Annotated in this window: 103 protein-coding genes and 4 pseudogenes (2 of these 107 cut by a window edge); 53 read left to right on the forward strand and 54 right to left on the reverse strand. The window is 66.8% G+C overall.

The genetic code is table 11. The features are described 5' to 3' along the window. The 4 genes and pseudogenes from JMT67_RS16440 to JMT67_RS00325 form a co-directional block, all read right to left on the reverse strand. A pseudogene (locus JMT67_RS16440) lies at positions 1-214 on the reverse strand (hypothetical protein) (its annotated part extends 2,081 nt beyond the left edge of the window); the annotation flags it as partial. Further along, positions 214-3,171: a TonB-dependent receptor gene (locus tag JMT67_RS00315; RefSeq protein WP_201462407.1), complete on the reverse strand. Its 2,958-nt coding sequence runs from the start codon at positions 3,169-3,171 to the stop codon at positions 214-216. The gene JMT67_RS00315 and the pseudogene JMT67_RS16440, both read right to left, overlap by 1 nt. 64 nt (positions 3,172-3,235) lie before the next feature. Beyond that, positions 3,236-4,243: a FecR family protein gene (locus tag JMT67_RS00320; RefSeq protein ID WP_055808249.1), complete on the reverse strand. Its 1,008-nt coding sequence runs from the start codon at positions 4,241-4,243 to the stop codon at positions 3,236-3,238. Between the two features lie 10 nt (positions 4,244-4,253). Further along, complete coding sequence (locus tag JMT67_RS00325) at positions 4,254-4,739, reverse strand: RNA polymerase sigma factor (protein ID WP_055808252.1); 486 nt, start codon at positions 4,737-4,739, stop codon at positions 4,254-4,256. Between the two features lie 481 nt (positions 4,740-5,220). On the opposite strand from JMT67_RS00325, the gene JMT67_RS00330 reads away from it, so the two are divergent. Continuing rightward, positions 5,221-5,463: a response regulator transcription factor gene (locus JMT67_RS00330; RefSeq protein WP_082503529.1), complete on the forward strand. Its 243-nt coding sequence runs from the start codon at positions 5,221-5,223 to the stop codon at positions 5,461-5,463. Between the two features lie 194 nt (positions 5,464-5,657). Beyond that, a complete protein-coding gene (locus tag JMT67_RS00335) occupies positions 5,658-5,957 on the forward strand; it encodes a DUF7662 domain-containing protein (protein WP_112862320.1) in 300 nt (99 codons plus the stop codon). Between the two features lie 67 nt (positions 5,958-6,024). On the opposite strand, the gene JMT67_RS00340 is transcribed toward JMT67_RS00335, so the two are convergent. The 6 genes and pseudogenes from JMT67_RS00340 to JMT67_RS00365 form a co-directional block, all read right to left on the reverse strand. Further along, positions 6,025-6,252 (reverse strand): ammonium transporter family protein, encoded by a 228-nt coding sequence (locus JMT67_RS00340; RefSeq protein ID WP_112862319.1) that lies wholly within the window; start codon positions 6,250-6,252, stop codon positions 6,025-6,027. Positions 6,253-6,262: 10 nt separating this feature from the next. Then, a complete protein-coding gene (locus tag JMT67_RS00345; RefSeq protein WP_201462408.1) occupies positions 6,263-6,646 on the reverse strand; it encodes a copper resistance protein CopC in 384 nt (127 codons plus the stop codon). Between the two features lie 16 nt (positions 6,647-6,662). After that, positions 6,663-7,079: pseudogene (locus JMT67_RS00350) on the reverse strand (copper resistance protein B); the annotation flags it as partial. Positions 7,080-7,163: 84 nt separating this feature from the next. Next, the gene (locus JMT67_RS00355) at positions 7,164-7,949 is read right to left on the reverse strand and encodes a DUF4198 domain-containing protein (protein ID WP_082854036.1); all 786 of its coding nucleotides are present in this window, start codon (positions 7,947-7,949) and stop codon (positions 7,164-7,166) included. Between the two features lie 55 nt (positions 7,950-8,004). Next, the gene (locus JMT67_RS00360; protein WP_233455741.1) at positions 8,005-10,926 is read right to left on the reverse strand and encodes a TonB-dependent receptor domain-containing protein; all 2,922 of its coding nucleotides are present in this window, start codon (positions 10,924-10,926) and stop codon (positions 8,005-8,007) included. A 273-nt stretch (positions 10,927-11,199) separates the two neighbouring features. Then, on the reverse strand, positions 11,200-11,436 hold the full coding sequence (locus tag JMT67_RS00365) for a hypothetical protein (RefSeq protein WP_066551015.1): 237 nt from the start codon (positions 11,434-11,436) through the stop codon (positions 11,200-11,202). Between the two features lie 1,036 nt (positions 11,437-12,472). Between JMT67_RS00365 and copC (JMT67_RS00370) the strand changes: the two genes are divergently transcribed. Both copC (JMT67_RS00370) and copD read left to right on the forward strand, forming a co-directional pair. Then, complete coding sequence (copC, locus tag JMT67_RS00370) at positions 12,473-12,835, forward strand: copper homeostasis periplasmic binding protein CopC (protein ID WP_066551017.1); 363 nt, start codon at positions 12,473-12,475, stop codon at positions 12,833-12,835. 4 nt (positions 12,836-12,839) lie between these two features. Next, positions 12,840-13,760 carry a copper homeostasis membrane protein CopD gene (gene copD / locus JMT67_RS00375; RefSeq protein WP_066551019.1) on the forward strand — a complete coding sequence of 307 codons (921 nt, stop codon included), beginning with the start codon at positions 12,840-12,842 and terminating at the stop codon, positions 13,758-13,760. A 29-nt stretch (positions 13,761-13,789) separates the two neighbouring features. Here copD and JMT67_RS00380 read toward each other — a convergent pair whose 3' ends face one another. From JMT67_RS00380 to JMT67_RS00390, 3 genes are all read right to left on the reverse strand, one after another. Then, positions 13,790-14,926: an acyltransferase family protein gene (locus JMT67_RS00380; protein WP_201462409.1), complete on the reverse strand. Its 1,137-nt coding sequence runs from the start codon at positions 14,924-14,926 to the stop codon at positions 13,790-13,792. Between the two features lie 149 nt (positions 14,927-15,075). Then, entirely contained in the window at positions 15,076-16,155 is a 1,080-nt protein-coding gene (locus tag JMT67_RS00385; RefSeq protein WP_201462410.1) for a PepSY-associated TM helix domain-containing protein, read from the reverse strand. Positions 16,156-16,162: 7 nt separating this feature from the next. Further along, positions 16,163-18,295 (reverse strand): TonB-dependent receptor, encoded by a 2,133-nt coding sequence (locus JMT67_RS00390; RefSeq protein ID WP_201462411.1) that lies wholly within the window; start codon positions 18,293-18,295, stop codon positions 16,163-16,165. Positions 18,296-18,454: 159 nt separating this feature from the next. On the opposite strand from JMT67_RS00390, the gene JMT67_RS00395 reads away from it, so the two are divergent. Further along, a complete protein-coding gene (locus tag JMT67_RS00395) occupies positions 18,455-18,844 on the forward strand; it encodes a hypothetical protein (RefSeq protein WP_066551023.1) in 390 nt (129 codons plus the stop codon). On the opposite strand, the gene JMT67_RS00400 is transcribed toward JMT67_RS00395, so the two are convergent. Next, entirely contained in the window at positions 18,807-19,967 is a 1,161-nt protein-coding gene (locus JMT67_RS00400; protein WP_201462412.1) for an acyltransferase family protein, read from the reverse strand. The genes JMT67_RS00395 and JMT67_RS00400 overlap by 38 nt on opposite strands. Before the next feature lie 283 nt (positions 19,968-20,250). Then, a complete protein-coding gene (locus JMT67_RS00405) occupies positions 20,251-20,526 on the reverse strand; it encodes a metal-sensitive transcriptional regulator (protein WP_066551027.1) in 276 nt (91 codons plus the stop codon). A 100-nt stretch (positions 20,527-20,626) separates the two neighbouring features. On the opposite strand from JMT67_RS00405, the gene JMT67_RS00410 reads away from it, so the two are divergent. From JMT67_RS00410 to JMT67_RS00435, 6 genes are all read left to right on the forward strand, one after another. After that, on the forward strand, positions 20,627-22,981 hold the full coding sequence (locus JMT67_RS00410; protein ID WP_174086269.1) for a heavy metal translocating P-type ATPase: 2,355 nt from the start codon (positions 20,627-20,629) through the stop codon (positions 22,979-22,981). Positions 22,982-23,254: 273 nt separating this feature from the next. Then, positions 23,255-23,935 (forward strand): DUF305 domain-containing protein, encoded by a 681-nt coding sequence (locus JMT67_RS00415; RefSeq protein WP_066551031.1) that lies wholly within the window; start codon positions 23,255-23,257, stop codon positions 23,933-23,935. Positions 23,936-23,984: 49 nt separating this feature from the next. Next, entirely contained in the window at positions 23,985-24,476 is a 492-nt protein-coding gene (locus JMT67_RS00420; protein ID WP_224761373.1) for a DUF305 domain-containing protein, read from the forward strand. A 137-nt stretch (positions 24,477-24,613) separates the two neighbouring features. Then, on the forward strand, positions 24,614-26,476 hold the full coding sequence (locus JMT67_RS00425) for a copper resistance system multicopper oxidase (RefSeq protein WP_066551035.1): 1,863 nt from the start codon (positions 24,614-24,616) through the stop codon (positions 26,474-26,476). Continuing rightward, positions 26,473-27,996: a copper resistance protein B gene (locus JMT67_RS00430; protein ID WP_233455742.1), complete on the forward strand. Its 1,524-nt coding sequence runs from the start codon at positions 26,473-26,475 to the stop codon at positions 27,994-27,996. Before JMT67_RS00425 ends, JMT67_RS00430 begins: the two co-directional genes overlap by 4 nt. 139 nt (positions 27,997-28,135) lie before the next feature. Then, positions 28,136-28,873, forward strand: a complete 738-nt coding sequence (locus JMT67_RS00435) for an HAD family hydrolase (RefSeq protein ID WP_066551037.1) — start codon at positions 28,136-28,138, stop codon at positions 28,871-28,873. 160 nt (positions 28,874-29,033) lie between these two features. Here JMT67_RS00435 and JMT67_RS00440 read toward each other — a convergent pair whose 3' ends face one another. From JMT67_RS00440 to JMT67_RS00460, 5 genes are all read right to left on the reverse strand, one after another. Beyond that, positions 29,034-29,444: a copper resistance CopC family protein gene (locus tag JMT67_RS00440; RefSeq protein WP_201462413.1), complete on the reverse strand. Its 411-nt coding sequence runs from the start codon at positions 29,442-29,444 to the stop codon at positions 29,034-29,036. 25 nt (positions 29,445-29,469) lie between these two features. Next, complete coding sequence (locus JMT67_RS00445; RefSeq protein WP_183217336.1) at positions 29,470-29,811, reverse strand: hypothetical protein; 342 nt, start codon at positions 29,809-29,811, stop codon at positions 29,470-29,472. 108 nt (positions 29,812-29,919) lie between these two features. Then, the gene (locus JMT67_RS00450) at positions 29,920-30,432 is read right to left on the reverse strand and encodes an RNA polymerase sigma factor (RefSeq protein ID WP_183217334.1); all 513 of its coding nucleotides are present in this window, start codon (positions 30,430-30,432) and stop codon (positions 29,920-29,922) included. Between the two features lie 74 nt (positions 30,433-30,506). Continuing rightward, a complete protein-coding gene (locus JMT67_RS00455) occupies positions 30,507-30,944 on the reverse strand; it encodes a Spy/CpxP family protein refolding chaperone (protein ID WP_054765334.1) in 438 nt (145 codons plus the stop codon). Then, entirely contained in the window at positions 30,944-31,225 is a 282-nt protein-coding gene (locus JMT67_RS00460; protein WP_066551049.1) for a hypothetical protein, read from the reverse strand. The genes JMT67_RS00455 and JMT67_RS00460 overlap by 1 nt, the downstream gene beginning before the upstream one ends. Before the next feature lie 168 nt (positions 31,226-31,393). On the opposite strand from JMT67_RS00460, the gene JMT67_RS00465 reads away from it, so the two are divergent. The 4 genes from JMT67_RS00465 (at position 31,394) to JMT67_RS00480 (ending at position 33,819) form a co-directional block, all read left to right on the forward strand. Next, on the forward strand, positions 31,394-31,993 hold the full coding sequence (locus JMT67_RS00465; protein ID WP_201462414.1) for a DUF2231 domain-containing protein: 600 nt from the start codon (positions 31,394-31,396) through the stop codon (positions 31,991-31,993). An 89-nt stretch (positions 31,994-32,082) separates the two neighbouring features. After that, positions 32,083-32,550 carry a YybH family protein gene (locus JMT67_RS00470; protein ID WP_054765336.1) on the forward strand — a complete coding sequence of 156 codons (468 nt, stop codon included), beginning with the start codon at positions 32,083-32,085 and terminating at the stop codon, positions 32,548-32,550. Positions 32,551-32,600: 50 nt separating this feature from the next. Then, complete coding sequence (locus tag JMT67_RS00475; RefSeq protein ID WP_201462415.1) at positions 32,601-33,074, forward strand: DUF411 domain-containing protein; 474 nt, start codon at positions 32,601-32,603, stop codon at positions 33,072-33,074. Between the two features lie 13 nt (positions 33,075-33,087). Next, on the forward strand, positions 33,088-33,819 hold the full coding sequence (locus JMT67_RS00480; protein ID WP_201462416.1) for a PepSY domain-containing protein: 732 nt from the start codon (positions 33,088-33,090) through the stop codon (positions 33,817-33,819). A 117-nt stretch (positions 33,820-33,936) separates the two neighbouring features. Here JMT67_RS00480 and JMT67_RS00485 read toward each other — a convergent pair whose 3' ends face one another. The 9 genes from JMT67_RS00485 to JMT67_RS00520 form a co-directional block, all read right to left on the reverse strand. Continuing rightward, entirely contained in the window at positions 33,937-36,486 is a 2,550-nt protein-coding gene (locus JMT67_RS00485) for a vitamin K epoxide reductase family protein (protein WP_201462417.1), read from the reverse strand. Further along, complete coding sequence (locus tag JMT67_RS16360; RefSeq protein WP_267904126.1) at positions 36,486-36,608, reverse strand: hypothetical protein; 123 nt, start codon at positions 36,606-36,608, stop codon at positions 36,486-36,488. The genes JMT67_RS00485 and JMT67_RS16360 overlap by 1 nt, the downstream gene beginning before the upstream one ends. A gap of 61 nt (positions 36,609-36,669) precedes the next feature. Beyond that, positions 36,670-37,074, reverse strand: coding sequence for a copper-binding protein (locus JMT67_RS00490; RefSeq protein WP_201462418.1), 405 nt, complete (start codon positions 37,072-37,074; stop codon positions 36,670-36,672). Next, the gene (locus tag JMT67_RS00495; RefSeq protein ID WP_201462419.1) at positions 37,071-40,220 is read right to left on the reverse strand and encodes an efflux RND transporter permease subunit; all 3,150 of its coding nucleotides are present in this window, start codon (positions 40,218-40,220) and stop codon (positions 37,071-37,073) included. The genes JMT67_RS00490 and JMT67_RS00495 overlap by 4 nt, the downstream gene beginning before the upstream one ends. Then, positions 40,217-41,731, reverse strand: coding sequence for an efflux RND transporter periplasmic adaptor subunit (locus JMT67_RS00500; protein ID WP_201462420.1), 1,515 nt, complete (start codon positions 41,729-41,731; stop codon positions 40,217-40,219). The genes JMT67_RS00495 and JMT67_RS00500 overlap by 4 nt, the downstream gene beginning before the upstream one ends. Continuing rightward, positions 41,728-42,999 carry a TolC family protein gene (locus JMT67_RS00505; protein WP_233455743.1) on the reverse strand — a complete coding sequence of 424 codons (1,272 nt, stop codon included), beginning with the start codon at positions 42,997-42,999 and terminating at the stop codon, positions 41,728-41,730. Before JMT67_RS00505 ends, JMT67_RS00500 begins: the two co-directional genes overlap by 4 nt. 106 nt (positions 43,000-43,105) lie before the next feature. Further along, the gene (locus tag JMT67_RS00510; RefSeq protein WP_201462421.1) at positions 43,106-43,792 is read right to left on the reverse strand and encodes a hypothetical protein; all 687 of its coding nucleotides are present in this window, start codon (positions 43,790-43,792) and stop codon (positions 43,106-43,108) included. 4 nt (positions 43,793-43,796) lie between these two features. Continuing rightward, on the reverse strand, positions 43,797-44,159 hold the full coding sequence (copC, locus tag JMT67_RS00515) for a copper homeostasis periplasmic binding protein CopC (RefSeq protein WP_201462422.1): 363 nt from the start codon (positions 44,157-44,159) through the stop codon (positions 43,797-43,799). Between the two features lie 117 nt (positions 44,160-44,276). Continuing rightward, entirely contained in the window at positions 44,277-44,468 is a 192-nt protein-coding gene (locus tag JMT67_RS00520) for a heavy-metal-associated domain-containing protein (protein WP_201462423.1), read from the reverse strand. Between the two features lie 102 nt (positions 44,469-44,570). Between JMT67_RS00520 and JMT67_RS00525 the strand changes: the two genes are divergently transcribed. From JMT67_RS00525 to JMT67_RS00570, 11 genes and pseudogenes are all read left to right on the forward strand, one after another. Continuing rightward, entirely contained in the window at positions 44,571-45,035 is a 465-nt protein-coding gene (locus tag JMT67_RS00525) for a DUF4396 domain-containing protein (RefSeq protein WP_201462424.1), read from the forward strand. Between the two features lie 86 nt (positions 45,036-45,121). Next, the gene (locus tag JMT67_RS00530) at positions 45,122-45,658 is read left to right on the forward strand and encodes a DUF305 domain-containing protein (RefSeq protein ID WP_201463932.1); all 537 of its coding nucleotides are present in this window, start codon (positions 45,122-45,124) and stop codon (positions 45,656-45,658) included. Between the two features lie 118 nt (positions 45,659-45,776). Further along, positions 45,777-47,309, forward strand: a complete 1,533-nt coding sequence (locus JMT67_RS16540; protein ID WP_456061814.1) for a heavy metal translocating P-type ATPase — start codon at positions 45,777-45,779, stop codon at positions 47,307-47,309. Positions 47,310-47,326: 17 nt separating this feature from the next. After that, positions 47,327-48,250, forward strand: coding sequence for an HAD-IC family P-type ATPase (locus tag JMT67_RS16545; RefSeq protein WP_456061822.1), 924 nt, complete (start codon positions 47,327-47,329; stop codon positions 48,248-48,250). Continuing rightward, positions 48,247-48,641: pseudogene (locus JMT67_RS00540) on the forward strand (Cu(I)-responsive transcriptional regulator). Before JMT67_RS16545 ends, JMT67_RS00540 begins: the two are co-directional and overlap by 4 nt. Positions 48,642-49,441: 800 nt before the next feature. Beyond that, positions 49,442-49,561, forward strand: a pseudogene (locus JMT67_RS00545) (IS5/IS1182 family transposase); the annotation flags it as partial. Positions 49,562-49,766: 205 nt separating this feature from the next. Continuing rightward, positions 49,767-50,312 (forward strand): RNA polymerase sigma factor, encoded by a 546-nt coding sequence (locus JMT67_RS00550; RefSeq protein WP_182713699.1) that lies wholly within the window; start codon positions 49,767-49,769, stop codon positions 50,310-50,312. Next, complete coding sequence (locus tag JMT67_RS00555) at positions 50,290-51,234, forward strand: FecR family protein (RefSeq protein WP_201462425.1); 945 nt, start codon at positions 50,290-50,292, stop codon at positions 51,232-51,234. Before JMT67_RS00550 ends, JMT67_RS00555 begins: the two co-directional genes overlap by 23 nt. A 95-nt stretch (positions 51,235-51,329) precedes the next feature. Continuing rightward, positions 51,330-54,620 carry a TonB-dependent receptor gene (locus tag JMT67_RS00560; RefSeq protein WP_201462426.1) on the forward strand — a complete coding sequence of 1,097 codons (3,291 nt, stop codon included), beginning with the start codon at positions 51,330-51,332 and terminating at the stop codon, positions 54,618-54,620. Between the two features lie 53 nt (positions 54,621-54,673). Next, the gene (locus tag JMT67_RS00565; RefSeq protein WP_201462427.1) at positions 54,674-55,966 is read left to right on the forward strand and encodes a dicarboxylate/amino acid:cation symporter; all 1,293 of its coding nucleotides are present in this window, start codon (positions 54,674-54,676) and stop codon (positions 55,964-55,966) included. Next, entirely contained in the window at positions 55,963-56,928 is a 966-nt protein-coding gene (locus JMT67_RS00570; RefSeq protein WP_201462428.1) for a dienelactone hydrolase family protein, read from the forward strand. The genes JMT67_RS00565 and JMT67_RS00570 overlap by 4 nt, the downstream gene beginning before the upstream one ends. A 54-nt stretch (positions 56,929-56,982) precedes the next feature. Here JMT67_RS00570 and JMT67_RS00575 read toward each other — a convergent pair whose 3' ends face one another. Both JMT67_RS00575 and JMT67_RS00580 read right to left on the reverse strand, forming a co-directional pair. Next, positions 56,983-59,691 (reverse strand): M14 family metallopeptidase, encoded by a 2,709-nt coding sequence (locus JMT67_RS00575; RefSeq protein ID WP_201462429.1) that lies wholly within the window; start codon positions 59,689-59,691, stop codon positions 56,983-56,985. 496 nt (positions 59,692-60,187) lie between these two features. Then, positions 60,188-61,486 (reverse strand): MFS transporter, encoded by a 1,299-nt coding sequence (locus JMT67_RS00580; protein ID WP_201462430.1) that lies wholly within the window; start codon positions 61,484-61,486, stop codon positions 60,188-60,190. 68 nt (positions 61,487-61,554) lie between these two features. Here JMT67_RS00580 and JMT67_RS00585 point away from each other — a divergent pair, with 68 nt between their 5' ends. Further along, positions 61,555-61,797: a TonB-dependent receptor plug domain-containing protein gene (locus JMT67_RS00585; protein ID WP_152949854.1), complete on the forward strand. Its 243-nt coding sequence runs from the start codon at positions 61,555-61,557 to the stop codon at positions 61,795-61,797. On the opposite strand, the gene JMT67_RS00590 is transcribed toward JMT67_RS00585, so the two are convergent. After that, a complete protein-coding gene (locus JMT67_RS00590) occupies positions 61,779-63,353 on the reverse strand; it encodes a sodium/sugar symporter (RefSeq protein ID WP_201462431.1) in 1,575 nt (524 codons plus the stop codon). The genes JMT67_RS00585 and JMT67_RS00590 overlap by 19 nt on opposite strands. Before the next feature lie 130 nt (positions 63,354-63,483). On the opposite strand from JMT67_RS00590, the gene JMT67_RS00595 reads away from it, so the two are divergent. The 5 genes from JMT67_RS00595 (at position 63,484) to JMT67_RS00615 (ending at position 69,345) form a co-directional block, all read left to right on the forward strand. Beyond that, positions 63,484-63,669: a hypothetical protein gene (locus tag JMT67_RS00595; RefSeq protein ID WP_054765350.1), complete on the forward strand. Its 186-nt coding sequence runs from the start codon at positions 63,484-63,486 to the stop codon at positions 63,667-63,669. A gap of 106 nt (positions 63,670-63,775) precedes the next feature. Further along, the gene (locus tag JMT67_RS00600) at positions 63,776-66,712 is read left to right on the forward strand and encodes a TonB-dependent receptor (RefSeq protein ID WP_201462432.1); all 2,937 of its coding nucleotides are present in this window, start codon (positions 63,776-63,778) and stop codon (positions 66,710-66,712) included. A 64-nt stretch (positions 66,713-66,776) separates the two neighbouring features. Further along, complete coding sequence (locus JMT67_RS00605; protein WP_201462433.1) at positions 66,777-68,066, forward strand: purple acid phosphatase family protein; 1,290 nt, start codon at positions 66,777-66,779, stop codon at positions 68,064-68,066. Beyond that, on the forward strand, positions 68,066-68,941 hold the full coding sequence (locus JMT67_RS00610) for a glycerophosphodiester phosphodiesterase family protein (RefSeq protein WP_201462434.1): 876 nt from the start codon (positions 68,066-68,068) through the stop codon (positions 68,939-68,941). Before JMT67_RS00605 ends, JMT67_RS00610 begins: the two co-directional genes overlap by 1 nt. Before the next feature lie 146 nt (positions 68,942-69,087). Continuing rightward, on the forward strand, positions 69,088-69,345 hold the full coding sequence (locus JMT67_RS00615) for a phospholipase domain-containing protein (protein ID WP_201462435.1): 258 nt from the start codon (positions 69,088-69,090) through the stop codon (positions 69,343-69,345). Here the strand turns inward: JMT67_RS00615 and JMT67_RS00620 are convergent. From JMT67_RS00620 to JMT67_RS00630, 3 genes are all read right to left on the reverse strand, one after another. Next, complete coding sequence (locus JMT67_RS00620; protein ID WP_201462436.1) at positions 69,329-72,340, reverse strand: TonB-dependent receptor; 3,012 nt, start codon at positions 72,338-72,340, stop codon at positions 69,329-69,331. The two genes, JMT67_RS00615 and JMT67_RS00620, sit on opposite strands and share 17 nt — an antisense overlap. A 157-nt stretch (positions 72,341-72,497) precedes the next feature. Beyond that, positions 72,498-73,481: a FecR family protein gene (locus JMT67_RS00625; protein WP_201462437.1), complete on the reverse strand. Its 984-nt coding sequence runs from the start codon at positions 73,479-73,481 to the stop codon at positions 72,498-72,500. After that, positions 73,478-73,981 (reverse strand): sigma-70 family RNA polymerase sigma factor, encoded by a 504-nt coding sequence (locus JMT67_RS00630; RefSeq protein WP_201462438.1) that lies wholly within the window; start codon positions 73,979-73,981, stop codon positions 73,478-73,480. Before JMT67_RS00630 ends, JMT67_RS00625 begins: the two co-directional genes overlap by 4 nt. A 246-nt stretch (positions 73,982-74,227) precedes the next feature. Here JMT67_RS00630 and JMT67_RS00635 point away from each other — a divergent pair, with 246 nt between their 5' ends. Beyond that, positions 74,228-75,733, forward strand: coding sequence for a tryptophan halogenase family protein (locus JMT67_RS00635; protein ID WP_201462439.1), 1,506 nt, complete (start codon positions 74,228-74,230; stop codon positions 75,731-75,733). Here JMT67_RS00635 and JMT67_RS00640 read toward each other — a convergent pair. From JMT67_RS00640 to JMT67_RS00655, 4 genes are all read right to left on the reverse strand, one after another. Next, positions 75,697-77,235 (reverse strand): PepSY-associated TM helix domain-containing protein, encoded by a 1,539-nt coding sequence (locus JMT67_RS00640; protein ID WP_201462440.1) that lies wholly within the window; start codon positions 77,233-77,235, stop codon positions 75,697-75,699. The two genes, JMT67_RS00635 and JMT67_RS00640, sit on opposite strands and share 37 nt — an antisense overlap. A gap of 2 nt (positions 77,236-77,237) precedes the next feature. After that, a complete protein-coding gene (locus JMT67_RS00645; RefSeq protein WP_233455744.1) occupies positions 77,238-77,813 on the reverse strand; it encodes a DUF2207 domain-containing protein in 576 nt (191 codons plus the stop codon). Further along, positions 77,810-80,092: a TonB-dependent receptor gene (locus JMT67_RS00650; protein ID WP_201462441.1), complete on the reverse strand. Its 2,283-nt coding sequence runs from the start codon at positions 80,090-80,092 to the stop codon at positions 77,810-77,812. The genes JMT67_RS00645 and JMT67_RS00650 overlap by 4 nt, the downstream gene beginning before the upstream one ends. A gap of 112 nt (positions 80,093-80,204) precedes the next feature. Next, positions 80,205-82,820, reverse strand: a complete 2,616-nt coding sequence (locus JMT67_RS00655) for a PAS domain-containing protein (protein WP_233455745.1) — start codon at positions 82,818-82,820, stop codon at positions 80,205-80,207. 244 nt (positions 82,821-83,064) lie between these two features. Between JMT67_RS00655 and JMT67_RS00660 the strand changes: the two genes are divergently transcribed. From JMT67_RS00660 to JMT67_RS00670, 3 genes are read left to right on the forward strand one after another with little or no spacing between them, the layout of a single operon-like run. Further along, on the forward strand, positions 83,065-83,457 hold the full coding sequence (locus tag JMT67_RS00660; protein WP_054766897.1) for an NADH:ubiquinone oxidoreductase subunit NDUFA12: 393 nt from the start codon (positions 83,065-83,067) through the stop codon (positions 83,455-83,457). Then, positions 83,454-84,116 carry a DUF2155 domain-containing protein gene (locus tag JMT67_RS00665; RefSeq protein WP_201462443.1) on the forward strand — a complete coding sequence of 221 codons (663 nt, stop codon included), beginning with the start codon at positions 83,454-83,456 and terminating at the stop codon, positions 84,114-84,116. The genes JMT67_RS00660 and JMT67_RS00665 overlap by 4 nt, the downstream gene beginning before the upstream one ends. A gap of 17 nt (positions 84,117-84,133) precedes the next feature. Continuing rightward, positions 84,134-84,457, forward strand: a complete 324-nt coding sequence (locus JMT67_RS00670) for an EF-hand domain-containing protein (RefSeq protein ID WP_201462444.1) — start codon at positions 84,134-84,136, stop codon at positions 84,455-84,457. Between the two features lie 128 nt (positions 84,458-84,585). Here the strand turns inward: JMT67_RS00670 and lepB are convergent, their stop codons facing one another. From lepB to aroQ, 5 genes are all read right to left on the reverse strand, one after another. Then, complete coding sequence (gene lepB / locus JMT67_RS00675) at positions 84,586-85,356, reverse strand: signal peptidase I (RefSeq protein ID WP_182713681.1); 771 nt, start codon at positions 85,354-85,356, stop codon at positions 84,586-84,588. 84 nt (positions 85,357-85,440) lie between these two features. Beyond that, positions 85,441-86,127: a leucyl/phenylalanyl-tRNA--protein transferase gene (gene aat / locus JMT67_RS00680; protein ID WP_201463934.1), complete on the reverse strand. Its 687-nt coding sequence runs from the start codon at positions 86,125-86,127 to the stop codon at positions 85,441-85,443. Beyond that, the gene (gene accC / locus JMT67_RS00685) at positions 86,124-87,476 is read right to left on the reverse strand and encodes an acetyl-CoA carboxylase biotin carboxylase subunit (RefSeq protein WP_054765364.1); all 1,353 of its coding nucleotides are present in this window, start codon (positions 87,474-87,476) and stop codon (positions 86,124-86,126) included. The genes aat and accC overlap by 4 nt, the downstream gene beginning before the upstream one ends. A 9-nt stretch (positions 87,477-87,485) precedes the next feature. Next, the gene (accB, locus tag JMT67_RS00690) at positions 87,486-87,977 is read right to left on the reverse strand and encodes an acetyl-CoA carboxylase biotin carboxyl carrier protein (protein WP_054765365.1); all 492 of its coding nucleotides are present in this window, start codon (positions 87,975-87,977) and stop codon (positions 87,486-87,488) included. Positions 87,978-88,024: 47 nt separating this feature from the next. After that, positions 88,025-88,471, reverse strand: coding sequence for a type II 3-dehydroquinate dehydratase (aroQ, locus tag JMT67_RS00695; RefSeq protein ID WP_201462445.1), 447 nt, complete (start codon positions 88,469-88,471; stop codon positions 88,025-88,027). 369 nt (positions 88,472-88,840) lie between these two features. Between aroQ and thiS the strand changes: the two genes are divergently transcribed. After that, positions 88,841-89,038, forward strand: coding sequence for a sulfur carrier protein ThiS (thiS, locus tag JMT67_RS00700; RefSeq protein WP_054766899.1), 198 nt, complete (start codon positions 88,841-88,843; stop codon positions 89,036-89,038). On the opposite strand, the gene JMT67_RS00705 is transcribed toward thiS, so the two are convergent. Both JMT67_RS00705 and JMT67_RS00710 read right to left on the reverse strand, forming a co-directional pair. Then, positions 89,039-89,425, reverse strand: coding sequence for a type II toxin-antitoxin system VapC family toxin (locus JMT67_RS00705; RefSeq protein WP_054765367.1), 387 nt, complete (start codon positions 89,423-89,425; stop codon positions 89,039-89,041). It abuts the gene before it with no gap. After that, positions 89,422-89,691: a type II toxin-antitoxin system Phd/YefM family antitoxin gene (locus JMT67_RS00710; RefSeq protein WP_054765368.1), complete on the reverse strand. Its 270-nt coding sequence runs from the start codon at positions 89,689-89,691 to the stop codon at positions 89,422-89,424. Before JMT67_RS00710 ends, JMT67_RS00705 begins: the two co-directional genes overlap by 4 nt. Positions 89,692-89,806: 115 nt before the next feature. On the opposite strand from JMT67_RS00710, the gene JMT67_RS00715 reads away from it, so the two are divergent. After that, on the forward strand, positions 89,807-90,589 hold the full coding sequence (locus tag JMT67_RS00715; RefSeq protein WP_054765369.1) for a HisA/HisF-related TIM barrel protein: 783 nt from the start codon (positions 89,807-89,809) through the stop codon (positions 90,587-90,589). 8 nt (positions 90,590-90,597) lie between these two features. Further along, a complete protein-coding gene (gene queF / locus JMT67_RS00720; RefSeq protein ID WP_054765370.1) occupies positions 90,598-91,059 on the forward strand; it encodes a preQ(1) synthase in 462 nt (153 codons plus the stop codon). Between the two features lie 27 nt (positions 91,060-91,086). Here queF and JMT67_RS00725 read toward each other — a convergent pair whose 3' ends face one another. Both JMT67_RS00725 and JMT67_RS00730 read right to left on the reverse strand, forming a co-directional pair. After that, positions 91,087-92,568, reverse strand: a complete 1,482-nt coding sequence (locus JMT67_RS00725) for a TonB-dependent receptor plug domain-containing protein (RefSeq protein ID WP_201462446.1) — start codon at positions 92,566-92,568, stop codon at positions 91,087-91,089. Further along, positions 92,556-93,071: a TonB-dependent receptor plug domain-containing protein gene (locus tag JMT67_RS00730; RefSeq protein WP_201462447.1), complete on the reverse strand. Its 516-nt coding sequence runs from the start codon at positions 93,069-93,071 to the stop codon at positions 92,556-92,558. Before JMT67_RS00730 ends, JMT67_RS00725 begins: the two co-directional genes overlap by 13 nt. 249 nt (positions 93,072-93,320) lie before the next feature. On the opposite strand from JMT67_RS00730, the gene JMT67_RS00735 reads away from it, so the two are divergent. Beyond that, a complete protein-coding gene (locus tag JMT67_RS00735; protein ID WP_152949872.1) occupies positions 93,321-93,503 on the forward strand; it encodes a hypothetical protein in 183 nt (60 codons plus the stop codon). A 91-nt stretch (positions 93,504-93,594) separates the two neighbouring features. Further along, positions 93,595-94,467 (forward strand): DUF817 domain-containing protein, encoded by an 873-nt coding sequence (locus JMT67_RS00740; RefSeq protein WP_152949873.1) that lies wholly within the window; start codon positions 93,595-93,597, stop codon positions 94,465-94,467. Here JMT67_RS00740 and JMT67_RS00745 read toward each other — a convergent pair. Then, positions 94,447-95,211, reverse strand: a complete 765-nt coding sequence (locus JMT67_RS00745; RefSeq protein WP_152949874.1) for an EAL domain-containing protein — start codon at positions 95,209-95,211, stop codon at positions 94,447-94,449. The two genes, JMT67_RS00740 and JMT67_RS00745, sit on opposite strands and share 21 nt — an antisense overlap. A 69-nt stretch (positions 95,212-95,280) precedes the next feature. Next, entirely contained in the window at positions 95,281-95,889 is a 609-nt protein-coding gene (locus tag JMT67_RS00750) for a nitroreductase family protein (RefSeq protein ID WP_054765374.1), read from the reverse strand. Positions 95,890-95,934: 45 nt separating this feature from the next. Between JMT67_RS00750 and JMT67_RS00755 the strand changes: the two genes are divergently transcribed. The 4 genes from JMT67_RS00755 (at position 95,935) to JMT67_RS00770 (ending at position 100,584) form a co-directional block, all read left to right on the forward strand. Further along, positions 95,935-96,561, forward strand: a complete 627-nt coding sequence (locus JMT67_RS00755) for an NUDIX domain-containing protein (RefSeq protein WP_152949875.1) — start codon at positions 95,935-95,937, stop codon at positions 96,559-96,561. Positions 96,562-96,581: 20 nt separating this feature from the next. Beyond that, on the forward strand, positions 96,582-97,403 hold the full coding sequence (gene cysE, locus JMT67_RS00760; protein ID WP_201462448.1) for a serine O-acetyltransferase: 822 nt from the start codon (positions 96,582-96,584) through the stop codon (positions 97,401-97,403). A gap of 228 nt (positions 97,404-97,631) precedes the next feature. Then, positions 97,632-97,853 carry a DUF3126 family protein gene (locus JMT67_RS00765; protein WP_266100428.1) on the forward strand — a complete coding sequence of 74 codons (222 nt, stop codon included), beginning with the start codon at positions 97,632-97,634 and terminating at the stop codon, positions 97,851-97,853. A gap of 241 nt (positions 97,854-98,094) precedes the next feature. Then, the gene (locus tag JMT67_RS00770) at positions 98,095-100,584 is read left to right on the forward strand and encodes a glycoside hydrolase family 3 protein (RefSeq protein WP_201462450.1); all 2,490 of its coding nucleotides are present in this window, start codon (positions 98,095-98,097) and stop codon (positions 100,582-100,584) included. A gap of 29 nt (positions 100,585-100,613) precedes the next feature. On the opposite strand, the gene JMT67_RS00775 is transcribed toward JMT67_RS00770, so the two are convergent. Further along, positions 100,614-101,414, reverse strand: coding sequence for a DUF4198 domain-containing protein (locus JMT67_RS00775; protein WP_182713673.1), 801 nt, complete (start codon positions 101,412-101,414; stop codon positions 100,614-100,616). A gap of 137 nt (positions 101,415-101,551) precedes the next feature. On the opposite strand from JMT67_RS00775, the gene JMT67_RS00780 reads away from it, so the two are divergent. Beyond that, positions 101,552-102,358: a hypothetical protein gene (locus JMT67_RS00780; RefSeq protein ID WP_191555460.1), complete on the forward strand. Its 807-nt coding sequence runs from the start codon at positions 101,552-101,554 to the stop codon at positions 102,356-102,358. Positions 102,359-102,388: 30 nt separating this feature from the next. On the opposite strand, the gene uvrA is transcribed toward JMT67_RS00780, so the two are convergent. Both uvrA and JMT67_RS00790 read right to left on the reverse strand, forming a co-directional pair. Further along, on the reverse strand, positions 102,389-105,337 hold the full coding sequence (gene uvrA / locus JMT67_RS00785) for an excinuclease ABC subunit UvrA (protein ID WP_201462451.1): 2,949 nt from the start codon (positions 105,335-105,337) through the stop codon (positions 102,389-102,391). A 129-nt stretch (positions 105,338-105,466) separates the two neighbouring features. Beyond that, positions 105,467-105,961, reverse strand: a complete 495-nt coding sequence (locus tag JMT67_RS00790) for a group III truncated hemoglobin (RefSeq protein WP_054765380.1) — start codon at positions 105,959-105,961, stop codon at positions 105,467-105,469. 174 nt (positions 105,962-106,135) lie between these two features. Between JMT67_RS00790 and JMT67_RS16365 the strand changes: the two genes are divergently transcribed. Both JMT67_RS16365 and JMT67_RS00795 read left to right on the forward strand, forming a co-directional pair. Beyond that, the gene (locus JMT67_RS16365) at positions 106,136-106,261 is read left to right on the forward strand and encodes a hypothetical protein (protein WP_263596064.1); all 126 of its coding nucleotides are present in this window, start codon (positions 106,136-106,138) and stop codon (positions 106,259-106,261) included. Between the two features lie 31 nt (positions 106,262-106,292). After that, positions 106,293-107,819, forward strand: a complete 1,527-nt coding sequence (locus tag JMT67_RS00795) for an ABC-F family ATP-binding cassette domain-containing protein (RefSeq protein WP_233455909.1) — start codon at positions 106,293-106,295, stop codon at positions 107,817-107,819. Here the strand turns inward: JMT67_RS00795 and JMT67_RS00800 are convergent. Further along, positions 107,794-108,243 (reverse strand): tRNA (cytidine(34)-2'-O)-methyltransferase, encoded by a 450-nt coding sequence (locus JMT67_RS00800; protein WP_201462453.1) that lies wholly within the window; start codon positions 108,241-108,243, stop codon positions 107,794-107,796. The two genes, JMT67_RS00795 and JMT67_RS00800, sit on opposite strands and share 26 nt — an antisense overlap. A 193-nt stretch (positions 108,244-108,436) precedes the next feature. Here JMT67_RS00800 and petA point away from each other — a divergent pair, with 193 nt between their 5' ends. From petA to JMT67_RS00825, 5 genes are all read left to right on the forward strand, one after another. Beyond that, complete coding sequence (petA, locus tag JMT67_RS00805) at positions 108,437-108,973, forward strand: ubiquinol-cytochrome c reductase iron-sulfur subunit (RefSeq protein WP_054765383.1); 537 nt, start codon at positions 108,437-108,439, stop codon at positions 108,971-108,973. Between the two features lie 17 nt (positions 108,974-108,990). Beyond that, a complete protein-coding gene (locus JMT67_RS00810) occupies positions 108,991-110,319 on the forward strand; it encodes a cytochrome b (protein WP_054765384.1) in 1,329 nt (442 codons plus the stop codon). Positions 110,320-110,351: 32 nt separating this feature from the next. Beyond that, positions 110,352-111,197, forward strand: a complete 846-nt coding sequence (locus JMT67_RS00815) for a cytochrome c1 (protein WP_054766902.1) — start codon at positions 110,352-110,354, stop codon at positions 111,195-111,197. Between the two features lie 152 nt (positions 111,198-111,349). Next, on the forward strand, positions 111,350-113,017 hold the full coding sequence (locus JMT67_RS00820; protein WP_201462454.1) for a M28 family metallopeptidase: 1,668 nt from the start codon (positions 111,350-111,352) through the stop codon (positions 113,015-113,017). A 40-nt stretch (positions 113,018-113,057) separates the two neighbouring features. Continuing rightward, positions 113,058-113,729, forward strand: partial view of a M28 family peptidase gene (locus JMT67_RS00825; protein ID WP_201462455.1) — the beginning only. 987 nt of this gene lie beyond the right edge of the window; only the first 672 of its 1,659 coding nucleotides appear in the window; its start codon is at positions 113,058-113,060; its stop codon lies off the right edge, out of view.

The raw sequence follows: 113,729 nt of genomic DNA on the forward strand, positions 1-113,729 counted from the left end.
CGGTGTCCCTGGACAGCTTGTAGGAGGGCGCGCGGTCGTAGCGCGCCCGGCGTTCCAGCGCGATCCAGCGGCCGTCCGGACTGACGCGCGCATCGCCGAGACTCTCCTGACGCAGCAGGGCGTCGATGGTGAAAGGGCCGGAGGACTGGGCGAGCGCGGGACAAGCGAAGGCGAGCCCGGCCGCAAGGCCGAGCATCAGAACTGTGCGGTGCATCACCAGCTCCGGGTCAGCTGGAGCGAGACGTAGCGGCCGATGACGTCCGAGTTCGCCGCGTCATAGGCCACGCCTTCGGGCGCGTCGTAGAAGGGCGGATCACGGTCAAAGAGGTTCTGGATCGTCAGGGCGACGGCCGTCCCGGCGAACGGACCCGTCTCCGGCGCATAGCGCACCTGAAGATCGGCCGTGGTCCAGGAGCCGATGCGACGCCCGGAGGTGTCGGCGTAGTCGGAGACATGATCCACCGCTCCGCCGAGGGTGAGCGGGCCCCTCGTCCAGCTGAGATGGGTGCGACCCCGCAGGCCCACGGGATAGTTCGGTCGATCCAGCTGGGAGACCACGGGGGAGGTGGGCGTGGCCCGGGCGTCGAAGCGCTCCAGCCAGGTCAGGCTGCTGGTCAGATCGAAGGCGTCAGGGCCGACCGCGAAGGCGTAGGCGACCGTGAGGTCGGCGCCCTGGACCTGGACGCTGGCGGTGTTGACGTAGCGGGCGTCGACGATGGCGCCGTAATCGGTGGCCGGGAACAGGTCACGCAGGTTGGTGGTCGGCAAATCGAGGATCGCCTGCATGTCGGCGCGATCCTGGGCGTTGTTGGCCGGATCGATGATCCGAACGAACGGGCTCAGGGTGGTGTCGCTCAGCGCGGTGAGGATGTTCTCCAGAGCCGGTTGGCCGATCCGGTTCTCGAAATCCGTGCGGAAGGCGTTGACGCTGATCCGGAGACCCTGAACCGAGGCGGGCTCGAAATCGCCCCCAACCGTCCAGGTGTCGGCGGTTTCGGGCTCCAGATCCGGATTGCCGCCATACAGGATCATGGTCAGGATCTGGTTGGGTCCGCGGGGCAGGATCGAGGGACTGGCCGTCGCCGCGTCATTCACCTCGCGCAGGGCCGGCGCCCGGAAGGACCGGCCGTAGTTGGCCCGCAGGCGCGCGCCCGCCATGGGTTCCCAGACCAGACCGACCTTGGGGCTCGTCGTCTGACCGACATCGCCATAGTCCTCGAACCGGGCCGCCAGCGACAGTTCGAGCCGTTCCAGTCCTGGACGGCTGTTGCCGGCCCCGAACAGGGGAATCCGCGCCTCCGCATAGACCGCCGCCACGTCGCGCTCGCTGGCGTTCAGCGCGCCCAGGACGGGCGCGATGCCGGAGGTGAAACTGTCCACCTTGCGGTCGAAATTCTCGCGCCGGAGCGCCGCCCCGACCGCGAGTTTCAACGGGCCGCCGGGCAGCTCCAACAGGTCGCCGTCCAGCATCACGTTCGCCGTGGTGATGCGGCTCTCGCTCCACAGATGGGTCCAGCCGCCCGTGATGAAGTCCAGCGCGGCCTGCGGATTGACGTTCCCCGCCCCGAACGGATTGAGAAAGCCGTCCCGGGCGGCGCTGTAGCCCGTGGCCGGATTGCCCGCCAAGGCGCCCAGCGCCTCGCGCAGATGGGTCGATTGCAGCGTGCCCGACGACCCGAAGCCGGCTTCTCCCGCGCCGTAGGCGAGATAGCTCGACAACCGCCACGAGCCGCCCAGGTCGAGATCGGCGCCGATCGTCGCGGACAGGGTCTCGACCTCCCCGGATTGCACCGGGTTGGGCGTCTGACCGGCGAAGGAATAGGCGATCAGGTGCGAATTCGCGCCCGTCGGGGATTCGAAGAAGGGGTTATTGCGGTTGACGGTCAGCAGCGTGGCGATCGGCGACGATCGGGTCTCATAGTCGCGCCGGGCCCAGCGCGCGTCGCCGGACAGGGTCAGCCGGCCGCCGAGATCCTGCCGTCCCGCCAGATAGGCGATATGGCGGGTCTGCCGCGGAAAGACGTTCATGCCGAACCGCTGATTGGTGCGGTTCTCCTGCCCCGGCAGGAAATCGCCCGGAGCCAGGTTGGTCCCGTCCTGACCGCCCGGGATGGCGAAGGCGGAGACATAGGCGCCCGACGCCGGGTCGATCACCATGATGTTGCCGGGGTTGCTGTAGTTCAGTCGGCGATCCGATCCGCCGAAGCGGCGCAGATCGGCGTCACCCGCGCGATCGCGTTCGGCCGCGGGCAGGGCTTCGCGGTCCTGGTATTCGTAGACGCCCATAAGACTGCCGCTGCCCCATCGCCGCCCGATCGTCTGGGCGAACAGGACATCGGAGAAGGCGCCGTCGGCGGCCGTGCCGTAGCGCGCTCTGGTCTCGGCGCCGTCGTAGTCGTCACGCAGGACCACATTGATGACCCCGCCCACGGCGTCGGCGCCGTAGAGAGCCGAGGCTCCGTCGAGCAGGACGTCGATCCGCTCAACGGCGGCCGTCGGAATCGACGAGACGTCGGCGAAATCGCCCTTGGAGCCGGTCCCGGCGATCCGCCGGCCGTTGACCAACACCAGGGTCGCGTCGCTGCCGAGGCCGCGCAGGTTCACCCCATTGGAGTAGTTGGCGTTGGTGCCGCTGCGGTCGCCGCCGTTGCTGAGGGTGGCGTCATTGGCGGTGCCTGCGAAATTCTGCGGCAGCGCCGCCAGGGCTTGAGCGACGGTCGCGTGGCCGTCGCGATCAATCTGGTCGCGGCTGACGACCACCACCGGCGAGGGGCCGTCGAGCACCCCGCGCAGCAGGCTGCCCGTGACGACGACCTCGTCCAGCTGGACGGCTTCCAGCTGTTCGGCCTCGGCGCGTTGCGACGGGTCGATGAGGACGAACACATTGGGCCGGCTCCGTCGATAGGTCAGGCCGGTGTCGCGCAGGAGCAGCGCCAGCGCCGTCTCGACGGAATAGTCGCCCGAAAGTGACGCCGAGGCCCGGTCCGCCACCAGGGCGCTCGGATAGAGGATCTGCTGACCGCTCTGGCGAGCGAAGGCGGGGAGGGTGCGCGCCAGCGGCCCTGCCGGGATGTCGAAGCGACGCGCGGACTCGGCCTGCTGGGCGCAGACCGGCGTCGCCGACGCCATCAGAAGCGCCGCGAGCGCCGTTGAAGTGAAGCCCTGTCTCATGTGTCTCCCCCGGTTTCTTATCCGCATTGATGCGGGACCGGGAGGAGACGACCGGTCGCGGGCCTTACCCTAAGTCCGGGGTCAGATTATTTTTCGATGCGCCCGAAAGCACCACATGACCGTCCTCGGCCCGTTCGGCGGTGAGCGGATAGAGGTCGCGCAGCGCCGCCACGAAACCCTCGACGTCGCCGGCGTCGAACACCCCGCTCACCCGGATGGAGGAAATGTCCCCGGCGCGCAGTTCGATCGGATGACGGGTGTAGCGGTTGACCTCAGCCACGGCGACGCCGATCGGCGTTTCGTGGAAGGTCAGTCGGCCCGCCGCCCAGCTGGTCGCCGCGGGTAGATCGGTCGTGACCACCCGGGGTCGGGGGACGGACGTCACCAGCTGCTGTCCCGGCTGCATCGACCAGCGCCGGTCCGCCTGTTCGCCCTCGCGCACATCGACCCGGCCCTCGACAAGCACCACGCGTGCGCCCGTCCCGAAGCGCCGGACGTCGAAGCTCGTGCCCAAGGCCGTAACCTCGGTGTCGCCGGCCTTGACGACGAACGGCCGGTCCGGGTCGCCCTCAACGTCGAACCGGGCCTGGCCCGTGACGAGGGTGACCAGCCGGCGGCCCCCGGTCAGGCGAACGTCGATCCTGGAGTCCGTGTCGAGCGTGATCGTCGAGCCGTCGGCCAGTTGAACGACGCGGCGTTCGCCGACCTGGGTGAGATAGGGGGTCGGCTGCTGCGCTGACCACAACCACCAGCCCACGGACAGGGCCGCGATCGCGGCGCCGACGGCGCCGACGGGGGCGAGAACACCGAGCAGGCGGGGGCGGGCCCTGCGGCGGGAGGCGGCGCGGGTCCGGGCGTCCGCCGAAAGCGCGGCCATCTCGGGTTGGTCGGCCAGGGTGCGACTCGCGTCCCACATCGCCTGCATGCGATCGAAGCTCTCGGCGTTCCTGGAGTCCCGTCGCCAGGCGCTGAAGGCCTTCACGTCCGCCGTGGTGACCTTGCGCTGGTTGAGCCGCGCGAACCAGTCGGCGGTCTCCTTGCGTCTGATGTCGGCGTCAGCCTCGGTCGTCATCAGTCTTCGCCTAAAGGTCCAGCCGCAGCGCGCAGTAGTCGAGCGCCTTGGACATCCGCCACTCCACCGTCTTGACGCTGATCTCGAGCTCCTTGGCGATCTCGGGATACGTCATACCGTCAAAGCGGCTCAAGACGAAGACGTCGCGGTAGAGTTGCGGCATGGATCGTATGATCTGGGCGAGCAGAACCTGATCGAACTGGGGCGCGCCTTCGGATTCGGGGGATTGGAGGTCGGCGTCGCTTGGCCGACGGCGCCTATGTTTGGCGTCATCGCGCACCAGATTGAGGGCGACCCGGAGCAGGAAGGCGCGGGGATGGGCGATCCCGCCGTCGGCGAAGGGCGCGATGCGGATATAGGTTTCCTGCACGACGTCGGCCGCATCGTCCGGACCGATCCGAGCCCGGAGGCGACGGTTCAACCACGCAGCGTAGCGGCGGTACAGGCCGTCCAGGCCGCCGCCGACCTCCGCTTGCAATGGCTTCGCTTCGCTCACCCTGCCTCTCCGACCGCAATTCAGACGGCTGGAATCCGGGGCGCGAACGGACAGCCGGGCGCAGGCGCTCACACGCCTGACACGGTGATCCGGTCAGCGACAGCCACGCCGCGCGTGGGTCGTCGAAGAAGATATCGCACAGGGGATTCCAAGCCCCTGCCGACGCGTAGGTCGGCCTTGGCGAGCATGAATCAAACGGAATCCCGACGCAAGCGGGAGGGGTCGGGCGTTGGAATCCTCTGCGAACGAGGCCCGTTACTTCAGCGCGCAGCGCCGCCTCCGTCAGCGACGAACCCCGGCTCCGGCTGTGCGCCTATCTCGCGGCGCCCGACGGCCCCGCTGTAGTCGCGACCTGTCTGCGGTTCAACCGGCGGGGAGGCTTCCGTCCCGCAAGAAACCTGCGGGCGACCCGCAATTCATCGACGTTGCCCGGGCGCGAACCCGCCGTGTACGGAGGGAGTCGGACAACCGGTGGTGTAATATGGAAGCTGTATCCGAAGATCCGGGCCGTGGATCGCACGCGGTCACCCTGAGCCCGCGCGAACAGGAATGTCTGCAATGGGTCTGTCGCGGGAAAAGCTCTTCCGACATCGGAATCATTCTGTCGCTGTCGCCCCGCACCGTGGACAGCTATCTTGAGAAGGCCTGCTCCAAACTCCGGGTCCGGACCCGGATCGAAGCGGTCGCCTCGGCGGTCCGGCAAGGTCTGATCGACCCGGGATGAGGGGAGGGGGCGGGCCAGGAACTTCTGTGATGAAGCCCGGCGTTTCGCCGCCGATCGCCGCCGACGTTTGCACGTCCCCTGGCTCTTGATCGGCGCCTATCGTTCCCGGAACCCGCCGCCGGCGAGTCTAGATCGGCCAGCCCAAGCGCGCCAGCCGGGCTTGACCCCCGGCAGCAGTGGAGCAAGACACCCAGATGGCTAAATACGCGCCGCTCGCAGCCTTTCTCCGACGTCAGAAGAGCGCCGAGGTGGACCTGTCCTTTCGGGACATCGAGCGGATCGTCGGCGGCATTTTGCCCAAGGCGGCGTCGCTGGAGGTTTGGTGGCGCGTGGATACGGCGAGGGCGCCGATGCCCCAGCATCTCGCCTTCGCCGAGGCGGGGTTCGTCGCTGAACCGCGGACGCGGGCCGAGACCGTCCGTTTCATCCGGATTGCGGCAGGCGGCGCCCCAGGGAGCGAGGCGCGGCTCAGCGCGGCGAAGACCGAGAGTTGACGCCTGTCCGCTCCGGGCAGACCTCCGATCAGTCGGAGCGCCTGCCGGAGCGGTTCAGATCGGCCGGTCAGTTATGGTCGGCGTGACCTTGGGGAGCCGGAGCATCCGAGGGCGCCGGCGCGGGCGGCGCGGGTTCGGCGGGCGGCGAAGCGTCAGACTTCATCTTGTCGCAGCAGCTCATGGCGGCGTCAGCGGCCATGTCCTTGCAACAGTCGCAGCCTTCGGCGGCCAGGGCCGCTCCAGCGCTCAGGGCCAGGATCGCGCCGGCGGCGGCCAGCAGGTTGGAAACTCGCATCGTCGTTCTCCTAGTGAACCATGAAGTTGACAGACCCGGACATCTTGTGCCCGTCCGCGCCTTCCGCCGTCCAGGCGGCCCTGTAAGTGCCCGCCACGAGGCGGGGCAGGGCCACGCTGACGGTCGCGGCGGCCGGCGCGGCAGGGGCGTTGACGACGACCGGGGCACGTCCTTCGGCGGTGAGGGTCACGGTCTTCAAAATCATCGCGTGCGGGAAGTTGACGCTGAAGCGTTCGGGCGAACCGGATGTCATGGCGCCATCGGCAGGGACGGTGACGATGCCCGATTGCGGCGCGGCGGCTTGAGCCGGCATGGCATGGCCAGCGTGCGGGTCTTGGGCGGCGGCCGCTCCGGCGAAGGCCAGGGCTGCGGTGAGGACGAGGGTGCGGATCATCAATGATCTCCTTCGGTTAGAACCAGGCGTTGAGACCGACGACGAAGCGTGTGTCGTCTATCTCGCCGCCTCGGGCTTTGATGTAGTCGGCGGTATCGCCGAGCGCGCGGCTCCATTCGACGCCGACGTAGGGGGCGAGCTCCTTGCGAAACTCATAGCGGAGACGCAGGCCCGCTTCGACCGAGGACAAACCGGAACCGAGCTCCAGTTCCGGAATGTCGCTGGCGGAGGCGTCGATTTCGAGGCGCGGCTGGAGGATCCAGCGCTGGGTGATGCGCTGGTCGTATTCGGCCTCGACACGAGCGGTCAGGTTCCCCTCGGTCGACAGGAAGGAGGCGGCGTCGATCTCCCACCAGTAGGGCGCCAGACCCTGAAGGCCGAGAACCAGATGCGTCGTATCATCGCCCTCGAGGCGGAAGTCCTGGCGCACGCCGGGCTGGAGGTCTCAGAAGGGCGTCACAGCCGGCTGTAGCGCCTCGGATGATGATGACGAGGACCACCGCCCAGGGGCATCAACCTAGACCGGCGCGTTGAAGGTCAAGGTCGCGTTGTTGGTGACAAACCGCTCTCCGGGTTGCGACGGCGCGTCAATAGTTACCGCGACCAGCATGATGGGGCCGCTCACGCCATCCTGAAGCTTCAACCGGCCGTCGGCGTCGGTGACGACCGTGCGACGTTCGCGAGGGCCGAAACGGATAGTGACGGGGTGCGCCGCTAACGGCTCACCGTTTCTGATCAGCTGAAAGCCGGCGGGCATCGATTGACCCGGTTCGAACAGCGGCAGAAACTCCACCTCCAAACCCGTTGGGCCCTGCGGGATCGGGGTGCAGGTCTGGAAACACACGAGAGATTTCGCTAGGCGGCGCGATCGGATCTGGAGCGTCGCGCCAGCGGGAAGCAAACGATGGACTGTCGCGATGTCCTCCGCCGAGAACGGGTGCTCGTCAAGGTAGGTCTCGACCTGGTCAGGGCGCCAGTTGGACTCGCCCCAAACCGTCTGAAGAGTGACAGCGGCCATGCCCTCGTCGGCGCTGGAGACGGTTAAACGGAGGGATTGCCGATGGGCGTCCACGGCGACTTGGGCGGGCCTGCCGTTCACCATCGCTCGTGCTTCTCCGACCCGCGCCAGCGGCGAACCGACATTGAGAGCGGGAAAATCTGACGACGAGGTCGCGTGAACGATAAGCGGTTGTCCGGCCGGTCCGACAAAGCGCTCGGGGATGAGAAAGAAGTCGTGGGCGACCGCGCCGCCGGCGACGAGGCTGAGGCTCGTGGCCAAGGTCAGCATCAGACGAGTGTTCATGAGATAGGGCCTTCCTTTGCGTGATTTCAGCAGGACGCGCCGAGTATCGGTGGGATCAGAAGCGAGCCATCAGTCCGACGTAGTATCGGCGTCCGACCAGATCGTAGGTGGACGGGTCGGTATTGGCGGCGATCGCGGGCGCATAGACGGGCGGCTGTTCGTCCGTCAGATTGTTGACGCCCGCGCGAAGTGAGACGGTCGAGTTGATCTCAAATCCAGCGTTCAGATCGAAATAGTGGATGGCGTCGATGACTTGGCTTCGATTGTTGAAGTTCTCGACCTCGCCTTGGTAACGCCAGCGCAGACCGAGGGTCCACGGATCCTGAGTCCAGTTCAGGGTCGAGAGCGCCTTCCATTCCGGGAGGGTTAGACCGAAGCTGTTGGAAACGGTGCCTTTGCGATCGGTGTAGGGGCCGCCCGGGATGTCCTGCCGCTCCCATTCCAGCAGCCGGGTGCCAGTGACGTTGAGGGCTAGGGCGCCCCAGTCTGGTGCGCCTATGTCGGTCAGATCGAGCCGCCAGTCGATCTGGAAGTCGATCCCCTTGGTCTTCAGCGTGCCCAGGTTGGCATTTGTCTCGAACGTGCTGGTGATCTGGCCGGAGTTCGGATCCCGGCTGAACAGGCGGCAGAACACGTTGTTCGGATCGTAGGTCGGGTTGGAGACGCCGTCCTGATTGTAGCAGCGGCGCAGCTGTTCGGTCGTCGAGACCGTGCCGACCACCTGCTCGATGGTGATGTCATAGTAGTCGATGGATCCGGATACGCCGCTAAGCCACGCGCTAGACAACGGCGACTGTAAGATCGCGCCGACCGTGAAGGAGTCCGCGGTCTCCTCCTGCAGGTCGGGATTCCCGCCGGTTACGCCCGACACTTGCGAGTTGGAGAAGGTGTAGGAGTCGATCACCTGCGCCGGGACATTCTGCGCCAGACAGAGGCTCCGCACCTGGCCGGCGTTCGCGGCGCCGGGCGCGCGATAGGCGCCGCGGATGTCGCAGGGGTCGCCGGAGAACTGCCGCACCCCGGTCGAGGACACGGGTACGCCGATCGACGGGAAGCTCAGGTTCTGGGCGGCGAAAAGCTCCCCGATCGAGGGCGCGCGCACCGCGCGTTGCACACCGCCGCGCAGCCGCAGCCCGTCGATCGCCTCCCAGCTGAGGTCCGCCTTGTAAGACGCGACCTGTCCGATGGTGTCATAGTCTGACACACGGTAGCCGAGGTTGGTCTCAAGCTGGCGAATGAACGGCAGGTCGGCGAGCAGCGGGATCAGTACCTCGGCATAGAGTTCCGACACCGTATCCGATCCCGACAGCGGCGTGCCGGAGTTGCCGGCCAGTTCAGGTCCGGTGACGCCGTTAAGGGTAAAGGTGCTGATCAGCAGGTTGTCGGGCGAAAAGTCGTAGTTCTGCTCTCGGTAGGCCGCGCCGACAGCCGCGCGCACCTCGCCGGCGGGCAGGGTGAACAGCCCACCCTGCAGATTGGCTTCCACTACACGCTGATCGTTCGTAGTTTTATTGCGCGGCACCCGGCTGACATAGGCGATACAGCTGGCGCTCAACGGATTGGCGCCGAAGGGGTTGAAACCGCCGGTGCAGAGCGACGCGCCGCCGTCTGACGCCTCCAGGAGCCGCTGAATGGCGGAGCGAGAGAGATAGCCAGTGTAATTGGTGTCGTTGTCTACCCGGCCATAGGTCAAGTAGGCGTCGTAGGTCCAGTCGCGCAGACCGACCAGATCGCCGCGTAAGCCCGTGGTGATCTGGTAGACGCTGTAATTTTCGTTCTGGCGGCGCGGACCGAGCTCGTTGAATCGTTTGTCGAGGCGGAAACTCCCGGCCGGATTGGGTCGCGAGTTGAGGACACCGCGCAGTTCAGTAGGAATGAACGGATTGGTAGATGGGATACGGAAGCCCGTAGTGGGGCCGGTACCCGGGTTGGACGCGAGCTGGTTGCCGGCCTGATACTGAGAAAACAGGACGTCCGTGTAAAACTCGACCGCTTCGGTGAGCTCGTAGCTCGCGGCCGCATACACATTGTACCGGGTCTGGGGAATAATCAGATAGTTGCGATCAACGGTGCTGTAGGTGAAGTCCGTCTGCTGCAACGGACCCGGCTTGCGGAACCCCTCATAGTCTATGCCGCCGGGACTCACGTAATCGCGCGCGCCCTGATAGGTGAACAAGGTTCCGTTGTTGTTGAAGCCGAACGTATCGCCCCGTGCAGCGCCGGAAACGGCGGCGTTGACGGCGGCGGCTGTCGGCAAGTTTGAGGCGTCGAACACCGTCGACCCGAGCGGCGAGGTGCCGGCGAACCCGCCGATGAGCGAGAAAGAGCGACTGGCGTTGAGCACGGACGCCCGGTTGGAATAGCTGGCCGAAAGAACAGCGCGACCCCGTCCCTCGGCGAAGTCCCCGCCGAGCGTTAGGCTGACCGCCTCCGCCTCCGCGTCGCCCTGGTCGGAGGCCCCGTACTGAGCGTCTAGCTTGAAGCCTTCAAAGCGGCGGTCGAGCAGGAAGTTGAGCACGCCGCCCACCGCGTCCGATCCGTAGGTCGAGGAGGCTCCGCCCGTGATCGTCTCGACGCTAGCGATCAGGGGGGTGGGCAACAGGTTGAGATCGACGACCGACGAGGCGTTGGATGGGACTATCCGGCGCCCGTCGAGAAGAACGAGGGTTCGCGTCGATCCAAGACCACGGAGTTGCACATTGGCTTGGCCCGCCAGATTTGGGCTGTTAGAGGCCGCGTTGCCCAAGGCCGTGAACTGCGGCAATTCGTTGATCAAGCTCTCGATGTTGACCGATCCCGTCGCCTGGAAATCCTCTTGGGTCACGGTCACGATCGGGCTGTTGGCGATGTAGTCCTGTCGGGCGATGCGAGACCCGGTGACGACAACAGCTTCCAGCTCTGCGGCCGGTTCGGATGACGATGTCTCGGAGGAGGGACGGTTTTGCGCCGCGACAGGCAGGGCCGTCGCTGTCGCCACGATCGTGATTCCGGTCAGGACAGAGGAGGCGACGAGCCGGCTCCTGAAAACTTATTGGCCAATGGTTTCCCCCTAGCGACATTGCGGCCAAATCGCGGCCCCTCTTTGTTGACTACGCGGCGTCTCCTCCCTTCCCTCATATGTCGCGAATTTTTCAGTCGACCGGGATGGTCGGAGCTCTCGGACGCGTCGAACAACGCTTTCCAAGCCGGTGGGGATTGCTCGAAGAGGTGCAGAAGACCGGATATCGGCGCTCGACGACGGTCGAGGACGTTAGTGCAGTACCTCGCCACCGACAGGATCGACCTGTCTAAGCTGGCCTGCCGCGTCCTGGACGAAAACTTCGACGGTCTCGCCCTTTTCGATCAACGTGGTAGCGCGGACCAGGGCTGACTCGATGGCGTCGACGCTGAAATCGAAGTGGCCGGCGTCTCGGCCATCGCGGAGGACGCGCCAATCGCCTTCGCCTCGAATGACTGTGAACTGGATGGTGTCCGAAAGCGCCGTCAAGAAACTGCTCCAACTGCGAGCCTGGGTGACGATGGTTTCAGCTTACCCGACGTTTCGGGAACGGTTCAAACCAAACACCCCTCAAGGTTGACCCTCGCCGCTGGCGTCGCCGAAATGGGGGTACGGAAGGCATGATCCGTTGGCGGGTGATTTGCGACGGCGGCGCAAAACCGAGTGCGACTAAGCTTCTGCGGCATCGAACGGATCATCGGCGGTCTTCGGCCGAAGGCGTCTAGTGACCTAGGCTGGCGGTCGCACGGCGCAGACGACGCCGATGGCGCGCCGCAGAAGTAGGCTCGGGTTCGGCAGGGTTCGCAGCTGAAGTCGATCTGAAAGCGGAGACGGTGCGCTTCGTCGGAAGAGAGCCCAAACCAATGTGTGCAGACCGGCAGGTCGGATAGCGCAGGCGCCGTGGCGCACCAGCCTCTACCCCGCGTGGTTCTCAGGCGCCCTGTTCCTTCGATTCTTGAGGATCGGGTTCACAGTCTGCGGCGAGCCTGTGGTGCCTGTCGTTATGGCGCGTTGCGAACTGATGGGTAAGGCTCGCGGGATATCCAGTGACCGGTTGAACCGACTGCTAGCGTTTACGCAGGCGCTGGTGGGCCCCGAAGCGCATGAACTTTCGACTATGCGCCGACGAGCAGTAATCGGCGAATTCTCGCGTGATGCTCGAGTTCCGCGTCTAGGCGATCGGCGAGGCGGCGCTTAGCGACCTGCGGTCTGCGACGCGGCGGCGCCTCTACAAGGCGTTGTCGTCCAGACCGGCGCCCTGCCGGTGACAGCGGTTGAGCGGACCCGCTGTGCCGAAGCGCGACTGGACCGTGACTCACTTTGTCCGGCCTTCCCTTGGTAGATGTGTCTCTGCTTGCCGGCCGCCACCAACTGATCCGGTTTAAATCCCTGAAGCCGAGTTTGTGGATGAACCCGCCGTCGAGTGTTTTTGTCGGGGGCCGGCCGGCTTCAGTTTCATTTCGTGAGGGGCGGGGGCGCGTGCCGCGTAAGAGACAGTAGGGGCGTCCCTTCCTAGGAGTTTGAGTTGACCCGTTTCAAAATCGCATCGCTCGCCGCGACCGTCGCGGCGCTTTCCCTGGTCGCCGGTCAGGCGGATGCACACGCGCGTCTCGTGAGCGCCACGCCGGCCGCCGGCGCTGCGGTCGCGGCGCCGCGCACCATCAGCCTCACCTTCAGCGAGCGCGTGGCGCCGGCCTTCTCCGGTTTCGATCTCGTCAATGCGGCGGGCGCGACCATCCGTGTCCAGACACGGGTGTCCGAGGACGGCAAGACGATCTCGGGCGCTCCGGCGAGGCCGTTGGCGGCCGGGGCCTACGTGGTCAACTGGCGGGTGGCGTCTCCGGACGGGCACCGGATGACGGGGTCCACCAACTTCTCGGTCCGCTGATCAGATGGAGACAACGGTCGTCCTGCTGAGGCTGGGGCAGTACATCGGCGCCGTCCTGCTGTTTGGCGTCCCCCTGTTCTTCGCGTTCAGGATGCCCATGTCGGACGCGGCCGCCGAAAGGTGGCCGCGAACGACGCTGCTGGTCGCCGCCGTGGCGACCGTCCTGGCTGCTCTCGCCAACCTCGTGGTCCAAACCGCCGTGATGGCGGGATCGCTGACCGAGGCGCTGAAGCCGGAGTCGCTGTCCTACGTGGCATTCGGCACGGGCCTGGGCGTCGGCTTCCTGGTTCGCGCGGCGATGGCCCTTTTGGCCGCCGTTCTGCTGATCAGTCTGAAACCGGGACGCGGCGGCTGGATCGTGCTGACCGTCGTCGGCGCTGTGGTCAGCGCCAGCCTGGCCTGGACCGGTCACGGCGCGGCGACGGAAGGCGCGGGCCGCTGGCCGCATCTGATCGCCGATGTCGTTCACGCGCTCGCCGCCGGACTCTGGCTCGGCAGTCTGGTCGCGTTGTTCCTGATGCTGCGGACCCGCCACGGGCACGCGGCGGGCGCGCCGGTGACTCACGCCGCCCTGGAGGGGTTCGCCGGTCTGGGAACGCTCGCCGTCGTCCTGCTGACGATCACGGGTCTGGTGAACAGCGCCTATCTGATCGGGTTCAGCCGGCTCGGGAGCCTGTTGACGACGCCCTACGGCGTTCTTCTGATCCTGAAACTCGTCCTGTTCGCCGGCATGCTGGCCCTAGCGGCCTCGAACCGCTTTGTCCTGACCCCGCATCTCGGATCGGCGCTCGAAGACGATCACGCCCGTCCGCTCGCCTTGCGCCGCCTGCGGCGCAGCCTGGCGCTGGAGACCGTGCTGGCGGCCCTGCTGCTTCTGATCGTGGCGATCATGGGCACCCAGGCGCCCCCCGCCGCCATGATGTGAACCTCGCCGAGCTTTTGTGAAGGATCGGCCTACAGCGCGGGAACGGGAGACTTGGCCGCGGGGGAGGTCGATCGCGACCCCGACTGCGGACGATTGAACCAGGCCTGGGTCGGTCGGTCGAAGGCGTAGCGGAAGACGGCGGCGCCGCCGAAAGCCGCGGCCAGGCCGACCGCCCAGGCGGTCCATTGCACTGACGGACTCCAACTCCGCCAATCGACGGCGTCGAGCACGCCGAACCACACGATCCGGATCACTTCGTTGGTCAGGAAGATCGCGAACGCCATCAAAGCGAGGTGCTCGACCAGCCTGGACGGGCTCCGAACCGGCAAGGCCCCGGTGGCGAAGATGATGACGGTCAGGAGGCCGAGGGTCGCCAGATTATGGGGTCCCAGAGCCTGCAGACCCGCCACAGCGACCACGGCGGAACCGCCCAGACCGGCGGCCAGACGGGGCGGGCAATAGACCTGCCGGGCGAACAGAGCCACGGCGACGCCGAGGGCGAACAGCGGAAAGGCCCGCAGGAAGCCGAGGCGCAACGGCATCTCGTAGATCGGCAACCCGAAGGCGGCGTGGGCGGACAGGTTGGCGGCGAGCAGCCCGCCCACCCCAAGAGCGAGGATCAGCCATGGGGACAGGCCGCGCGCCGCGCGAGCGAGGAAGGGCAGGCTGACGTAACAGCCCAGGAGCGCCGAGAGCGTCCAGGTCGGCGCGTTCCATCCCTCTCCGCCCGGCACCCCATAGGCCTGCACCAGAAAGAACTGGGCGGGAAACCGGGACCAGTCGAACCATTCCGGGTGGCTGGGTGTTTGGCCCAGGATCGCCGCCGTCAGCACCAGCCCCGCCAGGGCGAGGCTGACGGTCATGTGGGCCGGAACCACCCTGAGAAATCGCTGACGGTAGAAGACGGAAAGCGGAATTCGCCGGTTCGCGAGCCGCTCGCCGTAGACGCGGGCGAGAACGTAGCCGGAGTCGATGATGAAGAAGTCGGTCAGCAGATAGCCGCGGTCGAAGACCGGATGGAAGAGCGGCAAGGGGATCGGAGCGGCCTCGCGGAAGTGATAGAGGACGATCATCGCCCCCACGACGAAACGCAGAAGGTCGAGCCAGCCGCCGCGCGCGATCGGCGGCGGGCATCGGCGCTCAGGGTGTGCTGGATCTTCCGTCATCCAGCCATCATCCCCTACAGGCGCCAAGGAAGGCTTGCCCGACACGGTGAACGAGGCCTTGCCGCCGGTGGTCCCGCATAGGGGTTCGCGCGGGGCCGTGTGAGTGCATCAGGCCTGGAGTGGCGACCGGCGGAGGGTAGGGCCGTGGATCAGGCAGACCCTTCCGCTCCCTCGCGCGCTTGTCCTCGGCGGGTCGGTTTCGACCGAGGCGAGCGCCGTCGGGGTTTTCCCAGGAATGCCCAGGCGCCGACCAGCCCCAACGCCGCCATGGCGACGCCGCTGAGCGCCGTCACCGCGTCATAGAGCCAGCCGCCGACCGAACTGGCGTGCAGGGGGTAGAAGGCATTGTAGGCCCGCACGCCGCTCGGCAGGGCGTTGGCGTCGGAGGTCGCCACCGCCCGGCTGGTGGCCGGATCGATGGTCACGGTCGTGCGGCCGTTGGGGTGCCACTCGCCGGGCTGCTTCAGACGGATCGTGGCGGGCCTGCCCGGCGCGGCGGGGCGGACGGCCATGCGCGGGGTCGCTTCAGGGAAGCGGGCCTGGGCTTCCGTCAGCGCGCGAGCCCAGTCGACGTCTCCCGTCCCGACCACCGGCGCCGGCGGCGCCGGGACGGCCCCCAGCAGGGCTTGGGTCGTGCCGTGAAAGACGATGGCCCCTCCGGTGAGGCTGAAGACGACCAGCGGGATGGCGAAGATCAGGCCGAGATTACGATGGCTGCCGATCAGTTCGCGCCGGGCCCCCGAGCGGGGCCAGACCCGCCAGCCGGTGGCGCGCCAGGCGGGAATCCAGACGATCAGGCCGGTCAGGATCATCACCGCCAGGGTCAGGCCGGCGCCGCCGGCAACCAGCTTGCCGGTGTGACCGGCCAGCAGCTCGTGGTGAAGGTCGAAGATCCATGTCTCGGCTCGCGCCGGGCCCCACCAGCGGTCCACCACCTTGCCGTCGGGGTCGGCGTAGCCGAACCCGTCCTCGGCCAGGTAGAGCCGGTGAACGCCGACCGCCCCGCCCGGCAGGACCACCGAGGTGAGGCGGGGCTCGGCTGCCTCGAGCCGGTCCAGCGCCGCACCCAGACGGGCGGCATCGAGATCGATCTCGGCGCGCGCGGCGGGGACGGTGGCGCGGATCCAGTCGTCCTCGAACACCAGCAACGATCCCGTCAGGCCCAACACCACGGCCAGGATCGAGAGGGCGGTCCCGGCCCAGGCGTGGAGCGTGCGGATCGCGCCCATCACCGGCTCAGAAGCTCCGCGTCAGGGTCACGGTGGCCGTGCGCCCGCGACCGGCGAAAAAGCGCAGATTGTCGGTCGGCCCCTGTGTGTCCGAGAAATAGGAAATGTACTGCTCGTCCAGCAGGTTCTGCACCCCCAGCGACACCGTGCCGAAGCCCGCCTCGTAGCGGGCCACGGCGTCGAACACGGCATAACCCTCGAAGCCGTTCGCCGCGGGCTCGCCGTCGAAGTCGCGCGCGAGGAAGGTCTGGGCCTGAAGGCGCAGGGCGATCGGGCCTGTCTCGTACTCGCCCCACAGCAGCAGGCGGTCCGGCGAGATGTTGGCCCCGTTCAGGTCGCGGTCCAGGTCGCCGTCGCCGTCGCTGTCGCTCTGGCCGTCGAGCGCGGCGTAGCTGCCGCCAAGGGTCAGGGCGTCCGTGGCGCGCCATAGACCCTTCAGCTCCAGTCCATCAATCCGCGTGGGCTGCCGCTGCACCTCGAAGATGCCCGAGGGCAGGCGGTTCAGCAGCGAGCCGCGTTCGGCCTCGGACCGGAACACGGCGGCGGACAGCTCGACGCGCGCACCGCGGTATTCCACCCCGACCTCGGTGTTGTCCGACACGACCGGTTCGACGTTGAGGAAGGTGTCGACGTCCTGGTTTGGACGGTTGATGCCGCGCAGCACCCGACCGACGTCCGGCATGGTGAAACCCTGGGCGAAGGAGCCGTGGACGAGGAGAGCCGGCGTCACCTCGAAGGCGGCGCCGACGTTGAACAGGGTCTCCTCGAAGCCCGGCTCGCCGCCCGCCACCGTCTGAGGGCCGTAGGCGTACAGGGTCTGGAAGTCGTCGACCTTAAGCTTCGCCGATTCACGCCGCACGCCCGCCGACAGGCTGAGGCGGTCGGCCAGGACCGACTGATTCAGCTGCAGGAAGGGCGACAGGCTCTCGTAGGCCGTCTCGGGCACCCAGTTGCGCCCGGTCAGGATCAGTTCCTGATAGGTCCGGTCGCGCAGGCCGTCGAGGCCGACCAGTGCCTTCAGGCCCGTCAGGCCGGGAACCTGGCCCTGCCAGTCGATCTTGAAGCCCAGTTTTTCCGAATTGTTGGCCGACTGGTCGAACAGGGTCCCGACCGGGGCGATGCGGGGATCCTGGAAGTCGGGGAAGCTGCCGCCGCCGAATACGCCCTGGTAATCGTGGGCGAAGACCTGGGCCCGCAGGACGCCGCCGAACAGGTCGCGGTCGGTGTAGGTCAGGGCCGCAGAGGTCACCGCGTTCGAGGGCTGCTCGCCCGGCGCCGCGCCGCGCACGGCGGTGGTCGGGACGCCCGTCGCCCGGTCGCCCGCCACGGTCACATAGTCGCCGTCGCCTTCCAGATCGAACCGGTTGACCCAACCCTCCAGCCGGCGATCGCCGTCTAGATCCCAGCCGCCGCGCGCGAACAGCGAGAGGACCTGCGAGTCCTGCACCTCGCCCTGGGCGCCGTCGAAGCCGATGCGGCGGCCGTCGGCGTCGTAATAGGCCCCGCGGGTTTCGAAGACGGCGCCCAGGGTCAGGTCCAAGGCGCCGAAGTCACGTCCGCCGATGGCGGCGATCTTGGCGCCGACGCCGTCGCCCTGCAGCTCATCGTCGGTTGTGATCTGGGCCATCATCCGGCCCGTCAGGCCTTCGCCCTCGGCCGGCGTGCGGGCGGTGACGTAGTTGACCACGCCGCCGGTGGCCCCGACGCCCTGGATGGCGTTGGAGCCGAAGATGACCTCGACCCGGTCGATGAAGAAGGGATCGATGGTGTAGCCGTCGCGGCTGTCGTCGCGCAGCGGCGTCGACTGCGGCACGCCGTCGACCAGATAGAGCGGCGAACGCCCGCGCAGCGTCTCGCCGAAGCCCGACAGCTTCTGCCGCGTCGGCGAGAAGGAGGGCACCAGGGCCGCCACCGTGTCGACGGCCGAGGCGGCCAGCGCCGTCTGCTGGGCGATGGCCTCGGCGTCGATGAGCTCGACCGTGGCGGCGATCGCGGAACGGGGGGCTTCGATCCGGGAGGCGGTGACTACCACCTGATCCAGAAGCGTCGTGTCCGGGGTGGGGTCCTCCTGAGCCGCCGCGGGAAGCGCGGCCAGCAGCAGCGGCAGAAGGGCGCCGGTGGCGAGGAGACGAGGGGACATGGAGCACTTCAGTGGGAACGACATAGAGGGCGTCTGACCACAGGCCTTCTTGCGAGTCAATCGCACTCGCATCTAGCCAGCCTGGCGTTGGCTTCTTCGTGGCTATCACAGGGGCCGAGCAGCGCTTGACCTGCGGGGCGGCGAGAGGAAAAGAGGTTGATGGCCAAATACGCGCCTCTCGCAACCTATCTGCGGCGTCAAAGGCGGACCGAAGTGGTGCTGACGTTCCGCGATATCGAACGCATCATCAGCGGCCTTCTTCCGAAGGCTGCGGCGACGGAGGGCTGGTGGAAACCTGAGCGCGGCGCGCCCGCGACGCCACAGCATCTCGCCCTGGCGGACGCCGGCTTCGTGGCCGAGCCGCATCTCCGAACGGAGACGGTGCGGTTTATCCGCGACGGAGGTCCTCGCGACGGGTCGATCGGAGGTCGGGATCGGCCGGTTCTCGACGACGGCGGTGTCATCGCCAACGAGCGGACGGCCGTCGCGAAGGGCGAAGAGACCGGTCGGCTCAGCGGTCGTCAGGCTCACGGAGCGCCGGCGGGCTGAGCGCGGCCGGGGCGAGCTCGTCGCGACGCCTGTCGAACCGGCGCCTTATCCAGGTTCGGCCGGGCTTTTCGACGAGCAGATGCAGCGCCGCCGCGATCAGGGCCGTGGCGATGAACAATCCGATCAGTTCGACCGGCGTGATGCGGAAGGTGCTGTCGACGCCGCGCAGTTCGGCCACGACGCCCTTCCAGGCCACGATCACCGGCATGTGCACCAGATAGAGGGCGAAGGACGCTTCTCCGGCGAAGACAAGGCCCGGGGCGGCGAGGGGGCCCTCGCAATCCGCCCGCGCGAGCAGGGACCAGGTCAGAATCACGGGGGCGGCGAGGGCGACGATGGTGCGATCGTCCAGTGACAGCTGCATCGCGCCCAGCAGCAGGACGGTCGTGGACAGGGCGGCCGCGGCGGCCACGGGCGGGCTCCAGCGCCAGCGATGGCCCAGCCCGTAGAGCGCCATGCCGACCAGGAATTCGGGGACGATCCGGAGAATGCCGAGGGAGTCCTCAGCTCGCGGAAGGACCTTGCCGAACGCCTGGACGTAGAAGGCGTCGAGGGCGACGAACGCCGCGGCCCCGATCCCCAGCAGCACCCACGGCCGCGCTCGCAGACGGAGGGCCAGCCAGGCGTAGGCGGGGAACAGCAGATAGGCGAACCATTCCGCCGACAGGGACCAGCTCGGGCCGCTCCAGTTCAACTCCGCATCGGTCGGAAACCAGGCCTGGATGAGAAACAGCGTCTGGAAGAAGGCCAGCGGCCCGTAGCCCTCGGCGTCGAAGCGGACGCCGGCGGCGGTCGCGCCCAGCACCATGATCAAGGCGCCCGTCAGAACCGCGACGTGCAGGGGATAAAGCCGCGCGAGCCGGGCGACGATGAAACGCCGGTAACTGAAACCGCGGCTCGCGAAGGCCGGACCGTAGACGTGCGCCAGAATGAAGCCCGACAGCATGAAGAAGGCGTCCACCGCCAGCCGGCTTCGCTCGATGATCGGGCTGAAGCCCAGGGCCGGATCCCATTGGAGCTGATAATGGAACAGCACCACCCCCAAGGCGAGGAAGGCGCGCAGACTGGTCAGGGCCCTGAGATCGGCGGGATAGCCGTCTCGGGTCGGCGGTACGGATGTCATTCGCGATGGCCCCCCAAGGGCGGCGGATCAGCACCGCCGCCATATTGAGATACGCATCGGGCGGGAACATCCCTCATGCGCGACGCCAGACGGGGCCGGCCGGTCATACGGGACGTCCAAGTCTGGCTCGGGGCTCGGCATGCCCTCGGCCGGTTTGCCAGCCTGGACCGCTGCGGCTCTGGGTGAGGCCGCCCCCAAGACATGTCATGTCCCTCAGCCAGACGAGAGGATGTCCAGGCCGACCGCCGGGCCTGGCGACCAAACGCCGGGAGTCCGTCCCCGGCTAGCGGGAAGCGCGGCCGAGAAGTTCGATCAGTTCGGACGCCTTGGCCTTGCGGTCGGCGAGATCGTCACCCGCGATCGCGCCCATGACGCAGTGATCCATGTGGTCCTTCAAGACCTGGCCCTCGACACGCGACAGCGCCGCCCGAACGGCCTGGAGCTGGGTCAGGACGTCGATGCAGTAGCGGTCCTCCTCGACCATTCTGGAAAGACCACGCACCTGTCCCTCTATGCGGCTCAGGCGGTTCAACACCTTCGGCTTGATCTCGGTCTGCATCCTGTTCCTCGTTCCGACCGTTCGATCCTACCTCACCGTCACACCTTGCGCGATACCCCTGTGGAGTATATTTGTTAGTGAGGTTGTCTGAGGAGCCGTCATGGCTACGTCATCCCATTCCCATCCCGCCGGTCACGGCTGTTGTTCGAACAAGACGCCTCAAGCCGGCGCCCAGGCGATCGATCCGGTCTGCGGCATGACCGTCGATCCGGCGACCACGGCGCATGGGGCCGCCCACGCGGGGGAGGAGTATGTCTTCTGTTCGGCGGGCTGCCGGACCAAATTCGTGGACGATCCGGATCGCTATCTCGGCGAGCGGCCCGAACCGGCTCCCGTCACGCCCGGTGCGATCTACACCTGTCCGATGCATCCCGAGGTGCGCCAGGAGGGACCGGGCTCCTGTCCGATCTGCGGCATGGCGCTGGAGCCGGAGACCGTCACCGCCGAGGCTCCGGTCAATCACGAACTGATCGACTTCACCCGTCGCCTGTGGATCGGCGCGGTTCTGACGCTGCCGGTCTTCGCGCTTGAAATGGGCGGCCATCTGACCGGGCTGGCGATGCGGATTCCGGGCCAGACCTCCAACTGGATCCAGTTCGCCCTGGCGACGCCGGTCGTGCTGTGGTCCGGCTGGCCGTTCTTCCAGAGGGGCTGGGCGTCCATCCGCAATCGCAGCCTCAACATGTTCACCCTGATCGCCATCGGCGTCGGTGCGGCCTGGATCTACAGCGTGGTCGCGGTTCTGGCGCCGCATCTGTTCCCGGCGGCGGTCCGGCGGATGGACGGCAGCGCGCCGGTCTATTTCGAGGCGGCGGCCATCATCACCGTCCTGGTGCTGGTCGGCCAGATCCTGGAGCTTCGGGCGCGCGAACAGACGTCGGGGGCCATCAGGGCCCTGCTGGACCTCGCCCCGAAGACCGCGCGGCGCGTCCGCAACGACGGCGGCGATGAGGACGTCACCCTCGATCTGGTCGCTGTGGGAGATCGGCTGCGCGTCCGTCCCGGCGAGAAGGTGGCGGTCGACGGAGAGATCTTGGACGGCCGGGTCACCCTCGACGAGTCCCTCGTCACGGGTGAATCCATGCCGGTGACCAAGGACGTCGGCGACAAGGTCGTCGCCGGGTCGCTCAACAAGACCGGCTCGTTCGTCATGCGAGCCGACAAGGTGGGCGCCGACACCCTCCTGGCGCAGATCGTCCAGATGGTGGCGCAGGCCCAACGCAGCCGCGCGCCGATCCAGCGGCTGGCCGACAAGGTGTCGGGCTGGTTCGTTCCGGCCGTGATCGGGATCGCCGTTCTCGCCGCGATCGTCTGGGGCCTGGCCGGCCCCGAACCGCGGCTGTCCTACGCCCTCGTCGCCGCGGTCTCCGTGCTGATCATCGCCTGTCCGTGCGCCCTGGGCTTGGCCACGCCGATCTCCATCATGGTCGGGGTGGGGCGCGGCGCTCACGCCGGGGTGCTCATCAAGAACGCCGAGGCGCTGGAGCGCTTCGAGAAGGTGGACACCCTGGTGCTCGACAAAACCGGCACCCTGACGGAGGGGCGCCCCTCGGTGACGGCCGTCCGGCCAGCCGACGGGTTCGACGAGGCCGAGCTTCTGAGACTTTCCGCCAGTCTTGAGCGGAGCAGCGAGCATCCGCTGGCGGACGCCGTCGTTCGGGCGGCGAGCGACCAAAATCTGGTTCTGTCCGAGGCGTCGGACTTCGACAGCCCCGTCGGGCGCGGCGTCACCGGGGTCGTCGACGGCCGCCGCGTGGCGCTCGGCAACAGCCGCTATCTGGCCGAGATCGGCGTCGACGTCGGGCCTCTGGAAGCCGGGGCCGATACGCTTCGCCAAGACGGCGCGACCGCCATCTTCGTCGCCGTGGACGGGGCTGCGGCCGGCGTGCTGGGCATCGCCGATCCGGTCAAGGCGACGACCGCCGAGGCCATCCGCGATCTGAAGGCGTCGGGGCTGCGTCTGGTGATGATGACCGGCGACAACCGTACAACGGCGGAGGCGGTGGCGCGCCGGCTCGGCATAGACGACGTTCAGGCCGAGGTTCTGCCCCAGGACAAGGCGGCGGTCGTCGAGCGGCTGAGAGCGGAGGGTCGGATCGTCGCCATGGCCGGAGACGGTGTGAACGACGCCCCGGCCCTGGCCGCCGCCGACGTGGGGGTGGCCATGGGCGCCGGCTCGGACGTCGCGATCGAGAGCGCCGGGGTCACCCTTCTCGGCGGCGATCTCCAGGGCCTCGTCCGGGCGCGCAAACTGTCCCGTGCGGTGATGAGCAACATCCGCCAGAACCTGGTCTTCGCCTTCGGTTACAACACCCTCGGCATTCCGATCGCGGCGGGACTGCTCTACCCGGTCTCCGGCCTCCTATTATCGCCGGCCCTGGCGGCGTTGGCGATGGCCCTGTCCTCCGTCAGTGTGATCGCCAACGCGCTGCGGCTCCGGGCCGTCCGACTCTGATGGACGTCCCATGGCCAGAAGGCCGTCGCAGACGAGAGCCGCGGCGGGCGCCAATACGCATTCCGGCGACCGATCCCTCGCCTGATCCAACGGCGTTCGGGAATATTTAATCACGGCGGAACCGTGGCTCCGGGGCCGGATTACGCTGGACGATGTCCGGCGTGGGCAGTCGGGGCAAGGGACCAAACTCGCACCCGCCGCAACGTTGTCGGACGCATCGATCGTCTGGCCGTCCGGCGATTCGCCGGCGACCCCCTCAAGCGGAGACTCCCTATGCTCACCCCGACTTTCACCCGCACGTCTCTCTTGGTCGCCGGCTGTTCCGCTCTCGTTCTGGCGGCCTGCAGCCCGGCGGCGGAACCGCCGCCGAACACGGAGGCCGAAGCCTCGGCTCAGACGCAGGAGCCGATGGCCATGGCGCAGACTCCGTTCTCCGCCGCCGAGGCCAAGATGCACGAGGCCATGATGTCCGCCATGGGCGCGGATGCGGGCGAGACATGGGCCCGCAAGATGATCCCTCACCACCAGGGCGCGCTGGACATGTCCGAGATCGTGCTGAGGGACACACAGGACGCGGATATCCGTCGCATGGCCCAGAAGACCATCGAGATGCAGCCCGGCGACATCGCCGAGCTGCGGCGCTGGCTTGAAACGAACGTGGGCGCCGCCGCCGGCGCGGCGGCTCCAGGCGGAAGCGCGGAAAATCCATACGCGACGGCCGAGGCCGAGATGAAGGACGCCATGATGGCCGCGACCGGGGCCGACACGGACCAGACCTGGGCTCGCAAGATGATCGCGCATCACCAGGGCGCCCTCGACATGGCCCAGGTGGTGTTGCGCGAAAGTCAGGACGCCGACATCCGGCGCATGGCGCAGAAAACGATCGAGATGCAGACCGCCGACATCGCCGAGTTGCGCGCCTGGCTGGACTCCCATCCGGCCGGCGCCGCCTGATTGGCGATCGGAATGTGATTGAAGAGCGTTGTCGCGAAAGGACCGATCCATGGAAAAGATGAAGACGATGGACTCAAAGATGAAGACGATGGACTCGATGAAGGGGAGCTACCGTTCCTTCGGCGTCGAGCTCATCGTGGATTTCATCATCATGTACCTGGTGATGTACACGATGATCGCGTCCCTCAATCACTTCTATTTCAACCTCAACAACGTCTACATGACGCTGATGATGGTGTCGCCGATGGCCATCCTCATGCTGATCTTCATGCGATCGATGTATCCGTCGAAACGGACCAACCTTCTGATCGGCGGAGCCGCCGCCCTGGTGTTCGCGGTGAGCTTCTACGGCATGCGGACCCAGGCGGCGGTGGGCGACACCGAGTTCTTGAAATCGATGATCCCGCACCATTCCGGCGCCATCCTGATGTGTCAGCAGGCCTCGCTGACGGATCCGGAAGTGCTGGGTCTGTGCGAGGAGATCGTCAGCTCCCAGGAGAGGGAGATCGCCCAGATGAAAGCCATCCTGGCGAGGCGCTGATCCAGCGCCAGGCGACGGGAGTTTCCGGCCCGGTCGGCTCTGCGGCAGCGTGTCGCGAGGGCCGACCGGGTCGCCTGCGTAAAACCCTATAGATCGTCGCCTCGCCGAGGCGCGGTTCTGACTTTGAGGAGTATCTTATGAAGCTGGATCGTCGACTGCTGCTGCGCGGCGCCGTCGCGGGCGGCGGTCTCGCCGCCTTGCAGGGCCTGATGCCCGCCTGGGCGCAGACGGGCTCGCCGGGGCTGCGGTCGGACCTGCCTACCCTGACTGGGCCGAATATCGATCTGACCATCGGTCAGACGCCCTTCACCGTGAACGGGCGCACCGCGACGGCCACGACCATCAACGGCGTGCTGCCGGCGCCGGTGTTGCGGCTGCGCGAAGGCCAGAACGTCCGTCTGGCGGTGACGAACACCCTGGACGAAGACACCTCGATCCACTGGCATGGGATTCTTCTACCCTTCCAGATGGACGGGGTGCCCGGGATCAGCTTCCCAGGCATCAAGCCGCGCGAGACCTTCGTCTACGAGTTTCCGATCAGGCAGTCCGGCACCTTCTGGTATCACAGCCACTCCGGCCTGCAGGAGGCGCTCGGCCACTACGGGCCGATCGTCATCGATCCGGCCGGCGCCGATCCGGTCGCCTACGACCGCGAGCATGTGCTGGTCCTGTCGGACTGGAGTTTCATGCATCCGCACGAAATCCTCGACAAGCTGAAGAAGAGCCCCGGCTACTTCAACCGGCAGCGCACGACCCTGGCGGGCCTCTTCTCCGGCGAGGACCGCATGAGCCTGGAGGAACGGCGCATGTGGGGCCAGATGCGGATGGACCCGCGCGACATCCTCGACGTGAATGGGACGACCTACACCTATCTGATCAATGGACACGGCCCGCAGGAGAACTGGACCGGCCTGTTCCGACCCGGCGAACGGGTGCGACTGCGCATCATCAACGCCTCGGCCATGTCGATCTTCAACGTCCGCATCCCCGGCCTGTCGATGACCGTGGTCCAGGCCGACGGCGAGAACGTGCGCCCGGTCGAGACCGATGAGTTCCAGATTTCGGTGGCGGAGACCTACGACGTCATCGTCCGGCCGACGGAAGATCGTGCCTACACCATCGTATCCGAGGCCATCGACCGTTCCGGCATGGGGCGGGCGACCCTTGCTCCGCGCCTGGGGATGACCGCCGAGGTTCCGCCGCTCCGCGAGGTTCCAAACCTGACCATGAAGGACATGGGCATGGGGGACATGGGCGGGATGGGCGGCATGGACCACGGCTCGATGGGAGGCCAGCCGGGCGGCGCCATGGCGGGGATGGATCATGGCGCCATGACCGGCGCCTCCGGCGGCGCCATGGCCGGGATGGATCACGGCGCCATGGCGACCCAGTCCACGGGTGCGATGACCGGGATGGACCACGGCTCCATGGCCGGCATGAGCATGCGCGATCCCGCCAACGCGCCGCCGGACATGGCGGTGGGGGTCGGCGTGGACGCCATCGCCATGGCGCCGGCCAACCGCATGGGCGAGCGCCCGACGGGACTGGCCGACGTACCCCACCGCGTGCTGGTCTACACCGACCTGGTCTCGCTGACGCCCAACAAGGACCAGCGTCCCCCATCGCGGACCATGGAGATCCACCTGACCGGCAACATGGAGCGGTTCATGTGGGGCTTCGACGGAAGAAAGTTCAGCGAACTGGTCGAGCCGATCCGCTTTGAGCGGAACGAGCGGGTGAGGGTGACCCTGGTCAACGACACCATGATGGCCCACCCCATCCACCTGCACGGCCACTTCTTCGAACTGGTGACCGGCGGACCGGCGGGCCACCAACCGCTGAAGCATACGGTCAACGTTCTCCCCGGCGGCAAGGTCACCTTTGACCTGACCGCCGACAATCCCGGGGACTGGGCCTTCCACTGTCACATGCTGATGCACATGCACGCGGGCATGTTCAACGTCGTCACCGTCCGCCCGATGACAGGAGCCTCGTCATGATCCGTCGGTCCGTGGGTCTCGTCCCTCTGCTCCTCGCGGCCTCGGCCGCCCCGGTGTTCGCGCAGAGCCACGCCGGGCACGGCGCGGCGGCTAACGCCGTCCAGCCCGCCGTCCAGCTGCCCGCCGGTTGCGTCCGGCGCGGCGCGCCGACGGCGGATCCGTCCCGCGTCGGAACGTCCGGGGCGCCGGTCTGCCCGACCGGCGCCGTGCCCGAGCGCGCGCCGGCGTCGGCGGATCCGCACGCCGGGCACGACATGTCGACGATGGGCCAGACCGCGCCGGCGCCGGCCATGCCGGCGGGACATGACATGTCGACCATGCAGAGCGGCCAGCAGCCGGCCGCCGCCGGCCAGGCGGACCCGCACGCCGGGCACGACATGTCGACGATGCGGCAGGCCGCGCCCGCGCCGGCCATGCCGGCGGGACATGACATGTCGACCATGCAGAGCGGCCAGCAGCCGGCCGCCGCCGGTCAGCCGGATCCCCACGCCGGGCACGACATGGCGATGATGAGCCAGACCGCGCCCGCGCCGGCCATGCCGGCGGGCCACGACATGTCGACCATGCAGAGCGGCCAACAGCCGGCCGCCGCCGGTCAGCGGGATCCCCACGCCGGGCACGACATGTCGACGATGGGCCAGACCGCGCCCGCGTCGGCCATGCCGGCGGGACATGACATGTCGACCATGGGGCAGATGCCCCCGGGTCATGACATGTCGGCCATGGCGATGCCGCCCGACGTGCCGACCAGCGCGGACAACCCGGGACGCCCTCCGGAAATGCCCGTTCCGCCCGGGGCGACCAGCGGCCCCGCTCACGCCGCCGATACCCTGTTCGATCCCGCGGAGATGGCGGCGGCCCGCGAACAGCTTCGCGTCGAGAATGGCGACGTGTGGACCACCGCGGTGATCATCGACCAGCTCGAAGCGAGTTTCGGAGACGGCGAAGAAGGCTACGCGCTGGACGCGCAGGGCTGGACCGGCGGCGACATCAACCGCTTCTGGTGGAAGTCGGAAGTCGAGGGCGACTTCGACGGCGAGGTCGAGGAAGCCGAGATCCAGGCCCTTTACAGCCGGGCGTTCCGGCCCTTCTTCGACTTCCAGACGGGTCTGCGACAGACCTACCGTCCGGAGGGCGATCGAACCGATCTGGTCGTGGGCGTTCAGGGCCTCGCGCCCTACTGGTTCGAGGTCGATGCGGCGGCCTTCCTCTCCAACAAGGGTGAACTCACGGCGAGGGCGGAGGCCGAATACGATCAGCGGATCACCAACCGCTGGATCGTGCAGCCTCGCGCTGAAGTCGTGCTATCGGCCGAGGACATCCCCGAGCTCCGGATTGGATCCGGCCTGACGTCGATCCAGATCGGGGCTCGGCTGCGGTACGAATTCCACAAGGAGTTCGCCCCCTATGTCGGCCTGGAATGGACCAAGAGCTTCGGGAATACGGCGGACTTCCTCGAAGCCGATGGGCGAAGCTCGGAAGACACGCGCCTCGTCGTCGGCATCCGGACGTGGTTCTAGCGAAGGTCGGCGGCGGCGGGCCTCGTCTGATCCTTGGCCCCGATAGGCGGTCGCGGATCGTCGCCGAGGCGCGGCGTCCCCGGTCTCGGCGGCTGGAAAGGACGGGGAGGTCTCGGTGAGGCCGCGGCCCCTCTCGGCCGTGGTCATCGACCTCGACGACACCCTGCTCTCGGCCTACCGCCGGCCGGATCTGGCCTGGCGGAGCGTCTGCTTGATGATGCAAGCCGAGCTGGGCGGCCTCGCCCCGGATATCGCGGCGCAGGCGCTCACGCGGGCCGGGCAGGCGTTCTGGCGCGACCCGCGGTGTCATGAGTTGGGTCGCGCCGACCCACGACACGCGCGGCGCCTCATCGCGACAGCGGCCTTCGAGACCCTGCTTCGGGAAGGCCATCCCGCACCGGCTTGCGAAACGGTCTCGAGCCTCGCCGACGCCTTCAGCCGGCGGCGGGACGAAGAGATGCGGCTCGAGGCGGGGGCTGAGGCCCTGCTGCTCGACTTGCGCGACGCGGGCTATCGCCTCGCGCTTCTCACCAACGGCGCCGGACCGTTGCAGCGCGCCAAGATCGAACGGTTCGGTCTCGAACCGTATTTCGATCACATTCAGATCGAGGGCGAAGTCGGCGTGGGAAAGCCCTTTCCCGACGCGTTCAGGCGTGCGTTCGCCGCCCTGGCCGTCGAGGCCCCCGAGGTCTGCGTGATCGGCGACAGCCTCGAATGGGACATCCGTCCGGCCAAGGCTCTGGGCTGTCGGACCGTGCTGTATGATCCGGAACGGGCCCTTGAGGCCGAACCCCGTCGCAGCGACGCCGACGTGGTGGTCAGGACCTTGACGGGCCTGGCGCGTTGTCTGCCTGCGCTTCACACTCAGCGTGAATGAAGGGTTCGGCGTGCGGGATACCGCCGCGTCGCTTTTAAGCCGCCCGCGATCGAGGTGCGCCAGATCGACGATCCGATCGCGCAAGAAAAACGCCGCGCGGCTCGCCGCGCGGCGTTCCCCACTTCGGTTTCGGCCCCTCAGGAGGCGGGAGGCCGCCTCCTCAGTGAACCATGAAACGGACGACGCCGTTCATCTGATGGCCGTCGGCGCCCTTCGCGGTCCAGGCGGCGGCGTAGGTGCCGGGCGCGAGGGCCGGAAGCGGGGCGCTGACGGTGACCGCGGGTGCAGCCTCCGCTGACAGGGCCACATCGACCGCCTGGTTCGACGGTCCGCCGGTCAGGCGAAGGGACGTCAGGACCATGGCGTGCGGGAAAGTCGCCGAGAAGGTGGTCGGGGCGGAGGACAGCATGGCGTTGTCCGCCGGAGTGGTCGCCACGCCATTGGCCGGCGCCTGCATGGCGGCGTGGTCCTGCGCCGACATGCCGGCATGCGACTGGCTCTGAGCCTGGGCGACCGACAGAGGAGCCAGCGCCGCGAGGGCGGCGAGAGTGGCGAAAATTGAACGGCTCATCGAAAACTCCTGGACTTCAAGCGAACTACTGTTTGGGCGGCATGGTCATGCCGTCCATCTTCGACATGTCATGGCCGGCCATCGGATCGGCAGGCGGCGGTGTCGGCTCTGGCGCGGGCGCGGGCGCGGGCCGAGGGGCCGGGCGGGACGCCGATGCCTTGGCAGGCGCGGCCGGGGTGGATGCCGCAGGGGCGGGCGTGGCGGCCTGCGGCGGCGTCGGCTCGGGGGTTGCGGCCGGCACGGCTTCCATCGGAGCCATCGCTGACGCGTCCGGTGCCGGCTCGGCGTCCACCGGTTGAGGCTCGGAGGCCGGCTGGCAAGCCCCCAGAGTGACCGCCGCGGCCGCGGCGAGGATCGGCAATCTCATGTGGCAAGCTCCTGATAAGAGGGCGACGGTCAGGTATTTCCCTCGACGCCTTCATACTGGTTTACGCGGGCGAGCGCCGCAGCCCTCGTCGTCCGGCCCTCATCCGCGTCATTTCGGAGCCGGCGGGACGTCGCCCGGACCGCCCAGGACGTCGAACAGCTTGCGACGGGCGCGCGCCACGCGCGTCTCCACCGTCTTGACGGTCACGCCGAGGATTTCGGCCGCCTCCGCCTGGCTGCGCCCCTCGATCGCGGTGAGCAGCAGCGGGGCCTTGAGATGCGGCGGCAAAAGGCTGATCGCCTCGTTCAGACGGGCGAGTCGGTCGCCAGCCTCCATCCGTTCATCCGCCGGCTCGTCGCCGTTCGCCACGGCCAAGGCTTCCGGCGATGCCAGATCGACGTCGCCCCGGATCAGGCGTCGGACGAACCGGCGGCGGCTCCAGTCCCGGCATTTGTTGAGCGCTATGGTCCGGATCCAGGCCTCGAAGGGCCGGGCCGGGTCATAGCGGCGGATATTGATCCAGGCCGCCGCATAGGTCTCCTGCAGCAGATCCCACGCATCCTGTTCGTCGCCGACATAGCGCCGGACGAAGCGGAACAGGGCCGTCTTGGTCTGCTGCATCAACGCGCCGAAGGCCGCCCGATCGCCGCCGGCGGCGCGCGCTGACAGGTTCGCTGGACTCTCCACCCGGAACGCTAGCCTTCGTCGGGCGCGAGAGCCGCCACGATGCGGTCGTCGAAGACCTCGGCCTGGGCAGGGGTCAGCACCGACCGCATCTCGAAGACGTGGGCTATCGTCTCCTTCTGAAGGGCGCCCATGGCGACGTGGAAATGGTCGACCGCGGCCTGAACCGGGGGACCGTCGCCGTCGCTCTGTTCGATCGCGCGCGCCAGCTCGAGGTTGGCCGCGCGGACATCGGCTTCGAGCGCGGGCCGACGCGCGGCGAACCGGGCCTCGACCGCCTCGATGCGCGTCAACTGGTCAGGCGACAGCTTGAGATCGTGGTGCACGATGTCGTGCAGGGACGGCGGCTCGCGCCGGCTCAGCACCCAGCTGGCGCTGATCCAGGTGCCCGCGCCGCTGGCGACGGCCGCCAGCACGGCCGTCAGGACGATCGCGCGCCAGCCGCGCATCACCGCCCGGTTTCCAGTCTCACCAGAGGCGACAGGCCCGCATCGACCGTGAAGATGGCCATCTCTCCCGGCGGGCTCGGCGCGGCGGCCGCGCCGACGCCGCCCGCCGTCAGACCGGTGGCGAGGGCCACGGCGACCGCGCCGAGACGGACCTGCGTGGCCAGTCGTTCGCCACGAAGCGTCTCGACCCGGCTCCAGACCAGCGGTTCGAGCCCGTCGAGCGACCGGCCGATGGGCGTCATCGCGGACTCGGCCAGAATGTCATCCAGTTTAAGCGACATCGAACACTCTCCTTGCGCCCCTACATCCTACTACGGCCAAGACCGTGACATCCCTCGGGCGAGGGGGCGGACCTCGCGCTGCGTAGATAGCAGAAGGGACAGGAGTGGAGAGGGTTTATGACATCACGCGGATTTTTCCCGGCATTGGGACTCGCGCTCGCCTTGTCGGTGAGCGCGCCCGCGATCGCGCACGAGGATCATGACGCCCCGGCGGTTCGCGGCCAGAGCGCCGCATCGACCGCCGAGGGGCCGCAATCGGACATGATGGCCATGCCCGGCATGGCGGCCGACATGGACCACGGGGCCATGATGGCGGACGAGGGTCCGAAACCCATGCCGCAGCGCCTGTACCGCTGGCTCGGCGCCATGCACCCGGCCGCGGTGCATTTTCCGATCGCCCTGTTCCTCGTCGCCGCCCTCCTCGAGATCGCCGCCCTGACCCTCCGGCGTCCGGTCCTGACCCAGGGCACGCGCGTCATCATCGCCTTGGCGGCCATCTCCGCGGTCGGCGCAGTGGCATTGGGCTGGTTCGCCATGGGGATGCCGGGACGGGACGACGCGACCCACGCCTCTCACAGATGGCTCGGCACTTCGATCGCCGCGCTGGGCCTCCTCAGCTGGTGGGCGAAGGAGCACTGGGTCCGCCGGCCGGGGCCCGGGCGCGAGAGAGTCTACATCGGCCTGTTGACGCTCACCGCCGTCGCCGTCGTGATCAACGGCCTCTTGGGCGGCATGCTGACCCACGGCGTGAGACATCTGATGTTCTGAAGGCCGCGCCGTCGTTCAACCTTCTCGTTTTTTCACCCACGCCCGTCCGACACACCTTTCGCGGCCGGCAAACAGGAGCCTCGCCCACGATGTTTCGTTCAACCTTCGCCGGACTGGCGGTCGCCGCTCTCCTCGCCACCGCCTCGCAGGCCCAGACCGCGGACGAACAACAGGTCCGCGCCGTGGTCACCGCCTACAAGACCGCCATCGAGCGGATGGATGTGTCGCAGACGCCGGCCCTGTTCTGGTCCGACTCCGAAATCTTCGAGAACGGCGGCGTGGAGGGATCGTTCGCCTACTATCTGGAGCACCATCTGGGTCCTGAGTTCGCCGATCTCGCTGGGTTCGACTTCCGCGACCACGACATGAAGATCGAGGTCGATGGCGATACGGCCTTCGTAAGCGAGACCTACACCTACCACATCACCTTCAAGGACGGCGCGCGAGCTCCCATAGAACGCCGCGGCGCCGCGACCAGCGTCCTGCGCAAGCGAGGTGACGAGTGGAGGTTCGACATCTATCATTCCTCGGCGCGGCCTTTCCGTCCGGCGGCCTGAGCGCGACCGCGACGGTCAGCGCCGTTTGCACATCGTTTTCTTGAGGTCTCATGGGATCCCACTCCATTCCACTCTCACGCCGCAGTCTCATCGCCATGGGAACGGGCGCCCTGGCGGTCGCGGCCTGCGCCCCGGTCGGTCGCGCGTCGAACGAGCTCGCCGTCTACAAGACGCCGACCTGCGCCTGTTGCACGGCCTGGGTGGATCACATGCGCGCCGCGGGCTTCGAGGCGCGGATCAGCGAGCTTCCCAGTCTCCGCTCGATCCGCAGCACCCAAGGCGTGCCCGAAGCCCTCGCGTCCTGTCACACCGCCCTGATCGGGGGCTATGTTCTGGAGGGCCATGTGCCGGCCGAGGACGTGAGACGGCTTCTGGCCGAGCGTCCCAAGGCCGTGGGCCTGGCGGTTCCGGCGATGCCCCTGGGGTCGCCGGGCATGGAGACGCCGGACGGCCAGCGCGAGCCCTATGAGACCCTGCTGATCCTCGAGGGCGGCGGCACACGCGTCTTCGCGCGTCACGGCTAGTCGGGTTCGTTCCATGAAGGTTCTCAGGCTGTCGACCCAGCTTCACAAATGGGTCGCCCTCGTGGTGGGGCTGCAGGTTCTGTTCTGGGTCGGCGGCGGTCTGGTCATGACCGTCATTCCGATCGAGACGGTGCGTAGCGAACATCGCGCGGCCGAACTCAAGCCGGCTCTGCTTGAGGTTGGAGCTCTTCCGACCCTCGCCGTCGTGGCCCGTCGCGCGGGCGTGGCCCCTGTCGAGGCGGAGCTGCGCACGACGCCGCGCGGACCCGCCTGGACTTTGAAACCGGCGGACGGAGAGCCCGTCGTCGTGTCCGCCGTCACGGGCCTTCCGTTCGGGCCGATGTCCGCTGGCGAGGCCTCGGCGTTCGCCCGGACGGGCTACAAGGGCGAGGCGAAGGTGTCCGACGCCGTGCTGCTGGCCACGGCGCCTCAGGAAACCGGCCGGACAGGACCGCTCTGGAGGGTCGATTTCGCCGACCGCGAGCAGACGACCTTCTACCTGTCGCCGGCAACCGGAGAGGTGGTGACGCGCCGTTCCGGCGTCTGGCGGTTCTACGACTTCTTCTGGCGGCTCCACATCATGGACTGGAAGACCGGCGAGAACTTCAACCACCCGCTGATCATCATCACGACCGTTCTCACCCTGAGCATCGTGATCACGGGGATCATCCTGCTCTGGATCCGTTTGGCGCGGGATCTGAAGGCGTTCAGGGCGTTCCGGCGGCCGGGCGGTCCTGGAAACTAGGGTGCAGAGGGCGCCCCTGATCCAGGCAGCGAAACGATAAACCTTGGTCAGGGACGGCACTTGGTGCCGCCGAGGGGCCAGGTCGTCGGTAATTGAATCGGGGTGAACCCTCAAATCTTAGACGATAAACCGATCCCAGGCGCCGTAATGCTCCTTGCTTCGGCGGCCGCGCGGAAGGCTCAGCACCATGACGGCCAAGCCGGTGAGCACTACGGAGATCGTAGAGATCAATCCGCTTTGCTCCATGATCCATGGGCTAAGCACCAGCCAGGTCGCCAGGACAATGTTCAGCAAGCGGAGGGGCCGCGCCACTTCCGCCATGGCAATGACGGAGGTTGTTACAATCAGGGCTCCGATCAGGTGATCGCTGTCAGCGAGAGGCGCCTCAGTCCCGACGGCCAGTCGCGAGAACATCAGCCAGACCCCAAGTGCCGCGCAGACCACCAGGGTCCATGGCGCATTGACGCCCCGCAGCGCCGAGGCGGCTGCGGCCGGAACTCCATCCCCGAACCCGGCCCGGCGATCAATCGTCCCGCCGGGCAGGGCGTCGCCGCGAAAGAAGGCGCGCCAGAAGGGCCGTCCTCGGCGGGTGTTCAGCACCATGAACTGTCCCATGGCGACCAGTTCGTCGAGGGAATAGGGGATCATGATCAGCATGGCGATGCCCGCCGCAATGCAGAGCGTGCAGTAGGTGCCAATGACGATAGGCTGGGCGATGATGAAATAGATGCTGACCACGCCGAGCGGAACGACGACGATACCGAACAACAAGACCATCCACGGCATGGTGCGCCACCGCGCCCGGCCGCCCATCGCCCCCATCAGAATCTCGATCATATAGGTGATGGTCCCGACCCCGCCGTCGGCAACCGGCCAGGCCTTGGACATGTCGGAGGTGATGACGCGCTCGGTTCCGTTGAGCGGCCCGGGAACATTGAAGAACGGCTCCCAAACCCCGTCGATATGGCCTAGCTGATAAGCGGTGAGAATCCTTGACAGCACGAGACCGACCAGGCCCAGGGCGATGATCGGAACGCGCTGGAGATAGGTCGAAGGACAATAGCTCCAGCCCGGCGGGGTGTCAGTCTCGTCCATCATCCCTTCCATGCTCATCCCCGGCATCATCGGGATCAGGATGGTCAAGGCCACCACCAGGGCGCCGACCAGCATGTCGTTGCTGTAGACCGCCGCGCTCGGCGTCCAGAACAGGATGGAGGCGCCGAGCAGCCAGATACCGATGACGGTGTTGGCCCATTGGGCCCAGCCGCCCCTCGGCGACATGGAGAACCCGGCGAAGACCATGATCAGGACGCCGCTGATCACGTCGTTCCAGCCGCTCAGGGCGTTGCGAAGGGCGGGCGCCCACAGATTCCGTTCCTCGGTGACCGTCAGGATGGCGGCCGAGAACTCGGTCTGGGTGAAGACGCCGAAGATTAACGGAACCGTCGCCAGCCACAGGCCCAACCCCATGGTCAGCCAATGCACCCACAGCATGTCGAAATGCATGCTGCGCATGGAGCGGGTGTGCTCGGCGAGCATCCGACTGTGTTCCGCCGGCTTCATGGCGTGGGCCCGCCCCGCCGCCGCCTCGACCTTGTCGTCAGCGACCCTGGCCGCGTTGAGCCTGTTGGCCTGATACCAAGCGAAGGGGTCGGCCTTCAGCCCGGCGACGATGGTCGGCAGGCTCTTGCGTAGGGTGTGTTTCGGAGACCAGCCCAGATGGGTCCGCGCCGCAGTCAGGTCGAGCTCATAGTGGTCTCCGGAGATGTCGACCATCCACGGCCGGATGAAACCATCCCCATCGAAGACGGCGCTTTCCGCCCAGGCTCCCGCCTTGGCGGCGGCCTTGGGAATGGAGAGCGTCTCCCATGCCTCGTCGTGGATCAGCCGACCGAGATCGCGCTGGATTTCGTCATAGGTCATCACGTCGGTCTCACCGAGCAGGACCGGAAAGTCCTCTGGCAGATCCGCGCGTCGATCGATCACCCGAGCGATGGCGGCCATCAGGTCATCAAGGTGCAGGGAGGGCTGGCCGGTGGCCAGACTGCCTGGATAGATCCGCGCGCTGGCCCGTTTCTCGTAAATGCGGGCGATTTGCTGGACCAGGAAGGCGGAGTGACCGCCGTCGTCATAGATACCGGCCGGCCGCAGGAAGACGGCGGGGATCTTGCCGCGCTTTTCGCGGATCAAGGCCTCGGTGAGAACCTTGGATTCGCGATAGGGCAGACTCGCGTCGAGCGGCGCGGTTTCGTCGATCGGCCGGCCCGGTTCCGTCGGCTGGTGCACCAGCATGGTGCTGGAGAAGACAAACTGTTCGACGTCGAAGGCCTGGAGGCCGTCCAGGAGGCGGCCGGTTCCGCGCACCGTCACCGCCTCGTAGCGCGGGTCGGGCTCGCCGCTGAGGTCGAAGAAGGCCGCCAGATGGATGACGGAAGCGATCTTGCGCCCGTATCCTGTTCGGACCCGGTCGAACGCCGCCTCGACGCTGGCGTCATCCGCCAGGTCGATGCAGACGCATTCGGCGCCGGCAGGGGGATGGGGCGGCAGGTCGCGATCGAAACCGATCACCCGGAAGCGTTTGGCCAGACGTTTGACCAGGGCCGAGCCGATGAAACCGCTCGAGCCGGTAACGATGACGACCGGCCGATCGCTGGCTGGAGCCGCCATCACCCGCGCCCCCGCAGACATTTGATCAGGGCGGCGATCGCGAGCAGCAGAGCGACGATCACCAGAAGGCTGACCAGCCCCATGCCGCCCATCATCCAGCCCATTCCGCTTTCATCCATCATCGCGCGTTCTCCTTGTTCAGGCCCGTCCGAAGACGGGCCCCCCGCGGGCCTCGGCGTCCGACTACTGCGGGCGCAGGGCGGTGACCTCATTGACCCCGTCGTGGATCGAGACGTCGAAAGCGACCCGGTCTCCGACCCTGGCGTCCGCCAGCACAGCGGCCTGGGCCGTGAAGGTCATGGCCATGGCCGGCCAGCCCACGTCCGGGATCGCGCCATGATCGATGGTGACGGTGCCGGCCGAGGCGTCGACAGCCGTGATCGTGCCTGTGCCGGCGCCGGTCTTGGCGTCCTGCCCCTCCGCCATCGGCATGCCGGACATATCCGGCGCCCCCGGCATGTCGGACGCGTTCGACGCCATGGGCATTTCAGAGGCGGGAGCCGGGTCGGCGGCCGGCGCGGTCTCGGATTGACCGCAGGCGCTTAAGCCGAGGGCGGCGGCGGCGGACAGGATCAGGGCGTGGTTCATGGTGTTTCTCCTTGGATTGACGTCTTCGAGCGAGACCTGCGGCGTCGCAGCAGCAGATAGCCTGCGGGAATAACGAGCATGGACAGCAAAGGCGCCGTCAGCATGCCGCCGATGACGGGCGCGGCGATGCGGCTCATCACCTCCGAACCGGCCCCGTGGCCGATCAGGATCGGGAAAAGACCGGCTAGGATTACCGCCACGGTCATGGCCTTGGGCCGAACCCGCAGCAGGGCTCCTTCGCGGACAGCGGTCTCGACCTCGGCCGGTTCGGAGTTTGGACCCCGGTCGTTGAGCGCAGTCTTCAGATAGATCACCATCACCACGCCGAACTCGGCCGCCAGACCGGCCAGGGCGATAAAGCCGACCCCGGTCGCGACCGACTGGTGATAGCCCAGCAGATACAGCAGCCAGACCCCGCCGGTCAGGGCGAACGGCAGGGTGGCCATGATCAAGGCCGCCTCGTCGAACCGCCCGAAGGTCAGATACAGCAGCACGAAGATGATCAGCAGGGTGGCCGGGACCACGATCTTCAGCCGTTCGGCCGCGCGCGTCAGATATTCGAATTGCCCGGAATAGGCGATGCTCACCCCGGGACTTAGAGTTATCTTTTCGGCCACCGCCGACCGCAGGTCGCCGACGACCGAGGCCAAGTCACGGCCACGAACATCGATATAGACCCAGGTCGTGGGGCGGCCGTTCTCCGACTTCAGCATCGGCGGACCGTCCGTGACCTGAAGGTCAGCGACCGTGCCGAGGGTGATCTGCTGGCCCGAGGGCGTCAGCACCGGCAGGGCCTGGAGCTCCGACAGGCTGTCGCGGATCTCGCGCGGATAGCGGACACTGATCGGATAGCGGGCCAGCCCCTCGACCGTCTGGCCGATGGTTTCGCCGCCGACCGCCCCCGCGACGATGCTCTGGACATCCGCGATATTGAGACCGTAGCGGCTGGCCGCCTGTCGATCGATGTCGATATCGATATAGCGCCCGCCCGTCAGCCGTTCGGCCAGGGCCGAGCTGACGCCGGGCACGGTCCTGGCCACCGCCTCGACCTCGGCGGCGATCCGGTCGATGGCCTGGAGGTCGGCGCCGGAGACCTTGACCCCGATCGGGCTTTTGATCCCGGTGGCCAGCATGTCGATGCGGTTGCGGATCGGCGGCACCCAGATATTGGCCAGACCGGGGACGCGTACCGCCGCATCCAATTCCTCGACCAGCTTCTCCGGCGTCATCCCGGGCCGCCACTGGTCGCGCGGCTTGAAGCGGATCGTGGTCTCGAACATCACCAACGGGGCGGGGTCGGTGGCCGTATCCGCCCGGCCGGCCTTGCCGAACACGCTCTCCACCTCGGGCACAGAACGGATCATGCGGTCCGTCTGCTGCAGCAGTTCGGACGCCTTCGCCGCTGACAGGCCCGGCAAGGCGGTCGGCATATAGAGCAGGTCACCCTCGTCCATCGGCGGCATGAATTCGCCGCCCAGCTGGCTGATCGGCCAGGCCGAGGTGGCGAACACCGCCAGGGCGATCAGCAGGGTGGCGCGGGGACGCCGCAGCACCCAGTCGAGCGGTCGGCGGTAGATGTGGGTCAGCCAGCGGTTGATCGGATTGCTCTGCTCGGCCGGGATCCGGCCCCGGATCAGATAGCCCATCAGCACCGGCACGAGGGTGACCGACAGGATCGCCGCCGCCGCCATCGCATAGCTCTTGGTGAAGGCCAGCGGCGCGAACAGCCGCCCCTCCTGGGCCTGAAGGCTGAACACCGGGATGAACGACAGGGTGATGATCACCAGGCTGAGGAACAGGGCCGGTCCCACCTCGACGGCGGCCTCGGTGATCACCCGCCAGCGGGCTTCGCCTGCAAGGGTCTGATCGGGATGATCATGCTCCCATCGCTCGATATGTTTGTGCGCGTTCTCGATCATGACCACGGCCGCATCGACCATGGCCCCGACGGCGATGGCGATGCCGCCCAGCGACATGATGTTGGCGTTGACGCCCTGCAGATGCATCAGGATGAAGGCCGCCAGCACGCCCAGCGGCAGGGTGATGATGGCCACCAGGGCCGAACGCGCGTGCCACAGGAACAGGCCACAAACGAGCGCGACGACGATGAACTCCTCGAGCAATTTGGTGCTGAGGTTTTCGATGGCGCGATCGATCAGCTGCGAGCGATCATAGACGGTTACGACCTCAACGCCCGCCGGCAATCCGGCCTTGAGGGTTTCCAGTCGCTCACGCACCGCCGTGATCGCTTCGCGCGCATTTCCGCCCGACCGCAGGATCACCACACCGCCGGCGACCTCGCCCTCGCCGTTCAACTCGGCGATGCCGCGTCGCATTTCCGGGCCGATCTGTATCGTGGCGACATCGCCCAGCTGAACCGGAACGCCGCCCGCGGCCGTGCGGATCGGCACGGCGCGGAAGTCGTCGAGGGTGGTCAGATAGCCGTTGGCGCGCACGACGAATTCGGTCTCGGCCAGCTCCAGGACCGAGCCGCCGGCTTCGCCATTACCCTGCCGGATCGCCGCCACGACCTGTTGGTGAGTGACGTCGTAGGCGGCCAGTTTGGCGGGGTCGAGCACCACCTGATACTGGCGCACCATGCCGCCGATGCTGGCGACCTCGGCCACGCCGGGGACGGTCTTGAGCTCATAGCGCAGGAACCAGTCCTGCAGGCTGCGCAGCTGCGACAGGTCATGCTGACCCGTGCGGTCGACGAGGGCGTATTCATAGACCCAGCCGACCCCGGTGGCGTCCGGACCCAGCGCGGGTCGGACGGTGTCGGGCAGGCGGTCCTGGACCTGGCTGAGATACTCCAGCACCCGCGAGCGGGCCCAGTAGAGGTCGGTCCCGTCCTCGAACAGCACATAGACATAGCTGTCGCCGAAGAAGGAATAGCCGCGCACCGTGCGGGCTCCGGGCACCGACAGCATGGTGGTCGCGAGCGGATAGGTGACCTGGTTCTCGACGATCTGCGGGGCCTGACCGGGATAGGAGGTGCGAATGATCACCTGCACGTCCGACAGGTCAGGGAGAGCATCGACCGGGGTGCTGCGCACGGCCCAGAGGCCGCCGGCGACCAGCGCCAGCGTCGCCAGCAGGACGAGGAAGCGTCCATTGACCGAGGCCCGAATGATGGCGGCGATCATCGGCTCGCCTCCCGCCGGGTCAGGCTGCGGATGGTAGGATTGCCGCCGACCCTGTCGAAGGTGAAATCAACCCGACTTCCGACTGAGAGGCCGGCCAGCGGAACCGCATCCGGCACCGCAAAGGTCATGGTCATGGCGGGCCACTCCAGAGCCGGCACAGGGCCGTGCGCCAAGGTGATTGAACGGCCCCCGATGGCCTGCACGCGCCCACTCGCCCGGTAGGTTGGGGTCGCAGCCGTTGCCGATACCGGTCCCGGCGCCGAATTCGCGGCTCCGGTCTGCGCCCTGGCCTGCTCCAGGCTGCGCGCTTCGATCCCGGACAGACTGGCCTCGGAGTCGAACAGGAACTGACCCGAGGCGACGACCCGTTCGCCGTCACGCAGTCCGGCGAGAATCTCCGACTGCCCCCCGGCCTCGCGCCCGACCCGGACCTCGGCCGGTTGATAGCGCCCGCCCTCCGTCGCCAGCATCACCAGGGTGCGCTGGCCGGTGCGGATCACCGCCTCCGACGGCACCAGCAGGGCCGGCGTCGACGAGCCGCCGAAGGTGATCTGTCCGTACATGCCGGGGCGAAGCCGCCCCCCCGGATTGCGCAGTTCAATCCGCGCCGTCAGGGTCCGGCTGTCGCCGGCGACCTCTGGCAGGAGCGCCGTCAATCGACCGGCCTGCCGCTCGCCCGGGAAGGCCGCCAGGCTGACGTCGACCGATCGACCGACCCGAAGCTGCCCCGCCAGGGCCTCGGGCACGGCGGCGTTCAGCCAGACGGTCGACAGGCCGTTGATCTCGGCCAGGGTCAGACCCGCGGGCACGCTCATCCCTGCACGCACGCCCAGGGCCTTGATGGCGCCGCTGATGGGGCTGGTGATGGTCACCGTGGTGCGCGGACGACCGGAGCGCTCGACCGCCGTGATCAGAGGCTCCGGCATGCCCAGCAACAACAGCCGCTGGCGCGCCGCCTGGATCAGGGCGGCGTCATCGGTGCGACGGACCGCGAGGTATTCGAGCTGGGCTCCGCCCCAATCCGGTATTAGCAGGTCGACTAGCGGCGCCCCGGCGGCGATGACGTCGCCGGGCGCGCGTCCGTAGACCCGCTGGACGAAACCAGCCGCGCGCGCCTGAACCACGGCCAAATCCCGTTCATTGTAATCGATCACGGCGCTGGCGGTCAGATCCCCCTCAAGCGTGCCTGATCTGGCCGTGGCGAACCGGACACCCAGGTTCTGAACCAGCGCCGGGTCAATGCGAACGCCCGCCGCCGAGCCTGTCCCCTCATCGGCATAGCGCGGCACCAGCTGCATATCCATGAAGGGCGACTTGCCCGGCTTGTCGAACTTCTGGGCCGGGACCATGGGGTCGTACCAGTAGAGGACCTCGCGTTCGCCCGCAGCGGCGGGAACGGGCGCCTCGCCGCCTCCCAGCCGCGTCAGTCCAAGAGCGGCCACGCCGCCAAGGATCACCAGCCCGGCCGCGTAGGCGGCAAGGCGAAGCTTTCTGCGCCCAATGCGGATCATTGATCGCTCCCGTAGGTCAGGGTGAAGAGAACCGCCCGGCGCGCCACTTCGGCCTCTTTGTCGAGGACGTCCAACCGGCCGTCGGCCAAGGCGGTGAAGGCGTCCAGAATCTCCAGAATCCCGGCGCGGTCGGCCGCGTAGCTGGCGGTTTCCAGATCGGCTCGCGTGCGCAAGTTGGGCAGAACAACATCCCGGGCGCGAATCCACTGGGTTCGAGCGGCTTCATATTCCGCAATGTCGGTCAACAGTTTCGCCGCCCACTCCCGCTCCGCGGCCTCGCCTTCTGCACCGACCCGGCGAGCCGCTGCCCCCCGCGCTGCTATGATTGGCGCCTGTCGCGTGTCTTGAAATAGTGGAAGACGCACGCTGGCTCCCAGCGAAACCAAATCGCCGAACATCGGGTCTCGGCGGGCATAGCTGACTTCGAACGCCCAGTCGGGGCGACGACCGGCCCGTGCGAGATCTAGCTCTGCTTCCGCTCGCCTCTCGAAAGCGTCGTAGGCGCGGACAGTCGGAAGTCCCGAGAGATCGACGTCCACATCCTCAGGCTCGAGGTCGATTACGGGCGGTGATCCGATGGTGGTGGGGGCCGGATCTCCGGTCCAGCGTGAGAGTTCAGCGCGCGCCCTTGCAAGGGCGATTCTCAGGGCGTCGCGGCGATCTTCTAGAGAAGCGCGAAGCTCAACAGGCCCCAGGATCTGCGCTGGTCGACCTGCGCCCGAGGCGAGGCCGGCGGGGGCGCTGTCCCACAGAGGATCAAGGTTGGAGAGCACCTCCTCCAACAGCTTCAGTCTTTGCTCAGCGTAGTAAAGTTCGATCCAAGCTTGGCCGGTCGCGGTCCGGACCTGCCACCGAACTATTTCTTCTCGAGCTCGGGCAACGCCGATGTCCGCTTCCGCGATGTCGCGTTCGGCACGACGCCGGGCCCGGCTGGGGACATCCTGCTGCAGTCCGATCTGGACGTTCGTCATCATGACGCCATCAAACCGGCCAGACGCGGGGCCGGAGACCGGGAATCCGTTGAGGCCGAACTTTAGACGCGGGTCGGGAAGACGACCGGCCGCCTCAGCCGAAGCCTCGGCCGCCTCGACGTCCAAGGTTCGAGCGCGGACAATTGGCGCGTCCGAATTCGCCAGGGATTGGGCCTGATCATAAGTCAGAGGTTCGGCGCGCGCGTAGCCGGCGGCAGAAAGGCTGCAACCGACGACGGCCGCGCGAACCCAGCCAGACGCGATGCGGCGCGCCCTGCCGGAAAATCTGTATAACAAGATAAGGACTCCTGACCCGCTCCAATTCCGAAGAATTGGAGATCAGCCGTTCAACCATAGCCCGGCGGCGCACAGGCGTCGCGGACTCACGATAAAGCGGTCAAGGTCAAGATTTTGGCGGATCTCGAGGCGGCGAGGGGAGAAGCCCGGCTAACGGGTGGCTGACCGAGCGATAAGCAAGAGAAAGTGTCGGGGCCGGGCGATCAATAGACGGGCTGATCGCAAGCACCGGCGAAACCAGACCACAGCCCATCTTGGCGATGCAGTCCGCCGTCAACTCTTTACATGGCGCCTTTTGAGGACGCGGAGCAGCATCCGCTGAAATCATGCCCATGTCGGGGCAGTCCTTCATTTCAGCCGGAGCCTCAGCCGGCGTCATGAAGATGGCTGTCGCTCTCGCTTCCGATTGTGCGACGAAGCCGACAAACGCCAATGAAACGATCAGTATGCGCAGCAAGCTCCACATTCCTCGATCATTCCACACCCCGATCACTGACGCAAATGTCATCAAAGGCGGTGAGCTCAGATCCGATCCGCATGCAGCTAAAGGAGGTGGCGCCACACCTTGCATGTCCCCTCTCTCGCCGCGTTCGAAGACAAAGGATGCAGCGACCCTGCCAGAGCAGTTGATATCCATTCTGCGGCGGCAGATTTTCCCTCGCCGGAGAGCGAACGTCCGTCGCCTCCCGTCGCCGCCCTTGAGGCTGTAGAGCAGGAACAGCGGCGCGCCGAGGAGCACGACCGCGCCGCTGTATTGAAGCCAGCGGAGTGCGATGACCGCGACTTCAAGCACGGGGTCACCGAACCGAGAAGGCGTAGGATCCCGTCATCCGGTGGCCGTCGCTCGACGCGATGCGCCAGTCGACGCGATAGGCGCCGGCCGTCAATGGGCGAGCCAGGGTTCCCGTCAGGGTCTTTCCGTCCTCCGATGCCGAGACCCGGATCGCGACCTTCTCACCTGCTGCGTTGACGACGTCGAAGCTGGAGAAGGCGGGCACGCTGCGCTCGCTAAAGGTCAGGCTCACCGTCCGCGTCGGCGCGACCGTGGCGTTCGCCGCCGGCGAGGCGCTAACCAGGCGGGCGTGAGCCGCCGCGGGGCCAGCGACCAGAGCAACGGCCGTCGCGATGGCGACGAAGGGGGCAGGGTTGAAGTTACGCATACTGGGTCTCCAGACGTTCTGCCGGTTACGGCGTTATGGTTCTCTCTACGCGCCGTAGGGGCGCGTCCCTCAATGATGGACGATCGCGGCCGATCCAGGGACCGGCTGCGATCCTGCTCAGGCGACCCCGTAGCCGGCCTGCTCGATCGCCGCCCGGACGCGGCCCTCGTCGGCGTCTCCCTCCACTCTGAGCGTCCCGGTGGCGATCTCAATCTCCATCCGGGCCGCGGGCGCGACCTCCAGCACGGCGGCCCGCACCGTCGCGGCGCAGCCGCCGCAGGTCATCCGCTCAACCTTCAACTCGATCATCGTCATCTCCTTTGTCGATCGACGATCAGGCAGGTGGGGTTTCCCAAGATGGGAAGGTCAAGGGGTGCTGCTCAATCTCCGTCCTTCGCAAGACACGAGCCCATGACGCAGGCGCACGCTCACGGCGTATCGTTGAACCGTCTAGCCTTCGCCGCGACGCTTCATTGCCTGTCGGGCTGCGCCGTGGGCGAGGTTATCGGGATGGCCGTCGGAACGGCGCTCGGATGGAGCGCCCTGCAGACCATCGCCCTTGCCGTCGGTCTGGCTTTCATCTTCGGCTACGCCTTCACCATGGTCCCGCTGCTGCGGGCCGGATTGGCGTTCGGGGCGGTACTGAAACTGGCTTTGGCGGCGGACACGGTCTCGATCGCGATCATGGAGATCGTGGACAACGCGATCATGCTGGTCATTCCCGGCGCGATGGACGCTCATCTGGACTCGCCGCTCTTCTGGGGCAGCCTCGGAGCCGCGCTCGCGATCGCCGGCGCCGCCGCCTTTCCCGTCAATCGCTGGCTGATCGCGCGGGGTAAAGGTCACGCGGTCGTGCACGCTCATCATCGTCACTGAGCCGTCCGGTTGACCGCCGAGACCGGAACAGCCGGCCGGTCCCATCCGTTGCCCCGGTTTCAAGAACAAGGACTGGGAGAGTGAAAATGAAAATGGGTTGGGGCCGGTTCGCCGGCATGATCGCCACCTCGACGGTGGTGATGTTCTTCCTCATGTATCAGCTGGTTTACAGTTGGGATCACGTCTTCTTCAGTCTGAACCGGATGATGGCGTCGCTCATCATGGGCTGCTTCATGACCATTATCATGCTCGGGTTCATGTGGGCCATGTATGAGGGCAAGCGCACAAAGACCGTGATCGTGGTTACGGCCGCCGTCCTTGGCGTCGCGCTGCTCTACATGAACCGCTCGCAGACGCTGGTCAGCGACTCGAGCTTTATGAAGGCGATGATCCCGCATCATTCGATCGCGATCAATAACGCTCGAAAGGCGTCGATCAGCGACCCCCGTGTGCGAGAACTGGCGGACGAGATCATCTCCAGTCAGGTTCGTGAGATCGAGGAAATGAAGCTTCTTCTCGCCGACATCGATCAAAATGGAGAACGCGCTGACCAACCGTTACCGGCCCGCCCGGCGGTGCTCACGCCCGACATGCAGCCGAAAATCCGGGAGGCGGTGCGATAGGCTAGGAGCGATCGCGCCGCCAAGCGACGTCGTGTGACGCTGCTTTGGCGGGGTCCTTGACCTTCCCATGACTGGAACCTTCATCAAGGGCGGGACTTCGATTTTGGAGACCGTCCCGATGACAACTACGCCCTTGCGAATCCTCGACGTTCCCGTGCTGGGCATGACCTGCGCCAGCTGTGTCGGGCGGGTCGAGAAGGCCATCCGAGCCGCGCCCGGCGTGAAAAGCGCCACGGTCAACCTCGCGGCCGAACGCGCGCGAGTGGAGCTGGACGGCGCCGGCTCTGCGGCGGCGGTGACCGAGGCGATCCGTTCCGCCGGCTACGAGCCGATCGAACGCACCGTCGAACTGAAGATCACGGGCATGACGTGCGCGAGTTGCGTCGGCCGTGTCGAGCGCGCGCTGAAGGCGGCGCCCGGCGTCCTCGATGCGCACGTCAACCTGGCGACGGAACGCGCCACCGTCCGGGTTCTGGAAGGCGCCATTGACGCCCGCGCCCTGACAGAGGCCGTGGCCAAGGCGGGCTACGCCGCCGAGGCGGCTTCCGCGCCCGAAGCGACCAGCGAGGATCGCGAGCAGGCTTCGCGAGCGGCCGAAATCGGCAGCCTGGGACGCGCCGTCGCCGTCGCCGGCGCCGCGACCCTTCCCCTGTTCGTCATCGAGATGGCGCTGCACTTCGTTCCCGGCGCCCACGGCTGGCTTATGGACTCCATCGGCATGACGCCATGGCGGATCATCAGCTTCGTGCTGGCGACCTTCGTGCTCTTCGTTCCGGGTCTGCGCTTCTACCGCAAAGGCGTGCCGAACCTGGTCAGGCTGACGCCGGACATGAACTCGCTGGTCGTGCTCGGCGCCACCGCCGCCTGGGCTTTCTCGACCGTCGCGACATTCTTCCCCCAATGGCTGCCGGACGGGACCGCCAACCTCTATTTCGAGGCGGCGGCGGTGATCGTCACCCTGATCCTCGTCGGCCGCTGGTTCGAAGCGCGCGCGAAGGGCCAGACCAGCCAGGCCATTCGCCGTCTGATGACGCTCCAGGCCAAGACCGCCCGCGTCGAACGGGGTGGATCGGAAATCGAACTGCCGATCGATCAGGTCACGCCCGGCGACGTGATCGTCGTCCGGCCCGGCGAACGCGTTCCGATCGACGGTTCGGTGCTGTCCGGCGGCTCGTATGTCGATGAGTCCATGCTGACCGGCGAGCCGATCCCGGTCGAGAAGATCGAGGGCACCAAAGTCGTCGGCGGCACGATCAACACCGCGGGCGCCTTCCGCTTTCGGGCTGAGAAGGTGGGCTCTGAGACCGTGCTGGCGCAGATCGTGCGTATGGTCGAGGCGGCCCAGGGCGCCAAGCTGCCCATCCAGGCGCTGGTCGACAGGATCACCGGCTGGTTCGTGCCCGCCGTCATCGCCGTGGCCGTGCTGACCTTCGGAGTCTGGCTCGTTTTCGGCCCGCAGCCGGCGCTGGGCTTCGCCCTCGTCAATGCGGTCGCGGTGCTGATCATCGCATGCCCCTGCGCCATGGGACTTGCGACCCCGACCTCGATCATGGTCGGGACTGGCCGCGCCGCCGAACTCGGCATCCTGTTCCGCAAGGGAGAGGCGCTCCAGAGCGTCGAGGTCGTCGCTTCGACAAGACCGGCACCCTGACCGAGGGACGGCCGGAACTGACGGACCTCACCGTCGCCGAAGGCTTTGCCGAGGACGAGGTGCTCAGCCTTGTCGCCGGGCTGGAGACCCGGTCGGAGCATCCGATCGCCCGCGCCATCATCAGGGCCGCGGAGGAGCGAGGTCTGCCGGTTCCTGATCCTGAGACCTTCTTGTCTCGTCCCGGCTTTGGCGCCGAGGGCCGGGTCGCCGGACGATCCGTTCAGGTCGGCGCCGACCGGCTGATGCGCGGCTTGAGCCACTATCTTACCGTCTTCGCCGTCCAGGCCGAGCAATTGGGAGAGGAGGGCAAGAGCCCGCTCTACGCGGCGATCGACGGCCGCTTGGCAGCGATCATCGCCGTCGCCGATCCGATCAAGCCCACAACCTCGGCCGCCATCGCCGCCATTCACGCGCTGGGTCTGAAGGTCGCGATGGTCACCGGCGACAATCGCCGCACGGCCGAGGCCGTCGCCCGCCGCCTCGGTATCGACGAGGTGCACGCCGAGATCCTGCCGGACGGCAAGGTCGAGGCGGTCCGCGCCCTTCAGATCGGCGGCCGTCGCGTCGCCTTCGTCGGAGACGGCGTCAATGACGCTCCAGCTCTCGCGGCGGCGGATGTCGGCCTCGCCGTCGGAGGCGGAACGGACGTCGCCATCGAGAGCGCGGATGTGGTCCTGACCGGCGGAGACCTCCGCGGCGCGGTGAACGCTGTCGCTCTGTCGCGCGCCACGATGGGCAACATCCGTCAAAACTTGGTGTGGGCGTTCGGCTATAACGTCGTGCTGATCCCCGTGGCGGCGGGTTTGCTGTTCCCGCTGTTCGGTTGGTTGCTGTCGCCCATGCTCGCGGCCGGCGCGATGGCCCTGTCGAGCGTCAGCGTACTGACCAATGCGTTGCGTCTGCGCGGCTTCAAGACCCGCTTCGAAGGAGATGTCGCATGAACATCGGCCAGGCCTCCAAGGCGACCGGCGTGTCGACCAAGATGATCCGCTACTACGAGTCCGTCGGCCTCATCCGGCCAGCGGACCGCACGGATAGCAACTATCGCGACTTCGGCGAGCGGGACATCAACGAGCTGCGCTTCATCCGGCGTGCCCGAAACTTGGTCAGCTGCTCGCGCTTTGGAGAGACCGCGCGCGCCCCAGCCGCGAGGTCAAGACGGTCGCGGAAAAACACGTCGCGGATCTCGATGCCAAGATCGCTGAGATGCAGTCTATGGCCGACACACTGCGGCACCTTGCCCACTGTTGCGCGGGCGATGATCGTCCCGATTGCCCGATCCTGTCCGACTTGGCAGGGCCATCGGCGGGTAGTGTTGCGCCTTCGTTGTAGGGGACAGCCGTGCGACCTAGGAACTGAATTGGCCATGGTCGAGAACCCGGATCAGTAGCAGGGCCGTGACTGGACGTGTCGGTGCCGGCATGGCCCCCTACCGACACAACAGGGGGCGACCATGGGCATCGTGCGATTGGGTGCGGACGGGAGCGTGGAAGTGCTGGAGCGGAGCACGCCGGAGGAGGCTGCCCGCGCGCAGGAGGGGTTGCTCAATCTGGCCCGGGCTCTCGGCCGACTGGCGGCTGCTCGCGACTTTGACGCGGCGAGACCGAGGGGCGCCGCTGCGGCTGAGGCGGATGAGATCGACCCGTAAACCGAGGCTGTTCTCGCGGTAGGCCCTCATGGTATCTGAGAAGTAAGGTGTGCACCGGCGCGATTCGTTGACAAACGATGCTTTTGACATTGTCAATACATCTCGAAAGATGTCGTGATCACGCGCTTTTTACATGGTAATATTTCATCAGTGTTTTCAACAGTCCTGTGTATTTTCGGACAGCGACACGGTGCCGTCAGCTTCATGCGTGAAAAAACACCTAAAGATCATAACACTACTGGCGCTGATGTAATCGAGTGGGAGTGAGAGGCGGCGGGCATGCGGGTGCGACCTCTGGCGAAGGTGGGGGTTGCCGACAGGGCGACATTGGCGCTCCGGCTCGGCCAATGCGATCCTGTAGGACTACGGCGCTAGATTTGCAGGACGTATGCTCAGCCTATGCTCTTGAGTTGCGCCATCTATTGGCGCTTGATCCGCATTTGCCCACCCGTGCCCAGGTCGAAATCGCTGCGATCGGGACATCCGCCTCAAGCACTTCCGCCGCGTCGCAACCCGCTTCGACAAGCTGGCAAGAGACATCCTCGCCACCGTCCTGCTGGCCTCGACCCGCCTCTGGCTCAGGGCTTATGAGTCCAGAACCTAGGCAAACGGAGCGGCGACGGACGTTTTTATCGACCGTCCACGCTGGCTTTGTAACAACTGCGCGACAGCGCCCGAAAAAAGGAGGGCATCCTCCCGGTGCGGGTGATTTCAGAGATCGCGGGCTTGCTGCCTTGTGAAGGCGCGTGCCAGTCTCTGTGGCCATGGGGGTTTCAGAAGACACAGCGCGTTGGCTTGCGCGAAGCGTGATGCCGCATGAGCCTGCGCTGCGCGCATGGTTGCGCCGGGCGGCATCGCCAGCCGACGTTGATGATATCGTGCAGGAAACCTACGCGAAACTGATCGGTGTCGCGGATGTCGGATCCATCCTTAACGTGCGCGCTTATCTTTTTCGCACGGCCCGGTCTGCTGCAGTCGATCGCTTAAGACGGAAGAGCGTGGTGCCGCTCGACGCCGTCGCAGATATTGACAGACTTCAGGTGGCGGCAGATGCGGTGACGCCAGAAGACGAAGTCGCGGGCCGAAACGAACTTCGGCTTCTCGCGAAAATGATTGACCGCCTTCCCGATAAGACACGCCGCATCTTCATTCTCAGTCGGGTCCAAGGACGCTCTCAAAAAGAGATTGCGCGGGAGACGGGATTCCCGGAAAGCACCGTCGAAAAGCACATAGCCAAGGCCTTTGTCCTCTTGATGGCCGCATACGCCGATGGAGGATATGATGCTCCAGATGCGTCTAGGTTGCGAAACGTGCGGATCGGACGAAGGGCGGATGGCAGAGACGGAAACGGCTGAAGAGATCGATCGCCGCGCCGCCCTGTGGGCCGCGCGGCTTGATCGTGGGCCGTTTTCACCGGCGCATCAGCGGGAATTCGACGCCTGGGCGGGAGAGGACCCACGTCGCCTGGGCGCGTTCGCCCGCGCCCGCGCCATAGCGGTTCATACCAGACAAGCGGCGGCCTTGGCAGGCGGACCCGTCGCCGAACAACCGATGGTCGCGCGACGCTCTCTGCTGGCGGCGGGCGTCGCTGTGGCGATGTTGAGCGGAACGGGTCTGGCCGCCGCCTACTGGCGGCGGTCTCAACGTCTCGACACGCAGCGCGGCGAGATTCGCTCGGTAAAACTGGATGACGGCAGCGTCGTGACGCTCAACACCCTGTCGCAGGTCAGCGTCCGCTATACGCGATCTGTGCGGGAAGTCGTCCTCATGTACGGCGAAGCCCTGTTCGAGGTGGCCGTCGATCCCGTGCGGCCGTTCGTCATGCGGGCTGCGGGCGCGGTGCTGACCACCTATGACGGCGCATTCCTGCTGAAGCGGCTGAATCAGGCGCCGCTCGAGATCGTCGCCTTGGCGGGATCGGTCCATATGCGGGTCGGGCGGGACAGGGCGCACATCCTGACCGCCAACCAGCTGATCAGCCTGGCCGGCGGCGAAGCGACCAGCCCTCGTTTCGTCGATGCGCCCCAAACCGGGCGGCTTCTCGCCTGGCGTGACGGAAAGATCGAGTTCCACAACGACAGCCTCGAACAGGCGGCCGCCGAGTTCGCGCGCTTCAGCGAAGTTCCGATCCTGCTGGCGGATCGGAACGTGGCCGAAATGAAGATCACCGGCCTGTTCGAAGCGAACGATCCTGCGGCCTTCGCCCGGGCGGCGGCGCGCAGTCTGAACCTCCGCGCGGAAATCAGCTCGACCCGGATTCAGCTTCTTCACGGTTAAATATTTTCCGGACGCTGGAGGATTTCTGATCCCTGAACCGTCTTGTCTATGTCCGGTGCGCCGGGGGAACATAGACAGACGGATCGGGGGATCTCATGGTGTCGTGGAAGAGTTGGCTGGCGGCGGGCGTCGCCGGCGGGGTGCTTGTCGTGGCCGCCCATGGGGCAGCTGCTCAGGTGAGGCAGTTCAATGTGGCGGCCCAGCCGCTCGCTCAAGCCATTCCTGACTTGGCGCGTCAGGCGGGCGTGACGATTTCAGCGCCCACCGGCCACCTCACGGGCCGCGTCGGACCCGCCGTCTCGGGGCAGATGGACGTCGAAGACGCGCTCAGCCGCCTGCTTGAAGGCACCGACCTCTACGTCGCCTCGCACGAGGGATCGACCATTATCCTGCAAAAGCGAACGCCCGGCGACGGACGCGCAGCCGAGGTCGAAGAGGTCGTGGTCGTCGGTAGCCGGATCAGGGGGACACGCATAAACGAAGCCCTGCCGGTCACCGTCGTCGACCAGTCTGATCTGGATGCGATCGGCGCCGCAGACGGCGACGATCTTTACCGCTCCATCGCACAGATGGGCGACGTCGGTTTCAATGAGGCGGACAGCGACAACGGCGGGATCAACAATGCGCGGGGCGATGTGGCGTCGATCGATCTGCGTTCGATCGGCACGGGCAATACGCTTGTACTGCTGAACGGCCGGCGATTGGTGCCTCACCCCGGTACGCAGATCGAAGGCTATGTGCCGGTTCAGACGGTCAACACCAACGCCATCCCGACATTCGGCCTGCGTCGGGTCGAGGTTCTCGCGGACGGCGCTGCGGCGCTTTACGGCACCGACGCGGTGGCCGGCGTCGTCAACAACGTCCTGCGCGACAACTTCGAAGGCTTCACGGTCCAGGCCGCCATGGGGCACGACGAAGGGGGAATGGAGGAATATTCCTTCGATTTTCACGCTGGCAAGGACTTCAACAACGGCAAGACCAACGTCTCGATCATGGGCGGCTACCTGACCCGGGATCCGCTCTACATCTGGGAACGCGACTATGCGACGGTCGCGGGGCGGGTGGCCGCCTTCAACGGCCGCGCCTCTGGCCTCGACTATGGGACCTACAGCACGATCACGGCCTGGGCTGAGGGCATCAAGCTGGATCCGAAGACCTACAAGAACGCGGGAACCACCACGCGCGTCAACGGAACGACCCTGACATCTACCGCCGGCACCTTCCACGTTCAGCCCAGCACCAACGCCGGCTGCATCACCGGCGCCTATACGACGGGGACCTGTTTCGACAACTCAACCCTGTCGACGACGAGCGAGGACAACAATCTCCGATATGATCTGGACTCTATGCGGACCATCAGTTCGGCGGTGGACCGCGCCAATCTGTTCACCTTCATCAACCACGAGTTCGATAACGGCGTCGAGTTCTTCGGAGAGCTGAGCTACTACTGGGGCGAGACTTGGTCGCAGCGCCAGCAGGACACGCCGCTGGACACGCAGCGCGTCCTCATGTCGCCGACCGCCTATTGGAATCCTTTCGGCGCCACGGGCGTGACCGCCCGGCTGAGCGGATTGTCCGGGGTGCCGACGACCGGTTCAGCGATCCAGATTCAGGACTACCGTTTCGCCGATCTCGGCTATCGGGAGGTCGAGGTCGAAAACGTCACCACTCGATATCTGGGCGGTCTGCGCGGCGAACGCGTCGGCTTCGATTGGGAAAGCGCCTTGCTCTACAGCAAGGCCGAAACGACCGACGAAATGGACGGGGTCAGCATGACCTTGCTCCAGCACGCGATCAATAGGACGACGCCTGACGCCTATAATCCCTTTGTGGGCGGCGACCTGACCAGTCCCCAGAACGGTGCGACGGGTTTGAACAGCCAGGAGACGATCGACAGTTTCATGGTCAAGGTCTACCGCTATGCCGAGACCGAGCTCATGCAGTGGGACTTCAAGGTCTCCAAGGGCGACTTCTATCCGGTCCCGGCTGGACATGTGGGCCTGGCGGCGGGGGTCGAGGCGCGTCGCGAAACCTTCGCTGAAGATCGCGACCCGCGTCTGGACGGAACCATCACCTTTACGGACCTGGCAGGCGTCGTATCCCAGAGCGACGTGATGGGCGTGTCCTACACCCCGGACAGCTCGGGCGCCCGCAACGTCTACTCGGCCTTCCTCGAACTGGCCGTACCGGTCGTCTCGCCCGAGATGAACATCCCGCTGGTGCAGTCGATCGACCTCCAGATTGCGGGTCGTGTGGAGAACTACACCCTGTTCGGAACGGTCGGGGCCCCGAAGATCGCGCTGGCCTATCGCCCGACGCCTTGGCTGATGTTCCGCAGCGCCTGGTCGGAAGGCTTCCGGGCGCCCAACCTGCTGCAACTCCACCAGCCGGATTTCGAACGCTCCAACAGCCGGCGTGATTACGCCGCCTGTGCGGTGCAACTCGCTATCGGCGCAATCCCGACGCTGACGACCAGCAACGACTACTGCACCAGCGAAGATCGGATCGAAAAACGGTCGGGGAACACGGACCTCAAGGCGGAGACCTCCGAGAACCTCAGCCTGGGCCTGGTGTTCGAACCCGAACTCTGGTCCGACCGGTTCGGCGACCTGACGCTGACCGTCGATTACTGGAAGATCCGGCAGGAGGATCTGGTCGGAATTTTCGGCGGTACGAACCAACTGATCAGGGACTACTACCTGCGTCAGATGGGTAGTTCGAACCCCAATGTGGTTCGCGATACGCCCAACGCCCAGCAGATCGCCGATGCGGCCGCAGCGGGCCTCGCGCCCGTCGGCGACCTCTTGTACATCACCGACGAGTACATGAACCTGCAGCCGCGCGAGTCTGAAGGCCTCGATTTCCGCCTCTTCTACACGCTGCGCGACACCCCGGTCGGCGACTGGCGGCTCAGCCTCAACGCCAGCCAGAAGCTGAAACTGTATCAGGAGGCCAGCGAACAGCATCAGATCCTGCTGGACGCCCTGGCCGACGGCACGATCGCGGGCGTGACGGTCGGCGGCGTGGAAGACCTGATCGGACAGAACGGCCGGCCGGAATGGAAGTTCACCGCGTCCCTGACGTGGGACCTGGGGCAGTGGACCTCAGGCTGGTACACCAGCTACGTCTCCGACTTCGTCGACACCAGCGCCACCTATGTGGATACCGACGACTATTGGGTGGTGGACGAGTGGCTGACCCACAACCTCTATGTCCAATACGAATTCGACAGGGGCGGCCCGCTGGACGGCGCCCGGGCCCGGACCGGCGCGCGAATTCTGTCCGACGAGGCCCCGCCGCTGGCCGACGACCGGTTCGGCTACAACGGCAGCGTCCATTCCAACCGCGGCCGCTGGTGGTACGCCAGCATCCGCAAGTCCTTCTAATGGCGACGCCCGGGCGAGGCTGAGGCCTCGTCCGGGCCTCTCTGGAAATCGACATGTCCTCCCTTGCGCCTTCGGCGGGCTTGGCCCGACCGGTGCGGATCGTCACGCGCCTATGGTTCGCCACGCCGCTGTGGCGACGGATCCTGCTGGGTCTGGGGCTGGGCGTGCTCGCGGGCCTGGTGCTCGGAGAACGCGCCCAGGATCTGAAATGGATCGGCGACCTCTTCGTTCGGCTGATCCGCATGTTGGTGACCCCGCTGGTGTTCGTGACCGTCGCCGCCGGCGTGTCGGCCATGTCCGACCCGGCGCGTCTGGGAGCGGTCGGTCTCAAGACCATGGTTCTCTACTTCGGCTTGATGCTGGTGGGCGCCGCCGTCGGTCTGGGCCTGGGCGCGCTGATCCAGCCGGGCGCCGACGTCGATCTAGCGGGCGTCGCGCCCGCGCCTCTGGCCGACGCACAGGATCTCGCCGCCGTCCTCGCCGACATTGTGCCTTTGAACCCTATCGCGGCCATGGCCGAGGGCGACATTCTCGCCGTCATCTTCTTCGCCTTGTTGATCGGCGCCGCCCTGTTGGTGACGGGCGAGGACGGACGCCCCTTGCAGAAAGTTCTGGAGTCCGGATCGGCCGTGCTTCTGCGCGTCGTCCAGTTCGTAATGGAGCTGGCGCCGTTCGGCGTCTTCGCCCTCATCGCCTGGGTGATGGGAACCAGCGGGCCGTCGGCCTTCGTCAGCGTCCTGCGGCTGTCTTGCTGTGTTGTTGTCGGCGCGGCGTTTCAGACCTTCATCGTTCACGGCGCCGTACTGCGTCTTCTGGCGCGAACGCCGGTTCTGCCCTTCTATCGCGACATCGTAGACGCGGTGGCGGTGGCCTTTTCGACCTCGTCCAGCGCCGCGACCCTGCCTGTGGCGCTGCGGGTGGCCCAGAGAAATCTCGGCGTCAGCCCGGCGATCGCCTCGACGGTCTTGCCGCTCGGAGTGACCCTGAGCATGGACGGCGCCGCCCTCTACGTCGGCCTCTTGGCCGCCTTTTCCGCCCAGGTTTTCGGCGTGGCCCTGGGGCCAGCCGACTATCTCGCCATAATGGCGGTCACCGCCATGGTGGCCCTGGGCGCCGCGCCCGTGCCTTCGGCCTCCCTGTTTCTGCTGGCGGCAGTGCTTTCAGTCATCGGTCTGGGGCCGGAGCAGACGGCCTTGATCGTCGGCTTCATCCTGCCCTTCGATCGGCCCCTGGACATGATCCGCACCGTGCCGAACTGCACCAGCGACCTGGCCGTCGCCGTCGCCGTCGCGCGGATGGAGGGCGAACTGGATTTCACAGCCTACAAGGAGAGACCGCTCGAATGACCCGTCCTCAACGCCATCTCTCGGCGCTCCTCGCCGCCCTTCTGGCCGCGGCGCCGGCCGTCCAGGCGCAGGAGCAGCCGCAAGCCCCGCTGAACTCTGATGCAGTTCACCACACGGCGATATCGAACACCGCCGTCCGGCAGGACTCGGCCACGGCTGAACAGCGGCTCGGCGAGCGGGTCGTGTTTCGCAGCATGGACGAGCCGCGAACCGAACTGGTCGGCTATCTGTTCCGGCCGGAGGGACCAACGCCCGAATCCGGCGCGCCGGCGGTCGTCCTGCTGCACGGCAGGGGCGGGGTCTATTCGTCCCTGGCCGACGGGGTCTATGAGGCGCGGAACCTGACGCTGCGACTCAAATTCTGGGCCGCGTACTGGACCGACCGGGGGTACTACGCCCTTGTCGTCGACAGTTTCGGGCCGCGAGGCTATCCGACCGGTTTCGCGGCCGGGACCTACAGTTCGCGACCGCCAGAGATCAACGAAGTGACGATCCGCCCCCTGGACGCCTATGGCGCGCTGCGGTTCCTGCGCAGCCTGGAGGGGGTGGCGGATGACCGGATCGGCCTGATGGGCTTCTCCAACGGCGCCAGCACTGTCCTTTCGGCCTTGGCTGACGACAAGCCCGGCGACATGCGGCGGATAGGCTTCCGGGCGGGGCTTGCCCTCTATCCGGGCTGCGGCCTCCAGGGACGGTTCCGGCGGGAGTACAAGGCCTATGCGCCGGTCGAGGTCTTCATGGGAACGGCCGACCAGGAGGTGTCGCCCGAAAGCTGCCGGACCCTGGTTGATCGCGCCCAAGCGGCGGGCGCTTCAGTGAACCTGACCCTCTATCCGGATGCGGCCCACGGATTCGACGATCCCAGCCGCAGCCGCCAGGCGGTCGCCGCCAACGCAGCCGCGACTGAGGATCTTCGCGGCCGCGTCGACCGCTTCTTCGAAGCTCAGCTGGCGCCCCGCTGACTCCAGATCCAGGCGGGCAGGGGCGTCGGCGTCCGGCCGACGCCCCTTTCAGAGTCAGGAGCCCGCCGCTGTCGCCGGGCCGTAGAACAGGGCGTTGAACAACAGCCGCACCGAGGCCCGGGCCTGCGCGCGATTGATTACGTCCGGCCCCAGGATGATCAGCCGACCCTGCCCCATAGGCGCATCGACCACGGCGGCGGCGCCGGCCAGTTTCTCGGGCCCTATGGCCCAGCCGCTCGACACCACAGGGGTCGCTGGGTAACGGGCGGCGATCCGGGCGCCGTCGCGCACGGTGAAGGCCGCGTTCTCGTCGAAGAAGACATCCAGTCGCGCCGGCAGGCCGTAGGCCAGGGGCTCGGCCGGATCGACGTCCATCGCCAGCAAGGCGCCGGGGATGAAGAAGTCGGTGGAGGGCAGGGGCCTGCCCGCGTTCGAGAGCACGTCCTCGATCGGCGCCCCCAGGGCCAGGGCCAGTTTATGGGCCGATCCTGCGGTCACGATCGTGCCCCCGGCCTCGGCGAAGCGGGTCAGTTGCGGCAGGGTCTTCTCTCGCGTCACGGCGCCCAGCCAGGAACGATAGGCTTCGGGAATCGTCTCGGGATCCGGCTGTCCGCGCCCGCTCCCGTTGGGGAAGTCGCCGGGCAGCAGATCAGGCGCGAACACCAGGACGTCGAAATCCCTGTTCAGGTCACCTGCGTCGAGACGCTGGGGGTAAACGACCTCGAAGGGGAACTCGAACTGCTCCAGCAGCCAACGGGTCCAGCCTGCGGACATGGAGCCGCCGTAGCGATCCACCAGACCGATCCGCACCGGCTTCAGCGCCATGGCGTCGCCCGCCGGCGCGCGCGACACCGCCTCGGCGTTCAGGCCCAGTTCGGCGACCGCCTGTTCGACCAGGACGCGCGACGTCTCGCTTTCCGGAATCCACAGGGCGCCGGGCGCCAGGGTGCGCGCGCCGAGACGAACCTCGGTCTTCTGCCAGAACACCGGCTGCCCCGCCTTCAGCAGACGGTTGCTCAGGATGAAGCTGTTGATCGCTGCATGATCGACGACGAAGCCCGCGTCGCCCCGTCCGCGAATCTTACCGGCGGGCACGGCGATCAGGTCCGGCACGCGCTCCAGCGGCGCCTCGAACGGATCGAGAATCCGGTCGAACCTCACCCCCATCTGCAGCGCCAGCGTATAGCCGGTCGCGTCATAGGGCAGGACGGGAGGACCGCCGGGATATCGCAGGTCGTGCGGATGATCCTGCGGTTCGAACATGTCCAGCACATGCGGCCGATAGGCCTGGTTCGTCCGCACGATGAAGGATCCCGCCGGATAGGAGGTTCCGGCGATGGAGAAGGCGCGGGTCGCGCGATCCACGTCCACGCCGGTCTTGATCAGGCTGTTGAGGAAGGCGATCGCCGTCGGCAGATCGGCCTGGTCTGCCGGGATGACATAGGCGCGCGGATCGCGCAGCGCCGGATCACGCAGCACCTTGTCGTAAAGGGCGGGATCGACGGTGCGGCCGGTCTGGCCTGCCGCCGCCGCCTTCAGGGCGTCGATCCGCGACGGGGTGACGCGCCAGGTGTCGGTCTCCCCCCGCGCGATGGCGTTCGCCCCCATACGCCAGATGTTGAACAACAGCCGGTCGCGATTGCGCGAGGCATAGTCCAGCACCGCCCGATTGATCGACAGCGAATAGTCGATCGACTGCCGGAACCGCCAGGTCTGCGGTGCGATCGGGGCCGGCAGATCGTTCCGCGGCAACTGGTTGTCCGGAACCAGGGCGATGCGGCTCGGCGTCGGGTGCCCGGTGATCTCCGTCAACAGGCCGATGGCGTTATGAAAATAGGTGATCGACCGCTCCATCCCGTTGTTCCAGGTCGAATAGGGGGCGCCGCTGCGCATGGTCGCGCCGGGCTTTCCCTCGGCGACCAGCCGGTTGTGCATGGCGGCGGCGACTTCCGACAGGGTGGTCATCGCCAAGGGGTCGTAGTTGTAGTTGAAGGGATCCCGGAACGGCGGCATGAACACGACCGTCCCGGCCGGCGCCGGCTGATGGTGGTTGTAGACGATCTGAGGGAACCACTCCCGGAACAGCATCCGGTTGACGTTGGTCGTCTCCGTCATCGCCGACAGATAATAGTCGCGATTGTTGTCGTGGCCGACGTAGGCCTGATAGAGGCGCGGCAGGCTGGCGAACTCCCGCTTCTCCGGGTCCTCCTCCCGCATGTACCAGTCCGCCACCAGATCCCAGCCGTCCGGATTCAGTGGTGCGAACAGGATGATGACGTCGTCCAGCACCCGCAGGGCCTCGGGATCCTGAGCCGTCACCCATTCATGGACGGCGGCGATCAGGGCCTGGGGCGGCACGGTCTCGGTCGCATGCAGGCCGCCGTCGATCCAGACCACGGCCTTGCCCTCGGCCGCCAGGGCGCGCGCTTCGGCTTCGTCCACGCCCTCGGCCTTGGCCAGACGGCGGGCGATGTCGCGATAATGATCCAGGCGCGCGATGTTCGCCGGAGACGAGACGGCGGCCACATACTGCGTCCGCCCCTCGGTCGTCTTGCCGACCTCCATCAGCTTCATGCGGTCGGACTGGGCCGCAAGCGTGTGGAGATAGGCTTCGAACTGCCGATAGTTGATCAGCTGATAATCGTCGCCGACGTCATGTCCAAACGCCGCATTCGGGGAGGTGATATGGTCCGTGTGAGCGGCTGCCGGTCCCCCAAGCAGCGCGCTCGCGATTACAATCGCCGCCAGAATTCGGTTTAACATCTTCTATCTCCGTTCCCGTCCATTGATTTGGACGCACGGCGACCCGGGTTTCCTCCAACATGGCAACGCAGGCGCTCTAGGAAACGCATCGCACAAACGGGACCATGTCGGAGCTTGTCTCCTGGCAGGGCCGTCGGGTTTTCTAGATCCAGGGTCGGCAATCGCACTCCTTTAGCTGGGACCTGCAGACGCTAGCTCGCTTGGGTGATCGACGCCATCGGTGGTGATCACGACGCCGCCATAAGAGTGGTCCACCAGAATAACGTCGCCCTATTCCGGTCCTGCGCGAGGTCGATGGAATCTCCTTGGTCGCTACGCCCGACCACGAGCCGGCCGCCATGATCGCCTATGTGGAGGGACTTGGGCGCCGACCGGCCGTCAAGCCAACGGCGCCCGACTGAGCCTTTGATCTGTGTCAGGTCGGCTGTCGGATCCGCGCCCTCGCTTTCCCATATGATCGGCCAGATCGCGACATCAGATGGGATGTCGACGCTGTTCAGGATGTGCGAGGTGGTGATGCGCCCATGGTTTCGGAAGCCAGCGTGTCGCCCGTTTCGCGAGGCGCAGCCCGTCGCGCCAGAATGATCATTCCTATCGACGTCAGGACGGGGCCGGCGGCCATGAATCCGCGCAAACCCTCCGGGGTCACGCCCGGATGAATTGCGGCGGCGACGATCAGCACGCCCAGCGCCAGGGTGATTTTCGCCAGGGCGCTGAAGATGGCGAAGGCGAGGCCCTGACGGTGGGCCGGAAGGCGGGACGCCCAGTCGCTGAAGCTGGCCCATTTCGCCATGCCCAGACCGCCGTTGCCCAGGCCGAACAACCAGGCGCCGATGACGAAGGCGATCGGCGCGTCGAACGGCGCCAGGAGGAAGACCACGGCCCCGGCGGCCTGGAGCAGAGCCGAAACCGTGAAAAGGGCGACGCGGCGCGACGGTGGAAAGACCATGAGCCAGAGCGGTTGGCCGCAGCAGACGCCTGCTGCGGCGGCGATGATGAGGGCGCCGCCCGTCGTCGATGAAGCGAAGGCGCGGGTCGCGAAGTAAGGCTCCAACTTCTGAAACAGAGAAGGGCCCAACATCATCAGGACCATCATGGCGAACAGGGGCCATAGGGCCGCCAAGCCGAGGCCCGGTCCTTTCAACGAAGCCTGCACGTCAAGGTCGGCTGGATCCGAGCCCCTCAGGCGCCGGTTCAACAGACCCGCCGTCGTGATGGCGACCAGGGCCGCGATCAGCGCCAGGACGATGAGCATGACGCCGCCGCCGCCGCGCCGCTCAGCGGCGATCAAGGGCCCGACCACGGCGGCCACGCTCAGATTGCCCAGGCCGCTGGCGAAGATGCGCGTGACCGCAACACGCGACCGCGCCTCAACCTCTGCGGTCGCATTGGCCATCAGGGAGTTCTGAGAGACGTCATAGACGGCGAAGGCAAGGCGAAACAGGACGCCCGTCGTCAGGGCCCAGCCCACGCGCATCGGATAGGGAAGCAGGGCGGTTGCGACCACCCCCACCAAGGCGACGCCGCTAAAGATCGCGCCGAGGGATTGCAGGCCGGCTGCGCGCGTCATGCCCGCCGACCGGCGAAACAGGATGCGCCCAGCCTGAAGATCGAAGATCGCACTGATAAGAAAACCGATCGCCAAGACGCCGGCCATATGGGCGGGCGTCAAACCTGCAACCTCGGTCAGAAAGAAGGCGAACAGAACCTCTCCGCCGTACCAGAACAGACTCTTTCCGTAGTGAGCTGCACCATAGACGGCGGTTGTGGACCACCGGTCACGCCTGCCCAGCACCGAAACGCCCCCTGTCTCCCGGAAGCTTTCCTGAAGCGTCCTAGAGGCTTTCACCTTAGCAGCCGCTTGTGACGGTCTCGCAACTGGGGCGCTGGGCGTCGCCGCAGCCAATCTGGGCGGTTTGGGCAGGCAATACCTTAGTCCTGGTCAATGGACGAGGCATCGCCGGCGCGGCCGGGATCAAAGACGGTTTCGCAAACCTGAGCGGTATTCCGCTGAGCGCCGCGGAGCGCGCGGATATCACCCAGGCGGGTTCCTCGGCCGTTTACGGATCAGACGCCCGTCGCTCACCTCACCACCAGATCGAATAGACGAGGATCAGGAAGGCGATGACGCCGAGCCCGGCGAGGTTGAAGCCGAGCGAGGTCTTGTAGCTGATCTTGTCCAGCTTGATCTTCATGGCGTCGGGCTTGGCCGGCGCCAGCAGCGATACGACCACCGCCGCGATCAGCGAGACGATGAAGACGACGCCGACGCGGTTCATGAAGGGGAAGATGAACTGACCCGTCTCCTGCAGCCACCAGAAGACGGCCGACAGAACCACCGAGCCGATGGCGGCGGTCAGGGCGCCGGCTTCGGACGCGCGCTTCCAGAACAGGCCCAGCATGAAGATGACGACGATGCCCGGCGTGAAGAAGCCCGTGAACTCCTGGATGAACTGGAAGGCCTGGTCGAAGCCGCCCAGCAGGGGACGGGCGGTCAGGATGCCGATGATCACGGCGGCGACGGCGGCGATGCGGCCGACCGTGACCAGTTGATGCTCGGGCACGTCCTTCTTGATCTTGGCGTAGAGGTCCAGGGTGAAGATGGTCGAGATCGAATTCACCTTGGACGCCAGCGAGGCGATGATGGCGGCGATCAGGGCGGCGAAGACCAGACCCTTCAGACCGACCGGCAGCAGGTTCATCATTGACGGATAGGCCTGGTCCGGCGCCGACAGGTTCGGGGCCAGCACCAGGGCGGCCATGCCGGGCAGGACCACGATCACCGGCATAAGCAGCTTCAGATAGGCGGCGAAGGCGATGCCCTTCTGGGCTTCGGGCAGGGACTTGGCGGCCAGGGCGCGCTGGATGATGTACTGGTTGAAGCCCCAGTAGCTGATGTTCATGATCCACAGCCCGCCCAGCAGGACGGCGATCCCCGGCAACTCCTGATAGTGAGGATTATCCGGCGACAGGATCATGTCGAACTTGTCGGGGAACTCGGTCAGCAGGGTGTTGAAGCCGGCCAGCGCGCCGCCCGCGCCGCCGATGGTCGACAGGGCGATGAAGCCGATGATCAGGCCGCCGCAGACCAGCAGGGCCACCTGGACGATGTCGGTCAGGGCCACGGCCTTCAGACCGCCCCAGAGCTGATAGGCCAGGGCGAAGACGCCGATGGCGACGATGGCGTAGTCCTGGTTGAAGCCGGTGACGGTGTGGACGGCGATGGCGCCCAGCCACAGGATAGAGGTCACGTTCACGAAGACGTAGAGCAGCAGCCAGAAGACGGCCATCACGTTTCGGATCGTCGGCCCGTACCGCTGCTGCAGGAACTGCGGCATGGTGACGATCTCGTTGCGCAGGAAGATCGGCAGGAAGAATTTCCCGACGATCAGCAGGGTGAGCGCCGCCATCCATTCATAGGAGGCGATGCCCAGGCCGATCACATAGCCGGACCCGCTCATGCCGATGATCTGTTCGGCCGAGATGTTGGCCGCGATCAAGGAGGCGCCGATGGCCCACCACGGCAGGCTCCTGGAGGCCATGAAATAGTCGGTGGAGGTCTTGTGCGCGCCGGCCTTGCTGCGTGAGACCCACTGGGCCAGGCCGAAGATGAAGACCGCGTAGATCGCCAGGATCGCCAGATCGACGCTTGCGAGCGACATAGTGTATCCCCCCGTTCGGCCCATTCATTCGAGCTCGAACCGGAGCCTAGGTTAGGCCCCTGAACGCCGCAACGATTTTAATAGATGCGGCTGGACGTGCTGGAGCCGCTGTCCTTGGGGGGAGGCGGCGATGACCCGCTCGCAGATGTCGGCCGCCCGCGTCCTGCACGCGGCCTCTGGCCTGATGTTCTACGCTCCCTTGGAAGAGATTCCCGAGGACGAGCGTGATGCGACGCAGCGGTGGTCCGGCTCCGCTCAGGCGGTCGCCAAGTCGATAAGGCGTGGGCGGCGCCATCCAGGATTGCCCGTTCGGTAAGGATCGGCGACGCAGAGATGAAATGTTGATGACGCCTGTCAGCTTGGTCTGATCGCTCCGTCTCTCTGTCGTCTGCGCCTTCGGCAGACCTCGGGGGATCACACCAATGAACATCAAATCGCGCTATCTGGCGGCGGCGGGAAGCCTGGCCCTGGTCGCGGCCTTCCCGCAATGGGCGGTCGCCCAATCGCAGTCGCAATCGCAGTCGCAGTCACGGCCCGCCTCGACAGAGGCGGAGGAGGTCGCACAGCCCCATCCCGCCGTCCTGGATGACGTCGTCGTCACCGGCTATCTGCAAGGTCTGCGTCGCTCGATCGACGAGAAGCGCAGGAACGACATGATCTCGGACAGCGTCAGCGCCGACGACATGGGCAAGCTGCCGTCGTCGAACCTGACCGAAGCCGCATCGCGCATTCCCGGCGTCTCGGCCGTTCGCAACCACTTCACCGGCGAGGGCGACCGGGTCGTGATCCGGGGCATGGCGACCGAGTACAACGCCTATGCCGTCAACGGTGTCCGCATGGGCGGCACGGGGTCGCCGAACGACAACTTCTTCCGCGGGGTCCGGCTCAGCTTCCTGCCGACCTCGGGCGTGGACTCCATCACCGTCTATAAGAGCCTGCTCCCCTACATGGACGGCGACGCCATCGGCGGGACGATCGACATCAAGACGCCGACGGCCTTCGACTACGCTCCGACCTATGCGGCCGGTTCGATCGAGGGAACCCTGCTGCAACAGCGCGACGACCGAACCTCATGGGCGGCGGACGTCGCCTTGGGCAAGCAGTTTTCGGACCGGTTGGGTCTCTACGTCACCGGCAACTATTCCGAGCGCGGGTCTCAGTTCGAGCAGATCGGCAACTCCGGGGACAACATGCCCCGCACCTGGTACAGCACGACCCACAGTCTTGATTTCGATCCCAAAACCTTCGTCGCGCGGGGTCTGGAGATGTCCACCGGCGACACGGATGTGACCCGCTGGGGTTTCAACGGCTCGTTGGACTACCGCGGCGACAACCACAGCTTCCACCTGCGTGGTCAGTACAATGAATATGAGGAAACGCAGTTCAGGAACCGTCTGAACTTCCGCAACGAAGGCGGCACCAAGGTCTCGGCCCGTCTGGAGCAGATGGACAAGACGCGAGGCGACCTGGCTCAGCCCGCTGACGCCGTCGTAGGCTACGACCCCAAGCTGGGGGCGATCTACGCCTACACCCCCGCCCAGATAGTGGACCGCGACAAGGACGGAAAGATCACCGACGCCGACAAGGGCGCCGCCGGCTTCTACAGCCTGAACGGCGCCTCGGGCGCCTGGGACCCCAAGGGCTTCCGTCTGCGCCGCTATTGGGAAGGCGGCACGACCGAGGGCGTGCTGCAACTGATCAACCTGGGTGGCGAAAGCCGGTTCGGCGCCTTCACCCTGGACTATGACGCCTCCCATTCGGAGTCGGAAGACAACATCATCGACAGCTACGACATGTATTTCGGCCGCAACGCCTATCTGTGGAAAGGCAACGAGGGCGTCGAGATCGTCAGCCAGGATGATCCGCAGTATCTGAAATGGGTGCTGAACCCCGCCGGCATGGCCGCCGTTCAGGATCTGAAGGAATACACCGCCTCCGGCCTGAGCGGCGAATACGGCGGCGCCAAGGAGACCTTGAATCAGGCCCAGTTCAACCTGCGCTACGAACCCGCCGGGTCCTGGCTGCAAGAGGTGCGGGTCGGCGCCAAATACTACAAGTCCGAGCGTGAACGCCGTCAGGGCACGCTGATCGATCTGGCGCCCACGGGAACCATGGCTGACTATTCGGCCCTGTTCGGCGAACCGGTCACGGACATGTTCGACGGCCGCTACACCGGCCTCTACCAACTCGGCGCCGTGATCGACACGGACAAGATGATGGCCGAGATCGATCGCGCCAAGGCAGGGAACTCCACCCTGCTGGCCCTGAAAGAGACGGAGTCGCTCGATTACGCCTCCACCTGGTTCTACGACGAACAGGTGGTGTCGGCCTATGTGATGGGCACGGCTCGCTTCGGCGCCGCCGAGATCATCGCCGGGGTTCGAATGGAGGACACCGACAACGAAATCCGCGCCTGGACGGAAGATCCGGTGCGGGGCGAAGACTACGCCCTGGACAACACCGGCTTCACCAACTGGCTGCCGTCGGTGCATCTGAACTATGATCTGACGCCCAGCGCCAAGCTGCGGGCGGCGATCTGGACCAGCGTGTCGCGCCCGGACATCAACCGGATGACCTCGGTCAAGGAATACAGCTACGACCAAGATCCCGACGGCGACGGCAAGACCAATCCGACCACGGAGTGGATCCTGACCGGCATCGTGCAGGGCAATCCCGGACTGAAGCCGATGACCTCGATCAACTATGATCTGTCGGCGGAGTATTACAACGGCCGGACCGGCGCCTATTCGGTGGCCCTGTTCTACAAGGATCTGGACAAGTTCCTGTACCGGTCGTCCTCATCGGTTATTCGCGACGGCACCCTGGGCGAGTTCGACGATCCCTCGGGCATCTCCGTCTCCATGCCGATGAACGGCCGCAAGGCCGAAATCCACGGCGTGGAGATCAACGCCCGTCAGCAACTGCAATGGCTGCCGGCGCCGTTCGACGGCCTGGGCGTGGCCCTGAACGCCACCATTCAGCGTTCGTCGGCCGAGACCGGCCTGTCCTGGCACCCCCAAGGCTACACCTTGCCGTTCATGGAGACGCCCGACCACATCGTGAACCTGGAGCTGTTCTGGGAACGCAACGGCTGGGAAGCCTATGTCGCCTATAACTACCAGGACAAGTCGCTGGAAGACATCGAGGACTTCGGCAACGACCCCTATGAGCAGGACTACCACTTTGTGGACCTGATGATGCGGCGTCAAATCACGCCGAATCTGACGGCGACCTTCAAGGTGCAGAACCTGATGGACAGCTATACCTACTACTACACCTTCGGGTCCGGGAAGGGCGGCGTTCGCGACTATATCGAGAACGGCCGCTATCTGAGCCTGAACCTGAACTGGCGTCTCTGACGACGTCCGGCCGCTCGCGGAAGACACCGCGAGCGGCCTCTTCTTCTCCTACCGAGGTATTCCCATGCGCCTGTCCTTGCGTCTCGCTGCGGCCCTGTCCTGTAGCGTCCTGGCCTTCGCCGCCGTCCCGCCCGCCCAGGCTGAGAGCCTGCCCGAACGGGTCATTGTCAATCTGACCGAAACGCCGGCCACCAGCCTGGCCTTCAACTGGCGCGCCGAAGCCGGGGGCGGGGAGGGGTTCATCGAATATGCGCCCCTGACGCCCGGACCGGCCTATCCTCAGACTGCAGTGCGGATCGCGGCGAAACGCACCGCCGCCGCCTTCACGACCCGCGATCAGGAGCAGGTTTCCGCCGACTACTACAGCGTCCAGCTGACCGGCCTGACGCCGGACACCCAATATGTCTATCGCGTCGGCCGCGAGGGCGCTTGGTCGGCGTGGCGTCAGGTCAGAACCGCCGCCGCCGAGGCCCGCCCCTTCACCTTCCTCTATGTGGGCGACGTCCAGAACGACATCCGCTCGATGGGCGGCCTGGCCGTGCGTCGCGCCCTGCGTCAGACGCCGGACGCGGCCTTCATGCTGTTCGCCGGCGACCTGATCAATCGGGCTGACAATGACGGGGAATGGGGCCAGTGGTTCGACATGGACCCGCATCGGCTGGCGGAGACCCCGTCGCTGATGACGCCTGGCAATCATGAATATATGAAGCCCGAAGGCGCGGAGGCACAGCAGCTGGCGCCCCAGTGGCGGCTTCAGTTCAACCTGCCGGACAACGGCCCCTCCGAATGGCTTAGCGAAACCGTCTATCGCGTCGATTATCAGGGGGTGCGCGTCATCTCGCTGGACGCCGACATGATGGATGAAGACCCTCAGTCGGCACGTGATCAACTGGCCTGGCTCGAGGGTCAGTTGACGGACAATCCGGCGCGCTGGACCGTCATCCTGATGCACTATCCGCTCTATTCGACGGCTAGGGGCCGAGACGGCGCCGAGTTGCGGGCGGTGCTTCAACCCGTGCTGGATCGCCATCACGTCGATCTGGTCCTGGCCGGTCACGACCACACCTATGGACGCGGGCGGCCGCACGATCAGGGCCCGGTCTATATGGTCTCCAACATCGGGCCCAAACAGTATCCGCTGGGCGACATCGACTGGCCAGTCCGCAAGGGCAGCGGGATTCAGGTGTTCCAGCAGATCGAGGCGACGCCGGATCGGCTGACGGTGCGGGCCTTCACTATGGACGGTCTGCTGTACGACGCCTTCCAGCTCGACAAGACCGGCCAGGGCGCGGCGCGCCTGACCGACCTTAAGCCTGCGACCCCGGAGCTGATCCTGCGACGGGAGGACCGGTGATGCGCCGGCGCGTCGGTCTGGTCGGGCTGATCGCGATCGCGGGGCTGGCGGCGGCGCCGGCCCTGGCCGATCCGGTCTGTGGAGAGACTGCGGCCATGTCGCGTCTTCAGACCGACCTGGCCCAGCCGCGCGGCGTCTTGCTGATCGCGGCTCACCGGGCGGGGCATCTGGATGCGCCGGAGAACTCTTTGGCCGCCGTCGATGAAGCGGTGCGCGAGGGCGCCGACATCGTCGAACTGGACGTCAAGGTCTCGGCCGACGGCGTGCCCTTTCTCATGCATGATCGGACGGTGACGCGGACCACCGGCGGCGTCGGCGAGGCGGAAAGCCTCACCCATGGCCAACTGCGGGATCTGCGATTGGCGAACAGCGCCGAACCGCCGCCGACCCTGGTTGAGGCTCTCCGCAGGACGTGCGGTCGGGTGCTGGTCGATCTGGACATGAAGACGGATCGCGTCGCGGCCGTGGCGGCGGTGGTGGAAGGACTGGGGATGACCGACCAGGTCGTCTTCTTCGACTCGGACGGAGAGGTGCTGCGGGCGGTGCGACGGCTCCTGCCCCGCGCGCACGTCATGCCGCGCGTCGACCGTCCAGACGGTCTAGGGGCCGCGCTCGCGGGACTTGCGGATGTGGCGATCGTGCATGGCGATCCCGACTCCCTGACCCCGGACCTTCGGCGCGGCGTGCGCAGCCTGCCGGCGCGGATCTGGGTCAACAGCCTGGGCGAGGTGGATCACGCCGTGGCGAGCGGCGCGCCGGATGTCTGCGCTCGTCTGGAGGGGCTGCTGGGGCTGGACGCCAACGTCATCCAGACCGACCGACCGCGCGCACTGCGGCGCGCCGTGACCGACTGCGGGCTTTCGGCGCGTCCGTGATGGAGGTCCTGCCGTCATGGGGGGACTGGAGGCGGGACGCCCTCGATCCGTCCCGCGTTCGGTCAGGCGGCTTTGGCCGGTCCAGCACAGGTCCGACCCCCGATCCGGTCGGCGGCCGGTTCAAAGCGGCGTCGGCGTCGGTGCGCGTGAGGACGCCCCGCCGGGGGCGGGGACTGATACTCGAGATCGTGCTGGGCGAGGACGCCTGGTTCTGTGTCAGCGACGAGGCGGGCCTTTATCCCACGCGCCGCCACAGGGTCAGCGCCGGCGCGCCCTTGCGCCTTCGCCTTCCGGTTCGGGCGGACGGCGGCTACGACCTGACCGTCTCGCGCCTGGGCGGCGACTTCAGGGGGCGATTTTCGGGGCGGCTGGCGTCGAAAGAGCAGGTCAGAAGCTGCGGCTGATCGCCAAGGTCACCGTGGGCCCAGTACGGATGTATTCGCGCAGATCCTCCGATCCCGAACCGAAGGTGTACCAATAGGTATGACTGTTCAGCAGATTGCGGACCTGGATCGAAGCGAAGCCGTCTGCGCCCCACCGCCGCCGAAGACTGACGTCCACAAAGCTGTAGGGCTGTTCATACGGGTCGTTGGCGAAACTATCCATGCCTTCCAGGAAGCCCGACTGGCGGTTCCAGCCGGCCGCCGCCTCCCATCCGCCGCCTTGCCAGAACAGTTCGACGCTCGCCAGGGTCTCGGGCGTCTCGGTGAAGGGGAGACGATCGCCGCGGCGCCAGCTGATGTTGGCGTCGGCGCGGCTGACCTGCCAGGTCAGATTGGCCGAGACGCCCAGGCCGTCCAGCGGCGCGGGCGCCCAGTCCAGGTTGTGACGGATCGCCAGTTCCATTCCGCTTATCCGCGCCTTGCGCCCGTTGGCGTAGGCCCGCACGGGCGCGCCATGCTCCTCCCCCCGCTCTATCAGCCCGCCGTCGCGGATCGAGCTGGTGGAGGCCCGATAGAGGAAGTTGCGGATATCCTTGTGAAACAGGGCGGCTGACCAGGCCGTTGATCGACCATAGCGTTCCAGCGACAGATCATAGCCGACCGCCTCCATGGGTTTCAGATCCGGATTGCCCTGGCGGATTTCCTGAAGGGTCCAGTCGGTCTTGGGATTGGTCTTGCCGTCGCGGTCGGGGTCCTGGTCATAGACATACTGCCGCGCCGTCGTCATTCGGGCGATGTCGGGCCGGGCGAAACTGGTCCAGACCGCAGCCCGCAACACCCTGTCGCCGTGAAAGGAGCGGCGTAGGTGCAGAGACGGCAGCACATTGGTGAAACTGTTGCGGCGATGGTCTCGGCCGTCGCCGCGAAGCGCGTCCAGGATGGGATAGCTGACGTCGGATCGGGTGTGTTCGATCCGGACGCCGCCCGTGATCTGGGTCTCATCCCATCGGGCGGCGGCCATGACATAGGCGGCGGCGTCCTGTTCCTTCAACCGAAAGCGTTCTGTGTCGGTCTGAGCCTTGAATTTGGGATCGATGGTGAAATAGGCGCTGTCCCCGCGATAGGCCCGGTCGATCTCGGCCGCCATCCGCCGATTGTCCAGGACGACGCCCAGGCGGTGGTCGCCGACATAGCGGCCGTCGAACAGGTCGGTGACCGGCGTACCGAACAAGCCGGCCAGGTCGGCCAGGGTTTCCGGACCGATCAGGTCGGGCCGGGCGGCGCCCGAGTTGCGGCGGCTGGAGCGCATGTAACGGCCCCCGACTTGTATCGACTCCAGCCAGCCGCTGGGCGGCGTATAGGTCAGATCGAACTGCGCCTGGCCCAGGGTTTCGGACGTGCGCTCCCACTCCTCGCCCAGATGTCTGAAATCAAAGGCGGCGGGGTCCTGAACCGCAGCCATGCCTGCGGGGTTGAGCCCCCACAGGCGAAAGCGCGGGTCGCCCGTCTCGATCACCTGCATCCCGCGATTGCCCAGCCATTCGACCGCGTCCGTCCGGAACTCCAGAAGCGCGCCGTCGTCCAAATCGTCCCTGGACCGCGACAGCGACAGGTCGTAGGCGATCCGCCAAGGACCGCCCCATCGCCGTCCGCCCAGGGTCAGGGAGGACAGGAGGCCGGATTCGCGGGTCGATTCCCAGAACCGTCTCAATCGGAACCCCATCGGATCCCACACGCCCGAAGCGCCGGCCAGGCTGTAAACGGAGCGGACCTTGCGGTCGGCGTCGGTGATCCGTCCGTCTCCGTCCACATCCTTCACGTCTGCGGTCGAATAGCCGTAGATGCGCCCCAGGCTGGGATCAGACCCAACCACCATGGCGTCCGGCTGAGCCAGACCGGTTCTTCGGCTGTCCACCTGGACCAGCCGCTCGGTCCCCGCCAGGCCGTCGTTGCGGAAGTTCAAACGGTTTCGATACTCCTCGCCCTCATAGCGGTTGTACTGAAGCCGCAGGTGAAGATCCTGCTGTGCGCCGCGCCAGTCCAGGCTTCCGTTCAGACCCAGGCGACGCACCTGGGTCTCGCCGACCGCCAACTCCATGCCCCTCATGACGAACTGGTCGAAATCCCAGCCGGTCGAATAGACGGTGTCGAACCAGACCGGCGGCAGGTCGTCGCTGTCGCCGCCGACCATCTCAAACTGCGAGCGGGCGTCGCTCCAGTTGGCGGCGACGAACAGACCCAGCCGATCGCCGAACCGATGCGAAATCGCCAGGGCCGCCTTGCCCGACTTCGGTCGGTCGAACCGGGTCAGCCAGCCGTGCTCGACCGACAGCCGCACATGGTCGCGGTCGGTGTCGAAGGCTGTGGGGGTCTGGATGTCGATCAGCCCGCCCAGGGCGTCGCCGTCCAGATCGGGCGTCAAGGTCTTGCGCACGATCAGGTTCTGGATCCCCTCGGGCGGCAGATAGCTGAGACGGACGCCGCGATAGAATTTGTCCGCCCGCGACCCGGCGCCGCCCAAACGCACGCCGTTGATTCGATAGGCGTTCCATTCGGTGGACATGCCGCGAACCGTCAACCGGTCGCCTTCGCCGGTCTGATGGTTGCGGACGGCGTTGACGCCGGGCAGACGGGAAAGACTTTCCGCCAGATTGTTGGTCGGCAGCAGGCCTTGATCATCGGCGCTGACCACGTCGCTGACGCCGTCATAGGCGCGTTTGATCGCCAGGGCCTCGTCGATCGCGCCCTTGCGTCCCAGGACCACCACCTCTTCTAGCTCGGCCGCGGGCTGGGGCTGGGGCTGGGGCAGGGGCTGTGGCTGGGCGCGCTCGACGATCAGGGTCTGGCCCACGATCCGGCCTCGCAGATCGGGGTGGGCGGCCAGCAGCCGGTTCAGGGCGGTCCAGGCGGTGGTTCGGGTCTGTATCCCCGGCGTGCGGCGGCCCCCCACCAGATCGGCGTCCGCCAGCACCGCCAGACCCGATTGGCGCGACAGCGCCCGAAGAGCCTCGGCCATTGGGCCGCTGGATATCTGAAATCTATGGGCTGTTCGGTCAGGTGTGGACTGAAGGTCCCGAGCTTCAGCCTGTGCCGGCAAAAGCCCCGCCGCAAGCCACAGGCTCGTCGCCGCTACGGCGCTCCACAGCCTTGCACGGCCCGTCCCCATGCCTGGCTCACCGCTCGATCAGCAGACGGCCGGAGGCATCCCTGCGAAGGGTCAGGCCCTGCATGTCCGCGATGGTGGTCAGGACGTCCTGAGGCTCAGAGGCGGCGAACCGCCCGCTGATCCGGCGGCGGCTCAAGGCGGGATCGGCCAACTCGGCCTTCAGCCCCGGCGATCGGCGCTTCAGCTCGATCAGCAGGTCGGCCAGGCTCATATTGTCCGCGTCGATCCATCCCTCGGTCCAGTCCGGCGTCGTCACATCGGCGTCCAGCCGCTGGATCGGCCCGGCGGCGCCGTCGCTCAGCAATCGGCGGCCGGCGGTCAGAACCTGACGGCGCTCGGGATGGTTCAGCGGAACCACCTCGACCCGACCTTCCAGAACCGTGACCTCCACCGCGCCGCCGCTGCGTTCATCGACGTTGAAGCGCGTGCCCAGGGCCGTGATGCGGTGGGTCGCCGTAAGGACGGAAAACGGACGTTTGGCGTCCTTGGCTACTGAGAAGAAGCCTTCGCCGCTGAGCCAGACATCGCGCCGTTCCGGTCCGAAGGCCGTGCGGACGCGGCTGTCGCCGTTGAGCTGGATCAGAGAGCCGTCCTCCAGCGCCGCCTGAAGACTTTGCCCCGCTACGCCCTCCAGCCTTTGTTCGACGACGACGGGCGCAGAGGGCCACATCAGCACGGCCAGCGCCGCGCAGGCCGCCGCCGCTAAGCCGCCGACCCAAAGCCGTGAAGACCAGCGGTGGAACAGCCGAGGCGCAGGAGGGAGGCCGACGCGCCCAGAACGTCCGGCTTCGGCCGCCAATCTCGCACTGACCGCGGCAAGGGCGGGATCGGTCAGCAGGCGCTCCTGGGCGTCCAACAGGCGCGCGCGGTCCGGGGCCTCCGCAAGCCAGGCGCGCAGCGCCTGGTCAGCCGCTGCGTCCATCTCGCCGCAGCGGCGCCGGTCCGCCCACAGGGCGGCCTGTTCTTCCGGGGTGGGCGCAGACGGCCTCATCGGGCGCGCTCCATGTCCACCGCGCGGCGGACCTCGACGGCCGCGCGGCTGAAGTGTTTCTGGGCCGCCTCGACTGAAATGTTCAGCCGTGTGGCGATCTCAGCGTAGCTGAGATCAGCTGACTGTCTCAGCACAAAGACTTCGCGCCTCAGCCGCGGCATGCGCTGAAGCGCACGGGTGAAAAGGTCCGCTCTCTGCTTCATGTCGAGAACCTCGAATGGAGAGGGGGCGTCCGACGCCGCCGCCTCGTCGATCGCCTCTCCGGCCGGGGGAGAGGCGAGGCGCCTGCGATCGCTCAGCAGGTTCAGGGCCACCCGGAAGGCGTAGGCCACCGGATCCTTCAGCGGCGCAGCCTGAGATCGCGCCAGGACGCGGGCGTAGGCCTCCTGACTGATGTCGTCGGCGTCCTCATCATTGTGGACGCGGCTGCGGACGAAGGCGCGCAGACGCACGGCGTTCTTGGCCAGCAGTCGTCCCGCACCCAGATCCTGAACCGACATCCCACCTCCGCGGGCCCACCCGTTGGGCCGCGCTTTTACGGCTCAACGATGACGTTCCGAAAACAGTCCGGCGAATAATCGCGGCGACGGCCTTCGCCAACCAAGACGGTCAGGCGCTCATTGACGGGGAGGGCCGACGACGAGGGATGACGTCTTCTGACGCATCGCCCCAATTGCCGAGATCGCCGCTCTTGCCGAGTCGCGTCGCTTGCTGCCAAGTTTCCCGAAAAACGAGGAAATGCGAGCGTGCGCCAGTTGAAGAAGATCCTGATCGTCGGGGGCGGTTCGGCCGGCTGGATGGCGGCGGCCTTGTTCTCCCGCCTGTTTCGGGGGCTTTACGACATCACCCTGATCGAATCGGAAGCGATCGGCACGGTCGGCGTGGGCGAAGCGACCATTCCGGCCATCAAGACCTTCAACGCGCTGATCGGTTTGGACGAGGCCGACTTCATGCGGCGGACCCAGGCCAGTTTCAAACTGGGCATCCAGTTCATCGACTGGGACCGGATCGGCTCCAGCTACATCCACGGCTTCGGCGTCATCGGGCGCGATCTGGAATGGCTGCGCTGCCACCAATACTGGCTGAAGATGCGCGCTGCGGGTCGCGCGTCGGACTTCGCCGCCTATTCGATCAATACGGCGGCGGCCTTGCAGAACCGTTTCATGCGGGCCGATCCCCAGAGAAATGGTTCGCCGCTGGGCCATATCGCCCATGCCTTCCATTTTGACGCCGGTCTTTACGCCAAATATCTGCGCGGCCTGTCGGAGGCGGCGGGGGTGCGACGGCGCGAGGGCAAGATCGCCTCGGTTCAGTTGCGGCCCGACGACGGCTTCGTCCAGTCAGTGACGATGGAGGACGGGGCGGTGGAGGCGGCCGATCTCTTCATCGACTGCTCGGGCTTTCGCGGCCTGATCATCGAAGAGGCGATGAAGACCGGCTATGAGGACTGGACCCATTGGCTGCCCTGCGACAGGGCCTTGGCCGTGCCCTGCGCCCGCACCGAACCCTTCACCCCCTACACGCGCGCCACCGCCCGGCCGGCCGGATGGCAGTGGCGCATTCCGTTGCAGCACCGCACCGGCAACGGCCACGTCTATTCCAGCCGCTATATGGACGAGGCGGAGGCCGAACGGATTCTGCTGTCCAATCTGGATGGGGAACAGCTGGCCGAACCCAATCGCATCCGTTTCGTCGCGGGCAAGCGACGCCAGGTCTGGAACAAGAACTGCGTCGCGGCCGGTCTGGCCTCCGGCTTTCTGGAGCCTTTGGAATCCACCAGCCTGCACCTGATCCAGTCGGTCCTGACCCTTCTGGTGCGACTGATGCCGGACGGCGGTTTCGACCCGACCACCATCGCCGAGTTCAATCGGCAGATGGACTTTGAATATGAGCGGATCCGCGACTTCGTCATCCTGCATTACAAGGCGACCCAGCGGGACGACACGCTCTTCTGGAGGGATTGCCGCGACATGGCCGTTCCGGACACCCTCCAGCGCAAGATGGACCTGTTCCGCGCCAACGGCCGGGTCTTCCGCGAGGACGATGAGCTGTTCACCGAGGAAAGCTGGATTCAGGTCTTCCTGGGCCAGGGTGTGATCCCCGCCGGCTATGATCCGCTGGTCGACGTCACGCCCGAAGCGGAGATCGAGCGGTTCCTGAACGATGTGGAGACGGTGATCGGCAAATGCGTGGCGGTCATGCCGTCCCACGCCGACTATGTGGCCCGGGTCTGTTCTGCGGTCGCCGCCTGACCGGCCTTGCGTTCGGGGTTCAGAACGGTCCAGGCCAGGACGGCAGAGATGGCGGCCAGGGCGCCGTTCATGGCCCAGGCGGCGGAGTCTTCGTAACGGGCGCCGTGGCGAACCAGGTGTGTCAGCACGACCAGCCCCAGGGCGACGGCGGAGACGAGCCGCAGGATGCGCGACAACCGCGCCGGTTCGACCCAGACTGACAGTCCCAGGGTCGTCCCCGTGACCAGACCCCAGACCAGCAGGGGCGTCGAGGCGGCGGTGGAGGACAAGCCCAGGACAATAAGGGCCGAGGCGGCGAAGGCGAGGGGTTGGCTCCAGACCGCGCCGATCCAGATCCGTTCCCACCGCGGCGCGGGGCGGCCCTTGTCGCGTCGCCGCGCCAGCCAGATGGCGACGCCGCTGGCCGTCACCGCCGTCAAGGCCAGACCCAGCAGTCCATAGGCGATCTTGACGACGATGCCGCCGAACCAGCCGAAATGCAGCGGCCCCAGGGAGGCCAGGATCTTCTGCCCCAGGTTCGGCTCAGCCGTGCGGCTGATGTCGAGCAGGCGACCCCGTCCGTCGAAATAGAGGTTGGAGCCCGCCATCACCCGATTGGGTTTGGCGACGTTGACCACGACCGTCTGCCCCTGTTCCGCAGGGTGTTCGATGCTGATGAAGGTCGGCCGCGCATCGGGCGCCAGCCGCTGGGCCGTCTCGATTGCGGCGGCCAGGTTGGGCGGGGCGACCGCCGGGCGCGGGTCGTCGGGGATGACCGGAACGAAAAGCGCGTAGGCCTTGGAGGTGTCGCCCTGGAACATGGCCAAGGCCAGAATTCCGACGATGAGGGTGCTGAGGCCCAACAGGGCGCCCGTCAGCGAGACGATGACGTGAAAGGGCAGGGCCCACACACCCGCCCGATTGTGCAGATCGGCTTCCTGCAGCCGCTTGGCGCCGCCCCAGCGTAGATGAAAGGCGTCCTTGAACACGCGCGGATGGGCTAGGACGCCAGAGATCAGCGAGGACAGAAGGGCGACCCCCGTCAGGCCCACGACGAAGCCGCCCCAGGCGCGGGGCAGATGCAGGGCGGTGTGCAGCAGGACCATGAACTCGGTCCAGACGGCCTCGCCTTCCTCGCCCAGTCGCCCCGTCGCATCCGCGGCGTAGGTGTGCTCCACGCCGGCGGCGTCCGTGCTGACGGTCAAGCGAGGCAGGTCCGGGGTGGGGGGCAGGATGCGGACGTGCTCCACCGTTGTCGAGGAACGAGCGATGGCCTGTTCCATGGCGGTCTGCAGGGCGGCCGGCGTCACTGCGGCGATGGGCGTCGCATTCGGCTGTTCCCAACGCTGGAACTCCCGCGCGAAGACGGCGACCGATCCTGAGAAACAGACCAGATAGATCAAGGCTGCGAAGGCCAGGCCGAGGGCGGAGTGGCCTGCCAGGACGGACCGGACGAATCCAGCCGGGACCTTGGGCCAGATGGGCTTGCCGGCCTTCTTTGGATCGAGGCGGTTGTCCTTCATCGTCAGAACCCCTTGAGCATGGCGGCGGCGAAGGTCGCCAGGCTGACGCCGACCAGGACGGCGGTGGCGCGCAGGATCTTGTCGTCGGCCAGGGTCCAGGCCATGGCGGCGCCCCACAGCAAGGGCGCCAGAAGTCCGCCCAGCACCAGCCGGGTCTCGGCCGCGCCGGGACAGAAGGCGACGAAGGCGATGGCGGTGCCCATGGCGGCGATCATGCCGATCGGTCCGGCCAAAAGGGCGCGAAGCCAGCCCCGCCAGGCCTTGGCGCCCCGGTTGGACGGTTCGGGCGCCAGGCTGCGTTCGGCCCGTCCGCGCGCGGTGCGCCGTTCCATGCCCCAGGACACCACCAGAAGGACACAGACCGAGATCAGCGTCACGGCGATGAAGGGACCACGCGCCGGCCCCAGCCAGAAGGCGGAAGCGAAGACGAGTGCGGCCAGGACCGCCCAGCCGCCGATGACCCACAACGGCCGTCGCGCGGTGCGACCCCCCCGGGCGCGGCGCAGCACCCGCCCCCCGCCGACCCCGCCGGCGATCAGCGGGATCGACGCGAGAACGGTGATCGTCTCCGGGCTCACCAGCGCGCCTGAAGCATCAGGCCCACGACCCGCGGATCGCCCAGGACGGCCTGGTTCGTCTGGGCGCGGTCGTAGCTCATATAGTTTTCGTCGAAGAGGTTCTTGGCGTAGACATAGGCGCCCCAGGGGCCGGTCTCATAGCCGATCTTTCCATTGACCAGGGTGCGGCCGCTGACGCGGCTGTCGCCCTGGCTGAATCCGGTGCTGGTGAACACCTCGGATCGATAGTTGGCGTTCAGATTGGCGACGAAGCCGTCGCCCCAGCGGTAGTTGCCGCCCAGGGCCAGGGTCCAACGGGGGGCGAACGAAAACTCCGAGCCGGTCAGATCGCTGGTCTGGCCGTTCACCGTGGTCGTGAACTCGTCGAACTGGGTGCGGGTGTAACCGGCAGAGGCGTACCAGTCGAAGGTGGACGAAAGCCGGTGCGCCGTCTCGATCTCGAAGCCGTACAGATGCGACCGACCGGCGTTGACCGTGTGGCTGTCGTACAGGTTGATGCCGAAGTTCACATTGACCTGCTGGTCAGTCCAATCGACATAGTAGGCGTTGGCGTTGACGGTCAGGGCGCCGTCCAGCCAGGCGGAGCGCAGGGAAGCCTCATAGTTCCAGGTGTATTCGGGATCATAGGCGAACAGCTGGGATCGGGCCGTATTGCTGCTGGATCCGCCGGAACGATAGCCGCGCTGGACGACGAAACCTGCGGTCACGTCCGGCGTCAGGTCGTAGAGTACGCCCAGCTTCGGCAGAAAGGCCTCGAATTCTCGCGTGGCGGGGGGCGTGGCCGATCCCGCCTGGGCCACCATGGCGGCCACCCCGGCATTGATTCCGGTCACAGCCAGATACAGGGGCGAACCCGCCGCGCCGAAGGCCGCCGGATCGGGATAGACGCCGGCGAACCGGGCCGATTGCGTGACCTGGGTGGTGTTTTCCTCATGATCCCAGCGGAAGCCGCCCACGATCGACAGGCGGTCGGTCAGGTTCCACTCGCCGTCGCCGAACAGGGCGTAGGTCGTGACCTGGGCGGGAAAATCGCCCGTATAGTCCACGGGAATGACGGGCAGGACGGCGGCGTATTGGGCGGCGATAGCGGCTGCGGCGGAGGTCGGGAAGCCGCCGGCGCTCAGGAGGCCCGCAATGGTGTTGACCGGCGTCGGCACGTCGGTGCGGCTGGCCGAAATGCGCCTCTGATCGCGATCATAATAGAAGGCGCCGATCAGGCCGTGCAGACGGTCGCCTTGATAGTTGAGGCGCAACTCCTGGGTCAGGGTCTCGAAGTCGTCGCCGTTCTTGCCGTAGCTGACGGCCTGGGCCGTCCCGTCGCCGTCGTACTGAACACGCTGGGCCACATCGCTCCAGGAGGTCACGGCCGAGATCGACAGCCGGTCGGACAGCCTTTGGGTTAGCTCAAGGGTCGCCAGATCGGCCTCGACATGGCTCAGGTTGGCCGTGTCCGAGAAAGCCCGCCGGTTCTCGTAGAAGTCCGGCGCATTGGTGTTGGTGTAGACGAACAGGTAGCCGCCGTCGCTTTCGAACCGGGTGTAGCCCAGGCGCGCCTCGAATCCCGGCAGAGCCTTGGGCGTCCACAGCAGCCGTCCCCGTACCGTCAGACTGTCGACCGGGTCTTCAGGCTGGTCCAGGGTCACATTGTGCGTGAAGCCGTCGCCGTCCCGCTTTTCAGCCGACAGGCGGAACGCCAGCTCGTCCGCGATAAGAGGCCCGCCTCCGGCGACCGCCAATGTGGTTTCGTCAGGCGAGGCGATGGTGGCGCGGGTGCGAAGGTCCCAGTCGAAGGTCGGGTCCACGGTCCGCATCACCACGGCGCCGGCCAGGGCGTTCAGACCTTGCAGCGTCGATTGCGGTCCGCGGAAGACCTCCACCTGACGCATGTCCCAGACGTCGGTCGGACCGTTGAACGTGATGGCGGCGGGCAGGGGCGCGCCATCGACATAGATGGTCGCCAGGGAAGAGTCGCCGCCGCCCGACACGCCGTTGTTGTTGATGCCCCGAATCGTGAAGCCGTTGTGGCCGTAGGTCTCGGACATGTTGGCGGTGCGCTGGAAGATTTCGGCCAGCGACTGGATGGCTTCTTGGTTGATCCGGCGCGCGGTGACGACGCCGACGCTGGTCGGGGTGTCCTGCAACGAGCGATCCGTCTTTTCGCCGGTGACGACGACCTCATCCAACGTCGTCGTATGATCGACCGTTTGCGCCCTGGCCCCAAGCGGGCTCAGAGCCAGGACGGCGACGGCCGTAGAGGCCAGAAGGTGAAGTCGCGACATGGCATCCCCCGCTCGCTAAGTTCGTGCGGAGCGCCGTAAAAGGGTCAGTAATGCGAGTCAATCGCATTCTCAAAATAATCTGAGCCGTTCCGATGTTTCGGCGGATCGGGTCTCAGTCGGCGGTGAGGATGGCCTTAACCCGCCGGGCCAGTTCGTCCATGGCGAAGGGCTTGGTCAGTATGTGCATTCCCGGGTCGAGGTGGCCGTGGCTGAGGACGGCGTTCTCGGCATAGCCGGTGACGAACAACACCTTCAGATCGGGTCGGACCGCGCGCGCGGCGTCGGCCACCTGGCGCCCGTTCATCCCACCGGGCAGACCGACGTCGGTGATCAGAAGGTCGATGGGCCGGTCGGTATTCAGGGTCGCGAGCCCGGCCTTCCCGTCCTCGGCTTCCAGGGTGGCGTAACCCAGTTGGCCCAGGACTTCAGAGGCCAGCATCCGCACCGTCGGTTCGTCGTCCACGATCAGGATCGTCTGGCCCGCCGTCGCCTGGGGCGTGTCGGCGGCGCTCGGCGTCGGCTCGGGCGCTTCGGCCGCGCCCAGGTGGCGGGGCAGGTACAGGCAGACCATCGTCCCTTGGCCCGGTTCCGAATAGATTCGGACCTGTCCGCCTGACTGGCGGGCGAATCCATAGATCATCGACAGGCCCAGCCCCGTGCCCTGGCCGATCGGCTTGGTGGTGAAGAAGGGTTCGAAGGCCTTGGCCACGACGTCCGGCGCCATGCCTGCGCCCGTGTCGGACACGCACAGCGAAACATATTGGCCCGGCGGCAGTTCGCATTCCGCCGCCACCCGCTCATCCAGCCAGCGATTGCCGCTTTCGATGGTCAGTTTGCCGCCCTCGGGCATGGCGTCTCGGGCGTTGATGCACAGGTTCAGCAAGGCGTTTTCCAACTGACCCGGATCCACCAGCACGGGCCACAGACCGCCCCCGTGCACGGCTTCGACGGTGATGCCCGGCCCCATGGTACGCTGGATCAGCTCCTCCATCCCCCTCGCCAGCCGGGCCAGATCGGTGGGGCGAGGGGCCAGGGTCTGGCGACGCGAGAAGGCCAGCAGGCGGTGAGTCAGGGACGAGGCGCGGCGCGCGGCGCCCTGGGCGGCGGTGATGAAGCGATCCGCCTCATTGATCCGCCCTTCGGCCAGCCGCTTGGCCAACAGATCTAGGCTTCCGGTTATGCCCGTCAGCAGATTGTTGAAGTCATGGGCGATGCCGCCGGTGAGCTGTCCGACCGCCTCCATCTTCTGGGATTGGCGCAGAGCCTCCTCGCTCTTCATCAAGGCGGCGGTCCGCTCTTCGACTTGACGTTCCAGAGAAGCCGCCAGGTCCGCGAGGTTGCGCTCGACCCGTCGGCGTTCCGTCGCGGCGCGAGTCCGCTCGGCCACGTCGCGGATGAAGGCCATTTCGTCTTCAGGCCATGCACGGGTCGTGGCGTGGTTCAGATAGAGCAGGGCCACCAGACCGCCCTGTTCGGTCAAGGGCATGTTGACGAAGGCGCGCGCGCTGATGGCCTCCAGCGCCTGGGCCGTCTGGGACGTGCGGGGGTCCAGCCGCGCGTCGGCGATTACGGCGGTCTCGCCGCGCTTCAGCTCCTCGATGTAGGAGCCGTAGTCGCGGAAGTGCAGCACGCCGGCCAGCGTCTTTATTCCAGGCGCGTTCCAGTCGCGGTCGATGGTGATCGTCTCGGCCTGTCGATCGACCAGGCCGTAACCGGCGCGGCTGACCTCCAGGGTGCGGCCCAGAACCTGGGCCGCTGCGTAGGAGATGTCGGCGGGGTCGTCCAGATCGCGCAGGGCGTCCGACAGCTCCACCAGGGCGGTCCGCATCTTCTGGGACCGCACTTCGCGGGTGATGTCCTGGGTCACGCCCGCGATACGAAGCGGCGCGCCGTCCGCATCGCTGATCAGCACGCCGCGCGCCTTCATCCAGCGGGTTTCGCCCTGGGGCGTCACGATGCGGTGGGTGATGTCGTAGTCCGCGCCGTCGTTAATCGTGGCGTCGCTCTGGGCGCGAACGGCGTCGCGATCCTCAGGGTGGATCAGCGACTGACGATCCTCATAGGTCATCGGCCGATCGCTCGGCCATCCCAGCAAGGCCTTGTAGGCCTCCGAGGCCGCCAAGGATCGGCTGGCGACATCCACGCTCCAGGCGCCCAGCCCCCCGGCGGCCATCGCCAGCTCAAGTTCGCGCTCGCGTTCCTGCGCAAGGGTCAGGCGGTTCGTCAGCTCCGCCGACAGGGCGGCGTTGCGGGATTTCAGCCCCTCGACCTTTTCCCGGTCGCGTGTGACGTCCAACTGACTGGCGAAGAAATAGGCCAGGTCGCCGTAGCCGTCATAGACCGGCGCCAGCAACAGGCGGTTCCAGAAGGCGGACCCGTCCTTGCGATAGTTGCGGATGTCGATCTCGATCGGCGCGGCGTCTTTCACAGCCCTATGGATGCGCTTGACCGTCTCCGGCTCGGTCTCCGGCCCTTGCAGGAACCGGCAGTTTCGACCGAGAATTTCGGACCGCTCATAGCCGGTCAATCGGCAGAAGGCGTCATTGGCGAAGACGACCGGATTATCCGGCAGACGAGGGTTTGTCACAATCATCGGCATGCGGGTCGCCCGCACGGCGGCGACGAAGGGATCGGTCCCGCGGTCGATGCCAGCGACCTCATCGGCGATTCGCTCGGCGTCCAGGGCCTCCACCTGACCGTCGTTGGCGTTCCGCCTGTCCTTGTCCAAATCTCGCATCCTCAAGTGATCCGCCGAAAGGGCGACGCTTAGAACACCCCCGAGGGCAGTTCGGTTCTAAACAGATTCACAGGTTTAGGTTTGATCCTTTCCCCTCGCGTCGCGCGGAAAGGATCGAAAGCGGCCGGCCGCCGTGGGCGCGCCTCAATGCTGGACGAACGGGGCTGGGGTTTCTATGATCGCGCCCGACCGTCGGGGTTTCGCCCGCGGCGTCTTTTCGCGTGGGTTTGACGACGTGCTGAACAAAATTTTCGCCTGGTGGAATGGGGCCACGATCGGCACCCTGTTTACGATCGCCAAGCGCGGCCGCTTCGTCGGGACCGATGAGTTCGGCAACAAATATTACGAGGCCAAGGACCACTCCAGCTATGACGGCCGCAAGCGTCGCTGGGTCGTCTATGAAGGCTATGCAGACGCCACGAAGGTGTCGCCGGACTGGCACGGCTGGCTGCGTTACACCTTTGACCTGCCGCCGACCGAGGCGCCCCTGTTGCGCCGCCCGTGGGAAAAGGACCATCTGCCCAATCTGACGGGCACGCCCATGGCTTGGCGTCCGCAGGGCTCGCTGGCCGCAGAGGCCAAGCGCCCGGCGGCCACGGGCGATTATCAGGCCTGGACGCCCGAGTGAGACGGAATCGGCTGCTGACGGCTGGGGCGAGCCTCGTGCTGGCGCTCAGCGCCGGGGCGGTCACCGCCAGCGTCCTTCAGGATGCGCCCCGCGACGCGCGTCCGGTTCAACAGGATCCGATCGGCGAAATCCTGCGAAACACGCCGGCGACACCGGCCGTCCCGACCGAAACGGCCCCCTCTGGCACGCCCGCGCCTCGCGCGCCGATCGCCGTCTCTCCTCCACCGTCGGTTCAAATCGCCGAGGACGCGGCCGTGGCCGAAAAAGCCGAGGAAGAGGTCGAGGCGGAAGCGCCGGTGGCCGAAAAGCCGATCGAACAGCCCGAGACTCCAGCCCGCCGTCAGCGGCGCAAGTTCGCCGTCATCCAGGCCCTGGACAAGACCACGGCCGAGACGATGAAGTTCGAGGTCGAGGTCGGCGGTCGGCCGGTCCGGTTCAACAAGAATCTGATCTTCACCGCCCGCGCCTGCGAAGTCTCCACGCCCGACGAACTGACCGAAGACGCCATCGCCTATCTTCAGGTCGCAATTCAGAGCCGAGGCGCCGCCTCGGCCGAGCCGCGCCAGATTTTCCGCGGTTGGATGTTCGCCTCGTCTCCGGCCGTCAGCGGGCTTCAGCACCCGAACTACGACGCCTGGGTCGTAGGCTGTAAGAACTGAGCGGGGCGGGCGGCGACATGGCGCCTCGACCGCTGAAGAAGACGGAAACCGTCGAAATCCGTCTGCCGCACGAGACCAAGACGGCGTTCATGGCGCGCTGCCGCGCCGAGGGCCGCACCGCCAGCGACGTGCTTCGCCGTTTTATCGACGTCGAACTGGCCGGGCGTCCGCGCCGGTTCGACGGCCGCCTGCTTTTGGCGGCGGTTCTGGCCGCCCTGGCCCTGGGGGCCGTCGCCGCGCCGTCCCTGGCTGAGAGCGTGACGCCGACCCGAACCGCCTTCGATCGCCTGGATCGCGACCATGACGGCCGTCTTAGCTTCGAAGAGTTCCGCGCCCGCTAGAGCATGATCGTTTCGGACGGAACCGCTTCGCGGTTCCTCCTCAACGGATCAGGCTCTCGCTTTAATCTGGAGCCTGATTCACCGTTTCAGCGGAACCGCGAAGCGGTTCCTTCTCAACGGATCAGGCTCTAGCGGATCGGGACGAAGAACCGGCCTCCGCGCAACTGGGTCCAGGTCCAGGGCTTGACCAGGGCCGCGCCCGGCTTCCAGGACCAGGCGATGAACTCCGCTCTCCCTATGATGTTCTGGGCGGGCAACAGACCGACCCCGACCGAGGCGGGCCAGCGCCCGTCCAGCGAGTTGTCGCGATTGTCGCCCATCATCAGATAACGGCCGGCCGGCACCCGATAGATTTCGGTGTCGTCGCCGGGCAGGTCGGGACCGCCGTCATAGGTGACATAGTGTTTGCCGTTGGGCAGGGTCTCGGCCACCAACCGCACCGTGCGGGCCGGATCGTCATGGTCTTGGGTGATGCCCAGCCGGGTCTGGGGGATAGGCCGGTCATTGACGAAGACGGTTCCGCCCCGCACCTGAACCGCGTCGCCCGGCAGGCCGATCACCCGTTTGATCCAGACCTGTTTCGGATCGCGCGGCAGGCGGAAGACGACGACGTCGCCCCGCCGGGGCTGACGCTGACCCAGCCGACCCTCGCCCTCTGGACGGCCTGCGGGCAGGGAGGCCCTGCTCCAGCCATAGGCGAATTTGGAGACGACGATGTAGTCGCCGACCACCAGTCCCGGCTCCATCGAGGAGCTGGGAATGGTGAAGGGCTGGTAGGCGATGGTGCGAAAGGCCGTGGCCAACACGAGGGCGACGATCACTGTCACAGCAATCTCGAACGCGTCACGCCAGAGGGCGCGTGCGGGGAGGGGCGGGGTGTTTGAAGCGGCTTGGGTCATGCGCCTGAAGAGGCCGCATCCCTTACGCCGTCGCCAGCGCGAACCTGTCCGGACGCCGGAATAGCGTGTCCGGACAGCCGGAAATCAGCCGCCCGCCGTCGCCAGCGCGACGGCCTCGGCGCCGCTCATCGGCCCCCACAGGGCGGTCTCGTCGACGACAGTCCTGAGCGCCGGCTTCAGGCGACGCAGATAGGCCGCCTGGGGCGTCTCGACCGCTCCGAACTGGCTGAGGTGTTCGGTCAGGAACTGGGCGTCCAGCAGGCTCCAGCCACCCTTTCTCAACCGTGCGACCAGATGGACCAGGGCGACTTTTGAGGCGTCCCGCTCGCGGCTGAACATGCTTTCGCCGAAGAAGGCGCCGCCCAGGGAGACGCCGTACAGGCCCCCCACCAGCCGTTCGTCCTTCCAGCATTCGATCGAATGGACATGGCCCTGGGCGAACAGGGCGGCGTACAGGCGGCGGATCGGCGCGTTGATCCAGGTGTCCTGACGCTCGGGCCCTTGCGCCGCAGCACAGCCGTCCAGCACAGCTTCGAAGGCCGTATCCACCCGTACCTCGAAAGGCTCGCCCCGGACGGTTCGGCGCAGGCGGGTGGGGATATGGAAGCCATCCAGCGGGATGACGCCGCGCTGCTCGGGCTCGATGATGAAGACACGCGGATCGTCGCGCGACTCGGCCATCGGGAAGACGCCCCGGGCGTAACAGGCCAGCAGGTCCTCGGGGCCGAAGCCGCCGAACGGCCCGCTGGCGCTGTAGTCGGGGTCGGTCAGGCGTCGCCCTTCTGACGGGCGGCCCACTTCTCCAGCCAGTGGATGTCATAGTCGCCGGACAGGATGTCGGGCTCGGCCAACAGGCGCTGGAACAGGGGGATGGTGGTGTCCACGCCGCCGACCACGACCTCATTCAGCGACCGCTTCAGGCGGGCGATGGCCTCCTCGCGGTCGCGGCCGTGGACGATCAGCTTGCCGATCAGGCTGTCGTAATAGGGCGGGATCGAATAGCCGGCGTAGATGGCGCTATCCAGCCGCACGCCCAGGCCGCCCGGCGCGTGGAAGTCGGTGACCTTGCCCGGCGAGGGCGTGAAGGTCTCCGGGTTTTCAGCGTTGATCCGCACCTCGATGGCGTGGCCCTGGAACTTGATGTCCTCCTGGGTGAAGGACAGCGGCAGACCGGCCGCGATCCGCACCTGTTCGCGGACCAGATCGACGCCGGTGATCATTTCCGTAACCGGATGCTCGACTTGCAGGCGGGTGTTCATCTCGATGAAGAAGAACTCGCCGTCCTCCCACAGGAATTCGATCGTGCCGACGCCCAGATAGCCGATAGCGGCGATGGCCTTGTTGACCGTCTCGCCGATCTTCTTTCTGCCTTCAGCAGAGAGTGCGGGCGAGGGGGCCTCTTCCAGCACCTTCTGGTGACGGCGCTGCAGCGAGCAGTCGCGTTCGCCCAGGTGGACGACATTGCCGTGGCTGTCGGCGATGACCTGGATCTCGATGTGGCGCGGCTTCTGGAGGTAGCGCTCCATATAGACGGCGCCGTTGCCGAAGGCGGCCTTGGCCTCGGACTGGGCGGTCTGAACGGCCTCGACCAGGTCGTCAGGCGTCAGGGCCACCTTCATGCCGCGTCCGCCGCCGCCGGCCGCCGCCTTGACGATCAGGGGGAAGCCGATGGACTTGGACGCCTCGATAGCGGCCTCCACCGTCTCGACCTCGCCATCCGAGCCGGGGACCACGGGAATGCCGGCGTCCTTGACCGTCTGTTTGGCGGTGATCTTGTCGCCCATGACCCGGATATGTTCGGGCTTGGGTCCGATGAAGGTCAGGCCGTGCGCGCCCACGATCTCGGCGAAGCGGGCGTTCTCGGACAGAAAGCCGTAGCCGGGGTGGATCGCCTGGGCCCCAGTGATCTCGGCCGCCGCGATGATCGACGGGATGTTCAGATAGGATTTGGCCGCCGAGGCGGGACCGATGCAGACGCTCTCATCGGCCAGCCGCACCCACATGGCGCCGCGGTCGGCTTCGGAGTGCACGGCGACGGTGGAGATGCCCATCTCCTTGCACGCCCGATGAATGCGAAGCGCGATCTCGCCGCGATTGGCGATCAGGACTTTGGTGAACATCAGGGCGCCTTAGGCTTCCAGCAGGACGAGGGCTTCGCCGTACTCGACCGGCTGGGCGTCGCCGACCAGAATCTCAGCCACCACGCCGTCGCGCGGCGCCTGGATCGGGTTCATGGTCTTCATGGCTTCGACGATCAGCAGGGTCTGACCCTTCTTCACCTTGTCGCCCGGCTGGACGAAGGGCGCGGCTTCCGGCGAAGGCTGCAGGTAGGCGGTGCCGACCATCGGCGACTTCACCTCTTCGCCGGCGCGGGCGACGATGGTGGCGGGGTCGGACGGCATGGCGGCCGGCGCGGCGACGGCGGCCGCAGGCGCAGCGGCCGGAGCCGGGGCGGCGGCGTACTGGACGGGGGCTGCGTTGACGGTGACCTCGCGCGCCACGCGGATGCGCAGCTCGCCGCGCTCGACCTCGACCTCGGTCAGGTCGGTCTCGTTCAGGATCTCGGCCAGCTGGCGAACCAGGGACGCGTCGATCTCGGCGTGTTTCTTGTCATCGGCCATTGGATTGCGCCTTTGTCTTTCGTCTTGGATTGCGAACGGGTCGGCCCTCAGGCGCGTTCCCGGATCTGGGTCAGGGCCGCCTGCACGGCCAGTTCATAGCCTGCCGCGCCGAAGCCGGCGATGACGCCGGTCGCCGCGGACGACACATAGGAGTGATGGCGGAACGCCTCGCGCGCCGCCGGATTGGACAGATGAAGCTCAATGACCGGTATGGTCAGGGTCTTCAGCGTGTCGTGCAGGGCGACCGAGGTGTGGCCATAGGCCGCTGGGTTGAGGATCAGGGCCTGCGCCTTCTCACGCGCCTCCTGGATCCAGTCCACCAGCACGCCTTCATGGTTGGTCTGGCGGAACACGATCTGCGCCTCGCCCGCCGCCGTCACGCAGCGCTGTTCGATGTCCGCCAGGGTGTCGCGGCCATAGATCTCCGGCTCCCGCACCCCGAGAAGGTTCAGGTTAGGGCCGTTCAGCACATGGATGACGGACGTGTCGGACATCGGTTCTCGAAACGAGGCTCCGGAATCGGGCGACCTCTGACGGTTCAGGGCCGGCCTTGTAGCTCAGGCGCGGCGCGGGTCAAAGCGCAGCGTGGAAACGGCTTGACCTAACGTCATCCGCGCGGGCGTCAACGGATTTCCCGTCGGAGGGGCGAGAAGGCGGGGAAAAGGGGGAGAACGGATGGGTTTGGTGGGCGCTAGCCTTCCGTCTCCAATCACCCACCGCCGTCGTCCTCTGGTCAAGCCCGAGGACGACGAATAGGGGTAGGCGACGAATAGGGGTAGGCCATGTGAATGCGGCGGCGCCTCATGCCCTCCGCGCCGAAACGCGCTATGACACGCCGACACACGGGCATCGAGGCAGACGGTTTGCGTATTCAAGTCAACGGCGATCCACGCGAGGTCTATGCGACGACGGTGACGGAGCTGGTCGAGGAACTGGCGCTGGACCCCCGCAAGGTGGCGGTCGAGCGTAATCTGGAGATCGTGCCCCGGTCGCTGCACGCCGTCACCGCCCTGGCCGAGGGGGACCGGATCGAACTGGTCCAGTTCGTCGGCGGCGGTTGATCAGACCTTGAGGATGGGGCCGGGGTAGAAGGCGACCTGCCGGTCGGCCGTCAGCAGTCGCATTCCCTCGGCCATGGCCTGGGCGATAAGCAGCCGGTCGAACGGGTCGCGGTGGATCAGCGGTAATCCTGCCAGTTCCAGCGCGTGCAGGCTGGTCACCGGAATTTCCTCATAACCCGCGTCCAGCAACTGGCGGCGGAACACCAGGGCGTCCACGTCGAAGTCAGGTCGCTTCAGGCCGTGCTTGACGACGACCTCCCAGATATTGACCGCGCTGAACACCAGTTGATTGTCGGGATCGGCCATCAAGGCTTGCGCCTTGGCGGGAAGCCGTGCGCGATCCTCCGACGCCCAGAGCAGCAGGTGAGTGTCGATCAACAGCCTCATTGGCCCTCGTCGCCCTCGTGAAGGCCTTCACCATAGATCATCGCCTCGATTTCGGCCTGACCCATGGTGTCGAAGTCGTCAGGAACTTTAATCTGACCCCGCATGAAGCCGAACCGACGCGAGGTGTCGATCGGCGTCTCCTCGATGGGAACCAGTTTGGCGATCGGCTTGCCTGCCTTGGCGATGGTGATGGTTTCACCCTTGGCGGCCCGGTCCAGCAGGCGCGACAGGTGGGTCTTGGCCTCGTGGACGTTGACCGTTTCCATGCGTCGCTCCCGGTGAACTTAGTCCACTTAGTCTAGTTCATCTGGCCCGGTCTCGCAACGCGGCGTGATCGATCCGCCCTTTCGCATCGGGCGCGACAGGACTAGGTCACCACCCATGACCGATACAGCCCCCGAAACCTGGTCCGTCGCCGGCCGCACCTTTACCTCACGCCTGATCGTGGGCACCGGCAAATACGCCGATTACGCCCAGAACGCCGCCGCCGCCGAGGCGGCGGGGGCCGAGATCGTGACCGTGGCCGTGCGCCGGGTGAATCTGACCGATCCGAACCAGCCGATGCTGGTCGACTATGTGAAGCCCGACCGGTTCACCTTCCTGCCGAACACCGCCGGCTGTTTCACCGGCGAGGACGCGGTGCGCACCCTGCGCCTGGCGCGCGAGGCGGGGGGGTGGAGTCTGGTCAAGCTGGAGGTCCTGTCCAACACCGCCCACCTGTATCCCGACATGGTCGAGACCCTGCGGGCCCTGGACATGCTGATCAAGGACGGGTTCGACGTCATGGTCTATTGCACCGACGACGTGGTCATGGCCAAGCGGCTGGAAGACGCCGGCGCCGCCGCCATCATGCCGGCCGCCGCCCCGATCGGCTCTGGGCTCGGCATCCAGAACGAGGTCAATGTCCGGCTGATCGTCGAACAGGCCAAGGTGCCGGTTCTGGTGGACGCCGGAGTGGGCACGGCCTCGGACGCCACCCGGGCGATGGAGCTGGGCTGCGACGCCGTCTTGATGAACACCGCCATTGCCGGGGCCAAGGATCCGATCCGCATGGCGCGCGCGATGAAGCACGCCGTGATCGCCGGTCGCGACGCCTATCTGGCGGGGCGGATGCCCAAGCGGATGTACGCCGACCCGTCGTCGCCCCTGGCCGGCCTGATCTGAGGCGCGCCATGACCCACTACACCGACAACCTCAGCCAGCTGGGCGCCCAGACCGCCGCCCCGACCAGTCCCGAGACGGCCGTGCTGGAACGGGTGCCGAACCCGCATGCGGATACGCTGTATCTGGCCCGGTTCACAGCGCCCGAGTTCACCAGCCTGTGCCCGGTGACGGGCCAGCCGGACTTCGCCCATATCGTCATCGACTATGCGCCGGGCGACTGGCTGGTCGAGTCCAAGAGCCTGAAACTGTACCTGACCAGTTTCCGCAACCACGGCGCCTTCCACGAGGACTGCACCGTCGCCATCGGCCGGCGGCTGGCGGATCTGCTGGAGCCGAAATGGCTGAGGATCGGGGGGTATTGGTATCCGCGCGGGGGGATACCGATCGACGTCTTCTGGCAGACGGGCCCGGCGCCCGAGGGCCTGTGGCTGCCGGACCAGGGCGTGCCGACCTATCGCGGGCGGGGGTGAGATCGCACCCCGCCCGCGACGTCTGGATCAACCGCCGAAACGGATACGGACCCCGGCGTTGGCGACGAACCCCTCCAACGGGGCCCAGGCGTCGGTTGTCCAGCGGCCGTCCGCCGTGCGGGTCGGCCTGAGCAAGGAATCGCTCCGGGTCTGGCGTTCGTCCAGAAGGTTTTCCAGGTTCAGGAACAGGCGGTAGCGACCCAGAACCACCTCGCCCAACAGCCCCAGCTCCCAGTAGGCCTCGCCGCGATCGCGGTAGGGATCGTCGTCCAGCGGCTGGGCGCCTGTGTAATAGGCCTCGAAGCCGAGGCGGCCGCGATCGTGTTCCTCCCACATGGCCACGAAGCCGGCCGAATGACGCGGCGTCATCGGCGTGTCGCGCCGCGCAGATCCTGCTTCCTCCGGCTCGTCGGCGTCCAGATACATGTAGTTGGCGGTGAGCACGAAAGGCGCCCGGCGCCAGCGGCCCAGCAGCTCGACCCCACGGGTGCGGGTGACGCCGTCCACGTTGATCAGCCGCGCTCGGTCGGCGGAGACAGGCTGAAGCCGCACTGCGTCGTCTATGTCCGACCCGAACAGCGTCAGGCTGGTCTCCCAAGATCCTCTGGCCCAGCCCAGGTCCAGCGAGGCGGTCGAGGCCGTTTCCACCTCCAGATTGGCGATGGGCTCCAGCCGCGACAGGCCCGCAGCCTCGGTCTCCTCCACGAAGGGCGTAGGGGCGAAAAAGCCGCGTCCCCACGAACCCCGCACGGTCCACGGACCCGGTCGCCAAAGCAGGGACAATCGCGGGCTGAACTGACCGCCGTAGCGGCTGTGGTCGTCATAGCGGGCGCTGGCCGAAACCGTCAGATCCTCGGTCCAGTCGCGTTCGACCTGGGCGAAAACGGCCGGGGCCGTGTAGCGATAGTCGAAGGCCGGGAAGGCGTCCGAGGCGTAGTCATCCGCCTGCCATACCAGGCCGCCCATCCAGTCGGCGCCCATAGCCTCGGCCGAGACGGAGGACTCCACCAGGAAGGTCTGGTGGCGGTCTTCTTCGATCAGATCGCCGTACCGGTGGCGGTGGCTCTGTTCGACGGCGGACGCGCGGGCCTGGAGCCAGGCGCTGTCGCCCAGAGGCCGTTCATAGACGGCGCCGGCGTCCAGGCGGTCAGTCTCCTGATCCAGTCGGAAGGGCTGACCGTCGGGGGCCAGGGCGCCGTCGCGCGTGCCGCCCCGCCGCCGCTCGGTCATGCCGCCTGCCGTCAGGAACAGGGTCGCGCCATCGTCGCCGTTCCAAAACAGCCGCGGCCGGGCCGACCAGCGCGTGTAGCCGGCCATGTCGATCCAGCCGTCGTCGTCCAGGTCCTGGATCGCCTGATGATTGTAGGTCGCCAGGACGGAGCCGCTCCAGTCTGAAGACAGGGGAGCAGCGGCGTAGGCCGAGACGTCCTGACCGTCGCGCGAAGTGGCGTTCAGGATCAACTCGCCTTCGCGGGTTTCGCCCGGTCGGCGGGAGATCAGATTGACCACGCCGCCCAAAGCCTGTCCGCCGTATAGAGCTGAGGCGGCGCCCTGATCACCTCGACCTGCCCCAGATCGCTGGGCGGGATCTGCAGCAGGCCCAGGGACGAGGATTGGCCGCCGTAAAGGGGCAGGCCATCGGCCAGCAACTGAGTGTAGCGACCCCTCATGCCTTGAACGCGGACGTTGGCGGATCCCAGTCCGGGGGAGGTGACCTGGACGCGCACCCCGCCGGTTTCGGCCAGGATCATCGAGATGTTGCCTGGACGCATGATGAGCTTTTCGGCGATCTCCTCTTCGTTCAGCACCTCGATCCGGACGGGCTCGTCCTGAACGCGGCGGCGGGAGCGGGTCGAGACGACGAAGATCTCCTCCAGCTCCGCGACTTCTTCGGCGGGCGGTGTTTGGGGCGGGTATGGCGAGGTCTGGCTCTGGTCTTGGGCGAGGGCGGCGGCGGCGGGCAGCAGAGTCGCGAAGGCGACTCCGGCCAGGAGATGATAGGCGATGGTCATGATCTGATCCTCGGCCGGCGCACGGGCCGGCCCTGACGACGATAGGCGCGCTCCACCCAGCAGCGGAACGACGCGGACGAGGCGAAGTGGGCCTGTGCGGCCCTGGCGGGATCAGACGCGCGGGGGGCGGTCGGGGCCGGCGGTATCGACCGGCGTAGGTTCCGGCGACTGACGCCAGGCGTGACGCGCGGCTGTGTGAGCCAGCGTCTGGATCAGGATCGGGTCTGATCTATATGCGGGGTGAGGCGCGTGGCAGCAGCCGTTGGCGCAGGCAGGCCCGCAATCGATGCAGCCCTGGTCCTGATCCGAAACGGCTTCGCCGACGACAGCGACTGCCGCGCAGTTCGCTTCGGCGCAGGCGTGGGCCGACGCCGCCGGCGCAAAGGCGACAAGCGCCAGCACCAGCTGCAAAACCAGCTTCAGACCGGCTGACAGGGAGGGCCCAGGGCGTCGCATCGCGGGCCGAGGCTTAAGTTGATCGACAGCGGATGGCAAGTCCGCCGGCTTGGGCTAAGCCTTGGGCATGTCGCGAAGTTCCTCCTTGCCTCTGGAAGCCTGGGGGCGCCGTCTCCTCACGCGCGCCCAGACCTGGGCCGACCGGTCTCGTCCGCGTCGCTACGCCTACGAGTTCCTTTGGTTCGGGCTGAAACAGGGGTGGGCGTGTCTGTTCGGGGGGCTGATGCTGGGGCTGATCGTCGGCACCTTCCTGTGGTGGCCGGATCAGTCGCCGATCTCGCGGTATGATTTTCTGGCGGTCGGGGCGGTGATGATCCAGGCGGCTATGCTGGCCTTCCGGCTGGAGAGCTGGGAGGAGGCGCGGGTGATCTTCCTGTTCCATGTGGCGGGGACGATCATGGAGCTGTTCAAGACGGCGCACGGGTCGTGGGTCTATCCGGAGGACAGTCTGCTGCGCATCGGCGCCGTGCCCCTGTTCTCGGGCTTCATGTATGCGGCGGTGGGCAGCTATATCGCGCGGGTGCAGCGGATATTCCATATCCGGGTGCGCGGCTATCCGCCGCTGTGGACGACCTGGGTGTTGGCGGCAGCCGTCTATGTGAATTTCTTCGCCCATCACTGGCTGCCGGACGTGCGGATCGTTCTGTTTCTGGCGACAGTCCTGCTGTTCGGGCGGGGCTGGTTCTATTTCACGGCGGACCGGCGTCGGCGGTCGATGCCGCTGCTGCTGGGCTATGGGCTGGTGGCCCTGTTCATCTGGGTCGCCGAGAACCTGGGCACCTTCGCGCGGGCCTGGACCTATCCGGGGCAGGACGGGGGCTGGGAGCCGGTGTCCCTGCACAAGCTGGGGGCCTGGTTCCTGCTGATGATCATCTCGGTGGTGCTGGTGTCTCTGGTGCACCGGCCGGAGAAAGAACCGTCAGGCGGTGCGGGCCAGTGACGCGGCGCGGGGCCAGGCGACCAGCCCCAGGGCCTCAAGCGCCGGTCTTGCCAACAGATAGCCCTGCATCAGATCGACGCCCAAGTCGCGCAGGACGTCCTGTTCGGCCGGGGTCTCTATACCTTCGCAGACCGGTTCAACGCCCAGATCGCGCAGCATGTTCAGGGTGTTGCGCACGATGGTGCGCTTAACCGGATCGGTGTCGATGTCGCGGATCAGGGCCATGTCCAGCTTGACGATGTCCGGCTGGAACAGGGTCAGCAGACCCAGGCCCGCGTAACCGGCGCCGAAGTCGTCGATGGCCGTCTTGAACCCCATGGCGCGATAGGAGCGCAGGATGTTCAGGATGTGGTCGGCGTCCATCGCCTCGCTCTCGGTGAACTCAAAGATGATCTTGTTCACGGGGAAGCCTGTTCGCATCGCCGCCGCCAGGGTGGCGCGGATGCAGGCGCGCGGCTCATAGACCGCATTGGGCAGAAAATTGATCGACAGGTTGGCGCCCGTCGCCGCCATGTCGAGCCCGGCCGCCAGTTCGATCGCGGTGGTGCGACAGACCTGATCGAAGGCGTAGCGGTTGTGGTCAGCTATCTGAGCCAGCACCTGACCGGCGCCGGCGCCGTCCTTGCCCCGCACAAGCGCCTCGTAGGCGAAGACTGTCTGTGTTGAGACGTTGACGATGGGCTGGAAAGCCATGGTGATGGGCAGGTCGAACCCCGCCCCATCTTTGCAACCCACACAGGACATCGGACCACTCGCTACAGCTAAGGGTCTGACGCTTAGAGGGAAAAGATTAACGACAAGGCCTGTCCAGATCTAGGGCAGGCGGGTGACCTTGGCCGCCATGTCGGGGCGGGGGCGTTCCAGGGCCGGTTCGTTCAGGGTTCCGATATGGATGAAGCCGGCGACCGCCTCGCCGTCGGTCAGGCCGAACAGGGCTGTGGCCTGGGCGTCATAGCTGTACCAGTCCGTGATCCAGCTGGAAGCATAGCCGAAGGCGCCGGCCGCATGCTCCAGATTCATACAGACCGCGCCGGCCGACATCTGCTGCTCCCAGAGCGGCTTGGCGTCGGGCACGGGCGCCGAGATGACCAGGACGGTGACGGGGGCGGCGGTCAGCTTGGCCAGGACCGCCTGCTCCTTGGCGGGACGGCCCTGGGTCTGCGCAAGGCCGGACAGTTTTTCGGCGATTTCCCCGCGGCTCTGCGGCCCCAGGACCACGAACCGCCAGGGAAACAGCTTGCCGTGATCGGGCGTGCGGGCGCCCAGGGTCAGGATCTGATCCAGTTCGGCCTCGGTCGGGCCGGGGCTGGTCAGGGCCTGGGCCGGGGCGGAGCGGCGTGAGGCCAGCCGATCGCGCAACTCCTGCGACGGGACCGGGGCGGGCAGGGGGGCGTTCAACGGAAAGAGAGGCGAAGGGGTCATGCGGTCTAGCTAGGCTTTCCCCCCGCCGTCCGCCATAGCTGAGGTATGAGCGATTTCGACGAACCGAAATGGGCCGCCGGCCTGGCCAAGCCGCCGGCCTGGCGCAGCAAGACCGAGGAGACGGTGTTCGAAAATCCGTGGATGCGGTTGACGCGGCACCGGGTGATCGCCCCGACGGGCCAGCTGGCGGACTATGCGGTGATGCGGCCCAAGAATGTCGCGACCGGGGTGCTGCCGGTGCATGACGACGGCACGGTGGTTCTGGTCGGGCAGCAGAGGTTCGCCTTCGCCAACTATTCCTGGGAGATGCCCGAGGGCGGGGCGTCCCTCGACGAGGATCCGTTCGACGGCGTCCGGCGGGAGCTGGCCGAGGAGGCGGGGCTGGAGGCCGCCCACTGGACGCCGGCCCTGACGATGGAGCTGTCGAACTCTGTCACGACCGAGATGGCGCATACCTGGATCGCCTGGGGCCTGAGGCCTGTGCCGGTGGCGCCGGACCCGACCGAGGTGATCGCCGTCGTGCGCGTGCCGTTCCTGGATCTGCTCGACGAAGTCGGGCGCGGGACGGTGCGGGACAGCCTGACGGTGGCGACGGCGTATAAGGCCTATCATATGGGCTTGAATGGAGCCCTGCCTCCGGCGCTGGCTAAGGCCATGCTGGGGCGGGTATGATGTCGCCGAAGGAGTCCGGCATGCCCAAGCTTGAAGTCGTCGCGGAAACTGACAGCGTGTGGCGCCAGCTGCGCGCCTCCGCCGAGGCCGCCTCGCGCGAGGAGCCCCAGCTGGGTTCGCAGATGAACGCCGTCATCCTGTCGCACGATGATCTGGCCGGCGCCCTCAGCTTCCAGATCGCGCGTAAACTGGCCGATCCGGAAATGAGCGCCATGTCGGTGCGCGAGGTCTGCTTGTCGGCCTTCGCCGCTGATCCGGCCATGGTCGCGGCGGCCGAGGCCGATCTGCGCGCCGTGGCCGAACGCGATCCGGCCATCCGCAATCTGTTGCAGCCCTTCCTTTATTTCAAAGGATTCCAGGCCTTGCAGGGCTGGCGCGTGGCCCATTGGCTGTGGGGCCAGGGCCGTGAGACCCTGGCCTTCCACTTCCAGAGCCGGATTTCCGAACTGTTCCAGCTGGACATCCATCCGGCCGCGCGGCTGGGCCAGGGGCTGTTCCTCGACCACGGCACCGGCATCGTCATCGGCGAGACTGCGGTGGTCGGCGACGACGTCTCCATGCTGCACAGCGTGACCCTGGGCGGCACCGGCGCCGAGCGCGGCGATCGCCACCCCAAGATCGGCAAGGGGGTGCTGCTGGGCGCCGGGGCCAAGGTGCTGGGCAACATCCATATCGGCGACTACGCCAAGGTGGCGTCGGGTTCGGTGGTGCTGAAGGACGTGCCGTCCGGCTGCACCGTGGCGGGGGTGCCGGCGCGGCTGGTCAACTGCCCCACCGGGGCCGAGCCGGCCCGAACGATGGACCATACGTTGGCCGAGGTCGTGTACGACTTCGTGATCTGAGGGATCGACCTTCCCCCGCTGGCGGGGGAAGTGTCAGGTCGTGGCGCGCAGCGACACGCCTGACGATGGGGGAAGTCTTCCTTTGGGCGAGACTTCCCTCTCCGTCGCCGGATCGGCTTCGCCGATCGACGCGACACCTCTCCCGCAAGCGGGAGAGGGTTGAAAAAGCGCATCTAGCGGTTCCCCTGAAGCCCCGACTTCTCTAGGGTCCGCGGCCAACCCAAGACCATGAGGCCCCCCGTGAAAGACACCGACCTGAAGCGCATCGAGGCCCACCTCAAGCGCACCTTCAACACCGGCGGCATCATCGTGAAGGCCCGTCCCAAGCAGACCGACTCGGCCGAGGTCTATGTCGGCGACGAGTTCATCGGCGTCGTCTTCGAGGACGAGGACGAGGAAGGCTCCTTCATGTTCGAGATGGCGATCCTGGCCGAGGACCTGCCGGACTAAGTCTCGCGCGCCGACCGCCCTGCGACATCGTGCGCAGGGCGGTTGTGAGAACGTTCTCAAAAATGGCTTGACGGCTCGGGCCGACCCGGCCCTAATCGCGCCGAAGGGCGGCGGATCGATCGCTCGGGAGCAGACGCGCTGAGGGGCAAGGATCGGGACGTCGCCGTTCCGTCGCGCCCGTCCGCCTGTTTTCCGATCCGTCAGACGCACGTCCTCCTGGTTCATCCCGAGAGGAAGTCCGATGCGCGCGACTGTGTCCCTGATGGTGCTGGCCCTGGCCGTGAGCGGGGGCGCGCCGGCCCTGGCCCAGACGGCGACGGTTCCCGAAGCGTCGCGTGCTCACCCGGCCCTGTGGCCGCAGGCCGCGACCCCGGCCGCCATATCCGACGCCCGCACCGAGGCCTTCGTCTCCGAACTGATGGCCAGGATGACGCTGGAGGAGAAGGTCGGTCAGCTGATCCAGGCCGATATTTCGGCCATCACCCCCGACGATCTGAAGACCTATCCTCTGGGTTCGATCCTGGCGGGCGGCAGCTCCGGCCCCTGGGGCGACGACAAGGCGCCGCCGCAGAAGTGGCTGGACCTGGCCCGCGCCTTCCGCGCCGCCAACGAGAGCCGGGGCGGGACGGTGATCCCGCTGATCTACGGCATCGACGCGGTTCACGGGCACAACAATGTCCCCGGCGCGACCATCTTTCCCCACAACATCGGCCTGGGCGCCGCGCGCGATCCGGACCTGATCCGGCGCATCGGCGAGGCGACGGCCCTGGAGGTGGCGGTGACGGGGGCCGAATGGACCTTCGGCCCCACCCTGGCCGTGCCGCGCGACGACCGCTGGGGTCGGTCCTATGAGGGCTATGCCGAAGACCCCGAGGTCCAGCGGTCCTACGCCGGGCCGATGACCCTGGGCCTTCAGGGCGAGCTGCAGCCGGGGCGGCCGCTGGTGCCCGGCCATATCGCCGGATCGGCCAAACATTTCCTGGCCGACGGGGGCACCTTCGAGGGCGAGGATCAGGGCGATTTCCGGGGCACGGAGCAGGAGCTGATCGACGTCCACCTGGGCGGATACGTCCAGGCCATCGACGCGGGCGTGCTGTCGATCATGGCCAGTTTCTCGGGCTGGAACGGTTACAAGCACTCAGGCAATCCGACCCTGCTGACCGATGTCCTGCGCGGGCCGCTGGGGTTCAAGGGATTCGTCGTCTCCGACTGGAACGCGCACGGCCAACTGCCGGGCTGCACCAATGAGAGCTGCGCCCTGGCGGTCAACGCGGGCATCGACATGCTGATGGCGCCCGACAGCTGGAAGCCGCTGTACGCCTCGACCCTGGCCCAGGCCCGGTCGGGCGAGATCCCTATGGCGCGGGTGGACGAGGCGGTGCGTCGCATTCTGGTGGCCAAGGTCAAGACCGGCCTGTTCGAACCGGCGCGGCCGATGGAAGGCCGGTTCGAGGAGCTGGCTTCACCCGCGCACCGCGCCCTGGCGCGCGAGGCGGTGCGCAAGTCGCTGGTGCTGTTGAAGAATGACGGCGTCCTGCCGGTTCGGGCCAATGCGCGGGTGCTTGTGGCGGGGACGGCGGCTGACGACATCGGCCAGGCCTCGGGCGGCTGGACCCTGAGCTGGCAGGGGACGGGCAATACGAATGCCGACTTCCCCCAGGGCCAGTCGATCTGGAGCGGGATCGAAGAGGCGGTGAAGGCCGGCGGCGGGACCGCAACCTTGAGCGCGGACGGGTCCTTCACCCAAAAACCGGATGTGGCGATCGTCGTCTTCGGCGAGACCCCCTATGCCGAGTTCCAAGGCGACGTGGACAATCTAGACTATGTCCCGACCGCGCCGCTGGAGATGCTGAAGCGGCTGAAGGCGGCGGGGATTCCGACCGTGTCGGTCTTCCTGTCCGGGCGGCCGATGTGGACCAATCCGGAGATCAACGCCTCGGACGCCTTTGTGGCCGCCTGGCTGCCGGGGACCGAAGGCGGGGGGATCGCCGACGTCCTGGTGGGCCGAGCCGACGGCAAACCGCGCCACGACTTCCACGGCAAACTGTCCTTCAGCTGGCCCAAGGATGCGACGGGAACGCCGCTGAACCACGGCCAGCCCGGCTATGATCCGCAGTTCGCCTATGGCTACGGCCTGACCTACGCCGCGCCGGCGCGAGTCGGAATGCTGTCGGAGGAGAGCGGGGTCTCGGCCCAGGCGACCAATCTGGATCGCTATTTCGTCGACGGCCGGTTCGTCTCGCCCTGGAGCTTGTTGCTGAACGACGCAGGAGGTCAGACCCGACCCGGCACGGCCAAGACGACGACCAGCCCGCGCGCCGGCGTCGCCTCACGCCCGGTAGACGACCTGGCCCAGGAGAGCGGTCAGCAGTTCGCCTTTGCGGGAACCGGGCCGGCCAGCGTCGAGATCTGGGGCACGCCCGTTGATCTGACGCGCCAAGCCAACGGCGCCGTCGCCCTGGGCTTCCGCTATCGTGTTGACGTCGCGCCGTCCGCCCCGGTGGCGTTCAAACTGGGCGGCGGAGCGGTGGACCTGACCGGCCTGTTGCGCTCTGCCCCCGTCGGCCAGTGGCGCGAAGCCCGCATTCCCCTGACCTGTTTCCGCACCGACGGCGGGGACCTGTCGCGCGTCGAGGTTCCGTTCCACATGGCGACCAGCGGTGCGATGACCGTCTCGGTCTCCGAGATCAAGCTGGATGCCAGCCAGACCGAAACGCGCTGCCCGGCCTAAAGGGCGCGACATGACGGTCCCCTCCGCCTTCACCCCGCGTCGGCGGTGAAGGTCAGGGTGTGGGTGTAGCTGCGGTAGGGGGTGGGGCTGCCTGCCGGGGCGGCGGTGCGGTAGCGGACCTGGGTCATATAGGCGCCGGGCGCCGAGACCCGCAGGGTCAGGACGCCGGAGGCGTCGGTGGCGGTTTCGGTCTCGATCGTCTTGCCGTCGTACTGGCCGGCTTCGCGAAAGACGGTGACAGGCGCGTCGGCCAGGGGCTGGCCGTCGAACAGCAGGCGGAAGGTCGCGTCCTCGCCGGCGACGATCTGGTTCGGCTGGATCAGAGGCTGAAGCTCCAGCCCTTGGCCGGTGGGCTTCAGCGCCGCCTCGTCGGGGACGCCCCGCATAACATAGGCCTCGGCGACGGTGATGCTCTGGACATCGACCAGTTCGGCGCCGGGCGGGGGCGGCGCATCCTCTTCGCCGACCATCTTCCAGCCGGAGGGGGTGTGGTACATCTTGGTCGTGCGGCCGGCGCGTGGGCCGGATGACAGACGATAGAGGCCGTCCACCGGCGTCGGCGCCTCGAACACCGCCAGATCGCGCAGATAGGTGACGGCGCTGATCGGCGTGTCGCCGTTTGGCCCGACTACATGGAAGCCGTCGGACCGCATGGCGACCTCGGCGTTGAACACCTCCTCGGTAAAGGCCGCCTCGACGGTCACATGATCGCGCCGCCCCGCGTCGAACAGATTGGGCCGAAGATAGGGGGAGTGGGCCTGGGCCACGCCCGCGCCCCAGACGGACAGAAGGGAGGCCAAAAGGCCGGCGTGGAGGGGATGTCGGGTCATGGTCGTCCTCATAGGCCGAGGCAGAGTATGCAAGTGAGAACGAATTGCAACAAAGGGTTCGGGATAGGGGCGTCTGGGACCGGACGCCGACGACGGGATGGGCTAGAGTCGCGCCGAATCTGATCTGGAGTTCGATCATGAGTTTTTCCGCCACCGACGCCGCATTCGAGGGGTTTCGCGTGACGCGCCAGAACCCGGCGGCGGTTCTCCTCTGGTCGATGGTCTGGCTGATCGGGCTCATATTGAGCAGTCTGCTCGCGGCGCCCGCAATCATGCCCCATATGGCCGAGTTGCAGGCCGCCAACGGCGATATCAACGCCTTGTCGCCAGAAGCGCTACAAGCCTTCGGCTTGGCCATGGCTGGATTCATGCCGCCGTTGCTGTTGGCCCAGGCCCTCGTCGCGCCGGCCGTCTACCGCGCAGTGCTTGAGCCTGAGAAACGACGGTTCGGCTTCCTGCGACTGGGCAAGACCGAGGCTCGGATGTTGGGGGTTCTGATTATTCTGGTCGTCGTTCAGCTCGTATTGAACGTCGGAGCAGACCTCGCCACTCGGGGCGCCGACGCGGCGATCGGTCTGGCGGGAAGCGTCGTCGTGAATCTGATCGCCTTTGCACTGGGTCTATGGGTGGCGGCTCGACTCAGCTTGGTCGCGCCTCTCACGGTGCTGCGGCGCGGCCTTCCTCTCCTGGAAGGATGGAAGCGCAGCGGACCCATCGTCTGGCCTCTGATCGGCGTGAATGTGCTCGCCGTCGCCATGGCCTTGTTGGTGGGTCTGCTGCTGGCCCTCGTCGCCTGGCCTATGACGGCGGCCATGTCCGGCTCCGGCGCAGGCGCGGGTTTGGCGGCCCTGCTGCTGATGACGCTGATGGCGCTCGGTTTCGCACTGATCACCGTCCTGCTTTGGAGTCCGTTCGCGGCCATCTTAAAGCAGCTGGAGGGCTGACGGAGACGTTTCAGCGTCTGGAGTAAAACCTCAGGCCGAGGCCTTGACCCGCTTCCGCTTCGCCGGCGGGGGCGTCGCCGCCTGACCCAGGGCCGCGACCCGCGCCTTGCGCCGGGTCTCGTGACGATCCAGCACCTCCTTGAGGTATTTTCCGGTCCAGCTGGCCTTGTTCTCCGCCACCTGTTCCGGTGTGCCGACCGCGACGATCTCGCCGCCGCCGTCGCCGCCTTCCGGCCCGAAGTCGAGCAGATAGTCCGCCACTTTGATGACGTCGAGATTGTGCTCGATCACCACGATGGTGTTGCCAGCCTCGACCAGTTCCTGAAGCACTTCCAGAAGTTTGCGCGTATCTTCGAAATGCAGGCCGGTGGTCGGCTCGTCGAGGATGTAGAGGGTCCGGCCGGTCGCGCGTTTCGACAGTTCCTTGGACAGCTTGACCCGCTGGGCCTCGCCGCCGGACAGGGTGGTCGCCGGCTGGCCGACCTTGACGTAGCCGAGGCCCACCCGCTCCAGCGTCAGCATCTTGTCGCGGATCGGCGGCACCGCCTTGAAGAACTGGGCGGCCTCCTCGACCGTCATGTCCAGGACGTCCGAGATCGACTTGCCCTTGAAGACGATCTCCAGCGTTTCGCGGTTGTAGCGCTTGCCCTTGCAGACGTCGCAGGTGACGTAGACGTCGGGCAGGAAGTGCATCTCGATCTTGATGACGCCGTCGCCCTGGCAGGCCTCGCAGCGGCCGCCCTTGACGTTGAAGCTGAAACGGCCGGGGCCGTAGCCGCGCGCCTTGGATTCCGGCAGGCCGGCGTACCAGTCGCGGATGGGGCCGAAGGCGCCGGTGTAGGTGGCGGGGTTGGAGCGCGGGGTGCGGCCGATCGGCGACTGGTCGATGTCGATGACCTTGTCGAAATGCTCCAGCCCCTCGATGCGGTCGAAGGGGGCGGGGGCGTCCGACGCATTGTTCAGGCGACGCGCGGCGGCCTTGTACAGGGTCTCGATGGTGAAGGTCGATTTGCCGCCTCCGGATACGCCGGTGATGCAGGTGAACAGGCCCACCGGGATTTCGCCGGTGACGCTCTTCAGATTGTTGCCGCTGGCGCTAGAGATCTTCAGCATCCGCTTGCGGTCCACCGGACGGCGGCCATCGGCAGGAATTTCGATCTCCCGTTCGCCGGTCAGATATTTGCCGGTCAGGCTGTTGGGATTGGCCATAACCTGTTGCGGCGTGCCCTCGGCGCAGACCGTGCCCCCGTGGACGCCGGCGGCCGGACCCATGTCTATGACATAGTCGGCGGTCAGGATGGCTTCCTCGTCGTGCTCGACCACAAGGACCGAATTGCCCAGGTCGCGCAGCCCTTTCAGGCTTTCCAGCAGGCGGGTGTTGTCGCGCTGGTGCAGACCGATGGAGGGTTCGTCCAGCACATAGAGGACGCCGGTCAGGCCCGAACCGATCTGTGACGCCAGACGGATGCGCTGGCTCTCCCCGCCCGACAAGGTGCCCGAGGATCGCGACAGGTTCAGATAGTCCAGGCCGACGTTGTTCAGGAACCGCAGCCGGTCGCAGATCTCCTTCAGGATTCGCCGGGCGATCTCCATCTGCTTCTCTGTCAGGCTCTCCTCCAGGGTCGAGAACCAGAGGTAGGCCTTGGAGATCGACAGCATGGAGATGTCGGCGATGTCCTCGCCGCCGACCTTGACCGCCAGGGCCTCGGGCTTCAGCCGCTTGCCGCCGCAGGCCTCGCAGGGGGTCTCGGACTGGTAGCGGGCCAGTTCCTCGCGCACCCAGGCGCTGTCGGTCTCGCGCCAGCGCCGCTCCAGGTTCGGCAGGACGCCCTCGAACGGCTTAGAGACCTCGTATTTGCGGGCGTTGTCGTCATAGGTGAATTTGATCTTCTCAGCGCCCGTGCCGTGCAGGATCGCCTTATGCGCCTGGGCCGGCAGATCGCGCCAAGCGATGTCCATCGAGAAGCCGTAGTGGCGGCTCAGCGACTGAAGCGTCTGGGTGTAGAGAGGGGAGGGGCCGCGCGCCCACGGCGCCACCGCCCCCCTGTGCAGGCTCTTGTCGCGATCGGGAATCACCAGGTCGGCGTCGAAGGCGAGCTTGACCCCCAGGCCGTCGCACACCGGACAAGCGCCGAAGGGATTGTTGAACGAGAACAGCCGCGGCTCGATCTCAGAGATGGTGAAACCCGAGACCGGGCAGGCGAAGCGTTCGGAGAAGACGAGGGTGCGCGGCGCTGTCTCGCCCTCGGCGACGCTGGCCCATTCCGCCGTGGCGATGCCGTCGGCGAGGCCGAGCGCGGTCTGGAGACTGTCAGCGTAGCGGCCTTCCTGATCCGGTTTGGTGACGATCCGGTCCACGACGATGTCGATGTCGTGCTTGAACTTCTTGTCCAGGGTCGGGGCTTCGTCGATGGGGTAGAATTGGCCGTCGATCTTCAGCCGCTGGAAGCCCTGGCGCTGCCACTCCGCGATTTCCTTCCTGTACTCGCCCTTGCGGCCGCGCACGACCGGGGCCAGCAGCAGGATGCGTTCGCCGTCTGGCAGGGCCGTCAGCTTGTCGACCATCTGGCTGATGGTCTGGCTCTCGATCGGCAGGCCGGTGGCCGGCGAATAGGGCACCCCGACCCGCGCCCACAGCAGGCGCATATAGTCGTGGATCTCCGTGACCGTGCCGACGGTGGATCGCGGGTTCTTGGAGGTGGTCTTCTGTTCGATGGAAATGGCCGGCGACAGGCCCTCGATCAGGTCCACGTCCGGCTTGCCCATCAGCTCAAGGAACTGGCGCGCATAGGCCGACAGGCTTTCGACATAGCGACGCTGGCCCTCGGCGTAGATGGTGTCAAAGGCCAGGGACGACTTGCCCGAGCCCGACAGGCCGGTCATCACCACCAGCTGTTCGCGCGGAATGTCGAGGTCCACGCCCTTGAGATTGTGCTCGCGGGCGCCGCGAACGCGGATGAAGTTGTGCTTTTCGGTCATGCGGTCCGGGAAACGCGGAGAGGAGCCGGAGGGCTCCGGCGCGACATTGCTATATGGGGATGATTTGCCCGATTTAAGCAAGAACAATGTGTGAACATTGCGGCGCTGGGCGCGTCCAGCCCGGTTGACCTACTCCGGCGTCCAGGCCTGTGTCGGGCGCAAGAAACGCTCGCCCTTGGCCAGCATCACTCCGTTTGCGGTCGCGACGCCGAGCTCCAGGCTCTCGGCGATGCGGCGGGCGCGTTCGATGAAATGGGCCGCGGCGACGGGCGGGCAGAGGTCGCGGGCGGTCTCGGCGAACAACTCAAGCCAGCGGTCGAAGTGGCGCGCGTCGATCGGCAGGGGCAGATGTTTCGGCATAGGCCGACCCTGGTAGACGCCAGACGAAAGGGCCACCGACGACCAGAACAGCTTCATCTGCGCCAGATGCGGGCCCCAGTCGGCGATCCGATCCGCGAAGATCGGCCCGATCAGCCGGTCGTCGCGGACGCGGGCGTAGAAGCCCTCGACCAGGGCGTCGATCATCGCCTCGTCGATGCCGGTTTCGTCGCGCAGCCGCTGAACAGCCGCGTCGCGGCGCGCGGCGGCTCCGGCAGGGTCTTCTATGCGGAAGCGGCTCTCCATTCCGACGTCCTAGCGGCTTGGTGGGCGGGGCGCCATCGGACCATCGGTCCACCCCGGAGCCACCCCCTCTTCACGCGGGCGTGTTCATATCAGGGGCTCCCCGGACTTGCGGATTGCATAAATACGACCCATCCTCCTGTCTCTGAGGAGTTTTGAGCAGGAGGCTCGAAGATCATGATCATCGCACTGGCAACCGGTTCCGCCCTGTCCGCCATGCTGCTCGTGATCCTCCATGCCAACCAGCCCAAGCCGAAGCGCGTTCCCGTCCGCGCTCGCGACCCTCGACAAGGTCGCCGCTAGAACGCCTGACGGCGTTACGCTTTTCGACAATCTGAGCCTGACGTTCGGGCCTGAGCGCACCGGCGTTGTCGGTCGCAACGGCGCGGGCAAGAGCACGCTGCTGCGTCTGATCGCCGGCGACCTTTCGGCCAGCGAGGGAAGTGTGACGCGCGCCGCCTCCGTCGGCGTTCTGGATCAACGGTCCGATCCGTCGCGGGACGAGACGACGGGGCAAACCCTGGGCGTCGCGCCCGCCCTGGCGGCGATACACCGTCTGCTGGCCGGCGAGGGCGACGCCCAGGACATGGCCGACGCCGACTGGACGCTGGCGCCCAGGATCGCCTCGGCCTTGGCCGAGGTCGGGCTGAAGGGCTTGCCGATGGACCGGGCGACGAGGAGCCTCAGCGGCGGAGAACAGACCCGGCTGAGGCTGGCGGGCCTGATCCTCGCGGCGCCGGATCTGATCCTGCTGGACGAACCGACCAATCATCTGGATGTCCAGGCGCGGCGCTGGGTGGCCGAGGTGCTGGGTCGCTGGAAGGGCGGGGCGGTGGTGGTCAGCCATGACCGGGATCTGCTGCGTCGCATGGATCGCATCGTCGAGTTGTCCGGCCTGGGGGTCGCCGTCCATGGCGGGAACTACGACCTCTACGTCGCGCGCAAGGCGATTGAGCGCGAAACAGCCGAACGCGACCTGGTCGAGGCTGAACGGACGCTGGCCCGCGTGGCGGCGGACGCCCAGCGTCGCACGGAGATGAAGGCGCGGCGGGACGCGGCCGGACGCCGCAAGGCGGCCAAGGGCGACATGCCCAGGATTCTGATCGACGCCCGGGCCGAGCGGGCCGAAAACAGCGGCGCGGCCGACCGGTTGCTGGCCGCGCGCCAGGCGGCGGAGGCGGAAACCGCCCTGGCCGCCGCGCGCCAAGGGGTGGAGCGGGTGCGGACCCTAACCATCCCCATGCCCGCCACGGGTCTTGCGGCGGGACGGACGGTGGCGACCTTGAGCGGGGCGGTCTGGACGACACAGGACGGGCGGCGGATCGTCGGTCCTGTGGATTTGACCTTGACCGGACCGGAGCGGGTCGCCGTCACCGGCCCGAACGGCGCGGGCAAGACCACCCTGCTGCGGCTCATCACCGGCGATCTTGCACCGACTTCGGGTCAAGTGCAGCGACCTGTTCCCGCAGCCTTGCTGGATCAGGAGGCGGCTTTGCTGCGCCCCCAGGAAACCTTGGTCGAGGCCTGGATGCGGCTGAATCCGGACGGTTCGGTCCAAGAAGCCCAGGCGGCCCTGGCTCGCTTCCTGTTTCGAAATACGGCCGCGCATCGGCGGGTCGGCGACCTGTCCGGCGGTGAACGGCTGCGGGCCGCCCTGGCCTGCGTCATGACGGGAACGCGCCCGCCGCAGCTTCTGGTGCTGGATGAGCCGACCAACCACCTGGACCTCGATTCGGTGGCGGCGGTGGAGGCGGCGTTGAGCGCCTATGACGGCGCCCTCGTTGTCGTCAGCCACGATGCGGACTTCCTGGCGGCGGTCGGGATAGATCGGACGGTCAGCCTAGCCCGCCCGTCTGCCTGAGGCCCTCCCAAAGGGCGATGCCCGCCGTGACCGACAGATTCAGCGACCGGGCCTCGGGTCTGAGCGGAATCACCACGCGCGCGTCCGCGGCGGCGTGCACATAGTCCGGGGCGCCGGCGGTCTCCTTGCCGAACAGGAGCGTGTCGGTGGGTTGGAAGACGAAGTCGGGCAGGGGCGTCGCCCCCTTGGTGGTGAAGAGCACCAGCCGTCCGGCGGGTCGCTCGCGCTGGAACGCGTCCCAATCCGCATGGCGGGTCATGTGCGATAGGGGGCCGTAATCCAGGGCCGCCCGCTTCATGGCGCGGTCGTCAAAACGGAAGCCTGTGGGCTCAATGACGTGCAGGGCGACGCCGAAACAGGCCGACAGCCGGATACAGGCGCCGACGTTCTGAGGAATGTCCGGTTGAAAAAGGGCGAGACGCATTCTAAGCCCTAGGTATACGCGACCTGGGGGTTTGTCGCGGTCTGTTTGCGAGCGTTTCGCAAGAAACGTCAGCAGCTTGCGGCGAACGCCGCAAATACAGGCCGAGGGGACCACAGGGCAGCGCTTTTAGGGTTCGTGCCGTAGCAGAGGAGCGCCAACACAGGCGGTCCCGGCGGTCTTCGAGAGGTGAAACGTGGCCGAAACGGGTGTGATTCCGGAAGGCGAGGGCGATCCGAATCGCCGCGACTTCATCCATATCGCGGCGGGCGCCGCTGCGGTGGGCGCCGGGGCGATGATCGCCTGGCCTCTGATCAATCAGATGAACCCTGCGGCCGACACCCTGGCCCTGGCCTCGATCGAGTTCGACCTGACCAAGGTTCAGGAGGGCCAGCAGGTCGTGATCAAATGGCAGGGCAAGCCGGTCTTCGTGCGCTATCGCACCCCGGCCGAGCTGCAGAAGGTCATTACCGAGGGCGCCGTCGGCAGCCCGCCCCAGACGGATGCGGAACGCACCAAGTCCGGGCATGAGAAATATCTGGTCGTGGTCGGCTCCTGCACCCACCTGGGCTGTGTCCCGACCTTCGGCGCCGGCGATTACGGCGGCTGGTTCTGCCCGTGCCACGGCTCGCACTACGATGCGTCCGGTCGGATCAGAAAGGGGCCGGCGCCCCTGAACCTGGTCGTGCCCGACTACGAATACACGTCCGACACCCGCGTTAAGATCGGTTGAGGGCGAAGGGGGAGGAAATGAGCGAACACGAATCCACCTACGTCCCGAAGACGGGCGTCGAAAAATGGCTGGACACCCGGCTGCCCATCATCCGCTTCGGCGCCGACTATATGTCGCTGCCGACGCCCAGGAACCTGAACTACTGGTGGACCTTCGGCGGCATCCTGGCCCTGTGCCTGATGACGCAGATCGTCACCGGCATCGTTCTGGCCATGCACTATACGCCGAACGTCGACCTGGCCTTCGCCTCGGTCGAGCGGATCATGCGTGACGTCAACGGCGGCTGGCTGATCCGCTATGTCCACGCCAACGGCGCCTCGATGTTCTTCATCGCCGTCTATCTGCACATGCTGCGGGGGCTGTACTACGGCTCCTACAAGGCGCCGCGCGAGATGATCTGGATCATCGGCTGCGTGATCTTCTTCCTGATGATCGCCACCGCCTTCCTGGGCTATGTCCTGCCCTGGGGTCAGATGTCCTTCTGGGGCGCAGAGGTCATCACCAATCTGATCGGCGCCGTGCCCCTGGTCGGGGAACCGATCCTGATCTGGCTGCGCGGCGGCCCGGCGATCGACAATGCGACGCTGAACCGCTTCTTCTCCCTGCACTATCTGCTGCCCTTCGCCATCCTGGGCTGCGTGGTCCTGCACCTTTGGGCCCTGCATTCGGCCGGTCAGAACAATCCGGTGGGCATCCTCATTCCGAAGGATCGTGCCAAGAAGGACACTCTGCCCTTCCACCCCTATTTCACGGTCAAGGACGGCTTTGCGATCATCCTGTTCCTGATCCTGTTCGCCGTCTTCGTCTTCTATCAGCCGAACGCCTTGGGCCACGCCGACAACTACATCCCGGCCAACCCGCTGCAGACGCCCGCCCACATCGTGCCCGAATGGTACATGCTGCCCTTCTACGCCATCCTGCGCGCGGTGCCGGACAAGTTCGGCGGGGTGGTCGCCATGTTCAGCGCCATCGGCGTCCTGTTCGTCCTGCCCTGGCTGGACACGTCCAAGGTGCGGTCGATGCGCTATCGCCCGACCATGCGGACCTTCTTCTTCATCTTCCTGGTGGTCGGCGTCGGCCTGGGCTGGTGCGGCGGTCAGCTGCCGGACGCCCCGGTCATTCCGGGCATGGCCAGCTTCGTCCTGTTCGACGGAGAGGTGAACTCCTACCTATGGCTGACGCGGCTGTTCACCCTCTACTATTTCGTCTTCTTCCTGGTGATCCTGCCCTTCGTGGGGCTGAAGGAGACGCCGCTGCCGATCCCGGCGACGATCTCGGAACCGGTCCTGACGGGGGGCGACGCCGTCCCGGCCGCCGCGCCCGCCTCGCCCGAGAAGAAGGGCTGAGCGTCATGAGCTTTGGAAAAATGAGCGTGTCGATGTCCAGACTGGTCGCTTCGGCGGTCGCCGCCCTCGGCCTGATGACGGCGGCGCCCGCCCTGGCGGAGGGCGGGGCGGCCCACCCCCGTTCCGGCGGCTTCAGCTTCGACGGCCCCTTTGGCGTCTATGACCAGGGCCAGCTGCAGCGCGGCTACAAGGTCTATCACGAGGTCTGCGCCGCCTGTCACAGCATGAACCTGATGCACTACCGGAACCTGGGCGATCGCCACGGGCCGTTCTGGAATCCGAAATATCCGAATCCGAACGACAATCCGGTGGTGAAGGCCCTGGCCAAGGAGATCCAGGTCCCCGACATCGACAGCGAGACGGGCGAGCCGATCCAGCGCGACGCCACCCCGGCCGACAAGTTCCGCGCCCCCTATCCCAACGCCACCGCGGCCGCAGCCGGCAACGGCGGGGCGGCGCCGCCGGACCTGTCGGTCATGGCCAAGGCGCGTCACGGCGGCGCGGACTACATCTATTCCCTGCTGTCGGGCTATCGCACCCCGCCCGCCGGCCTGCAGATCCGCCCCGGTCAGCACTATAATCCTTACATGCAGGGCGATCTGACCCCCTTCTGGACCGGCGACCCGGACCATGTGCCCGAGGGCGGCTTCATCGCCATGCCGCCGCCGCTCCAGAACGGCCAAGTCACCTATGACGACGGCTCGCCCCAGACGGTGGATCAGTACGCCAAGGACGTCGCGGCCTTCATCGCCTGGACGTCCGAACCGAAGATGGTCGAGCGCAAACAGGCCGGCTTCGGCGTGATCATCTTCCTGCTGATCTTCGCCGGCCTGACCTACGCCAGCTATCGCCGCATCTGGAAGGGCGTTGCCCACTAGGCGCGCCCGAACTGAGACCGAGACCCAGCCCGTCGAAGCCCCGCTTCGGCGGGCTTTGTTTTGCGACATCCTGGCCGCTGACACGGAATCGACATGATGGCTTTCCCCGCCTAAGGTTCAGCCTCTGTTTGCGGCTGTGGGGCCTTGTGTTCATGCGTATCCGATCTTCCTTGGTCGCCGTGCTGATGGCCGGCGCCGCACTCTCCGCCTGCGCCGCGCCGGCGGCGCTTGAAGGCTCTGGCCCGGTCGCGGCCTTCGACGCCGCACGCATCGCCGAGGACATTCGAACCCTGTCCGACGACAGTTTCGAGGGACGCGGCATCGCCACCCCGGCCGAGCAGAAGGTGATCGACTATCTGAGCCGCCAATACGCCGCCGCCGGCTTTCAACCGGGCGGTCCGAACGGCCAATGGACCCAGGACGTGATCCTGAACCGCTTCACCCAGTCCAACGTCCAAGCGGCGCTGAAGCTGGGCGACTGGACCCTGCCGATGACCCAGGGGCGCGAGGTCGCCCTCTCGACGCGCCGCCCGGCCGAGCACGTCAGCCTGAAGGACGCGCCCCTGGTCTTCGTCGGCTATGGGATCACCGCGCCCGAGCGGAATTGGGACGACTTCAAGGGGCAGGATCTGCGCGGCAAGGTGCTGGTCGTCCTGGTCAATGACGCCGATTTCGAAGAACCGGCCCTGAACACCTTCGGCGGCAAGGCCATGACCTACTACGGCCGCTGGACCTACAAATATGAAGAGGCGGCCCGCCATGGCGCGGCCGGGGTGCTGATCGTCCATGAGACGGCGCCCGCCTCCTATGGCTGGCAGACGGTCGCCAACTCCTGGGGCGTGCCCCAGTTCGACATCCTGCGCCAGAATGCGGCGGCTGAGCGGGTTCCGGTCGAGGGCTGGATCCAGCGCGACGTCGCCGTCGATCTGTTCCGCCGCGCCGGTCTGGATTTCGAGACGCTGAAGGCCCAGGCTCGCCGCCGCGACTTCCAGCCCGTGCCCCTGACCGGCGCCGGCTTCTCGACCGAGTTCGATGTGGCGACCAGTCAGGTCACCACCCATAACGTCATCGCCCGCCTGCCGGGAACCACCCATCCGGACGAGACGGTCCTCTACACCGCCCACTGGGACCACATCGGCATGGGCGAGCCGGACGAGACGGGCGACCGCATCTTCAACGGCGCCGTGGACAACGCCTCGGGCACGGCGGGCCTGTTGGAGCTGGCGCGGATGTACGGTCGGGCTCCTCGGACCGAACGCTCAATCGTCATGATCAGCTTCACCGCCGAGGAGAGCGGCCTTCTGGGCGCTGAATACTACGCTTCCAATCCCGTCTATCCCCTGGCCAGGACGGTGGGCGGCTTCAACATGGATTCGATGAACGTCTATGGCCGTGTCACCGGCCTGGGCGTGACCGGCTACGGCCAGTCCGACTTCGACGAGCGCTTGGCCGCCGCGATCCAGCCCCAGGGCCGCACCCTGATGCCGGATTACGAGAACGCCGCCGGCACCTACTACCGGTCCGACCACTTCCCCCTGGCCAAGCGCGGCGTGCCCATGGCCTATGCCGGCAGTCGGGGCGACTTCCGCGACGAACCGATCGCCGAGCGCCAGGCGGCGCGCAGCGACTACGGCGCCAAACGCTATCACCAGGCCGCCGATGAATGGTCGCCGGACTGGGACTACAGCGGAATGATCGAAGATCTGACGGTCTTCTATGACGTTGGCCGCGCCCTGGCGAACGGTCGCGACTGGCCCGAGTGGAAGTCGGGCTCCGAATTCGGTCCCGTCCGCGCCGTCTCCGCTGCCGAACGCCGCTAAGTCCGCTGCTCCTCCCGTCTTTCCTCATTCGAGAACCTTCATGATCCTGCGTCGTTCTTCCATCATCGCCGCTGCGGCCCTGCTCCTGGCCGCCTGCGCCACGGCGCCGGACGCGCCTGTCGTCCCGCCTTCGGCCGCGACCGACGCCTTCGCCGTGGCCTCGGCCGCCACCCCACAGTTCAGCGCCCAGCGCTTGTCCGACCACATCAAATATCTGGCCGACGATCGGCTGGAGGGGCGTTTCCCCGGCCTGGTCGGCGAGCGGCTGACGCTGGAGTATCTGCAGGCCCAGTATGAGGCCATGGGTCTGGAGCCGGGCGGGCGCGACGGCTCCTGGCTCCAGCCGGTCGATCTGGTGCGGTTCACGCCCGAACGGCCCCCCGTCGCGACCTGGACCGGCGCCGATGGCGTCAGCCATGATCTGACGTCGGGCGCGGACATCACCCTGCGGGCCGGCCCGGCCGATCCGGTGGTCAAGGTCGCCGACGCCCCCCTGGTCTTCGCCGGCTACGGCATTGTGGCGCCCGAGCGGGGCTGGGACGACTATGGTTCGACAGACCTCACCGGCAAGGTCGTGGTCATTCTGCGTGGTCAGCCAGAGTCCATGGGCGCCGATCCCAACTTCTACGGCTCGGGCGAACACAAGACCCAGGAGGCGCTGAAGCGCGGGGCCGTCGGCGTCATCAGTCTTCAGGACGTCGAGGGCCGTTGG

This window comes from Brevundimonas aurantiaca (assembly GCF_904830995.1).
Taxonomy (GTDB): domain Bacteria; phylum Pseudomonadota; class Alphaproteobacteria; order Caulobacterales; family Caulobacteraceae; genus Brevundimonas; species Brevundimonas aurantiaca.

Bases quoted from the DNA above. Each gene is read 5' to 3' on its own strand.
- JMT67_RS00480 (WP_201462416.1), top strand. From the start codon at position 33,088: ATGAAGGTTCTCAGGCTGTCGACCCAGCTTCACAAATGGGTCGCCCTC.
- JMT67_RS00520 (WP_201462423.1), bottom strand. From the start codon at position 44,468: ATGATCGAGTTGAAGGTTGAGCGGATGACCTGCGGCGGCTGCGCCGCG.
- JMT67_RS00495 (WP_201462419.1), bottom strand. From the start codon at position 40,220: ATGATCGCCGCCATCATTCGGGCCTCGGTCAATGGACGCTTCCTCGTC.
- accC (WP_054765364.1), bottom strand. From the start codon at position 87,476: ATGTTCACCAAAGTCCTGATCGCCAATCGCGGCGAGATCGCGCTTCGC.
- JMT67_RS00355 (WP_082854036.1), bottom strand. From the start codon at position 7,949: ATGAACACTCGTCTGATGCTGACCTTGGCCACGAGCCTCAGCCTCGTC.
- JMT67_RS00555 (WP_201462425.1), top strand. From the start codon at position 50,290: ATGGCAGAGACGGAAACGGCTGAAGAGATCGATCGCCGCGCCGCCCTG.
- JMT67_RS00430 (WP_233455742.1), top strand. From the start codon at position 26,473: ATGATCCGTCGGTCCGTGGGTCTCGTCCCTCTGCTCCTCGCGGCCTCG.
- JMT67_RS00420 (WP_224761373.1), top strand. From the start codon at position 23,985: ATGGAAAAGATGAAGACGATGGACTCAAAGATGAAGACGATGGACTCG.
- JMT67_RS00400 (WP_201462412.1), bottom strand. From the start codon at position 19,967: ATGACATCCGTACCGCCGACCCGAGACGGCTATCCCGCCGATCTCAGG.
- JMT67_RS00345 (WP_201462408.1), bottom strand. From the start codon at position 6,646: ATGATCCGCACCCTCGTCCTCACCGCAGCCCTGGCCTTCGCCGGAGCG.
- JMT67_RS00315 (WP_201462407.1), bottom strand. From the start codon at position 3,171: ATGAGACAGGGCTTCACTTCAACGGCGCTCGCGGCGCTTCTGATGGCG.
- JMT67_RS00385 (WP_201462410.1), bottom strand. From the start codon at position 16,155: ATGGGCGCGATCCGCACGCTCCACGCCTGGGCCGGGACCGCCCTCTCG.
- JMT67_RS00745 (WP_152949874.1), bottom strand. From the start codon at position 95,211: ATGTCCTGTGTGGGTTGCAAAGATGGGGCGGGGTTCGACCTGCCCATC.
- JMT67_RS00595 (WP_054765350.1), top strand. From the start codon at position 63,484: ATGACCCGCTCGCAGATGTCGGCCGCCCGCGTCCTGCACGCGGCCTCT.
- JMT67_RS00765 (WP_266100428.1), top strand. From the start codon at position 97,632: ATGAGGCCCCCCGTGAAAGACACCGACCTGAAGCGCATCGAGGCCCAC.
- JMT67_RS00335 (WP_112862320.1), top strand. From the start codon at position 5,658: ATGGCTAAATACGCGCCGCTCGCAGCCTTTCTCCGACGTCAGAAGAGC.
- JMT67_RS00490 (WP_201462418.1), bottom strand. From the start codon at position 37,074: ATGAACCACGCCCTGATCCTGTCCGCCGCCGCCGCCCTCGGCTTAAGC.
- JMT67_RS00815 (WP_054766902.1), top strand. From the start codon at position 110,352: ATGTCCAGACTGGTCGCTTCGGCGGTCGCCGCCCTCGGCCTGATGACG.
- JMT67_RS00330 (WP_082503529.1), top strand. From the start codon at position 5,221: ATGGAAGCTGTATCCGAAGATCCGGGCCGTGGATCGCACGCGGTCACC.
- JMT67_RS00810 (WP_054765384.1), top strand. From the start codon at position 108,991: ATGAGCGAACACGAATCCACCTACGTCCCGAAGACGGGCGTCGAAAAA.
- JMT67_RS00530 (WP_201463932.1), top strand. From the start codon at position 45,122: ATGAAAATGGGTTGGGGCCGGTTCGCCGGCATGATCGCCACCTCGACG.
- JMT67_RS00610 (WP_201462434.1), top strand. From the start codon at position 68,066: ATGCGCCGGCGCGTCGGTCTGGTCGGGCTGATCGCGATCGCGGGGCTG.
- JMT67_RS00415 (WP_066551031.1), top strand. From the start codon at position 23,255: ATGCTCACCCCGACTTTCACCCGCACGTCTCTCTTGGTCGCCGGCTGT.
- JMT67_RS00395 (WP_066551023.1), top strand. From the start codon at position 18,455: ATGGCCAAATACGCGCCTCTCGCAACCTATCTGCGGCGTCAAAGGCGG.
- JMT67_RS00425 (WP_066551035.1), top strand. From the start codon at position 24,614: ATGAAGCTGGATCGTCGACTGCTGCTGCGCGGCGCCGTCGCGGGCGGC.
- JMT67_RS00565 (WP_201462427.1), top strand. From the start codon at position 54,674: ATGTCCTCCCTTGCGCCTTCGGCGGGCTTGGCCCGACCGGTGCGGATC.
- JMT67_RS00650 (WP_201462441.1), bottom strand. From the start codon at position 80,092: ATGTCGCGACTTCACCTTCTGGCCTCTACGGCCGTCGCCGTCCTGGCT.
- JMT67_RS00460 (WP_066551049.1), bottom strand. From the start codon at position 31,225: ATGTCGCTTAAACTGGATGACATTCTGGCCGAGTCCGCGATGACGCCC.
- JMT67_RS00790 (WP_054765380.1), bottom strand. From the start codon at position 105,961: ATGGAGAGCCGCTTCCGCATAGAAGACCCTGCCGGAGCCGCCGCGCGC.
- JMT67_RS00775 (WP_182713673.1), bottom strand. From the start codon at position 101,414: ATGACCCGACATCCCCTCCACGCCGGCCTTTTGGCCTCCCTTCTGTCC.
- cysE (WP_201462448.1), top strand. From the start codon at position 96,582: ATGCCCAAGCTTGAAGTCGTCGCGGAAACTGACAGCGTGTGGCGCCAG.
- JMT67_RS00630 (WP_201462438.1), bottom strand. From the start codon at position 73,981: ATGTCGGTTCAGGATCTGGGTGCGGGACGACTGCTGGCCAAGAACGCC.
- JMT67_RS16360 (WP_267904126.1), bottom strand. From the start codon at position 36,608: ATGATGGATGAAAGCGGAATGGGCTGGATGATGGGCGGCATGGGGCTG.
- JMT67_RS00625 (WP_201462437.1), bottom strand. From the start codon at position 73,481: ATGAGGCCGTCTGCGCCCACCCCGGAAGAACAGGCCGCCCTGTGGGCG.
- JMT67_RS00670 (WP_201462444.1), top strand. From the start codon at position 84,134: ATGGCGCCTCGACCGCTGAAGAAGACGGAAACCGTCGAAATCCGTCTG.
- JMT67_RS00705 (WP_054765367.1), bottom strand. From the start codon at position 89,425: ATGAGGCTGTTGATCGACACTCACCTGCTGCTCTGGGCGTCGGAGGAT.
- JMT67_RS00570 (WP_201462428.1), top strand. From the start codon at position 55,963: ATGACCCGTCCTCAACGCCATCTCTCGGCGCTCCTCGCCGCCCTTCTG.
- JMT67_RS00755 (WP_152949875.1), top strand. From the start codon at position 95,935: ATGAGCGATTTCGACGAACCGAAATGGGCCGCCGGCCTGGCCAAGCCG.
- JMT67_RS00340 (WP_112862319.1), bottom strand. From the start codon at position 6,252: ATGCGAGTTTCCAACCTGCTGGCCGCCGCCGGCGCGATCCTGGCCCTG.
- accB (WP_054765365.1), bottom strand. From the start codon at position 87,977: ATGGCCGATGACAAGAAACACGCCGAGATCGACGCGTCCCTGGTTCGC.
- JMT67_RS00780 (WP_191555460.1), top strand. From the start codon at position 101,552: ATGAGTTTTTCCGCCACCGACGCCGCATTCGAGGGGTTTCGCGTGACG.
- JMT67_RS00575 (WP_201462429.1), bottom strand. From the start codon at position 59,691: ATGTTAAACCGAATTCTGGCGGCGATTGTAATCGCGAGCGCGCTGCTT.
- uvrA (WP_201462451.1), bottom strand. From the start codon at position 105,337: ATGACCGAAAAGCACAACTTCATCCGCGTTCGCGGCGCCCGCGAGCAC.
- queF (WP_054765370.1), top strand. From the start codon at position 90,598: ATGACCCACTACACCGACAACCTCAGCCAGCTGGGCGCCCAGACCGCC.
- copC (WP_201462422.1), bottom strand. From the start codon at position 44,159: ATGCGTAACTTCAACCCTGCCCCCTTCGTCGCCATCGCGACGGCCGTT.
- JMT67_RS00470 (WP_054765336.1), top strand. From the start codon at position 32,083: ATGTTTCGTTCAACCTTCGCCGGACTGGCGGTCGCCGCTCTCCTCGCC.
- JMT67_RS00750 (WP_054765374.1), bottom strand. From the start codon at position 95,889: ATGACCCCTTCGCCTCTCTTTCCGTTGAACGCCCCCCTGCCCGCCCCG.
- JMT67_RS00770 (WP_201462450.1), top strand. From the start codon at position 98,095: ATGCGCGCGACTGTGTCCCTGATGGTGCTGGCCCTGGCCGTGAGCGGG.
- JMT67_RS00730 (WP_201462447.1), bottom strand. From the start codon at position 93,071: ATGACCATCGCCTATCATCTCCTGGCCGGAGTCGCCTTCGCGACTCTG.
- JMT67_RS00600 (WP_201462432.1), top strand. From the start codon at position 63,776: ATGAACATCAAATCGCGCTATCTGGCGGCGGCGGGAAGCCTGGCCCTG.
- JMT67_RS00500 (WP_201462420.1), bottom strand. From the start codon at position 41,731: ATGATCCGCATTGGGCGCAGAAAGCTTCGCCTTGCCGCCTACGCGGCC.
- JMT67_RS00380 (WP_201462409.1), bottom strand. From the start codon at position 14,926: ATGACGGAAGATCCAGCACACCCTGAGCGCCGATGCCCGCCGCCGATC.
- JMT67_RS00550 (WP_182713699.1), top strand. From the start codon at position 49,767: ATGCCGCATGAGCCTGCGCTGCGCGCATGGTTGCGCCGGGCGGCATCG.
- JMT67_RS00410 (WP_174086269.1), top strand. From the start codon at position 20,627: ATGGCTACGTCATCCCATTCCCATCCCGCCGGTCACGGCTGTTGTTCG.
- JMT67_RS00440 (WP_201462413.1), bottom strand. From the start codon at position 29,444: ATGAGCCGTTCAATTTTCGCCACTCTCGCCGCCCTCGCGGCGCTGGCT.
- JMT67_RS00605 (WP_201462433.1), top strand. From the start codon at position 66,777: ATGCGCCTGTCCTTGCGTCTCGCTGCGGCCCTGTCCTGTAGCGTCCTG.
- JMT67_RS00485 (WP_201462417.1), bottom strand. From the start codon at position 36,486: ATGGCGGCTCCAGCCAGCGATCGGCCGGTCGTCATCGTTACCGGCTCG.
- JMT67_RS00445 (WP_183217336.1), bottom strand. From the start codon at position 29,811: ATGAGATTGCCGATCCTCGCCGCGGCCGCGGCGGTCACTCTGGGGGCT.
- JMT67_RS00525 (WP_201462424.1), top strand. From the start codon at position 44,571: ATGACGCAGGCGCACGCTCACGGCGTATCGTTGAACCGTCTAGCCTTC.
- JMT67_RS00710 (WP_054765368.1), bottom strand. From the start codon at position 89,691: ATGGAAACGGTCAACGTCCACGAGGCCAAGACCCACCTGTCGCGCCTG.
- JMT67_RS00450 (WP_183217334.1), bottom strand. From the start codon at position 30,432: ATGCAGCAGACCAAGACGGCCCTGTTCCGCTTCGTCCGGCGCTATGTC.
- JMT67_RS00740 (WP_152949873.1), top strand. From the start codon at position 93,595: ATGTCGCGAAGTTCCTCCTTGCCTCTGGAAGCCTGGGGGCGCCGTCTC.
- JMT67_RS00640 (WP_201462440.1), bottom strand. From the start codon at position 77,235: ATGAAGGACAACCGCCTCGATCCAAAGAAGGCCGGCAAGCCCATCTGG.
- JMT67_RS00390 (WP_201462411.1), bottom strand. From the start codon at position 18,295: ATGTCCCCTCGTCTCCTCGCCACCGGCGCCCTTCTGCCGCTGCTGCTG.
- aroQ (WP_201462445.1), bottom strand. From the start codon at position 88,471: ATGTCCGACACGTCCGTCATCCATGTGCTGAACGGCCCTAACCTGAAC.
- JMT67_RS16365 (WP_263596064.1), top strand. From the start codon at position 106,136: ATGATCATCGCACTGGCAACCGGTTCCGCCCTGTCCGCCATGCTGCTC.
- JMT67_RS00590 (WP_201462431.1), bottom strand. From the start codon at position 63,353: ATGTCGCTCGCAAGCGTCGATCTGGCGATCCTGGCGATCTACGCGGTC.
- JMT67_RS00820 (WP_201462454.1), top strand. From the start codon at position 111,350: ATGCGTATCCGATCTTCCTTGGTCGCCGTGCTGATGGCCGGCGCCGCA.
- JMT67_RS00620 (WP_201462436.1), bottom strand. From the start codon at position 72,340: ATGGCCGAGGCTCTTCGGGCGCTGTCGCGCCAATCGGGTCTGGCGGTG.
- JMT67_RS00475 (WP_201462415.1), top strand. From the start codon at position 32,601: ATGGGATCCCACTCCATTCCACTCTCACGCCGCAGTCTCATCGCCATG.
- JMT67_RS00715 (WP_054765369.1), top strand. From the start codon at position 89,807: ATGACCGATACAGCCCCCGAAACCTGGTCCGTCGCCGGCCGCACCTTT.
- lepB (WP_182713681.1), bottom strand. From the start codon at position 85,356: ATGACCCAAGCCGCTTCAAACACCCCGCCCCTCCCCGCACGCGCCCTC.
- JMT67_RS00320 (WP_055808249.1), bottom strand. From the start codon at position 4,243: ATGACGACCGAGGCTGACGCCGACATCAGACGCAAGGAGACCGCCGAC.
- JMT67_RS00800 (WP_201462453.1), bottom strand. From the start codon at position 108,243: ATGCGTCTCGCCCTTTTTCAACCGGACATTCCTCAGAACGTCGGCGCC.
- JMT67_RS00405 (WP_066551027.1), bottom strand. From the start codon at position 20,526: ATGCAGACCGAGATCAAGCCGAAGGTGTTGAACCGCCTGAGCCGCATA.
- JMT67_RS00455 (WP_054765334.1), bottom strand. From the start codon at position 30,944: ATGCGCGGCTGGCGCGCGATCGTCCTGACGGCCGTGCTGGCGGCCGTC.
- copD (WP_066551019.1), top strand. From the start codon at position 12,840: ATGGAGACAACGGTCGTCCTGCTGAGGCTGGGGCAGTACATCGGCGCC.
- JMT67_RS16540 (WP_456061814.1), top strand. From the start codon at position 45,777: ATGACAACTACGCCCTTGCGAATCCTCGACGTTCCCGTGCTGGGCATG.
- JMT67_RS00560 (WP_201462426.1), top strand. From the start codon at position 51,330: ATGGTGTCGTGGAAGAGTTGGCTGGCGGCGGGCGTCGCCGGCGGGGTG.